A 115,343-nucleotide genomic window follows, 5' to 3' on the forward strand; every position below is an offset into this window, starting at 1 on the left:
CCCGAGTGGAATTTCACCCTAATTCCGTCAATTTAGCTAATTTTTGTCAAGAAATTCGCGAATTAATTCAATTTACCATTGGTAAAGAGCATATTATTAGCCTGAATATAATTGGAGACTGCTCTCAGGTAAATATAGATGAAGAATTAGTAAATTGTATCATGACAAATTTGCTTTCTAATGCGGTTAAATATTCTCCCAAGCAAAGTACAGTGAACTTTGATTTAACTTGTGAGGATAATCTGGCTATTTTCCAAATCATAGACAGAGGCATAGGTATTCCCGAAAAAGATAAAATACATCTATTTGAATCTTTTTATCGTGCTACTAATTCGCGTAAAATTCAAGGCACAGGTCTAGGACTAGCAATTGTCAAACGATGTGTAGAAATACACCGAGGCGAAATTAAAGTTGATAGTCAAGAAGGCATTGGTACAACCGTAACTGTGAAGCTACCACTTACATAATAGTAGATTAGATATTATATTCCCCGCGTCCCCGCGTCTCCGTATCAGCCTTTCATACTTGGCGATGAAATTTTTTCATCGGGACTGCCTCTGCATCGATTAAAAAAATCCCAACTTAGTAAATTCCCTAAATCTAATTGCCAATAACTATTACACTAAAAAACAGTGAATTCAGAGTGGTTGCAATGACAACTCCAATTAACGCCCGTGAGTTATTTCAAACCGCTTACGCAAGTCGTTATACGTGGGATGAAAATTTTCCTGGTTACACTGCTAATGTAGAATTGAAACAAGATAATGCAATTTATACAGGCAATGCCAGGATTAACCACGACTTGGTTGTAGAGGTTACAGGTATTGCAGATAAACAGGTGCAAGAAGGAATTATCACCCAGTTAACCGATTTAACTATTACTTGCCAGCGCGTGAACTTTGAACAAGCACATGGTAAGCACGAGTTTGTATGCGGAGAAGAAGATAGCACAGGTGCAATAGAAGTATTCGTCAAGGGAAACTCGATTGATTTACAATATAAAATCCGTGGCAAAGAAATTTGCCAAATCAGTCGAACTATTGGTGACACATCTGCCGTGTTTGTATATCATACCAATTTTGACACCGGAGCAGGTTATATTCGCGATCGCTACGAAGCCATTTTTCGCAATGTCCAAACCCAGGAAATTAGCGAAAGCATCAATTTTCAGGATACTTACACCAAAGTTGGTAATTATTACCTGTTGACACACCAAGTTGTCCAAGAAAGTCCCATGACTGGCACTACAGAATTTACATACTCCAATATCCAACTTCTGGAATTGGCAAAAGTATAGTTGGGGCTGAGGAATAAAGAAAATGATGAGTGACGAATTCAAAATAACTGAGACTTGTTCCCTTTAGCCTTTCTTCCTTCCCCCTTCCCCAAATTCGGTCTAGGATGGTTTTAGCAATGCTTGAAAAATTTTTTGGCTAATTAGACCATCATTAAATTACAAATTACAAGGTGACAAATTATGGAACTAACTCTAGACAATGTTGAAAAAGTGCTAGATGAAATGCGCCCTTACCTAATGTCGGATGGTGGTAATGTGGAAGTTGTGGAACTTGATGGTCCTATTGTTAAGTTACGTTTACAGGGTGCTTGTGGTAGTTGCCCCAGTTCTACAATGACTCTACGTATGGGCTTGGAACGCCGTCTCAAAGAAATGATTCCCGAAATTGCTGAAGTTGAACAAGTAATTTAGGAAAATGGGGAAAGCGAAAAGGGTAATAGAGAAAGGGTAATTTGTATCGCTTCCCTTCTTACGCTATACAATGCGAAACCGCTTGCAGAGTCATTTTCTCCCTCTGCGTAGTCTTTCCCCCAGGGTAAAGTACACTCACTTGCCCTTTTCTCTCCCTTACCCCTCTCCCCTTACTCTCTCTCCCTCACTTCCCCATGCCTCATCCCTTATATATCGCTTTTATTTGGCATCAGCATCAACCTCTGTATAAGTCTCCTGGTAATAGTGGCGCATTCTCTGGTGAGAAAAGATACCGCTTACCTTGGGTCAGATTGCATGGTACTAAAGACTATTTGGACTTGGTACTGATTTTAGAAAAGTACCCGAAGTTACATCAAACTGTGAATTTGGTGCCTTCCCTGATATTGCAATTAGAAGATTATATTGCCGGGAATGCATTTGATCCCTATTTAGAAGCAAGTTTGACACCGACAGAAAAACTCGATCGCAATTTGCGTGAGTTTATTATTCAGCATTTTTTTGATGCGAATCACCATACTTTAATTGATCCCCATCCTCGCTACGCCGAACTCTACAACCAGCGTCAGGAAGAGGGAAGCAGTTGGTGTTTAGAAAATTGGCAACCCCAAGATTACAGCGATTTATTAGCTTGGCACAATTTAGCTTGGATTGATCCTTTGTTTTGGGATGACCCGGAAATTGCGACTTGGTTGCAACAGGATCGAGGTTTTAGCTTGAGCGATCGCCAACGTATATACTCGAAACAACGGGAAATTCTCCGTCGCATTATCCCCCAACACCGGAAAATGCAAGCCGCAGGACAATTGGAGGTGACGACTACACCCTACACTCACCCGATTATGCCTTTGCTGGCGGATACCAATTCTGGACGGGTCGCCGTAGCGAATATGACATTGCCGGAAACCCGGTTTCAATGGGCAGAGGATATTCCTCGGCATTTACGAAAAGCTTGGGATTTATACATAGATAGGTTTGGACGAGAACCACGGGGACTATGGCCCTCAGAACAGTCGGTAAGTCCCGCAGTCTTGCCGTATATTATTAAGCAGGGCTTCCAGTGGATTTGCTCAGATGAAGCGGTTTTGGGCTGGACTTTGCAACACTTTTTCCACCGTGATGGTGCGGGTAATGTCATCGAACCGGAATTGCTTTACCGTCCCTATCGCCTCAATACCCCCACTGGGGACTTAGCAATTGTTTTCCGCGACCACCGTTTATCTGATTTAATCGGTTTTACCTATGGTTCCATGCCGCCCAAGCAAGCAGCATCCGACTTGGTGGGACATTTAGAAACCATCCACAAAATGCAACGCGATCGCGATCCAGAAAAACCTTGGTTGGTGACAATTGCTCTGGATGGTGAAAATTGTTGGGAATTTTACCAGCAAGATGGTAAACCTTTCCTTGAAGCCCTGTATCAAAGCCTGAGTAATGAACCGCACCTGCAACTAGTTACAGTGAGCGAATTTCTCGACAAATTCCCCGCCACGGCAACAATTCCCGGAGAAAAATTGCATAGCGGCTCTTGGGTGGATGGCAGCTTTACCACCTGGATTGGCGACCCCGTGAAAAATCGTGCTTGGGACTACCTCAAAGCCGCACGGGAAGTCATGGCAAAACATCCCGAAGCCACCGAAGAGGTTAATCCCGCCGCTTGGGAAGCGTTGTATGCGGCTGAAGGTTCCGATTGGTTTTGGTGGTTTGGTGAAGGACATTCCTCGAACCAAGATGCAATTTTTGACCAACTATTTCGCGAACATCTCTGCGGTATTTACCAAGCATTAAATGAGCCAGTACCCGCATATCTGCGCCAACCTCTAGAAAGTCACGCGATTAGGGGAGATTGTCGTCCACAAGGCTTTATTCATCCCGTCATTAATGGCAAAGCTGATGAACAGGACTGGGACAAAGCCGGACGCATTGAAATTGGTGGTGCTAGGGGAACCATGCACAACAGCAGTATGATTCAACGTTTGTGGTATGGTGTGGACCATTTGAATTTTTACTTGCGTCTAGATTTGAAGACAGGAGTACAACCGGGGAAAGAGTTACCACCAGAATTAAATTTGCTATGGTTTTATCCCCACCAAACCATGCACAACAGCCCCATGCCCATTGCGGAAGTGCCTGATATTGCCCCTCTCAATTATTTGTATCATCACCATTTACAAATTAATTTACTCTCGCAATCAGTACAGTTTCAAGAAGCGGGGGAACATTATCAATGGCACTATCGCACTAGCCGCGCTCAAGTAGGGTTAGATAATTGTTTAGAATTAGCCATTCCTTGGGCAGATTTACAAATACCACCCGATTATTCCTTGGAATTAGTTGTAGTTCTTTCCGATGAAGGATGCTATCAGAATTTTTTACCAGAGAATAATTTAATTGCGATCGCAGTTCCTTAAGTTCGGGAAAAAATCAACGAGGAGACGGCGAGAATTAAGGCTGACTTAGAGACGTGGGGACGCGGAGAAATTTTCATCGTCAGTGATTAGACAGACATGATAATGCATGATCATTAATATCGTTTCTTCAAAATCTGGCAACAGATAAAATAAATCTCCGTGTCTCTCCATCTCCGCGTCCCCGCGTCACCATCTGTTGCTTTCTTTTGGAGAATTGGTATAAGATCATCTCCGCCCTGTTTCTCTGATTTTTCTGTATCATTTACATCCTTTGAAGAGCAAATCCCGGATACTTGGATAAAACGTTAGGGTTTTGCAAAGATACAGTAATGCTACTAGCGGCAAGTTCTATTTGTGGATAAATTAAAGACATTACACATTAGCTATTAATTTCAGTTATTAGTCTAATATCTTAAATTTGAACCTATCTAATTGCTAATGAATCGTTTCTCCCAGAAAGTATCTAATTTTCACGACGATATTTTACAAGAAACCCAGCTTGGGCAGATGTGCGGTTCCAAGCTCTTGTTTCGCGATCGCTATGAAATCCTCCGTATTTTAGGTAGAGGTGGTTTTGGTGTTACTTTCTTAGCGAAGAACATGAGTTTACCAGGGAATCCCCTATGCGTGATTAAACAACTCTGTCCCAAGGTGACAAAACCTAAAAGTTGGCAACGTGCTTGTGTACGCTTTGAAAAGGAAGCTAAAACACTGGGGAAATTGGGCACTCATTCCCAAATACCAATGTTATTAGATTATTTTGAAACTAATGGTGAATTTTACTTAGTTCAAGAATATGTACGTGGTTTAACTATTGCCAGAGAAATCCGCAAAAATGGCAGTAAAAATGAAGCTCAAGTAAAGCAATTTTTACGAGAATTACTACCAGTTCTCCAATATATCCACAAAAATGGCGTAATTCACCGCGATATTAAGCCACATAATTTACTTCGGTGTGACGATGATGGCAGGTTAGTTTTAATCGATTTTGGAGCGGTGAAGGAGGAACTCGTCAAAAACAGCGATGGAGAATCCAAAAGTGCCACAACCAATTTTGTGGGGACAATGGGTTTTGCACCCCCAGAGCAATTTTCCTTGCGTCCAGTTTATGCTAGTGATATTTATGCTGTAGGTGTGACAAGTCTATTTTTGCTGACTGGAAAAGCACCTTTGGAATTTGATTATGATGCGGATACGGGAGAAATCTCTTGGCAAACAGAAGTGCAAATTAGTGAACATTTTGCCCAGGTATTAACCAAAATGGTGAAAATTTCTTTGGAGGAAAGGTATAAAACTGCCGAAGATGTCATGTGGGATTTGGGCATGGAATCTTATCTACCTACTCTCTCCAAGTGTATGACTTCCCAGCGACTCAGGGCTACTGGTGACAGTAATAGTGAAGAAAATCCCGAAGGTTATATTTCCCCTGTAACCAGAACTGCGATCGCAATTCGTGAATGGCGAGAAAAGCTCAAGCAAATACAATTTAAACCCCCCAAACCGAAAATTTAGTTAATAGTTAATGTTGAATATTTTGCTGTTTTTATCTGGTAAATATAATGTCCCCGGTTTCTCCAAGAAGTCGGGGATATCTATTTGTATGATTTGATTCCTGATTTTTGTTGGTTTAATTACAGAATATTTAGGGATTATAAATAAACTATAAATAAACCAGGCTTATTACTAATTCACAACCAAGGAATCCTGATTTATTCAGAAATTGCAAAGAAGATATAAAGAATTACGCTGTTTTTTAAAATAGTCTTTGTATAATTAAAAAACACCCTTGCTTTATGGTTTATATCTAAAATGTTGATATTTTATTGTTAAAAATATTCTGAAATTTATTTAGCAATTCCCAATTCTTGATAAGTAAACTCTTCTCAACATCTCCTAGAAGTTGAGTATATTAGAGATAGTTATAAACTGATTTTTCTCGGTATTAGTGACATTTAAAAATTAACGATAATGCCTATGCAGTTGGACTTTGCAAATGACAATCTGCTGCTTAAATCCTGATTGCGAAAATCCAGTTAATCCCGATGGTAATAGATTTTGCCAATCTTGTCGTACTCCATTAGTGCCGTTGTTACGAAACCGTTTTCGTGTCATGCGCGTACTTTCCGATGAAGGTGGATTTGGCAAAACATATTTAGCAGAAGACATTGATAAACTTGAAGAGACTTGTGTTATCAAGCAATTAGCTCCCAAAGCTGAAGGAAGTTGGGCACTAAAAAAAGCGATCGAACTATTTCACAAAGAAGCACGGCGATTGCAAGAATTAGGCGAGCATACCCAAATCCCCACACTCATAGCTTACTTTGAAGAAAATAGCTATTTGTATTTAGTTCAACAGTATATTGATGGACAAAATTTACTCAGGGAGTTGAATGCACGTCGTCAAGGTAAAAAAAATAGAAGTTTTCAATTACCATTTGGAAATTCCACAACTTTGAGCGAAGATACACAAGGTTCACTGTATACGGAAGCAGAAATTCGTCAGATTTTACTGGATTTATTACCCGTACTCAAGTTTATTCATACTCGTGGAGTCATTCATCGTGACATCAAACCACAAAATATTATCCGTCGTCAAAGCAGCAAACAATTAGCTTTAATTGATTTTGGCTCCTCAAAGCAGTTAACAGCAAAATTCCAGGCAAAAATGGGGACTTCGATTGGTTCACATGGTTATTCACCAATCGAACAAATTCGTGATGGTGCTGCATATCCAGCAAGCGATTTATTTAGTTTGGGTGCTACTGTCTTCCATTTGCTCACTGGAATTTCCCCATTTAAATTGTGGACAGAGTATGGTTATGCTTGGGTAAGTCACTGGCAAAGTTATGTGAAAGTACCCCTGAGTGAAGGGTTTGTGTTGGTTTTAAATAAGTTATTGAAAAAAGATATTCACCAACGCTATCAATCGGCGGATGAAGTGCTGCAAGATTTGAATCCGGGATTACATTCATCTCCAATCAGTTCCCATTCCTCCTACTTTTCTCGTAACAAGCTCCAAGTGGCAGTTGTCGCGATGGCTGGAGTCCTATTATTAGTATTGGGAGAGTTTTGGTATAAGCAATTTCATCTTGATGTTGTTAGCCCCTCCAACCTCAGTCAACCCGATCGCCTCACAGCTGATACAATTGGTCGGAAGACGATGATGCCTGATTTTAGCTTGGCAGTTACTATTCGGGGTTATTTAAGTAGTGTTTTATCAATCGCCATTAGTCCTGACGGCAAGACGATTGCTAGTACAAATGACCGCGCCATTCAACTATGGAGTTTAGAAACAGGGCAGGCGGTGGCAACATTATCAGGACATAATCAACGAGTAAATGTGATCGCAATTAGTGCTGATGGTAAAATCCTGGCGAGTGGGAGTGAAGATAGCACCATTAAACTCTGGAACCTGGTGAATGGGCAGGAAATAGGTACTTTGGTGGGGCATCAAGCCGCAATTCATACAGTTGCCATTAGTGCTGATGGTAAATATCTGGCGAGTGGTAGCGACGATAAGAGTGTCAAAATTTGGAATATCGCCACCCGTGAACAAATCTACAGTTTAACTGGACATGGAGCGACTGTGAGAACTGTGGCATTTAGCCCCGATGGCAAATATCTGGCGAGTGGTAGTTTTGATGCCACGATTAAACTATGGAACCTGGAAACTGGACGTGAACTGGGAATTTTTAAAGGACATAGGGAAAAAGTGACAGCAGTCACCTTTAGTCCCGACGGTAAATATCTTGCCAGTGGCGGTAGTGACAAAATCATTAAAATTTGGCATCTAGAAACTGGAAAATTTCTTCGTAATTTGGAAGGACATGCAGGAGAAGTAAGTGCGATAGCTTTTAGTCCTGATGGCATGACTTTAGCCAGTAGTAGCAGTGACAAAACCATTAAACTCTGGAACTATATCACTGCCAAAAATATTCGCACCCTGGCGAAACACCAGGATGGAGTTACATCCTTTGTATTTAGCAAAGATGGCAAAGTTATTGCTAGTGGTGGAAGCGATCGCACTTTGAGAATTTGGCGGTTATTATAGTGAACTACCTACACTGATTCTTGGAGTACCATTGTGAAGAAAAATATCTCATACTGAGCCATAGCCGTCCTAACTATAGGAATCCGGTTTAATTTCTGTTAGGGACTGCTTGGCGTTAGTTATACCAATCCACGAAAGTGCTTACACCCCCATGAAAATTAGCCGTATTACTGTTTTCAGTATTAGCACTAAGCTGCGACGAATCTAATTTGTATATAAGACGCGGGCAAGATTCCCCGGAGTTTTCCGTGAAGAACATCTCCCCGGAAACTCCTCTCCGCACTACAATTATTTTGGGTTTTTGAATTATATAATTTAGCTGCACATCAGCTTATTCCACTATCATGAACTGCATAAATTAAGATAGTTATCCATACAAAATATATATAGGTATCTGGGTTTATTTCTACGACCATAAAAGGAAGAAAATCAAAATGTTCAAATCTCAATTAAAATGGCAGCAAATAGGAGTAGGAATAGTAGTAGCTTTAGGACTAATGGCTTCCATTGCCCATGCCGAATCTTCACAAAATCCGCAACAACCAACAGTAATTACTTCTGCTCAATATTCTGGTAAATTAACTGCCGACAAGCAAGGCAAAAGTAAGAAATATTATCTGACATTTTTGACAGGCAAGGGGGGATTTAAAATTGACTCCACTATTAGCACTAATAAAGAGGGAGTGGTATTTTTTTGGAATGCATATAAACCAGATGACCTAAATCAAGGAAAGTTTTTATGTAACTCTCAGATATATTTAGATACAAAGAATAGTTCCACTTGCAATCTATATCCAGACTCACAAACTAATAAACCCGTGATTTTAGAAGTCAGTGCTTATGCGAATGGGAATCCCATCACATTAAATTACACTTTAAACATTAGCGGCAATTGGCAACCTGTAACTTCTAGCAATACAAGTATAACTGATAATTTTGTGGGTAATTGGGTAAATATAAACCCTAATACTAATAATATTACTCGATTAGGAATTAATTTAAATACTGCCAAACAATTAAAAATTCGTGCATTTGGTAAATGCCAACCAAAAGATTGTGATTGGGGTGAAGTTTCACTAACAAAGGATAGTAACAATTCTGCCTATACAGTATATAAATTTAAATTTGCAAACAAGACCCTGAAAATTACCCTACTTGCTGAAGATAAGCTACAAGTAGAAACTTCGACTGTCTTTACCGATAATAGTGGTCGAAAAAATTATTCTTCTATCGAAATTTTTAAACTTACTAAAGACTAATGTTTCGTTTTTATCTCGCAATTCTTCCCACCCTCATTCGAGTGAGACATGGGATGAATTACTTTTCAAGCTAAAAAAACTGTATATTAACTTGATATTCCCAAAACTTTGACCAAAAATCCCCACTTATCTGCCGATTCTTCAATTACTTTTGTTGTGGGTTTACCCGCACCATGTCCGGCTTTGGTTTCAATCCGAATCAACACAGGTGCATTACCCCGATGGGCAGCTTGTAGTGCCGCCGCAAACTTAAAACTATGGGCAGGAACGACGCGATCGTCATGATCTGCGGTAGTAATTAATGTAGCAGGATAAGCTGTACCTGGCTTTAAATTATGCAGTGGTGAGTAGCGATATAAAGTCTGGAAATCCTCAAGCTTATCTGGTGAACCATATTCCGAAATCCAAGCCCAGCCAATCGTAAATTTATGGAATCGCAACATATCCATCACACCAACAGAAGGCAATGCGGCAGCAAATAAATCGGGGCGTTGAGTCATACAAGCACCAACCAAAAGTCCACCATTACTACCGCCTCCAATTGCTAACTTGGCTGGTTTCGTATATTTATTGGCAATTAACCATTCTGCGGCGGCAATAAAATCATCAAATACATTTTGCTTATTTTTCTTCATGCCAGCTTGATGCCATTCTTCGCCATATTCGCCACCACCGCGTAAATTTGGTATCACATGCACTCCACCCATTTCCATCCACACCAAAGCACTAACTGAAAAATTTGGTGTAAGTGAAACGTTAAAACCACCATATCCATATAAATAAGTGGGGTTATTGCCATCTAATTTCATTCCCTTTTTATGCACAATAAACATGGGTATTTTTGTACCATCTTTACTGTCATAAAAAACTTGTTTAATTTCGTAATCTGCGGGATTAAAATTAATTTTTGGTTGTCGAAAAACACTACTCTCTCCCGTCACCATATTGTAACGATATATGGTTCCCGGAGTTGTGAAGTTAGTAAAGCTATAGAATGTTTCCCTGTCGTTGCGTTTCCCTGAAAACCCTCTGGCGGAACCAATTCCTGGTAATTTTACTTCACGAATTAATTTGCCTTTGAGGTCAAAAATTTGAATTTGGCTGCGGGCATCTTTGAGATAATCAGCAACAAATTGATTATTAACAATTCCCACACTTTCCAGTGTTTCTGTTGCTTGGGGAATAATTTCCTGCCAATTTGCACGAGTCGGGTTTTTGGTATTAATAGCAATTACTCGTCCGCGTGGTGCATCTAAATCAGTACGAAAATAGAATGTACTGCTATCATTATCAATAAAGCTAAAGTCAGATTCAAACTGATTAATTAATTCGACAACTTTTGTATTGGGTTTAGTCAAATCTTTGTAGAAAATTAAATTGCGCGAATCAGTTCCCTGCCACACAGAAATAATCAAAAATTTGCCATCTTCCGTTACATTACCACCAAAACCCCATTCTTTATGTTCTGGGCGATCGTAAATTAAAATATCCTCAGATTGGGGAGTGCCAAGTCGATGATAAAAAAGTTTTTGATAGTAATTGACATCCTCTAATTTGCTTTTTTGATTTGGTTCATCATAGCGACTATAGAAAAAGCCTTGACTGTCATTTGTCCAGGATGCGCGAGAAAATTTAATCCATTTCAACTTCTCTTCTAAATCTTTACCAGTTTCAATTTCACGAATTTTCCATTCTTGCCAATCGGAACCCGACACTGATAAACCGTATGCTAGATATTTGCCATCATCACTTACCGATAAACCAGATAATGCCACAGTCCCATCTTCAGAAAGCGTATTCGGATCAAGTAAAACTTTAGGTTCATCATCAAGATTATCGAGGGTATAGAGAACACTTTGGTTTTGTAAGCCGTTGTTCTTGAAATAAAAATAGCGCTTACCTTCTTTAAAGGGAATGCCGTACTTTTCGTAATCCCAAAGTTTAGTCAAACGTTGCTTAATTTTATCTCGAACGGGAATTTGATTTAAATAACCAAAAGTCACTTGATTTTGTGCTTTTATCCAAGCCTGGGTTTCCGGAGAATCAGGGTTCTCTAACCAACGATAGGGATCACTAATTTTGATCCCGTGGTATTCATCAACTTGACTATCTTTACGGCTAATTGGGTAAGTTAAGGATGTTTCCGTAGTCATATTTTTACCTGGTACTTTATTTTGAGATTCTGGATTCTGATTCCTGACTACTATATTCTCCACAGTTTCATGAAAAAATAGTTTTGTATCATCTTTGATTATTGCGATCGCTGGTGTCAGTATAAATCTTAACAACAGCGTTGTTGTCATCAAAATTAGAGCAAACTTATCTAATCTGGGAGTAAATTTTTGAATGTATTTTGAAATGTATTTTTGAATATTTTGAATATATTTATTCATTTTTGGCAAACGAGGATGAAGATTGGCTTGGAAGTTCAAAATTATAACAGGTAAACTGCGATGCATCTAATTTCTATCTAAGACGCAGACTTTCCGGCTCCGGATTTTTCCGTGAGGAACATCTCCCCAGAAACTCCTATCCGCACTACAATTATTTTGCGTTTTTGGCTTATATAATTTAGCTGCACATCAGCTTATGAATTTGTGATTATCCAGACGTGATTTTAAAGACTTGATGTTTCGGAATTCCCAAAAAAATTAGATTTGGAATTGGCAATCCCAAATCTCTAATTTTCAATCCTCAATTTCAACTCCGATTAACCATTACTAACTAGTTTTTCACCTTTCAGCATTCGTGCTGCCGCCTCCAGTAATGCTTCTTCAAGATAGGGTTTAGTGAAATAACCACTAGCACCTAAATTAATTGCCATTTGTTTGTGCTTATCAGCACCTCGCGAAGTCAACATGGCGATGGGTAAATGATTGAGACTGGGTTCTTTTTGGATACGTGAAAGTAGTTCTAGTCCATCGCAACGGGGCATTTCGATGTCGCAGAAGACGATGTCGCAAGGCAAACCAGAGCGCAATTTGTCCCAAGCTTCCTGTCCATCACGGGCTTGTTCCACTCGGTAGCCAGCTTTATTAAACGATAGTGAGAGCAATTCCCGCACCGTAATTGAGTCATCAACAATTAATACAGTTGGGTCAATTTTTGCACCCATATTATCCGTACTGCCACTGTTGGGAGCGTCAAAAATAGTCACAGCACTTTGTTTCGATGTCCGTCCTTGGAAAATATCAATAATCTCCAAAACATCGGCAATGGGCATAATGCGACCATCCCCAAGTACGGTAGCACCAGCTACACCTATGGGCTTAGGTGCTGGTCCTTCAAATTGCTTAATTACTATTTCCTGTTCGCTTAATACTTGGTCTACTTGCAGAGCAATTAGTGTATTCCCGGAGCGAATAACAACAACTGATACCATATCATCATCGCGATTTCCTCCGTAAACACTACCTCGACTGAGTTGACGGTTTAGAGTCAACAGGTCTTTGAGTGGTTTGAAAGGTAGTTGGGTATCGCGCCAAGAAATAAATGATTCGCCAGCAGAATTTTTCTGGATATTTCTGACTGGTACATCGAGAGTGTCTTCAACACCATCCATGGGAAAAGCGACTCGTGCTTTATCGGAGACACAACTGAGGGCTTTACAAATACTTAGGGTTAGGGGTAAACGAATTGTGAAGTTTGTGCCTTTGTTCAGGGTTGAATCAGTATTAATTGTGCCTCGGATTTCGCTAATACTAGTACGTACGACATCCATTCCCACACCACGACCAGCTAAATCATCAGCTTTATCTCTGGTACTAAAATTAGGCTGGAATAATAGCTCGTATACTTCAATACGTGGCATTGTTTTTGCTTGTGCGGGGGTAATTAAACCAACCCTAATTGCTTTTTGCTTCACTTGTTCGGGATCAATTCCCGCGCCATCGTCACTGACAGAAATAACAGTTTGGTTCCCTTGATGGAAAGCGCGAACAGTGATAGTACCTACAGGAGATTTGCCTTTACTTTGTCGTTCCTCCGGAGTTTCGATGCCATGAGCGATCGCATTATTCAACATATGCACCAGTGGGTCGGTCAAATGCTCTAAAATCATCTTATCGATGAGAGTATCTTGACCTTCAATCACTAATTCCACCTGTTTACCGCATTTAATCGCATTATCGCGTACCCCACGTTTGACGCGATCGGTAACTTGGGAGAAGGGAACCATTCTCGCCCTGGTCAACCCTTCTTGTAGTTGAGTCGTCACTTGGCGAAACTGTCGCGCTACCCGTTCGGTTTCTTCAGTCACAAAATCAATATCGCTGGCTGACTCCCGTACCCGGACAATTAACTCAATCATTTCTTGAGATAAGGTGTGGAAGGGTGTAAACCTGTCCATCTCTAATTCTGAGAAACCGCGATCTGTATCTTTATGGCTAACGACGTTAGCAGTATTACTAAAGCTACCTTTACGAGTTGCTAACAATGATGCTTCTAAAAGCGATCGCTCATATAATTCCTGCATCCTCGCTCCCACATCTGATAAATGGTGAACCTGAATCAGCAAATTATCGAGTGACTGCCGTAAGCGTTCTTGATCCTGTTCTAAGGTGTTGCGGTTAACAACCAACTCCCCAACTAGGTTGCTCATGTCGTCAAGGTGCTTAACTGGGACTTTCATTAATTGCTCAAATCTCGCAGTGCGCCTTGCTGTCACACGTTGAATTTTTGCAGCATTTGCTCCTGTAGTTGGGGTTGATATACTTTGATCTGCATCGGCTAGTAGCTTTTCTAAGTCACCAAAGTCATCCAGATGATCGGTTTTAGCAGTTGTTGCACCCATCGCTGTTGCTGTGACTGCTGCTACACCAGAAACTACAACAGGTGTTGCATCGTTACCAAGTAGTGCATCCAGGGCTGCAAAATCATCATCCTCTAAGGAATCAGCATTGGATTTGGATGTAATATTATGACCAAGCAATGCATCCAGTGCCGCAAAATCATCATCCTCACTTGCTTCTTGTTCTAAATTATTAATTTCTTCGCTAGCGAAACTGGGATTTTCTACTGCAAGTGATGGGATAGTCTCTGGGGTGGAAGTTTCTGATTCTTCAGGAATATATATTTCCATAGAAGCTTCTAAACTTTCCTCGAAGCTTTCCTCGAAATTTTCCCGTAAATCTTCCACATTATTATCCGTAATATCGGATGGGATATTCAGACTTGGTAAAACACTTTCGTTTGTGTGTATTTCAGTTTCTTCTACAACAGTCAGCAAATTTTGATTTTCGGGAATAGCACTTTGATAAATATTATTTCTATTATTCTCGTCCGGTTGTTCTTCGCCTAATTGGGGAACTGTGCTTTCACCAAATAAATTATCAATGAAATCAATTTCTGCATTAGTTAGTGCTGTAGGCGCATGTTCGGAAATATTGTGTTCATTTTTGTCATCATCGAATAAATTATCACCTAAATCTTGATTGCCATAATTTTCATTAGTAAAGTCTGAATTATGTGATTGATGGAATATAACTATTTCAGTTTCCGCACTAGCTGTGTCTACAGATGTATTCTCATCATCTATCTTCGCAGTTGTAGTTGGGATATTTTGCGTAAATTCTGGTGTAAACTCAAGTGATTCTGGTTGTTGTGTATAATTAGGCGATTCATTTGTATCAATTTCTGCGGCAGATAATGGGATGATTTGAGACGGTGTTAATTCCTCGAACAAATCGCCTGCCTCGTCATCAAAGAAATCAAACGATTCTTCTGTCTGTGGGAAAGAAATATCTAAATCATCATCAAGTTCAAAATCGTCACTTTCATTCAGAGAAATATTAGCATCTTGACTTGTATCAAAAATGCTATTATGCAATGTCACTTCAAATAAACTTTCCTCTAATGCTTTACCAATATCTGCATTAGATTCAAGCTCTGATGATTGTTGTTCTTGTATTAATTCCGTCTGTGCCCAGAAGTCAACTCCTTCATCTTGCTGCTGAGAAAGTTCTCCATGGGAAAACTCAATAACTTCGGGAGCAAGACTATCAAACAGCATATCTAATGTATCTGCTGCTGGATTTGTAGGTAAACTGTCATTAATTTTTGAATTTGTTAATAAGTCATCAAATTCTAATTGTGTTTCGAGATTAGTTCTTTCTAGACTAGTTATTTCTACACTCTTTAAAGTCGATTTATCTTCATTTTCCTGTTCTACATTATTAACTATTGTATCTATTTCTAATATATTTTCGGCTGAGAATTGGTCAAATTTAGGATTAGATTCAGGGTGAGATTGCGGAGAATTTATCAGTTCAATATCTTCACTACTAGCCAAATCTTGAACCTGATATTCAGATGTTTGACTATTATCATTAATATTTGTATTATCAGAACTATCAGAAAAAATGTGTTCAGAAAAATCTAATAAATCATTAAAACCAGAAGACAATAAATTATCTTCCGCTTCCATTAAATTTATACTAGTTTTATCTGAATCATCTAAATCATCTAAAAACTCAAATTGTTCTGGGATTGGCGCAATAATTGTATAGTCTTGCATCTCCCGATAAGCATTACTTAATTCCTCCGGTATCTCATTACTTAAATCTCCATTTTCTACTGACTCTAGAGGTTTATCTAATGTTGGTTCATCCTCATCCAAAAAATTCCCAAATAGCTGCATTATGGTTAATTCTTCACTACCATTGGCAGCGCGATCGTGAATGCTAGTGCTATCTTCAAATATGAGTAAATCTTCAACTTCTCCAGCAGCCTCAGCATCAGTTTCGCTTTCATCTGAATTTGCTTCATTGGTAACTACTATATCTACATTTTCTTCTCCGTTCCAATTACCATCAAGTTCGGGAGCATCATCTTTAAATAGTTCATCAAGTTCAGTAAGTTCAGCAATACCAACTTCGGGACCATTAGTATCGAGAATAATATTAGTTATTGCAGCGTCTTCTAACTCATCATCTCCACTTTCGACATCAATATCCTGAATATTGATAGACAAAAAATTAATATTTTCATCTTCATCGTTAGCCATATCTTTAGTAGTCAAGATATGTTGTGAATCTCCATCTATTTGCGTAGATAGTTCTAAGAGTGAATTGACATTGTCATTGCTATCTTCTGTTGCAAATTCAGAGTTTAAATCGAGAAGATTTGCAGTCTCAGAGTCAATTTGTTCTGATAGTTCAAAGAGCGAATCAATATTATTCTCACTGTCTTCAATATCCAAACCAGTATGGGTAATAAAATCATAAATATCATCAGCGATCGCATTAGCTTTTGTATCCTCAGATGACTGAAAACTAGTTGCGAATTCCTCAAGAAAATCACTATTAAGTTCTAATAATTCAATTTCCGGAACACCAAGCAAAACTTCAAGTTGCTGACTAATTTTAATCTCCGCATCTCTACCCGTTAACGCCAGCTCTTGCGCTTGTTTAATATCTGTAATTACAACTTTGGCTAGCGTCAAATAACTATTATCTGGGTTAACGATCGCACTACCACAAGCTCGACACAAATGACACCAATTATTTAAATTTAAATCATCACCTATAATTGCTAAATACTGACAGCAAGCCTCCAAACCTTTACGATTTTCAGGTGTGGGTTCTTGTTTAAATAACTGCAACATATTTCTCAATTTTTGCAGCACTTGGTTTTGGAACTGCTGCCAGCTATCTCCACTCGCAAGAGGTGTGATACTTGACTGAATTGCTGTAGGAGTTGGTGTTAATGTAGGAGTCGGTGTAGGAACTAATTCAGGCTTTTCAATGTTTATACTACCACCTTGTTCCCCAACCAATAACTCTAAATGTTCATGCAGCCAACCAAACACCGGCTCGGCTTCTGACATAATAGTATTAGCAGTCTCTTCAGATAAACTGAATGGGCCACTTAGATGCTCTAATAGTGATTTCAAAGTGTCAGAAACACCAAGAAATAAAGACTCCAATTTTTGATCAACTTGAATAGGATTTTCTTTTAAAACCTTAAAACAATCTTCTAATCGGTGTGCAGTTCTTTGAATGCTGCTTAAGCCGAGCATTGCCGAACCACCTTTAATTGAATGTGCTGCCCGGAAAACTTCATTAATCATTTCCGGATCATTTAAAGTCCCTTGTAGGTTTAACAAACCTTGTTCAATTGTATTTAGGTGGTCTTTGGCTTCTTCGATAAAATAACCTAAAATACGTTGTTGTTGTTCCGGTAACATAGTTTTTAAAGTTAATAGTTATGAGTTAATATTTATTAGTCAAGGGGTTAATAGTTCTTAGTTAACAATTGTGAATTATCAGTTAGGAATTATTCATTTGTAGGTTTTTAAGTCAGAACTGTGAGACATGAGTAATAATATCCTAATCTTTTAATTCCTAAATCCTCACATTGACTCTGAAATATTAACCACTAACTATTAACTCCTAACTTACTATTTATCTTGATTCGGCAGTTTCAACGCGGAAACGTTCCACAGAGGCAATCAAGTCACGAGATACGCCTACCAGGTGTTGTAATGCACCCGAAACTCGTTGTGCTTCTTGTGAGGTTTCTTGGGCTGTTAATTCCACCGATTGCATTACCTGTGCCACAGCACGGGAGGTTTCCGTTTGGTCTACAGTGTCAGCAGTAATCGATCGCACCAAAATATCAATGCGGTTGGCAACATGGATAATATTGTCAAGCGATCGCTTTGCCTCTTCTGCCAGTCTCGTACCTGTTATTACCTGCTGTGTCCCTTCTTCCATCGCCGTCATTACCGAACTGGTTTCGCCTTGAATTTGCATGACGATTTGTTCGATTTCTTTCAGCGATTTTGCCGATTTATCTGCCAACTGACGAACCTCATCCGCAACGATGGCAAAACCACGTCCCGCTTCTCCCGCACGTGCCGCCTCAATCGATGCGTTTAGTGCCAACAAGTTGGTACGCGAAGCAATCTGCGAAATCAAAGCCACAATTTTGGAAATTTCTTGCGATGATTCTGCCAAACGCTTGACTTTACGAGTAGTTTCTGCTACGGTTTCGCGAATTTCTAAAATACCCGCCACAGTATTTTCCACCGCTTCGCCACCTTTGAGAGCGATTTCACTGGCATCTCGCGCTACTGTTTCTGCTTCGCGTGCAGCTTCTGCCACGCGCTGAATCGAATCCGTCATCACCTGTACCGAATTTAAGGTGACAGCTAATTCTTCAGCTTGACGCAATGCATCAGTTGATAATGCCCGCGCAAATGTTTCGGAATTTGTTGCCCCTTTGGTGACTTCGCGGGCTGCGACTTTCACCTGTTGAACGATATCGCGCAAATTTTGAATTGTTAAGTTAAAAGCATCTGCAACCGCACCGAGAACATCTGCTGTCACCTCTGCTTGCACCGTTAAGTCACCTCGCGCGGCACCTTCAACGTCGTCAAGCAAACGAATTACCTGCCGTTGTAAGTTTTCTTTAGCTTCTTCCTGCTCGTGGGCTTTTCGTGTTGCCTCGCTGGTGGTGGTAAAAATTACACGAGTCATTTCGTTAAAGCCAGCCGCTAATTGTCCGAATTCATCTTCGGAATAAACAGTGGCTTGTACTTCCAGATTCCCTTGGCGCACCGCATCAAATTGGTTTTGTAAATCTTTGGTGGTGCGACGAATTTGTTTGTATGTGAGGTTTCCCATCAATCGAGTGGTTGCACACCCCGCCAACCCCGCAGCTAACGCCATCACCAACCCTGTATTGCGAATAGGAGCGCGTTCTTCCGGTTTGGAGAAAAAATTAGCTGAGACAAAGCTCACAGATGCTACGGCAAGGGCAGAAATTACCCCCACAGTGCCCGCAATAAACCATTGTTTCGTCTCTAAGGGGGCATTTTCTAAAGGTGCTAGTAAACCTTGCTCGACACTGACTTGGGGTTCAATGTGGCTGACATCAGATTGGGTAAAAATTGGTACTGATTCTTGGGTGGAGGTAATGCTAAATAATTCATCTTCCCGTTCCCCGCCAGGCTTAGATTTTCCTAGATTCCGCTTGCTACTGGTATTGCCAAAGTTGAGTGATTCTCCTAAAGATTCGCCAAAGTTACTACCCGTTTCTTTGTTTTTTGATTTCGCAAAAGATTTATCAGTTGATGATTTTGCGTCATCAAACGAATTTGAATGCAGCTGTTGCGAAGCGCCAAAAGTCGATTCTCCAGTTAAATCAAATCCAGGAATATTCCCAAAATCATCAAAATCATCAAAATCGTCTAAAAATTCAACATTTTTTTCCTGAGAAGCTTTGCCGCTAGTGCTATTACTAGCGATATTGCTAATGTCTCCAGTTACTAGAGGCTTGTTGTCTGCTAAACTATCGGAACCAAAGGCTGACTCAAAGGCTTCAAAATCAAAACTGTCATCGGCATCAAAACTATCTCGTGACGCTGCTGTGTTTCCAGAGTCAGAGGTTTTTCCTTCTGGATTTAAATCAATGCTAAAGGTTGAAAACTCTGCGGGGCGTGTGTGTGTCTCCGTTGTTGATTGAGCAATATTTTCGCTATCATGCTCAAACTTATTCGCACTAAAGTTATCTTGGCTGTTAACTTCGGAAGTATCTTTATCAGTTTCGGCTCCTACTTCTTGCTCTCTTTTTTTACTGATATATTGCGTCTCATCATTAATACTATCTATATTAAATTTAAAATCACCTGTGGTATCAGCTTCATTTGTTTCCCCAAAAAGTGAGGTAGGAGTTTCAAAAGTGGTACTTAAAGGTAAATCTAATTCCTCGAAGGGTGAATTATTCATAGCTTCGGGAATTAAATGATTACTATCAATGGTGTTGCTAGTAAAACTATTAGTAGGAATTTCATCTTGCCAAAATTCAGGCAATTCTAATCCAGTCGGTTTTTCTGCATCCGCAGGACTTGTCGCTTGTTTGGGCTGAGATTTTTCCTTAGCAACAGATGCAAAGGGATTTTCATCTAAATTTCCCGAAATCTCGTCAGCAAGAGTCTCAAGTACCTTACTATCAGTGGGGATATCAAAAGGATTGTTTGTAGAGTAATCTTCAAATACATTCCCACTTCCATAGCTATCACCAAGAGCATTTAAATCAAAACTACTATTATTTAAATCCCCAAATGGTGATTCGTTGTCTACATTGTGACTTTCAAATTCCCCTGGTTCGACTAAATCAGAGAAATTTATTTGCTCATTGTCTTCAATATCAGATACATCAATATCATCAAACTGTGCCTGGTATTGATGAATACTCTCTAAACCATTTGTGGCAAAACCAACAATTTCGACATCATTGGTTAATTCCAGCACTTTCTGATACTCATCTTTGGCAATATCGTATTTCTGTAACACATAGTAAACATGTCCCCGCAATAGATGGGTATTGGGGTCTTGTGGTAGAGAAATCACCACTTGGTCGATTAAAGTGGCTGCTTCTTCGTAATTTTGCTGTGCATAGGCTGTCAGAGCCTGCTGATAAATCTGCGCGTAATCTTCTATACTTGCTGCCATTTCACTGTCTCCGAATTTCATCCTGCCCACCGCGCACTCCGCAGTATTGCGGTCTGATCCAGCAGTCGCAGACACTGAGTGCTTTCTGCGTTTAACATCCATTCACCCCGTAGAAACGGAGCCATTGTATCTGGAAGATTAGTTGGTGCCACTAAATTTTTGACATCCAGCCAATCCATACCGCCGATTTCATCTACCGCTAAACCCACAATTGTTTCTTGTTCTTCAATCGCAATTACAGGTATTTCGGCTCTGTCGGTGTTTAATGCCGTTGCATCTCCAAGAAACTGCCCCAAATCAGCCACCCAAATCACTCGACCTCGTAAATTTAGAGTACCCAAAAGTAGAGGCGAAGCATTAGGAATGGGGGTAATTCTGTCAGGGCTGAGTTCGATGACTTCGCGAATCCCTGTTGCTAGCAGTGCAAACTCCTGATGCGAGGGAATGAAAAATCGCAAATGCAGTTCACCTTCAGGACTTTCGACCTGGAATTCAGGACGAAATTGATCATCTCCACTGCCCACCAAAAAGTCCGGTTTGCTAACCATGCTTTCTTTATCCTTATCCTCGCAGCAGTTGTTTGACTGTTCCTACCAGTTCAGTTGGCTGAAACGGTTTGGCAATGTAAGCATCTGCTCCCTGTTTCATTCCCCAGTAGCGATCAAATTCTTCTCCTTTAGAGGAACACATAACCACAGGGACATTTTGGGTCTTCGGGTCGGATTTTAAGCGACGGCAAACCTCATAACCATTCATTCTCGGCATGACAATATCCAAAACTACTAAATCAGGGGGTTCGCTGAGGATTGCTTCTAAAGCCTCAACCCCGTCACTAGCGTGGGTAACTGTCATCCCGCTCGCTTTCAGGAGGTCTGTAATCATCTCCCTCTGTGCGATACTATCTTCCACAATCAGAACTGTATTCATATAAGCCTATCTACCTCCTGACGTAGATGTCCCTCAATATGGAACATTCCCTGAATCCCCGCAATCAATTAATGTATAAATTAATTCTATTCCTTGACAAATTTTATAAGCGATCGCTTTTTATTGGCTTCGGCAAATTCTTTGATATTATTTTGTACCCCTTCTAGGGTAGTATCGACAACTCTAGTATCATTTTTATCTTTGTAATTGTAATTATCTCCAAGGTATTTTTTAATTAGCATTAGTAACTCATGTTCGTGAAAGGGTTTAGCTAAATAGTCTGTTGCTCCAACCATCTGGGCTTTTGTACGGTTGATAAAATCATCTTGACTAGCCAGCAAAATAATTGGTGACAATCGAAAAATTTTTGATTGTCGCAACATTGCACAAATCTCGTAACCATCCAATTCTGGCATGGTAATGTCGCAGAGGATTAAATCTGGCTTGAGCGCCAAGGTGCGACTTAGTGCTTCTAAGGGATTTGTCAAGGCGATCGCCTCAAAGCCTTGGGAATTTAAAATTGACTCGACCGATTTACAAACACTAATGGCATTATCAATACAAACAATTTTGATTTTGGACTTTTCCTCTAAATTTACCTCCTGACTATCCTGAGTATGTATTAAGTTTTGCGTATTCGTATATACTAGCTTCACCCAGCCTTGTTGTACGTAAGGGAATATTGCCTTAGCAACAGTTAATATATCTCGGTTGAGATAGCGCGCTAGTTGACGTAGGGAAGTTTTGCCATCAGCCCATTGCTTGAGCTTGTCGATAGTGGTTGTTTGCAGGGAGGCGCGTAACTGGATCACATCGGAGAGCATTGGCAATTGATCGGGAGACTGAATATATGGATACAGTTGTTTCCAACCTTGCACTTGTCTAGCAATTTTTGCCGCAATTGCCGCCGTTTGCCAAGTTGTTAACAGGGGTGCAAGTGGAGGAGTGACTTTAAAAATAAAATTTCCTTGCCGGAGATTTAATAAATCAAAAATAGTTTCATGAATTAAGCCTTGGATAATAATCCGAGCCTGGGTAGGATTGATGATGTTTTGTTCGAGTAGTGCCCATAAATAACTGTACTCAGGAATCGACTGCGACAAATTGGCTGTTAATACCGTTTCATCAAGGCGCACCTTTACCCGATAATGGCGCAAATAATCATCCAACCGCGATAAACTGAGTCCGCGATCGGTTGCATAAATAATGTGACCATTCAGAAAAAAAACAAACCAACTACTTTGCTGGGAGTGGTCTAAAGAAGCTGGTTTGAACAACATTTGCTTACTATTCGTATCCAATTGATTGTGGTATGAAGTTCGCGAACCACTGGCTTCACACTTAGTGATTAAGCTTTGGCGATCGCCATTCTTCATACCATGCTTGATTAAGCAACTACCATCGGTTTCGACCAATAGCACTCCTGTTTGCTGCCCCAACTCAATCAATTGCAGGATACTGCGAAGATCGATTTCATGTAAATTTCCCTGCATTTAGTTCCAAGGCACTCCTCATCATCCGGTTTGCACTTGATGCTATTGTGCCCATTTATATCTCGATATTTACAAATTGATGAAAATTAAGGGATTGAACAATTAATAGAGGCGAAGATGGGAACATAAAAAAGCTTTTTTGCTATCTCTCGTTATTTCTTTGTTCCTACGTCCCCATATCCCTGTGTCTGGGTGTTTTTATGCTTGCTAATGCCAGTGATAACACGGTAGCCATCCCTGTAGCAGCAAGGACACAATGTAATGACGTGGCAGACTAGTTGAATAAATTTCTGATTAATTCTTATTTTAAAATGTCGCGTATATAAATAGTTATACCTATCTTATCTGTCATTAACTGCGTCAGATCAGGTAAGCAACGTAGTTATTTAATGTATAGCTCTTAACAATATCCCTAAGTGCATCAAAAGGAATAGAGGTGTGCTGTATTTAGCAGAAGTACAAAAACAAAAAGGCGGTTTACTCAGTGGAGGGAAAGCTGAACTGAAGCTTTTAGCTTGTCAGCGAAACGACCAAAGCTGGAGTTCTATACCGGATGAAGTAATTACCGCAGAGGAAGCTAGTAAGTTAAATGACGGTGCGTTGGTCATGGTGGAATTAAGTCCACAACGCCAAGTGCAACGCATTCAAGAAGCTGGACGACCTTTAGTTAATATTTTGCAAAATTATTCTCGCCAAGTAGAAAAATTTAAGGCAAAAGAAGAAGAAATTGACCAGTGGAAGGAGTCGCTGACGTTCCAAGCTCAGGAACTCAGTCGTCGTGAAATGGACATGGATGATCGTCTAGCGCAACTCCAACAGTTAGAAGATGAGTGTCAAAATATCGACGCGGAAAAGCAAGCGGTTGAAGCATCCCGTGCAGAATTTGAACGCTTGAAAGAAGAGATTGAACGCAATCGTCAAGAACTTGAAGGTGCCTGGGAACATCTGCGAGGTGAGCAGCGCCGTCTGGAGGAACACCAAGCGGAATATCAGCAGGTAAGTTTTGTTGATGCGGAACGTGCTGCGGCATTACGTGAGTTAGTCGATCGCCTGGAGAATGGTGTACCGAATGTCGATGGGGTGGTAGAGCATTTGGGTTTTGCTTTTGAGATGGTGGATATACAGCAGCAGTTGTTAAATCCTCATTGGCAGAAATTTGAGCAGCGCAAAACTGAGGTTGAGCAACAGCAAGCAGAAATTGAGAGTTTGTTGGCAGAATCTACTGAGATTCAAAATGAATTGCAGCTGAGTGAAACCGCTCTTAACCACCAAACATCTGAGTTGCAAGATAGTATTGCCAAGCTCAATAGCAAACAAGAGCATCTTGGTATTTTGAAAGGATACCTACGCTATCAGGAAGATATGTATCAGCAAGTACATAGCTTGGCTGCGATGTCTGGAAGTGTAGCTCTAAATACATCCTGTGATATTGAAGCTTTACAATCCATGTCGTTGGAAGAGTTAGAGCAAACGGTACAGGATTTACGGGAAAAACTAAGTATTGATTCCAGCTTTGTCAACGATCAAGAACAAGAACTTAAGTATAAGCAAGAAACTATAGAAGACCTCAAACAAAAAGTTAGCCAAGCAGCAGAGAGCGATCGCGCTGTTTATGAAGAAGAACTTGAGGATGAAAAAGACCTTTATCAGATGTTAAATGAAACACTGGTAGGTCAACGGCGTAATTTATTACAACATCAAGACTTATTACGGGCACATCAAACAGTTCTACTGCAAAGACAAGGTAAAGCACCAAGTTGTGATAGCGAAAATCATGTTGATTTAAAGCCGATTTTGGCACAAATCGAATCGCAACGTCTTGCCCAATCTGAGGAGGTGCAAAATCTGGAAAGTGAAATCGCCCAAATTCAAGCAAGTATAGATTTAGCTCAGGGGACGATTGCTAGCCAAGCTCAAGAAATGGAGGAACAACGCCAAGAGTTAAAAGTCAAACAAGAAAACTTACAACTGCTACAAACGGCGTTAGCAGAAGCAAAAGCGATATTAGAGTTCTATGAAGAGGAATTACAACCGATTCAGGATAATGTCGATAGTTTGCGCCATAAATTACAAGCCGTCACTTCTTCTGTGACACAAGTTCAAGAATCTGGAGATTCCCAACTTCAAGCAGTTAATGAGATGCGACAAGCATTAATGAGTTTCATTACCCAAGCTGAGTTAGCGTAATCGGAGATAGTAATCACAAATTGTCGTGGATTTGTTCAGCGCCAGCAAATCCATTCACCATCAACAAATGCAATTGTACCCCCAGGAAACGGATCAGTTTGGGTTTTTTGTGGTGCTGCTATCAAAGCAGTCAATTTTTCAATATGCTCGAAATTAGGTGCATAGGGAAGCATTTCTAGTAGAACCTGACGCATTACTCGTCTTTGCAGTGCCAGTGGTGCGTTTTTCAATACCTGACGATTGAGTTGGAAAAATTGGTGATTATTAGTTGATTGTTGATTTTGCTTGTCGTCACTGTCTCCTCCCCTCATTGCTGCTTGCCGTAATTCCTGAGCTGCTTGTTCTAAATATTCAACTTCAGCTTGCAGTAGCTCGGCTGTTTGTGCCAAATTTGATTCAACTTGGGGGTTAAAGTTCTCGCGCAAATAGGGAATTAACTCCTGACGAATGCGATTGCGAGCGTATTTGAAATTTTCATTAGTCGAATCTTCCCAAATTGGTAGTTGAAAATCTTGGCAAAATTTTGCAGTTTCCCTACGATTAATTTCTAAAAGCGGACGTACTAACTGAATATTTTTGCCTAAATTGCGCTGCCAGGTTAAGGCTTGCAAACCATCCGCACCAGTACCACGCATCAAATTGTAAAGCAAAGTTTCTGCGCGATCGCTTGCTGTATGTCCGGTAATAATACAGGAATAATTGTGCATTAGTGCAACTGATTCCAATACCCGGTAGCGCCAATTTCTTGCAGTTGCTTCACTATCGATAGGTTCATCAGCAGTTTCTAAATAGAACGGGAGTGACCAATTTTGTGCTAATTGTTCTACGTGTTCTGCATTGGCTGTGGAATCATCACGCCAAAGATGATTACAATGGGCAATACCTAAATTCCACTCCCACTTTGCTTGTAAATCTAACAGTAATTTAATTAAACATAAAGAATCTTGTCCGCCAGAAACAGCCACTAATATATGCTGCTGGCGTTTCAATAATTTCCGGGCGCGGATAGTCCGATGTATTACCGCATGAAGAGGAGTCCATCCCATTTTAGATTTGGGCAAGGTGCCAGGATTCAAAATCGAGAATATTCTTTAATTATACTTTGTATTTATTCGTACTATTTGACTAAAGTCATGTCTATTTTCCCAAATTAAGTTTATTCATAAACATTTTTACTTCTAACTACTGAATTCTCTATTTTTAATCTTGGATTCGGGAATGATTAATTATTACCTTCGTTAAAATCTTCAAGGGGAGACTCATCTTTGTCTGGGCAAAATTCCAGCGTTAAGCGCACTTTTCCCTTTCTCCAGCTATTCGCACGGAAACGTAGCACTTCACAATCAATACCCGCATCAAATAAGGATGATTCTGGACTTTCTAAACCAACCAGTTCTTTAATCGCTTGTAATAATTGAATCACTTTAAATGTAGTTGCAACCTCAAAACTCTCAAGTGTTTCTGAATTTACAGACACAACTTCATGATGATGTAGTCTTTGAAATTCATTTTCCATAAATTTTCTCTATAACTACATCTATTTTTGATAACAACTCAAGATTTAGCTAAAAATAACAGAAATTTTTAAGAATAAATTTATATACAGTTGATTATGTATTTTCCTCATGTTTTTATTGAACTACTAGTCAGATAAATTGTATAAATCTATATGTGTAAAAAAAATATATATGCTCGGTTTATTTTTATTAATGGTGCGTGACACTGTCGCGAACACACCCTACTAAATAAAATTTGATTTATTCGTTGAATTGTTGACGTAAATCATCTAATGGAGATAGTTGAAAATTCTGTTCTGAATCATTAGTCGGAGGTAATTCTTCATTTTTATTTTTATTTTTATTTTCATCTTCATTTTCTACAATATCTAAATAAAATGTTAAATTTAATTTAAGTTTGCCTTTTTTCCAGCCGATATCATTTGACATCAGGACTTCACAATCTACGCCATCTCCAATTAATAACTCTTTTTCGTCAAGAGAAATATTATGATTGAGTGATTCTTTAATTTTACTCAATATGTGGCTATATTTAAATGTTGAATGTTGAAAAAATGCTTTTTTTAAGCCTTGTGCATTGATTGATACGACATCATTATTTTTAAGTATAATAATTTTATTCTCCATAATATTTCCCAAATAAATAAGTAATTTTTGAAAAACCAATCTCTCAGGGCACGGCATATTGTGTCCCTACATCATATATTTCCCACCAATCATAAAAAAATCTCCACAATTATTACAAAAAATTCCCCCTCTCCACAGTTTGCAAAGAAGGGGAAGCAAAAATAAAAAGGTTTCTAAAAGAACCAACCGTAGGAATGTAAGCCTTTACCCAAAAGATTTACGCCCAAATAACAAATCCAGACGACAACAAAACCACTGGCAGCTAAAAGTGCAGGACGACGACCTTGCCAACCCTTGGTAATGCGAGAATGGAGATATGCTGTAAATACTAACCAAGTAATTAACGCCCAGGTTTCTTTGGGATCCCAACTCCAATAAGAACCCCAAGCTTCATTTGCCCAAACTGCGCCAGCAATAATCCCAATCGTTAATAAGGGAAAACCCAAACCAATAATTCGGTAGCTGATATTGTCTAAAGTCTCGGCGAGGCTGAGGCGTTGTGGTGATAAATTTGTAGTGGATGTGGTTTCTGATGCTGCCACAGCTTGAGTGCCCGCAGTTACTAGGTTGAGAACGGCTGTTTTCCCATTTCCGTTACTATTCCCATTGCTGTTAACTTCAAATCTGGCATAGCCGTTATTTTCGGCATTGTCTTCTAACGAAGGTTCGGTGACAAGTTGACCTGATTTATGGAGTTTGTAACCGTTGCTGCGAAAACCACCATTACCAAAGGAACTGCCTTGCAGTTGAATATCTTTACCTTTTGTAACAATCAAAAATGCGATCGCCAGTAATGAACCTACCATCAAAGCGGAATAACTCAACATCATCACACTGACGTGCATCATTAACCAGTTTGATTTGAGTGCGGGAACCAATGGTTCCGAATTTTGCATTTCTGATGGTAGTGTCAACGCCGCGAATGCTGTAATCCCCATGGCAACAGGAGCAGTGGCAACGCCCACCAAGCGACTACCACTACTATTTTCCGCGATTAGATGGATGGTGGTAATACCCCAAGTCAAGAAAAATAACGATTCGTACAAATTACTTAGGGGAAAATAACCTGCTTCAATCCATCTAGCACCCAATAAAAAGGCGATACATAGATTTGCGATCGCCATTCCCGCAGTCCCTAATGCCGGTAAAACAGGGAGATTTGGAAATGCAGCCCCACACCAATAAACAAGCATGGTAATAAATAAGACTGCAAATGCAGCATTGTCCAGCCAGTTCTGGAGGATAACCAGATCGACAAAACTCATAAAAAGTTCTCCCCAGTTAATTCTTAAATACTATTTATTTTGTCATGCTTCGATCCTACCTGATTAGAAGCCGAGAAAGGGCATGGTGCAGTTCTCTCCATCTCCCCATCCCCGCGTCCCCCCATCTCCCCATCTCCCCATCTCCCCATCTCCCCATCTCCCCATCTCCTACTTCTCCAACTGTTTCAGCGAGACAAAAATATCATAGCGGGTACTACGATTGTCACTGACTGCACTAGTGATACCAATAGAACGTGTGGCTGCTAATAAGGCTTGTTGCTTGGGAAATAACAGTGGTAGGGGAAAATTTTTCTGAGTGCGATCGACATCTAAATAAAATTGCCCGTTTGCAGGATTTAGTTGGGATGGTAAGGTGTTTTGAAATTCGATCGCATTTGCTAAGGAATTACCCGATTGAGTCAAAATTTTTTCAGTGATGGGAGCGCCTATTGTCAGAAATGCTAGCCTATCGTCTAACCAACCATGACTTGCTGTTGGGATGCCAAAGGTTCCAATCCAGTTGGTTACTGTTTTACCAGCAATCTTTTGTTCCTCAATCCGAAACTGATATTGGCTCTGCATTACCTCATCCAATTGTTTCATTGCAGCTTCTGCCCGGTTTTTGTTGCTGACTTTTACCAGTAACATTAAGGCTGCACGGAAATTCTCATCTGCACCGACTTTTGAGACTACCGGAACGACTGATAGGGAATATTCATTACCCATCCAACTCAGTAAATCCCGCTCCAAGTCCATGTTAGTCAAGGATTTAAAGTTTGTACGCAATTGTTCTGGTGCGATTGGAGACAATGGATTGCCTTGAGATGTGGAAACATAATCAGCCCAAGCACGTTTTAAGTTACTCCCTGAAATCATCATCAGGGTTTCGGCTGGAATACGTTTTTGCATTTCACCAGCTTTATTTTCAACTGCCAGGGTTCGCTGACTGCTAGGATTCAGCCAGGAAACACCCTTGAGACGAATACCTTGATTTTCTAAAAAAACTGTCCCGGCTAATCCTTGATTATTTTGTAGTTGCGTTAAAACTTGAGCAGGTAGTTGTCGATTTGGTGCGGCGCTGGCAATTTTAGCACTGGTGGGTACGTTGATATAAAACTGAGCAAAAGGTTGATAGTTGGCAACTTTGGGAAAATTTGCAGCTAAACCTGGGACTGTGGAGAGGGATGTTTTTGCTATGTAAGCATCGATCGCTTTTTCTGTGGCTTTGGGGGTATCGGTAATGACAACAAATTTACTATCAATCACGGTTGCAGAAAACTTTTCCCCAGTCTTGGCTGCACTTTCTTTAATCACAAAATTATGATAGTTGCGATCGCTCCAATTTCCACCTTGGGGAGCTTGCAGTTGCGTGAGGATATTTTTGGCATTTTGGGGATTTTTGATCGGCAATACCATCATTATCTGCTGGCTGTTGGCTACTTGCCCATCAGTAGCAACAGGTTTGGCTGGTGGTTTGGTTACGTCAGGTGCCAGCACTGCGAGAGTAATTTCTTCTCCCACCCAAGGAGCAATATCTTTTTGGAAATCGTAACCGTTATTAGTTAAAAAGCGATCGCGTAACTGGACTAAATTTTGATTGAGTTCGGCTTGAACTTCTTTATTCCCAAACTCATGTAGGCGTTTCCATTGCTTGGCATCAGTTGTCAGAGAAACTGTAAAGAGAGCATCTTGGGGAATTACATTTGCTGCCGGGGGTAAATCTCTAGATAATGGCTTACCTTGAGTGATTAACCAATATGCAGCTACACCACCAATAACTAATGCACCAGCAACCGTAAGCGTCAAGACAAGGGACGGTTTCTTTTTTTTCGTGGGAACAGACACAACAGACAGTGGCATCGACAACAATACCTCATTCAATTAGCGTTCGCATCAATGTGTTTAGTAGCTAAAGCTAACTAAAAAGTTTCTTTTACTCTTGGTTATTCTATTGCGAATTGCTAATTGGTATCACCCCATCCTCAATTGAATATGAGGACAGGGTTTTGATTTACGAATAAAGGGTATTGCTGTTGACTAACGAGAAGGAATGCTTAAGCGAACAGTGCTGGGGGGAGAAGAAAGGTTCAGGAAGGTGATGAGTTTGAGTGTACGACGGCGAATTTTCCAACGCCCATTTTGTTTGATGACTTCATCTTCATAAGTGCCATTGGCAACATCAATGCTAGTCTCCGAACGTTTGTGTGTCGCGTGTAGGTAAGAAGTCATCTTTGCAGTATTACCTTGAACCGCAATATTGACTGTACCAATCAAGTGCTGCGTAGCCACATAGCCATTTGCTCGGAATACCGAAGCCACAAAATCTCCCCAGGCACTTGTCCCAACCCGTGTCTCAGTCGTAACTCCATCAGGGAAAATAGCTGTTATGGTTGCATCTTCAGTAAAACAATCCCGATAGATATTCTTTCCTGCTTGGATATCTCCTTTACCAATCGCATCGGTTCCTAGGGCATAGCAAACCGTTAATTGTTCAATTTCTGATTCGGCATTGGGTTGTGATGCCAAAGCAGATTCAAATGTTCCTCCCAGTAGCACAATCAAGGTGACAATAGCGGCGATTAAAGCTGTCATACCTTTGAAACGTGGGGTGAAACTTGAGATAGCTAATCTTTGATTCTTTCTTTTTTCCATTGAATTTTCCTGCTTCGGTTACGTTATAACCCTGACATCATCCATGATAATCAGTAAATAATAATACTTTCAAGTATGTAGATGGTTTGGGATAACCTTGAGGAGGTAAGCGAAGAAGTTATATCCGGTTTATCTAAATCATGACGATAAAACCGATGCAAAGATAGGAAAAAGGAAAAATTAATGATCAATGGTTAGCCAGATTAAATCCCAATATATAGACAAAAGAACAAAGAAAAATCAGTTTCCAACAACTTGTTAGCAAACAGCTAGTTCACGGGAATACTAACCTCATGAAGCAAAAGCACACTGGCAATCTGAGGTAGGTATAAATGAATACTGCAATTGAAAACCCGATTATCCCCGGATATAAAATTAGTGAACAGTTGTATGCTGGTTCCAGAACCTTGGTATATCGAGGAATTAGGGAAAAAGATTCTCTCGCAGTTGTCCTCAAATTTCTTACCTCTGAATATCCTAGCTTCAATGAATTATTGCAATTTCGTAATCAATACACCATTACCAAAAATCTCCATATCCCTGGTATTATTCAGCCCTTATCATTAGAAGCTTATGGAAATGGCTACATCTTGGTGATGGAAGATATGGGGGAAATTTCCTTAAAGGAATATTGTACAGCCCGTTCGCTCACCCTCAGCGAATTTTTAGCGATCGCGATTCAGTTAACTGATATTCTCCACCATCTCTACCAAAACCGTGTCATCCACAAAGACATCAAACCCGCAAACATTCTGATTCATCCAGAAACCAAGCAAGTCAGATTAATTGACTTTAGTATTGCTTCTTTGCTCCCCAGAGAAACCCTAGAAATTAAAAGTCCGAATGTTTTAGAAGGAACCCTCGCTTATATTTCTCCAGAGCAAACAGGCAGGATGAATCGAGGGATAGATTATCGTAGTGATTTTTATTCTCTAGGTGTCACTTTTTTTCAACTACTCACGGGAGAGTTACCGTTTTCTAGCGTTGATGCCATGGAGTTAGTGCATTGTCACATTGCTCAAATACCTGCTTCTGTAGTAGATATCAAAAAAGATATACCAGTAGTTATCAGTGATATTACTAATAAGCTCATGGCGAAAAACGCCGAAGACAGATATCAAAGTGCTTTGGGGCTAAAGCATGATTTGGAAAATTGTTTATATCAATTAAAAGATACTGGGAAAATTACATATTTTGAAATTGGCAAACGAGATATTTGCGATCGATTTATCATTCCCGAAAAGTTATATGGTCGAGAAACTGAAGTTGGAGAATTATTAGCAGCATTTGATAGAGTTGCTGGGATTTTCTCAAGTTCTTTAGTAGAGTCGAGTCAAGAGGGAAAAACAGAAATGATGCTGGTTGCTGGATTTTCTGGTATCGGCAAAACCGCAGTAGTCTCGGAAGTCCATAAACCGATTGTGAAGCAACGGGGATATTTTATTAAAGGAAAATATGACCAATTTAATCGTAATATTCCCTTTTCCGCATTTGTCCAAGCTTTTCGCGATTTAATGGGACAGTTGCTCACCGAAAGTAATGAAAAAATCAAACAATGGCAAGAGAAAATACTCGCAGCATTAGGAGAAAATGGACAAGTAATTATTGATGTCATTCCCGAATTAGAAACTATTATTGGTAAGCAACCCCCAGCGCGGGAATTATCGGGAAATGAAGCACAAAATCGCTTTAACTTATTATTTCAAAAGTTTATTCAAGTATTGAAAAGTCAAGAGCATCCTTTAGTGATGTTTTTAGATGATTTACAGTGGGCAGATTCTGCTTCCTTGAAATTGATACAAGTATTAATGAGTGAGTCCAATAGTGGATATTTATTATTAATTGGTGCTTATCGTGATAATGAAGTATCTGCGGCGCATCCTTTGATGATAACTTTGGATGAGGTGAAGAAATCAGGTGCAGTAATTAATACTATAATTTTGCAGCCATTAAGTAAAAATAGCTTAAACCAGCTAGTAGCAGAAACTCTTAATTGTCGTGAAGAGATAGCACAACCATTAACACAGTTAGTTTATCAGAAAACACAAGGAAATCCATTTTTTGTCACGCAATTTCTGAAAGTTTTACATGAAGATAATTTAATTACTTTTGATTTAAATGCGGGTTATTGGCAGTGTGATATTGTCAGAGTGCAAGCTGCTGCACTAACTGATAATGTTGTTGAATTTATGGCATTACAATTGCAGAAGTTACCAGAAACAACACAAAATATTTTGAAATTGGCAGCATGTATTGGTAATCAGTTTAATTTGAGTACCTTGGCAATAGTTTCCCAACAGTCAGAAATGGATACTGCTGCTGCTTTGTGGAAGGCTTTGCAGGAAGGATTTATATTACCACAAAGTGAAATTTATAAGTTTTATATTGGACAAGAACAGCCAGTTAATCAAGTTAATCAAGTTAATCAAGAAGAAATATCACAAGTTATTAATTATAAATTTTTACACGATCGCGTCCAACAAGCCGCTTATTCATTAATCCCCAACACTCAAAAACAGAAAACACATTTGCAAATTGGGCGATCGCTTTTACATAGTATTCCTGAACCAGAACAATCAGAAAATATTTTTGATATTATCAATCAATTAAATCTGGGCAGGGCATTAATTGACGACATCATCGAGCAAAGTAAATTAGCTCAATTAAATCTCATCGCTGGGAAAAAAGCTAAAGCCTCAACTGCGTACACTGCGGCGGCTGAATATTCTCTGATTGGTTTAGAACTCCTAGCAGAAGATAGCTGGAAGAACCAATATAGCTTAACATTAGGAATGCATAATTTGGCTGCTGAAGCTGCTTACCTCAATGGTAAATTTGAGCAGATGCAACAGTTAACAGAAATCATCTGCCAACATGCGAAAACATCATTAGATAAAGTACCCGTTTACGAAATGCAAATTACTGCTTGCATTGTCCAAAGTAAACAACTAGAAGCAATTCAAATTGCCCGCTCAATTCTTCAACAATTAAATATTAATTTTCCCGAACAACCGACTCCCTCTGATATTCAGCAAGGCTTGGAGCAAGTGATTGCCCATTTGAACGGCAAATCTATTGCTGACTTAGTGCATTTGCCAATCATGGCAAACCCCGAAAATATCGCAGCCATGAAAATCTTAATGAGAGTTCTTCCTGCTGCCTTTCAAATTGATCCAGTTATGGTTCCCTTAATTACCTTTGAAATGGTCAAATTATCGGTCAAATATGGGAACACATCTGTCTCAGCCTATGGCTACAGTCTTTATGGATTGCTTCTCTGTGGAGCCTTCGCTGATATTGAAGCTGGCTCTGAATTTGGCAAATTAGCCTTGAACCTATTATCACATTTCCATTGCCCAGAACTCAAAGCAAAAATATTTACCGTTGTTAATGCCCATGTCGCCCATTGGCAGCAGCATATTCGAGAAACGTTATCACCCGCGATCGCAGGTTATACAGCAGGATTAGAAACGGGTGATTTAGAATACGCTGGTTATTGTGCTTATATTTACCCAGTCCACTCATTTTGGTTAGGTAAAGAACTAGAAAGTCTTGAAAAAGACTTTGCCCTTTATATTGAATCCTTGAGACAAATTAAGCAACAAGTTGCTTTCAATTGGAATTCTATTTATCAGCAGACAGTTTTCAATTTACAGGGAAAATCTGAGCATGTATATAGTTTAATTGGTACAGCCTATGATGAAGAAAAAATGCTCCCCATTCATCAAAAAGCTAATGATTTATATACTATTAATCATTTATTTATCAATAAACTCCTACTTTGTTACTTGTGCGATCGCTATGAACTAGCATTAAAGAATGCAGAAGTTGCCGAAAAATCCTTAGGAGGGGTGACTGGACTAGTTGTTGTTCCTTTATTCTATTTCTACGACTCCTTAGTTCGTTTAGCACTTTATCCTCAAATTCAACCTTCTGAACAAAAAATTTGGCTTGAAAAAATCCAAAACAATCAGAAAAATATCGAAGTTTGGGCTAAACATGCCCCAATGAATCATTTACATAAATTCCATCTGGTAGAAGCCGAGAAATATCGAGTTTTAGGACAAAAAACTCAAGCAATAGAATACTACGAACTCGCTATTAGTGGAGCTAAGGAAAACGGCTATCTTCAAGAAGAAGCTTTAGCGAACGAACTCACGGGTAAATTTTACCTCGAATGGGGCAAAGAAAAAGCTGCCCAAGGATATATACAAGAAGCATATTACTGCTATGCCAAATGGGGAGCCAAAACCAAAACAGATCATTTGGAAAAAAACTATCCCCAGCTACTCAAACCGATTCTCCAACAGCGACGACTCAACTTGAATTCTCTGGAAACCGTTGCGACTATCCATAGCTCTAGTTCTATTTCTAGTTCTATTTCGACATCAACTCAAACCACCACAGGTAGTACCAGTATTTCCGATATCCTTGATTTTTCCTCTATCATTAAAGCAGCCCAAACTATTTCCAGCAGCATCGAATTAGAACAACTAATTATTAATCTGAGCCAAATTATCTTAGAAAATTCTGGTGCCAAAAAATCAGTCTTAATTCTCCCCCAAGACAACACCTGGCAAGTACGAGCAATTACTTCGGTAAATCGTGAGATAAATTCTCAAGCGGCAATTCAAACCATACTCGTTTCCCAAACAATTGAGACTTGTCAAGCAATTCCAGAAAAAATTATCAATTATGTTAAAAATACTCGAAAAACAATCATCATAGATAATTGCCAAACAGATATTCCGGGAGTAATTGGGAAATATATGCTCGAATCTAAACCGCAGAGTGTATTATGTACCCCGATGATTAATCAAGGACATTTGGTAGGGATTTTATATCTAGAAAATCAACTCATATCTAGAGTTTTTACAGAAGAACGCTTACAAGTCATTAATCTCATTTCTGCCCAAGCAGCCATATCCCTCGAAAACGCTCGACTTTATCAACAAGCTCAACAAGCATTACAAAATCTCCAACAAGCCCAATTACAAATTGTCCAAAGCGAGAAAATGTCAGCGTTGGGTAATTTAGTTGCAGGGGTAGCCCACGAAATGAATAATCCTTTAGGTTTTATTGCCGCTAGCCTCAAACAGGCGAAACCTACTGTGGCTGAGATTAGCGAACATTTACGAATGTACCAAAGAACTTTACCAAATCCCGGTGCAGAAATTATCGATCATGCCGAAGAAATAGATTTAGACTATACATTGGCAGATTTGCCTAAGATGTTAGATGCAATGGTAATGGCATGTGACAGGTTGAAAAATATCAGCACCAGTCTCCGGACTTTTTCCCGTGCAGATCAAGATTATAAAGTAGGATTTAATATCCATGACGGTATCGACAGCACTATCTTAATTCTCAAACATCGCCTCAAAGCCAACGAACAACGTCCAGCAATTGAAGTTATCACTGAGTATGGGGAATTACCAAATATAGAGTGTTTTCCTGGTCAATTAAATCAAGTATTTATGAATATTCTGGCAAATGCCATTGATGCTTTAGATGAGTCAAATACAGGACGTAAGTTCGAGGAAATCAAGGCAAATCCCAACAAAATCCTCGTGAAAACCTTTGTGGAAGACAACCAGGTGAAAATTATTATTGCTGATAACGGTAAGGGAATGACAGAAGAAGTCAAACACCGAATATTTGACCATTTATTTACAACTAAAGATGTAGGTAAAGGTACAGGATTAGGACTGGCTATAGCCAAGCAAATTATCACCGAAACCCACGCCGGAAAGTTAGAAGTGGATTCCCAACTTGGACAGGGAACGGAATTTGTCATCTCGATTCCAATCCAAGTCTAAGAAAGAGTCGGGATAATTGATGCGGTCAAAATTTGCCTTGATTCTGGCTCCCGACTTCTGAAGTATTTTTGCTGATTCTACGAAATAGTCATAATAATCAAGTTATTTACGATACATACATGGGAATCATAGGTAAAGCTTTAAGTGTTTGCCAAAGTTTACTATTATTTCCCCGGCTCTCATGTCAATATCTCAACCAATTCGCCGTCTACCCTGGAAAATCGATCGCACTTTCCTAATTGCCTTGGTGCTGATTCCAGTGATGCATATTTGTTTCAGTAAACTATCTACTGCGATCGCTCTTGAGCAAGGAATGGTTGCTATCTGGCCTTCCACAGGGGTTTATGTCGCAGCAATATTACTATTTGGCTATCGCCTGTTGCCAATTCTCTGCTTTAGTGAATTGCTGGCAAATTTTACTCTCTGGCAATCTACCTATCCTCAAAACACCGTGCCAGTGTTGCTGATATTTTTAGTCGCATCGATCGCTGATCCACTTATTATCCCCTTACTATATAAACGATGGATTCCCCAAGGAAAGTTATTTTCACGGGTACAAAATATTTTTAGATATGGGTTAATTATTTTACCCAGTGCCTTGATCCATGCCACAGTTGCAGTTGGAGTTACTTGCTGGGGAGGAGCTGCACCTTGGGAAAATTACTGGAGTTACTGGCAACAATGGTATGTCATGACCATTACGACTCTATTTACCCTACCTCCGATTATCCTGACTTGGTCTCCGCAAACGCAAAACTTAGTCAGGTTTGACAAGCGCCGACTGCCAGAATTAGGGTTAACTATTTTGGTATTGGGGTTGATTTGTCAAATTATCTTTGTGACTAAATCTTCCCTAGAATATTTGTTACTAGTGCCTTTACTGTGGGCTGCATTTTGGATGGGGGCACGGGTAGCAACTAGCTTACTTTTGCTAGTTGAAATTACGGTATTAGCAGCAGCGAAATTTCGTATGGGCATATTTGCTGATAAACCCATAATTGAATCATTGCTGTTGTTGCAGTCGTTTATGGCAGTAGCGGCGTTAATTACCTTTGCCACATTAGCAATTGTCAACGAGAACAAAAAAGCTGAATTAAAACTCCTTCAAGCCAATGATGAATTAGAAGCACGGGTAGAAGAACGTACAACCGAACTCAATCAAGCTAAAGTTTTAGCCGAACGGGCAAACCAGGCAAAAAGTGAATTTTTGGCGAATATGAGCCATGAATTACGCACACCCTTAAACGGAATTTTGGGGTATGCCCAAATTTTACAGCGATCGCGTACTTTGGGTGAAAATGACCACAAGGGCGTGAATATTATCAATAAGTGTGGCGAACATTTGTTGATGCTGATTAATGATGTGCTGGATTTGGCAAAAATCGAAGCCCGAAAAATGGAAATTCACCCCAAAGATACACACTTGCATTCATTTTTACAAAGTGTGGTGGAAATTTCCCGCATCCGGGCTGAACAAAAAGATATTGATTTTATTTATATTGCCGCTCCTAATTTACCTACGGGCGTACAAATCGATGAAAAACGCTTGCGACAGGTTTTAATTAATTTGCTGGGTAATGCGATTAAATTTACAGATCGCGGTTCTGTTTCCTTCCTTGTAAATGCGACTATCAGTCCCAATACTACCGAGATTCCCATCTGGAAATTTCGCTTTGAAGTCAAGGATACGGGAGTCGGCATGGCAAATGAGCAATTAGAAAACATATTTTTACCCTTTGAGCAAGTCGGTAAGGTAGAAAAACAAACCGAAGGTACAGGACTAGGGTTAACGATTAGCCAGACAATTGTGAAGATGATGGGCGGTATAATTGCAGTCGAAAGTCATCTCGGTCAAGGTAGTCGCTTCTGGTTTGAGGTGGAATTACCGGAAGCAGTAGAATGGATGATGACTTCGCGAATTACTGCTTCCGGTACAGTGATGGGGTACAAGGGGGAAAGTCGCCACAAAATTCTCCTTGTTGATGACCGTTGGGAAAATCGCTCTGTGATCAAAAATCTACTAGAACCCATCGGATTTGAAGTTATCGAAGCCATTAACGGGAAGGAAGGGTTAGAAAAAGCACACATTCTTCATCCCGATTTAGTAATTACAGACCTCGCCATGCCAGTCATGGATGGTTTTGAGATGGTCAAACAGATGCGCGAGTCAGAAATCCTCAAAGACCAAATTATTATTGCTTCTTCTGCCAGTGTATTTGAATTTCACAGGAAGGAAGCCCGCGCCGCCGGTTGTAATGATTTTATCCCCAAGCCTGCGCAAGCGGAGGAACTGCTTGATCAACTTCAACATTACCTGAAGTTGGAGTGGATTTATGAACACACCACAGTAGATGAGGCGAAACCCTTACCTACAAACATTTCTAATGTTGAAGCTTGGGTAGTGCCAGAAGCAACCCATCTCCAAGCCCTGTATACCGCCGTTCAACGTTGTCGAGTCGCGGAAATCAAAGCAGTAGCCAAACAAATCAAACAAATTGACCCCCAATACACTCCCTTTGTCAATAAAATTTTGACCCTCACAGATGAATTTGATATCGATGCGATCGCGACTTTAATTGCATCTTATCTGTAATTTTTGTTTGATTTTTGTTTGATTTTTTATTTTTTATCCGTATTTATACTAAGAGGTGTCCTATGCCATCCAACTCAATTCTGATTGTTGACGATACCCCCAACAATATTCGTCTCCTATTCGATGTCTTAGATAGTGCTGGATTTGATATATCTGTAGTCAAAAGTGGAGAAACGGCACTAGAAAAACTACCCCAAATTGAACCAGATTTAATTTTGCTGGATGTAATGATGCCGGGAATTGATGGATTTGAAACCTGTCGCCGTATCAAATCTAATCCCAGTACACAGGATATTCCCATTATTTTTATGACAGCTTTGTCTGATACTGAAAATAAAATTAGTGGCTTACAGCTAGGTGCTGTAGATTACGTCACCAAACCCATTCAAGTTGAGGAAGTTTTGGCACGGGTAAATGTACATTTGAGTTTACGAAACGCCCATATTCAAGTGCAGCAGGAAGTTCTGGAACGGAAACAAACCGAGGTAGAACTCAAACAAACCCTCGTTTCCATGCAACAGATACAAATGCAACTGATTCAAAGTGAGAAAATGTCGGCTCTGGGTAATTTAGTCGCAGGAGTTGCCCACGAAATCAATAATCCCTTGGGTTTTCTTAACGGTAGTCTTGGCAGTACCCATGAATACATCCAAGATTTGTTAAAGCATCTGCACCTTTACCAAAAAGATTATCCTCATCCCACCCCTGCCATTGCCAACCATGCCCAAGATATTGATATCGAGTATATCTGTGAAGATTTACCAAAAATTTTCCAGTCGATGCAAGGAGCAACTAAACGTATCCAAAAAATCAGCAATAGTCTTCGTACCTTTTCCAGGGCTGATACCGAAGATAAAATTAGCGCCAACTTACATGAAGGTATCGATAGTACCATCATGATTTTAAAATACCGCCTCAAAGCCAACGAACAACGTCCAGCAATTGAAGTTATCACTGAGTATGGAGAATTACCAAATATAGAGTGTTTTCCCGGTCAATTAAATCAAGTATTTATGAATATTCTGGCAAATGCCATTGATGCTTTAGATGAGTCAAATACAGGACGTAAGTTTGAGGAAATCAAGGCAAATCCCAACAAAATCCTTGTTAAAACCTCTGTGGAAGATAACCAGGTGAAAATTATTATTGCTGATAACGGCAAGGGAATGAAGGAAGAAGTCAAACACCGAATATTTGACCATTTATTTACAACTAAAGGCGTTGGTAAAGGTACAGGATTAGGACTGGCTATAGCCAGACAAATTATTGAAGACACCCACACTGGTAAGATCACTGTTAACTCTGTATTTGGAGAAGGTACAGAATTTATCATTTTCCTGCCGATCAAAAATTAATTTTTCCCTAGGGCGTGAAGGCAAAAGGCAAAAGTAAGAAAGAGCATTTTATGAGATTTTCGCATTTGAGATGGTAAGCTGATGTGCAGCTAAATTATATAAGTCAAAAGCGCGAAATACTTGTAGTGTGGGCATCTTGCCCGCGTCTTATATACAAATTAGATGCGTCGCAGCTTAGCTTGATTTCCGCCGTGCTGTACTAGCTTCTTTAAACTTCTTTAACTTGTTCCCCACTTCCAACCTCGACTTACTCAAGTTAAAACTTTCCTAAATACTTAGTCAAATAAGGAGAAAAAACCTCGTAAATCAAAGTTAAAGGCTGTCCATGATGCCAAAACAAATAATGACGACCCCAAAATGGTCCATTTTCCTCAAAACCTGCTGCTAACGCCGCCGAAGAACCCTGATAAATTCCTTGGACATCACGATAAAGCTCGGTTCGCAAACGCGCTAGACTTGCCCAAATTGGTAAGGAGCGGTTTTGTAAATACTCATCCACATGGGAAGCTTCCCACCATGAAGTCGCATAAGCTAAACGCTGTCCCGAAGCAGTACGCAACCAAACTTGTCGTCGCAGTCTCGGTCCTGGTACTTTTTCGATTAAATCTGGCGCACCATCCAAATCCATACCAATCAGGGACATGTCGATAACATCAACTTCTGTCGGCTCGCCCGTTAATAATTGTAAATGTCTTGTCGGTGAACCATCACCTAAAAGTAGTAGCTGCCAAGCTGGTGCTAACTGTGCGTGTGGCAATCCCTGTTGAACTATGCTTTCCCCACCTTGCCAAATTGGAGAAAGACGATGCCAACCAGTTGGCAAAATTAAATTGTTGTTTTGAGTAAAAGTTGCAGTCAAGGCTCTTTACAAAAGTTCACCTATTTATATAAAAGCATAAAAAAGAATCTAAGAGCCAGGGTTAAGAATTGAGAATACATTGAATTTACATTGAGTCACTCTTTAAAAGATTTGATCGCGTGGCTAGCTGACATAATCTGCTTTATTTAATGCCAACTCATTAATGCCAATTCAACTTTGCCCAATAAAAATCTAGAGATGCTGTTAATAACACCACTAGGCATATTTGTCAAGTAAATAATTCTTGGGAAAACATAAAGTCGAAATGCGGATGGCGAGACTCGAACTCGCAAGGGAAGCCCACACGCCCCTCAAACGTGCGCGTATACCAATTCCGCCACATCCGCAGGATTTCTCTAAAAATAGAATATAGCATAGTAATCTATTAATTACTACATGAGGTGGAAAATTTGTGAATTTGCGAAAAAGAATTTAAATGCGGATATTCAGCAGACAGAAATATGGGATGACACAGGGCAATATTTAAGAGATATAGCGAAAATCTATGGTTCTTTGCTAGTAGAGACCATACTTGGGCTGGGAAAATATTAATTTATTCAATAAATTGTTGAAGCTAAAAGATGAAGGTTGACAAAATATTAATTGCGAATCGAGGGGAAATTGCGCTTCGCATTCTCCGGGCTTGTGAGGAGATGGGAATTGCGACTGTTGCTGTTCATTCCACAGTTGACCGGAATGCGCTGCATGTTCAGTTGGCAGATGAAGCGGTTTGTATTGGCGAACCAGCTAGTGCTAAAAGTTATTTAAATATTCCTAATATCATTGCAGCAGCATTAACAAGAGGTGCGACAGCAATTCATCCTGGCTACGGTTTTTTGTCGGAGAATGCCCGGTTTGCGGAAATTTGTGCCGATCATCAAATAGCTTTTATTGGTCCATCACCAGAAGCAATTAGGTTGATGGGGGATAAATCCACAGCTAAGGAAACCATGCAAAGGGCAGGTGTGCCCACAGTTCCAGGAAGCGACGGTTTAGTTGAATCTGAAGTTGAGGGATTAGCGATCGCCAATAAAATGGGCTACCCCGTAATGATTAAAGCTACCGCCGGAGGAGGCGGACGGGGGATGCGCCTGGTACGTGCTGAAAGTGAGTTTATTAAGTCTTTCCAAGCTGCACAGGGCGAAGCGGGAGCCGCATTTGGGAATTCTGGAGTCTACATTGAAAAATTTATTGAGCGTCCACGCCATATTGAATTTCAAATTTTGGCGGACAATTACGGGAATGTGGTTCACTTGGGAGAACGCGACTGCTCGATTCAGCGCCGCAACCAAAAACTATTAGAAGAAGCACCTAGTCCCGCACTTGACCCGGAATTACGTGAAAAAATGGGACAAGCTGCTGTCAAAGCCGCGCAATTTATTAACTATTCTGGTGCTGGGACGATCGAATTTCTCCTAGACCAATCCGGTCAATTTTACTTTATGGAAATGAATACCCGGATTCAAGTTGAACATCCAGTTACAGAAATGATTACGGGTGTTGACTTAGTGGTCGAGCAAATCCGTATTGCCCAAGGAGAAAAATTAAAATTTAGACAAGAAGATATAGTTCTTCGAGGTCATGCGATCGAATGTCGGATTAATGCTGAAGACCCTGAACATGACTTTAGACCAGCACCGGGTCGTATTAGTGGCTACTTACCACCTGGTGGTCCTGGTGTCAGAATTGACTCACATGTTTACACAGACTATCAAATTCCACCCTATTACGATTCACTCATCGGCAAATTAATCGCCTGGGGACCAGACCGTCAAACGGCAATTACCCGGATGAAAAGGGCATTACGCGAATGCGCGATTACTGGATTACCTACAACTATTGGGTTTCACCAAAAAATCATGGAAACACCACAATTTTTAGCAGGTAAGGTATATACCAACTTTGTCCAGGAAATGAACGAAGGCAAAAAGTAGCCAAGCAGATGGGGAGAGGAAGAGGCACAAAGAGGGGAAGTGTTCAATATTCCTCTGTTTTCTGTCTCTACATCCCCCTATTGACTAATAATTAAGCCCGCCCCATCATTGTTAACAAACCTTGTTGACCGAGAAGGATTTCACGGATGAGGCTGACAATTCCGACCCAAATAATTGGAGAAATATCGACTCCACCGATAGGGGAAATAATTTTGCGTGTCGGGATTAAAAATATTTCGGTGGGTAATGCAACCAAAATAAAAGGAAAACGCTTTAAATCGACTTGGGGATACCAAGTTAAAACGATGCGGAAAATAAACAGAAAAATCATTAGCCCTAGTAATGGGGCGAGAATCCAAGTGGCAATATCAACAGATGTCATATTTCGTTAATTTCGCAAGCTTTCAAGATAGCAATTGAATATGAGAATTAGGCAAGTTAAATTTTAAGCTTTATTAAGCCTTTTATAATTTTAGCGAAATATGGGCATTGTAGAGGACGAGGAGAGTGGGAGAGCAGGAGAATGGCAGATACAAAAGAAAACTCTTTCTTCTTTATCCCCCTGTGCCTTTGCTCTCTTTCTATTTTTCCTATTCCCTGGTTCTCAAGGAAGGTATAGACTATTAGAATTGTGGATAAGTGCGTAAAAAAAAGGTTGAAAACTATGACACCTTCTTTATCAAATTTTCTTTGGAGTCTACTTTGGGGTACTGCGATCGTAGTTATTCCTGCGACCGTAGGATTGATTTTTGTCAGCCAAAAAGATAAAATCCAGCGCGACTAAGATTTCGAGAGTTGATTTCACCTCTTGGGTCTTTCATCTGTCAAGCTCTGTGTAATTGTCTCCAGTTTTGAGTAACATCTTCAAAAATTAAGGAAAATTTGTTCAGAATTTGACAGATGTAGGTTTTAGCTTTGAGTAAGGGGCTTCAAAGCATTTTATCGGTGCTTTGAAGCTTTAATTTTAAAGCTTTAATATTTAATGTTAATGTGTCTTATTTACATAGCAGATTTTTATTCTGAGTAGCTAACATAGATTTGATATTAGGAAAAAAACAATGGTACTTCTTGGGCTGAACTCAGCCAGTATTCTGGCTCAGGTAAATGTGGGGGCAACTCCAGCCACTTTTCTAGGGATTTTCCTGGCTGTGGCTGGGGCAGCTCTGTATTTTGTCCGCAATGTTAAACCCGATTTAGCTCGCGACCATGATATATTTTTTGCCGCAGTCGGTTTGTTGTGCGGTTTTATTTTAATATTTCAAGGTTGGCGCTTAGACCCTATTTTGCAGTTTCTTCAATTGATGCTTGTCGGTTCAATTGTGTTTTTTGCTTACGAGAGCATTCGTTTGCGGAGCATTGCCACTGAACAGGCTAGACGTAATACACCGATTGTCGATCGCGAACGTGATGTCAGTGATGATTACAATTACAGTAGACCTCGTCGCAATAGTCGTGCAGAAAGAGATGTAATTGGTGCCAAACCGCTACCTTACTATGAAGAGGAAGAAGAGGATTACGAAGAACGTCCTCGAATTTCCGGCAGTCGTGAGGAACGTCGCGGTTCCCGTGGTTATAACGACGATTATTACGAAGATGATACTCCTAAGCGATCGTCTCGTCGTGTTAGTAACGAAAGAAATGACGAGCCAGTAAATGATAGACCTCGCCGTCGTAATCCATCCCGCCCTGCAAGTCGTAGTCCGGAACGTTTTGATGACGACGATTGGAATTCTACCCCTGCTCCCAAACAAAGTGATGATTGGGAAAATCCCAGTCGAGATGAACGTAAACCCTCCACCCGTCGAGGTAGTAACGGTTCCTCACGTCCAGAATTTCGCGATGATGAAATGGTGCAACCAAAACCCAGGCGGCGCAGACCTTCTGGAGACACAACTCCACGCCGCGATCGCGAAGATGATGAGCAGATACCAACTGCTGACTATACCGACTATGTTGATTACAAGCCCCTAGAAAAGCCGGAAGACAAGCCGGAAAGACCGAATACTAATTTTGATGATGATATGTCTATTAGCTAATTTATATTGAGTTAGCAAAGGCATGAAAGGCGATGGACAATATTTAAGGTGAAAAAACTCACACCTAGATTTCGGCTCCAAATAAAAACACATTGGAGTCTTCTTTTTAGCTTGATTTTGCTTGCTTCTTGCAGTTCCGAAAATATACTTACAGGTCCGACATCTCTTAACAGCCGCTTCACAGAAGAGCAGCCAGCACTGAGCGGTAACGGGCGTTTTTTGGCTTTTGTTTCTAATCGTAACGGTGCCCATCAGTTATTAGTGTACGATTTACAGCAACAGCAATTTGTCCGTATCCAGGGTTTAAGCCGACCTAATACTATTGTTGAAAGTCCCAGTCTCAGCTACACAGGTCGCTATATTGCTTACATCACTAGTGACCAAGGCAGACCTGTTGTCGCACTTTACGATCGCGCCGCTCAACAATCACAAATATTAACCCCTATCTATCGCGGCTGGGTACGCAACCCTAGTATTAGTCCAGATGGAAGGTATGTAGTTTTTGAGACTAGCGCTCGCGGTCAATGGGACATAGAAGTGCTGGATCGAGGTTCAAATATTGAGTTAGATGTTGCCAATGGTGCCACTGTAAATGCACCTTAAGATTAATTTGGGGAATGGGGGGATGCGGAGACCAAGAAGAAAGGGGTTTCGTCTACTCTCGGTGTTTTCGTTAATACCTATTGACAAATATCCAATTTTCTATGTTTAAAAAACCTATTTTTATACCTATATTCGTAAGTTTGACTTTCATAACAGGGTGTGGAGGCTACCCACGAATAGTTACCTATCCTTTTGATCCAGGTGGACGGAGTTTGAATAGTTTTGCCTCCGAATTAAATCCGCAAACATCAGGAAGATATATTATTTTTACAAGCGATCGCCGGGGTAGCCAAGATGTGTATATGTTTGATACGGTGACTCGCTATTTAGTCGATTTACCAGGTTTAAATTCCTTGGATACGATTGTTTCTCACCCTAGTGTTTCTGATAGCAGTCGTTATATTGTGTTTGTTGCCAGTCGTCAGGGGCGATCGGCTATTTTTCTTTATGATCGAGAAACTCGACAGTCACGCAATTTAACCGCAAACCTACAAGCGGAAGTCCGTAACCCAACAATTAGCGCGGATGGTAGCAGAATTGCCTTTGAAACCACAGTCAACGGACAGTGGGATATTTTAGTTTATGATCGCGCATCGGGACAACCTTTAAATATTCCTCAAGACCCAAGATAGCAAGAAGAGGGAGAGGGGAGAAATATTAGATGGTAGTATTTTTACCTCCCCACACCCCTTATTTCCCTTCTTCTTTCTGTACCGCTTCAATCAAACTTCGCACTTCTTGAGTCCCTTGTGACGGTTCAAACTTCAGGGGAAATTTTCCATGGGTTAGCATTCGTAGTCCCAAAGGCGCAATCCCTAACAATCCTCGTATGTCTTTAAAGTAGTTGCCAACGACTTGCAAGCCAAACTGTCGTTCATCAATCCAACCACCTTCTTTGACTAAATCGATCAGAACTTTGCGGTGTCGAATAGAACGACTATCACTTTTTTCTTTGCGGTTTAATATTTCCTGCTTGATTTCAGTAATTCTATCCATTGGTGCAACATCCATTGGACAAACTGAGTTGCAGTAATAACAACGAGTGCAACCCCAAACACCTGTAGTCCCCTCGTTATATTCTTCTAGGCGATTTTCGGTATTATTATCTCGTGAGTCGGCGACCATGCGATAAGCTTTTGCCAAAGCATGAGGTCCGACAAAATTTGAATTTACTTCGCGAGCATTGCATTCTGAATAACAAGCACCGCACATAATACAGTTACCAGTTTGTTCAAGCTGCGATCGCTCTTCTGGTGTTTGCAAAAATTCACGTTCGGGAACTTGTCTGCCGGCGGTACTCACATAGGGTGAAACAGCTTCTAAATTATCCCAAAAGCTGCTCATATCAACCACTAGGTCTTTAATTACAGGCATATTTCCCAGTGGTGCAATTGTGATTTCTGGAATTTCTTGAACCTGGTTTGCACTTCCAAGTTGCGGCTTCAAAGCTATTTCACTACCAACATTTTCTTTGCAAGCTAAAGCTGAACGTCCATTGATTCGTATCGCACAACTACCACAAATTGTATTGCGGCAATTTTTGCGAAATGCTAGAGTTCCATCTTGTTCCCATTTAATTCGATTTAAGCAATCAAGGATTGTATTTCCCGCTTCAACATCCAAAAGGTAGCTTTGTACTTCTGGCGATGAATTTGGTCGTTGTCGAATCACCTTAAATATAACTTCCATGACCACAAACTCAATTTTTAACCTAATCTTTCAAATAAACCAAATCAACTTCTGACGAAGCAGCCTTAAATTTGTTCTTCTGCACTATACAGCCAGACAAGAAGGGCTTTTTCACGACTGCTATTGTTTTCTCTGCCACATAGCAGTTAATTGCTGGAGCATGAAAACATGACTAATTTTAAGTTAAGCATAACCATAAAAATTAACTTATCAATGGACTGGAGAGTGTCCGCTTGAGCGCATCTAATCCCAAAGCGACTTTGAAAATCGCTCAGTTTCGCCTTGAACTTAATTAACATCCTACTGCTTACTCAACTGCAAAAACCACAACTAGTCATGAAAATATAATTTTTGGATATTTTTGGATATATAGAATTGTTAAATATGATGGCGAACATCTCGAAGACCTAATCTACTAACTTGGTCATCTAACTCCTAAAGCAAAAACATCAGAGTCAAAGATCAATAAATTTTTCTAAAAGCAGTACGCTAATATTCACCCTAAAGGTAGAAATTTAGGATATAAAATGTATAACAAATTTAATTCAAAATTCAACAACTATTTTGCTATTATTAGTTCATGCTAGTATTTGATATAAGATTACGAGGTAACAAATTCAGTATCAATCGCCCCAAGTGCGGCTATTACCGCTTTGTTTCTTCGTAATGTAAAGACGTAAGAATTTCGTCTTTACATGCAGGATAAAAAGGTGTATACCTGCAATACGCGCAATAAATACTAGAGTGCCTCAAACTTGCGAAGACGAGTAGGGAAAATCGCGACTGCTTTATCGCAATTTAGATCAGTGCAGAAAGTGAAAATTCTTCATTTTTGTCTGTTCTCCAAATGATTCTATTGTCGTAGAATAAGGGCGACGAGAACCAGTCAGGATCATCCTCACTGTTATTGTTGGCTCGATTTGTAGGAAGAGGCTGCAAGTAAAACACCTACATTCATGCCAAAGAAAAAGTATTTATTTTTCGATGGCAAGTGTTGGTAAAAGAACCGTGAAATTAACAAAATTAATACCTGCTGAAAATGTTAGCCTTTTTTCTGCTATGGGCAACCAGGAACAGAAGTTTGGTAGTTGGTAAGCAGGATTTACCCTTTACCCCACATCACACAGTAGTTTGCTGCAAATGACAAAAGCTGATGTTGCAGCAGATGATTAAATAATTCAAACGTCTGGAGACAGTAAGGAAAACTAAAATCGAATGAGTGAAACTGCAACCGCGCCATTAACCGGAAAAGCCTTGCTGGCTAAGGTAAAAGAACTTTCGAGTTTACCTCGGCGAGAAAGAGCCAAACAGTGTGGTTATTACACTACAACTAAAGGTGGTCAAGTAAGAGTAAATCTGACGGATTTTTACGATGCTTTGCTATCAGCAAGGGGAATTCCCTTAAGTCCTGAAGCCCCAAAAGATGGTCGTGGTCGTGAACCTACGTATCGCGTTAGTGTTCATCAAAACGGTCAAATTGTTATTGGTGCAACATATACCAAAGCGATGGGTTTGGAACCAGGTGATGAATTTGAAATTAAGCTTGGATACAAGCATATTCACTTAATTCAAGTCGATAGTGATAAAAAGAGTGATTTAGATATCGACTCGGATTCTGATGATGAAGATATGGATGATGACGAGTAAATTTTTGTATTGATAGGAGGCTTGAATAGTTTTGGCAGTCGAGTCACAGTTAAAAAATCAATAAACATTGACTCTGTACTCGACATTGCTAAATAAAGCAAGAAATAGTCGGAATTGAGAATTTAATATTCTACTCTCGATATAGCATTCTATTTCGAGGTAAATTGGTGATGCCAACAAGCCAGTAATCTCAAGAGTTCAATTTGAATTGCGATCGCCTTAATTTTTAGTTGCGATCGTTATTAATCTCTCTTGAATGGCAAAAAATAAATTTTTCAAAATTTATTCAGCAGCTAGAACTATTACTTACTAGCTGCTATGCATATAAAATTCTCTGAAAAAATAAAAAGTTTACATGGGTATTGGTGAATAAATCCGCTCCAAATCATAAACACCCGTGTTGCTAGCACACGGGTGTTCCCAAAGGTAGTTAATTACTTCGATCTATTAACTTCTAAATTATCATCCAAAAGGCGTTAAACGCTTAATAGCACGACCAGCAACATCGCCATAACGCAACTCTCCGCAGAGAATTTTTCCCATGAGTTGGGGACCAGAAGGGCGTTTAATGCCAACTTTGTAACCGACTTTGGGGAAACGGTAGAATAAGCCTGCAATTTTTGCAGCCCAAGCCATATCACTACCCCATTCTTCATTCATGACATTAGTGTAATTGTCAAGGGCATTGACATCACCGCTTAGGGCTTTGTCGATCGCTTCAGAAGCCTTTAAGCCACTATAGATTGAAGGGCGAATACCTTCTGCCGTCATTGGGTCAACAACGCAAGCAGCTTCGCCAGCTAAAACAGCATTTTGAGTGTGGAGAGTTTGTTCGCCGTTCCACAGACAGAGTGCGTGACCATATTGCTTGCAACTGCTGAGATTGATATTAAAACTCTTGCCATATTCATCCAAAATCTTTTTGAAGTCTTGGGGTTCGCCACCAATAAAAGTGCCAACACCGATAGAGTAACCATCAGCTTTGGGAAAATTCCAAACGTAACCGTTTTTGACTAAGCCGAACTCAAAGTCAATGATGTTACTATTTGTTACCGGAGTCGTCGCTTCAGCTTCCAACGCCCCTGCAAGACGGCGTTTGCGTTCTTTAAATCCCAGCCATTTTGCCATTGGTCCTTTCGCACCATCAGCAGCAATCAGATAACGACCTGTAACGGCTCCATTGCTCGTATTAACTTGCCAATGGTCACTTTTGAATTCAATACCCAAAACTTCAGTATTATCTTTGAGTTCAGCCCCTTGCTTTTGTGCTTGCTGAACTAAAAAATGGTCAAATACATCGCGTCGAACCATCCAAACTGGTTCTGGGGTTTCCAGTTGGACTTCAACGGGGTCGCCCATATTCCAGGTACAGCGAATTGTATTAGCTTTGACCGAAATGACTGGACTAAAATCGAAATCAAACCACTGCGCGATCGCAGGCGATACACCACCACCACAGGGTTTGTACCGAGGTAAGGATTCTTTTTCTAAAACTAATACCGAGCGTCCCTGTTTAGCTAAGTGGTATGCAGCTGTGCCGCCAGCTGGTCCCGCGCCAACGATAATGCAGTCGTACATAAGGCTGAATTCTCGCTTCTAACTGAAAATTTATTTTGCAGATTCTTTCTGTACTTTACAGACAGATTGTCCAATTGGATGACAAGTGGTTTATTTTGTTGCTGTAGGATTTGCTGTGTTAAATTGCACAGCTTTAATTTTTACATGTCCAAAATACTTATTCTTTATAACCTACGCCAATCCGTAAATATCTTAATTTAAAATCAAATTTGTATTTTTTGACCGATAATTCCTTAATGGTACAAGCCCCTAAATTAATTTATGGACAGATATATTTAAACATTGCTTGGTACTTCTGCGGAGAAGCAAGCTACAAGCCCCCGGATTTATCCGTGGGCATTAGTTGCGAATTGCGTAGCTTTAGCTTCTCGCTCTGCGAGTATTGCGAATTGCGAATTGCGAATTGTACTGACTTGCCAATTTGGCTTGATTATCAAGCTTTAGTATTTTGACCAGATTCATGCGATCGCTTATTAGGCAAAAGTTGTAATCGCCAGAATACATGAAAAAATACATTAACAATAAAGATTTAGAAGTCAGAATAACTTCTGTTCTGAAAAACAAGGATATAAACTTTTGAAGAAACTTTTATGTTTTTGCCAAACTTTCCATAAAGTTAGGAAAACTTTTGAGTTAACTGAGTCAGCAAGCCCTAAGCAAAATTAAATGTAGGCGGGGCAAGACACAACAAAATGCTGTAAATCAAGTACAGAAATAATCATGTACTTTGCCCACCCTACAATAATTTTACAAATCAAATAAGGATTCCTCAATTAATTCCTAATCTTTAACCATCAAGCATTAGCGTTTTAGACAGTGGTAATGTCTTTTTCCTTTTCTTTGAGTAAATCATTAATTTTGGCAATATGTTGATCGGTTAATTTTTGCAGTTGATCTTGCAAATCACGGGATTCATCCTCAGAGATTTCCCCAGCTTTTTCCTGTTTCCGAATTGAGTCGATCGCATCGCGGCGGATATTGCGAATGGCGACACGATTATTCTCGGCGTATTTCTCGGCAAGCTTGACAAATTCTTTACGGCGCTCGGTGGTTAATGGTTGAATATTCAGCCGAATCACCGAACCATCGTTATTAGGTGTCATGCCCACATCCGACAAAGAAATTGCCTTCTCAATCAGGTTCAAAGTGCTTTTCTCGTAAGTTTGAATCAGTATTGTTGTTGCATCTGGGGTACTAATGTTTGCCAGTGATTTCAAAGGCGTAGGTGTACCGTAGTATTCCACCATCACCTTATCGAGTATGCTCGCATTAGCACGACCAGTGCGAATTGTATTGAAGTCCCGTTGTGTGGCTTCAACGGTCTTTTGCATCGTACTCTTAACATCATCAGGTAACTTCACATGAACCTCCCACAAGCGTGCCAATCGATTCTCCCATAACTGCACGGCAGATGTTACCCCGTGTAGACAGATCGAAGACGAGAATCGGAATATTATTTTCCTTACATAAGGCGATCGCGGTACTGTCCATTACCCGCAAATCTTTTTGCAAGACATAGTTGTAAGTTAAAGTATTGTACCGCCTGGCATCAGGAACTTGCATTGGATCAGCGTCGTAAATACCGTCTACCTTGGTAGCTTTAAAAATTACCTCCGCTTCGATTTCGGCGGCGCGTAGTGCGGCAGTTGTATCGGTGGTGAAAAATGGATTTCCCGAACCTGCACCAAAAATAACCACCCGTCCCTTTTCGAGATGACGGATGGCACGACGACGTATGTATGGTTCTGCTAATTCTTGCATGGCGATCGCTGTTTGCACCCGCGTTTGTATGCCCATGCGTTCGAGGGAATCTTGGAGAGTCATGGCATTCATTACCGTGGCAATCATGCCGATGTAGTCAGCTGTTGCTCTGTCCATGCCAGCCGAAGCGGCTTTTACACCTCGAAAAATATTTCCGCCTCCTACGACGATCGCAATTTGAACACCTGTAGCGACTACCTCTGCTACCTCTTGTCCTATCTCCTTGACCACTTCGGGGTCAATTCCATAGCCCATGTTGCCCATTAAGGCTTCACCGCTCAGTTTAAGTAAAACCCGTCGGTAATGTGTACCCATGAAGTTTCGTTTTATCTCAAAGAAAAAGTTGCAATTTCCTCCAATTTAAGATAGCAGTACAGTGTCAATATGTCTCTAGTTAGGCAGACTAAGTTTTAATAATTAAGTCTTGAGCCGGAGGCGGAGACTGGGTAATATTCTCTCGTCTTTTCCTTTTGATGCCCCCATTGCCTTTAGGTACACCATACTAGAGGCGTGCCGATTGCTGCGGTTTCCGTAATTTCAATTTCTTGATGATTGAATAGAGATGCGATCGCATTTCGCAAATATTGAACCTTGACGGCTGCGGGATTTTGTGGATTGTCGTCAATTTGCCCTCGATAGCGCACTACTCCATCTTGATCAATCAAAAATGCTGTTGGTGTTTTACTCGCACCAAAACTGCGAGTAACATCTTGAGTCGAATCCCATAGATAAGGGAAGTTTAACCCACGTTCCACAGCAAAAGCTTTCATGCTCTCAAAGCTTGCCATTAAATCTCGATTGGTATCATTACCATTCATCCCAATTAATGTAAACTCTTGGGAACCAAATTCCTCCTGAATCAGCTTCAGTCGTTCGATATACTGTCCCACGTAAGGACAATAGTTACACATCGAAATAACACCGATTGCCCGGAATTTTTCTAAATAGCGACTAAGATGATGTACCTGCCCGTCAATCCCTGGCAACTCAAAATCTGGCGCGTAGCTTCCTATAGGAGTATCAATTGTTTCTAGCGTTTTCATCTTCCCCTGGTTTGAAGGAACTAGGAACAAAAATCTGGTCAAATTCAGCACTAACTCGACTGTATCGAACCACTTTTTAGTAAATGCTTGATATCCAATCATTTTATTAACCCATTGCTGTAGGCGTAAATTGTGAAACTACTGAGATTAGGGAATTTAGTGATTGGGAATTAATCATTGGTGATTAATGGAGGAGGCAGGAAGCAGTGCCAACCAGCAGCAAGCAAGTCAAGTGTAGATAGGAGTTTCCCGGAAATTAGCGATCGCCACTGATAAAAAATTCAAGAAAAATTCTAACTATTCAAAGAACATCTTAAAATATTGTTAACTTACGCCAAACCAGCAACCGTTGCATTTACAAGAGAAGACTTTGAAAAGAAAACTTTCCTAGCTTGCCTTGGTAAAGGGAATCTTGCACGCAAACTTTCTCGAACATGCTCTGGCTGCCCAAAGTCAATTATCACGTACCACACCCGGAATCATTTATGGCTATAGGCTACGTTGCGCTTGTTCTCCACGCACATCTGCCCTTCGTTCGTCACCCAGAAAGTGACTATGTGTTGGAGGAAGAATGGCTTTATGAAGCTATTACAGAAACTTATATCCCGCTATTGCGAGTATTTGAAGGATTAAAGAGAGATGGTATTGACTTTAAAATCACAATGAGCATGACACCTCCGTTGGTGTCGATGTTACGTGATCCTTTACTCCAAGAACGCTATGATGCTCATTTAGCTCAATTGGAAGAACTGATCGAGCAGGAAATTGAGCGAAATGCTCACAATGGTCATTTAAAATATCTTGGCGAACACTATGCGAGTGAGTTTAATTCGACAAGGGAAATTTGGGAACACCATCAAGGGGATTTAGTAACAGCCTTTAAACAATTTCAAGATTCTAATAACCTGGAAATTATTACTTGCGGTGCTACCCACGGTTATTTGCCGTTGATGAAAATGTACCCGCAAGCTGTATGGTCACAACTTCAAGTCGCTTATGATCATTATGGCGAAACCTTTGGACGAGCTCCACGAGGTATCTGGTTGCCAGAATGTGCTTATTATGAAGGTTTAGAGCGGATGCTGGCGGATGTAGGCTTGCGCTACTTCCTGATTGACGGACATGGCATTCTTTATGCTCGTCCTCGCCCTCGTTTTGGCACTTATGCCCCTATTTTTACGGAAACGGGTGTAGCAGCATTTGGACGGGATCATGAGTCTTCACAGCAGGTCTGGTCGTCGGAGGTTGGTTATCCAGGTGCGGCTGAATACCGGGAATTTTATAAAGATTTGGGTTGGGAAGCTGAGTATGAATACATTAAGCCCTACATTATGCCAAATGGGCAGCGTAAAAATACTGGGATTAAGTATCATAAAATTACAGGTCGTGGTTTAGGATTGTCGGACAAAGCGCTTTATGACCCTTATTGGGCGAGGGAAAAAGCCGCAGAGCATGCCGCAAATTTTATGTATAATCGCGAACAGCAAGTGGCACATCTACAGGGAATTATGGGGCGATCGCCAATTGTGGTTTCGCCTTATGATGCCGAGTTATTTGGGCATTGGTGGTATGAAGGTCCGTGGTTTATTGATTATTTGTTCCGCAAGTCGTGGTATGACCAAAAAACCTATCAAATGACTCATTTGGCTGATTATTTGCGGGCAGAGCCAAATCAGCAAGTGTGTCGTCCCTCGCAATCTAGTTGGGGTTACAAAGGTTTTCATGAGTATTGGTTAAATGATACGAATGCGTGGATTTACCCGCATTTACACAAAGCCGCAGAAAGAATGATTGAGATATCGACAAGGGAAGCGGCTGATGAGTTGGAATTGCGAGCATTAAATCAAGCAGCCCGCGAGTTACTTTTGGCACAATCTTCCGACTGGGCATTTATTATGCGGACAGGAACAATGGTTCCCTATGCAGTGCGGAGGACACGATCGCATTTGATGCGTTTTAATAAACTATATGAAGATATCAAAATCGGCAAAGTCGATAGTGGTTGGTTGGAAAAAGTGGAGTTAATGGATAATATTTTCCCGAATATCAACTATCGTACCTATCGTCCTTTGTAGGCAAATTGATTGGAGTTGATTTGCGAAAACTCGATGTTTTGATGAAGTATTTAGTTGTCGGACATTTTGAGCTTATAAATAATTAAGGCAAGTAAACGATAGCTTGCCTTTTTTGTTGTAGAAAAGTTATATTGCTACGTCTTGAATATTATTAATTCAATTATTTTTGACTTAATTTGAGTGACGAATTTCATCATATTTAGCGCGTACAACTTGTATATCTTGCCACATTAACCATTTGGGACCACCGCGATCGCGTGTCGGATTTCGTAGTAGATAGGAAGGGTGGAATATTGGCATACATAACCTTCCTTCCCATTCAATCCATTTACCACGAATACTTGTCATCGAACCGCGATCGCCAATTAAACCCTTGACAGCAGTGGCACCTGTTAACAGAATAATTTTTGGGTCAACAAGGCGAATCTGCTCAAATATGTATGGTTTGCAAGCCGTCATTTCTTTGGCGGTAGGTGTCCTATTTTCTGGTGGTCGGCACTTGGCAATATTACCGATATATACATCCTGCTCTGTATCAAGTCGCACCGATGCTAAAATTTTCTCAAGGAGTTGACCCGAACGACCAACAAAAGGTAAACCTGTTTCGTCTTCATGTTGTCCCGGTGCTTCACCAACAATCATAATCGTGGCTTCCGGGTTGCCGCGCCCAATTACGGCATGGGTGCGGGTTGCTCCCAATCCACAGCGATGACACTGATTGCAGTGTTGTGCCAATTCCACCATGCTGGGATAAGTTCCTGGAAGAATAGGAATTTTAGCATCCGTAGGAATAAGTTCGTTTAATTTTGGCTGGAGATTGGGTTTGTTTAAATCGAAAAGATCGAGTTGACTATCACTACTCATGAAAATATGTTTATAGGTAGAAGCATCAGTTATGAAAATTTTAGCTAATTAGCGGGATCTAAAGGTTTGTAATTTAGGATTTTGCAGTAATTTTTGTGTGTCGGCAATCATCTTTTCTCCCCACAGGTTCTTCTTCAAAAAATCAACACTTATGGGAACATCTTGAAAAATACTTTAAAAAACTTTACAATATGATGCGAAAGTAAAAAGCGCCTTCCGAAGAAGACGCTTTAGCTAGTTTAGTTTAACAGTGGAGATGTGTTACCGCACATCTCTACGACCTTACTCAAGCTATTGATTAAGCGTTGATTGCAGGTGCAGCAATGGCAACAGGGGTTTCTGTTCCAGCAGCCAAGTCAAGAGGGAAGTTGTGAGCATTACGCTCGTGCATTACTTCCATACCCAAGTTAGCGCGGTTGATTACGTCAGCCCAGGTACTGATGACACGACCTTGTGAGTCGATTACCGACTGGTTGAAGTTGAAACCGTTTAAGTTGAATGCCATTGTCGAGATACCTAGTGCAGTGAACCAGATACCAACAACGGGCCAAGCACCTAAGAAGAAGTGCAAAGAGCGGCTGTTATTGAAAGAAGCGTATTGGAAGATCAAGCGACCGAAGTAACCGTGTGCTGCTACGATGTTGTAGGTTTCTTCTTCTTGACCGAATTTGTAACCGTAGTTTTGGCTTTCGGTTTCCGATGTCTCACGAACCAAGGAAGAGGTTACCAACGAACCGTGCATTGCCGAGAACAAGCTACCACCGAACACACCAGCCACACCTAACATGTGGAAGGGGTGCATCAAGATGTTATGTTCTGCTTGGAACACAATCATGAAGTTGAAGGTTCCGGAGATACCCAAGGGCATACCGTCAGAGAAGGAACCTTGACCGATGGGGTAAATCAAGAATACTGCGGTAGCAGATGCCAAAGGCGCAGAGTAAGCTACGCAAATCCAAGGACGCATTCCCAAGCGGTAGGACAATTCCCACTGACGACCCATGTAGCAGGCACAACCAATGAGGAAGTGGAAAATTACCAATTGGTAAGGACCACCGTTATACAGCCACTCATCTAAGGAAGCTGCTTCCCAAATAGGGTAGAAGTGAAGACCAATGGCGTTGGATGAAGGAACAACTGCACCGGAGATGATGTTGTTTCCATAGATCAATGAACCTGCTACAGGTTCACGGATACCATCGATATCTACAGGAGGTGCGGCGATGAAAGCGATGATGAAGCAGGTAGTTGCTGCCAGTAGAGTAGGAATCATCAATACACCGAACCAACCGACATAGATGCGGTTTTCAGTGCTGGTGATCCACTCGCAGAAGCGCTCCCAACCGTTCGCACCGGAGCGACGCTGTAAGGTTGTTGTCATGTTCTTATGAGTGCAAAAATTTGTGAATTTTTTAGGTAAGTGTTATTTACCTGTACTTACAACTCTACAGCGATCGCTCTCATAAGAGTAGGCACTCACTATTAGTATTTCTAATGAATTTAGTCAATTTTACCTACTAAAATTTATTACCCGAAGCGTTTGGGCAATAATACTTTCATAGCTTAACATTTATTAATAAGTAATTGTCTGCGTTTATCTTGATTTCTCGTTACAAAGCTACTTAACCTTAAAGTTTTATAAATCTAAGTCAATTTGTATATAGTTTTGTTAACGCTTGCCAAACACTTATTTACTATACTTGAATTTAGGATACAAAAATTAATCAAGATTTGTCAAGTAAAATAAATCGCTAAAGAATGTAGAGGGCGAAAGCCCTATTGCAGATAAATGATGATTTTGTCTGAAATCTTTACTGGTAATGAATTTATGGCTGTAATCCCATGGGAACTGGGAATAAATTAATAATCAAAGTAGATGAAAGGAAGACTACCTTCAGGAGCCAGTAGCCAAACAGCGTAGAAACACAAGGGTACAAAAAGAAGTTTGAGGTGCCAAGTGAATTGTAGTTTCAGTCTGCGGCTAAAGAAATAGGTGATTGACATACATGTTGCCAACGTTCCCAGCAATATGGCAATTTGTGATTGGCTCATTTTGAATGCCTCTATATAGACAAGCTGGGCAAATTGGGAATCTGCTGGATGTCCCCAGAGGTGTTGTGTCGCTAGCCATGAATCTTTGAGATTCGGTAAGCGAAACCAAATCCAAGAAGTGAAAACCATAGCTTGGGTGAGCAACCAGGCGATGATGATACCAAAGGGAGATTGCCAAAAATGTTCGAGAAATTCGATGCGATCGCTTAATTTATCACTTAATCGATGGATAATTAAAGCGAGTCCGTGCAGCATTCCCCAAATGATAAAACCCAAAGTTGCACCGTGCCAAATCCCGCAGACAACCATAACAATCATCAGGTTTACGCAGGTACGCTCCAAACCAGCACGGGAACCACCAAGGGGGAAATATAGATAATTTCGCAACCAATCACCCAAAGTCATATGCCAGCGTCGCCAAAAATCGGCGATACTAGTGGAAAAATAGGGAAAATCGAAGTTTTCTGGCAGTTTTAACCCAAATAGCAAAGCACTACCACGAGCAATATCCACATAGCCACTAAAATCTAGATAAAGCTGTAAACCATAGGCGAAGGTTGCTAACCAAATATCGCTACTACCAGCGCGTTGAAGATTACCAAAGCAAATATCCACAAAAATCCCAATATTGTCAGCAAATAAGCCTTTTTTCACTGCTCCTCTCGCAATTAACCACAGTGCTTCAGCAATGCTATCAACGGTAGGAACTTGATTATTTTTAAACTGCTGGGTTAGTTGATGAAAGCGAGTGATGGGACCAGAAGTAATTTTAGCAAAAAATAGTTTATAGGCAGCAAATTTGACAAAGTTACCAGTTGCCGGAGCGCCACGATAAATATCAACTAAATAGGCAATACATTCAAACACAAAATAGGAAATTCCTAAAGGTGCAACTAGTTTAAATGAATCTAAACCAATACTATTTGCGGTATTTTGTGGTGTTGCAAATTTTAGAAACGGAACCAAATATTTAAACCCAAATAGGATAAAAACATTGATAAATATGCCTATAGAAACTAGTATAAGCCGGCGACGATTCCAGTCTGCTTGGGCATATTGCCATTCTTCATTAGATACTTGCCAATCTTGAGAATGCTGTCCGGGAGAAGTATTATCTCCAAGCTCTATACCAATACGATAGTTGATAAAAACTAAAACTAATAGTAGAAGGATATATGCGGGTTGATAGGAAATATAAAAAATGATGCTAGCAATCAAAAGTACCCATAAGCGTAATTCCTCTTGTCCAACAGACCAGTAAATACCCAGGAGGCTAATTAAAAATAATCCGTATGTAATAGATATTAAATTCATTGAAAGTTTAATAATTAATGGGCATTTTGAATTATTGATTAATAATTATGAATAACGAATTATTTCTGATTACTCCAGGGAATCATCGGGTCTTTGGCAATGTGGTTAGATACTTCGTATGCACCATAACGGTTGAGGTGGCTAGGGTCTGAAAAATAATCGTTTTTTTGAGGATAAAGTAAACTCAGGTCACGGAAGACAAAATGAGAGCGATCGCTAGCTATTCTCGACATATATTGCTGAAATTCTTGCTCATGTTGGCTACGAATTGGGTCTAAATATTCGGCGGTGAGGGGCATATTAATAAATACCAAAGAGATTTTTTCTGATTGGGTAAATTGGAGAATATTTTGCAATGCGGCATCTTGTTCTCCTCCCAGTAAGAATGATTTGTAGTCATTGTCATAGCTACCACTAACTTTGGAGTGTTTTTGGTAATAGGTTGTCGGATTGAAGCGAATTGATAGCGCCAAAAAACCATCAAAATCTACAGACTGAGTGGATGTATCCTGTTCACCATCATTGGGGTTTGTTTTTGTAGTATCTACCGTTTCGCTACTAAAAATTGGTAACGATTTCATTTGTTCATTTAAATTTGTTTTCAAGCGATCGCGATTTTGATAAGTGCCGGAAAAGACTGCTAATCCTTGATTGAACCACTTATCTACTACTTGATAGCTGTTCTGTTGCTGATTGTTTGTTTTGGGGTTGGCAGCTAATTTTGATAGCTGTTTTGCTTCTCGATTCGAGTTATTACCCTGAGCAATAAACTTTTCAATCGCTTCTTGATAACCAGGTGATGCTGTAATTGCCTGGTAGGTTATGTCCTCACGTCCACTATTAAAAGCCCGGACACCATCTGCCCAAACAATCATTTTAGGAACTTCTTCCGGTTCGAGAACTTTACGCAAAATAAAATCAACTACTTGGGCAGTAGCTCCATTGATCCCAAAATTAAAAATATCTAAGTCTGGATAACCTTGCTTGGCTAATTTTTTGGAGAGGGCAATAGGATCAATTCCGCGTAGGGCACGTGATGAACCGATAATTAAAATATCTGGAGTTGTGCCATTTTTCTGTAAGCGCTGTTTGTAGATTGCGAGTTGCTCGTCGAGTTGACGGGCGTTAAATGTGGGTGTTTGGGTACGTGCAGCTAAAAGAATCGCTGTTGGCGTTGCTTGATTTTGCCTGGGAGAATTATTACCTGGTGACTGCGTAAATCCCGAATCGTTAAAGGCACTGTTATCTGGTTGGGAATTACCTGTATTATTTTTCAGCCTAATTGTGTTCGATATATCATTTGTGGGGGATGTGGGAGTAGTATTACTAGCGATCGCCGCAGTTTGTTGATGGGGGCGAGAAAGGAAATAATTAAGTAGCCAATCTGTTTGCACTGTCAGCAATAAACCCAAGCTACCCCAAATTAAGGCAACCAAATGTCCTTGTACAGATGCATTTTGCTCTGACCACTGACCAATATCCGTAAACAATTGAGTTGCTAAGAGAAACTTTCTGGCAGTAGCACCCCAATCGTGGGCAATTTTTTTGACAAAAGTCTGAACTTCTTTGGTGGTTAAGTCGGGGCGCAATCCCGAATCATTTGAGTCTGATGGTAAAAGTTCGTGGACATAGGCAGAAATTGCAGCAAATTCGGGAGTTGGTTCTGGGACAACACGTTCTCTCGTTTGGAAATCCACGCCATAGTGCCAAACGGCTTCTTTGTTACCCGCACGGCGACCATAAATTCGCACGCCGACAACTCCGGGAATCTTAATTTGGCGTAGCAATTTGATGACTTTGCTGGCAACTTGTTTGCGCTTGGGGCAAACAGGTGCATCACACATCACATGAAGTAAGTCACCTTTACGGAGTAGGAGAACACGAATCCCACCTGTTTTTAAACGCCAATTTAAATCAGGGTTGAGTAATCTTTCTAGTAAAAAAATAATCGCCGGTTCATCCGCAGAACTAGCTAGCTCTAAGGCAGAAATTGCTAAGGCTGGGTGCTGCTGTGCAGGTAATGAAAGCCAGTCAATCCAAGCAGGGTCTGCATCTTTGGTTGTTTGTCCGTAGAGAGTGGCGGCGGTGATCGCTTGGGGGGCAATATCTTCGAGGATTGTGCCAATTGTTTCCATGCATCGGGTGCGGTGCGGTGCCGGAGATATGGCATGGGGAGAGTTAATTGAGGAGCAAAATACGTGCAGCGTTGTTTCTTGTAGAGATGTTGAGACTTTAATGTTTTTACTGGACAAATTTTCATTCAGGTATTGTCCTAAAGCTTCCACATCACCCCACCTTGCCCATTCTTTGAGCATGATTTCTGGCGGGGTTAAATCGATCCGTAGCGTCCAGTCAGTTTTGCTTTCTCCCTGGACTTGAGCGACAATAACTGCGTCCTGATAACCAGCAAGTTTGAGATGACGGAGTTTTTGGGCTACAGGTTCAGCAATGAGACTAGGATCAGGACTGTAGCTGGATTGACAAAGTACCCACAAGCGATTGCTAGCAGTGGAGGATTGGGGAGCTTTAGGGTCAGTTAATCCGACATTTCCACCTGACTGTTTTGGTTTCTTAATTTTGACTTGGACACTAATATTGTAGGCGCTGAGGGTTTCGCTGAGATATCGGGCGATCGCATCTGGATCACCTTGTCGTGCCAAACTTTCATTGGAGACAATCATTGCTCCACCGGGCTGCTTGGACTTTTCCCGGAGTAAAGCTTGATTAATTTGTTCTAAATGGCGATCAAGTTGGTTCAAATAAACTCGATGACACCATTCTGGACGCTTGGCAGCTTTTTTTCTACCGTAGACGAATACTTGATATATTGAAGGTTGTTCGTTGCTATCGCTACTCTTGAGGGCATCTAGGTCTGTTTGCTGCAAAGCCGTGAGCAAATCAGATAAAGTTTGCCAACGTGGAGGGCACTCAATAGATTCGCACAAAATATGTAGGTCATTTCCCCGCAACCGAACTTTCACGCCCAAAGTGTTGATACCAGTTGCTTGGCTTACCCATTGCACTATTGTTTTTTGGCGGTCTGGTAGTAATGATTTCATGGGAAGGGTAATTGGGAGAAAGGGGAAAAGGGGGACAGAGGGAGATAATGCTTACGTCTCAATGACTCAATCAGTATTAACAAGTAATCATGAACAAGTAACTACTAACCAGTAACTACTATTGAGCGATCGCTTGTAAACTAGAACCATAGAATTATTCCACTATGAATGTTTTTTAACATTTTGTGATCCTCGCAGCACAACCAAGTCCGCGAAAATAGTTTTGAGAAGCATTGATTTTACGAGGATTAAACTCACCGAAATTCAATCTGGTCGTTTTCTTTTTGTTTCACTTAATCCTACAACAACTGAAAAAAGCAATGCCTGCCAACAACTCTAATTCTTCCCATCGCGATTCTGATCTGAGTAATTTACATCTAGGTTTGTTAGCCATCCCTCAATCTTTCCTCCTGCAAATAGGTACAGCTTCAGTTCTCATGCTGGTTTTAGCACAGAAAAATGCAACTGCAACCCTAAATGCCATTGGCAAGGCTAGCGAAGAGGTGTTTCGGGGCGATCGTTTACCAATTTTGGACTTTCCCGACAATCGTCAAACCAATGACAGTTAAAAAGATACAGGTCAATTTCCAAACTTTGTGGTACTTTCCCTATCCATAAATTTCAAAATCAAGAATAATAACCTTTTATCGGTTCTACTACGACAGAGGATATGAGTTCCCTTTTATACTCTTCTATTCGGGATGCGAATGCCTACCCAGCTTCCGATTTATTTCTACGCCATCGCCTCCAAATCATGGAGGAGTTATGGGAAACCGTGCTGCGGCAAGAGTGCGGTCAAGATATGGTGGATTTATTGCGTAAATTGCGTGATTTATGTTCGCCAGAAGGACAAGCGACGAATGACCAAGCTTCCTCTGTTTTTAAGTTAATCGAACAACTGAGTATTAACGATGCAATTCGCGCCACCAGGGCATTTGCACTGTATTTTCAGTTGATTAATATTATTGAGCAGGATTACGAACAGAAGGAACAGCTAACACGCTACGAAGCTGAATCAGCAGCACCAGCAGAGGAAGTTTTACCAAATATTTCCCATTTGCACACCCATGCCCACCCAGAGGAAGGTTTTCCTGTCAATAGTGGTTTGGGAACTCAGATGTTGACAAAAAGTTGGCGACATTCTGAAGATGATGACAAGCAAAAAGGTACTTTTGCATCATTATTTCCGCAGTTGTTTAAGCTTAACGTTCCGCCACAACTGATTCAACGATTAATAGCACAATTAGATGTGCAGTTGGTGTTCACAGCGCACCCTACAGAGATTGTCCGCCATACAATTCGCGGTAAACAACGACGAGTTGTGCAATTATTGCAAGAATTTGACGCTTTAGAAAAGCGTTTAGGTGGTGCTTTTGGGGCAAATAATTGGGAAGCCGAGGAATTGCGATCGCAGTTAGTTGAAGAAATTTGTTTGTGGTGGCGAACTGATGAGTTGCACCAATTCAAGCCTTCGGTGTTGGACGAAGTTGACTACGCATTACACTATTTCCAAGAAGTTTTATTTGATGGCATTCCCCATTTATACCGCCGTTTAAAGCAGTCTTTGCAGGCGACATTTCCTTGGTTAGAACCACCAAGCAAAAACTTTTGCACCTTTGGTTCTTGGGTGGGTGGAGATAGGGATGGAAATCCCTCGGTGACACCGGCGATTACTTGGGAAACTGCTTGTTACCAACGCAATATTGTTCTCGAAAAATACATCAAATCGGTTAAAGAACTGCGGGAATTACTGAGTGTATCAATGCAGTGGAGTGATGTACTTCCCGACTTACTGGAATCCCTAGAATTAGAACAATCCCAACTCAGCGAAATTTACGACGAATTGGCACTGCGGTATCGACAAGAACCATACCGACTCAAATTGTCATACATTCTCAAACGCTTAGAAAATACCAGGGAACGTAATTCGGCACTCCAAAAAGGCGAAATCCTCAAAGAGGAATCAAAACCTCTTTACCATTCGGGAGAAGAATTTTTAGCAGAGTTGCGGTTGATTCAACGCAACATCACCGAAACCGGATTAAAGTCCCAACAACTAGAAAACTTAATTTGTCAAGTTGAAATTTTTGGGTTTAACTTAACCAAGCTCGATATTCGCCAAGAATCCTCCCGTCACTCCGACGCAATTAATGAGATTCTGGAATACTTGGGAATCCTCAAACAATCCTACAACGACTTATCTGAAGTTGAACGAGTTGCCTGGTTAACAAGTGAACTGAAAACTCGTCGTCCCCTTATCCCCGCAGAATTGCCATTTTCCGAGAAAACCAACGATATTATCAAGACTTTCCGCATCGTTCGTTCTCTACAGCAGGAATTTGGTTACAATATTTGCCAAACCTACATTATCAGCATGTGCCGCGAAGTCAGCGACGTATTGGAAGTATTACTACTTGCCAAATCAGCTGGACTTTTTGACCCAGGTACAGCAATTGGTACTATTCAAGTAGTACCCCTGTTTGAAACCGTCGAAGATTTGCAAAAATCTCTTCAGGTAATGCGTCAGCTATTTGATCTGCCATTATATCGCGCCTTGCTAGCTGGTGGTTTTGCTGCCATTGAAAAGGAAAAAGCGGAATCAGAAGAAGGTAAACAAGCTGTTTCTGCTTCCCTTTCCCCCTCCCTCCCTCCCTCATCCCCCCTGACTCCTAACTTGCAAGAAGTGATGTTGGGATATTCCGACAGCAACAAAGATTCAGGATTTTTAAGTAGTAATTGGGAAATTCACAAGGCACAAAAGTATTTACAGGAAATTGCAGAAGGATATGGTATTAATTTACGCATATTTCATGGACGTGGTGGTTCCGTAGGCAGAGGTGGAGGTCCAGCATATGAAGCTATTTTGGCGCAGCCAGGGCATAGTATAAATGGACGCATAAAAATTACCGAACAAGGTGAAGTCCTAGCGTCAAAATATTCATTGCGTGACTTAGCCTTATATCACCTAGAAACAATTACCACCGCAGTAATTCAAGCGAGTTTATTGCGGACAGGCTTTGACGACATCGAACCCTGGAACCAGATAATGGAAGAATTATCTGCGCGATCGCGTCAACATTATCGTGCTTTAATCTACGAACAACCTGACTTTATTGACTTTTTTCACCAAGTCACTCCCATCGAAGAAATTAGCCAGTTACAAATCAGTTCTCGTCCTGCACGTCGTCCTTCCGGCAAAAAAGACTTAAGCAGTTTGCGGGCTATTCCTTGGGTATTTAGCTGGACGCAAACCCGCTTCTTGCTACCATCTTGGTATGGTATGGGTGCTGCTTTGCGGGAATTTTTAGATGAAGAGCCAGAAGAACATCTCAAATTGCTGCAATATTTCTACATCAAATGGCCATTCTTCAAGATGGTAATTTCTAAGGCAGAAATGACCTTGGCAAAAGTAGATTTACAAATAGCCCAGCACTACGTTCAGGAATTATCCCACCCTGAAGATAGGGAGCGATGCCAAGGAGTTTTTGACCAAATTGCTCAAGAATATTACCTCACCCGCGACTTAGTGCTAAAAATCACAGAACATGCTCATCTACTTGATGGAGACCCCGTTTTGCAACGTTCCGTGCAGTTGCGTAATGGTACAATCGTGCCGCTAGGGTTTATCCAAGTTTCCCTACTCAAGCGCTTGCGAGAATCTAAAAAGCTGAGTACATCTGGAGTGATTCACTCACGTTATAGCAAAGGAGAATTACTTAGAGGTGCATTATTAACTATTAATGGGATTGCTGCGGGGATGAGAAATACTGGTTAATTGATTGGTGAGATTTTGATTGTCACCAAAAATTTGGGTTTAAAGCCCTCCTAGGACAGCTTTTGATTTGATGATTGTGTTATCTTTCGTTCTAAGCATTGCCAACTCACTATTACCAATTCACCAAATATGACCAAAAAACGCACTGTAATTTGTTCTTTTATTGCCATCACATCAGGTATTGTTGCCGGATTTGCAGGCTGGCAAATTACAATGCATTTTCGCAGCCAACATTGTCAAAATCAAATTTTGGGAGTTAAAGAATTGTGCAATGTTACGGTGATTCCTGGTGCAATGTGGCAAGGTAGTATTGCAGGTTTGTGGACAGGGACGATTTTAGGTGCTTTTGTAGGTGGCTTAGTCACCCGTCACAAATATCATTAAGTCAGCAATTCAGAGATCATTTATAAAGTAAATATTAAAGATAGTCGTGCAGGGAGAAACCCGGTTTCTCACCAAACAATCAGATGATGCTCGATACTTAAATTCAAGAAACTGGGTTTCTTTGGTCTTAAGGTTTTCTTTATACATAACCTATGATTCAATGATTAATTAAGTTAACTCTATTAGCTGAATCTGGTGCTGGGTTTATCTAATATGTTGAAACATAGAATCAAGAATTCTTTACAAGTCGTTTTTTTATGGGATTGGGAAGACAATCCTTATAAAACATTATTAAAAAAGCATTTAAATAATTTGGGAATAAAGGTAGAAGATTGTGTTTGGAAGTCATCAGAGCCGCCTTTATTTTTGAAAAAGATATTACCGAATCTCAAAAAAAATTTCGATATTTTACATTTTCAGACCTTACATCCCTTCATTCTCCCTAAAAATGCGAATACTAAAATTAGTATTATTCTCAAAATAGTTTTATTTATCTATCAATCATTAATCCTGAAAATTCAGGGAATTAAACTGATTTGGACAGTACATGAATGGTCGAACAAAGTTGATACAACAAATAACTTTAATCGATTACAGGGACTAATTTTAGGTTATTGTTTAGATGGAATTATTACACATTGCGATCGCACCAAAAAAGAAGTTGAATCCAAGTTTTTGCTCACTAATAAATCCAAAGTCCATGTTGTTCCCCATGGGAATTACATCAACTATTATAAAAACGAAACTGAGCGCTTAGATTGCCGACATCAACTAGGTATATCAGCAGAAAATATTGTATTTCTAATTTTCGGATATATTTATCGCTACAAAGGAATTTTAGAAACTATAGATTGTTTCCAACAGCTAAATGAAAATCACAATAATATCACTTTGTTAATTGCTGGGAAACCATGTGAAGAGAATCTAGAAGAATTAATTAATCATCGTATTCGTGAATCTCCCAATATTTTATTTTTCCCCGCAGAAATTGCCGATGAGCAAGTGCAAATTTATTTCAATGCCTGCGACTGCGTTATTATCCCCTACAAGGTATTTACAACATCAGGAGTAGCACTTTTAGCCATGTCATTTGGGAAAGCCTGTATTGCTCCATCCGTAGGCTTTTTTGCAGATATATTGGATAATTCTGTCTCTTTCCTCTACGACTCCAACGATGAAGAGGGTTTATTAAAATCCCTGCAAGCAGCAGTAGCCAATCACGAGCAACTGTCGGCAATGGGCGAAAATAATCTGCAACTAGCAAATCAATACAATTGGGACTCAATTGCTCACAAAACCCTCAAAATCTACGAGAAGTATTTTACCCATCTGCGGAGGCAGTAGGTGCCTCCAAATTCTTCACCGCAGTCCAAGAATTAGTGCTAGTGTCGTAACAGTACCAAACTCCCTGTTTGACATCGCGATAGCAAAAGAGCGATCGACTACCAGCGCTAAAATTATCTGTCAGGTAATATAAAATACCACGAAATGGATAGGTCTTACGACTTAAACGCTTGGCAACAGCCTGATTTGGACATTCTACGACAAATACTGGTAGCTCATCTAAGTGTCCTAATGAGAAGAAACACATCCGTAGAATTGCCCGCAACCAACTTTCTGAGCTATCAAAATAGTCATCAATAATTTTATTGGTTAGAGCTTGCTCCAGAGAACGATTTTCTATATCTGGAGCATCTGGATTGGACATGGCACCACCTTATCAATACACCTTGAGGATGTCATTGATATCTTATTCTGGAATTTATCCAGATGCCAACAGGTTTGTGGGTGAGGGGAAGGGGAAAGAAGGAATCGCCGAAATCATGACGATATAAACAGACACAGAGAGCTAGTGGTTTGCCAACCCAGAATTGACGGGTTGAGATTGACTCGGAGATACTGAGACGCGGTGACGTGGAGAAATTTTAATTGTAAGTGATGAGGCGAACATCAATATAATTCCCCAGAGATGATATGTCTCAATTATTGGCACAACATTGGTAAAATTCAAGGTTGAAGATGATACAAAAAAACCATGTCTGCTGAAACAAACCAAGCTACAACCAAGGGTGCTGATGCAATTGATGAAGCGATCGCACGGGGGATTGATTTTGATGGGACTCCGATTCCTCAAGCGAAACTGGATTTATACAGTAATGTGATGGCACTGGAAGCCAATCGTCAGCGTAGCGGTGTCTCCAATACCATGCGATCGCGTATTGTGCGAATCGGAGCAAAACATATTCCCCAAGCTGAACTTGATCAAATGCTTGCTGATGCTGGCTTTGCCACTCTCAAAGAAAAAGAAATCGCTTTTTTCTATGGTGGTAAATAGTTAACAGGTATTGGGTATTGGTTATTGAGTCCCAACCATTAACCATTACCTGAATTCCAAAAATCAGTCACTCCGTACCCTAAATCAGCCAGCATATGCCGCAGCAAAGGTAAACTCAAGCCAATCACATTACTATGACAACCGTCGATTTTCTCGACAAACACGCTTCCCTTACCTTCCAAAGCAAAAGCACCGGCACAATTGAGCGGTTCTCCGGTGGCTGCATAAGCCTGAATTTGCTCATCGCTAACATTCGCAAAGTGAACTTTGGTGATTTGGCATCTAACTAACATCCTTTTTTGAGTAGTGTCAATTAACACATGTCCTGTGAGCAAATCACCAATATTCCCACGCATTTCTTGCCAGCGTAAAATTGCTTCTTCTATATTTGCTGGTTTGCCATGAATTTCACCATTCACAGCCAATACTGAATCACAGCCCATCACCAAAGCGGAATTAAACTTCGGCGTAACTCTCTCAGCCTTACGTTGTGCTAGCACTTGTACTAATAATACTGGATCACGAGATTTAACTTGAGATTCATCAAAATTACTGACACAAATAGTTGGTTCGATACCAATAGATTGCAATAGTCGCTTACGTGCTGGGGAAGCGGATGCTAGGACAAATTCTGGAATACCCATGTTGAGAAGAAGGAAAAGGCGAAACTAAGAAAAAAATTGGAATTCAGAACTAAGCAATTTTAATAAACTTGAAATGAGTCAATTGACTCTTCAATCATGCGTTTGACTTTTGACCAACGTTTCTCTGTGACAGAAGCATTGAGAGTAAACAATTTACCACGACTAACGGTAACACTGGCTAAATTGTGACGTTGTTTATTATTGGGAAGCTTAATTAAATATTCAAATTTGTAATATTTTTTGCCATTCAATTCCCTTTCGGCGGCATCGACTAATTCAGCTTCCCGCCCCGAACCTTCAGGAGCAAGGGCATTTTTTCCTAATTTATACCCTACTTCTCCAGGTGTTCCTAGCTCAGATAGGGTTTTTCCTCCGGGAACTGGGCTAATCACCACAGATACGTTTTCTGATGGCTCAATAATATCGTGGAATACGACATCGGGACCATTAGCAACTTTAACCTGTACCCAACCAGTTGGGTATGTAAACTCGTAGCCATCATCTGTATCTGCAAAACTTTTGAGTCCAGCCGCCACTGCCATATTAGAATAGCTAAAATTTAAGCTAAAAACTAATAGAAAAATTAATCCAATTCTTTTCCACATTCGTTTTATTCCTTGGGCTGGGAGCAACCAGAGAGTTACGTAACATATCTTTAATATTCTCCCATCAAGAGTGATTTTGTGAAAGAGACGTGATGAGGCGATCGCAGATAATACCGCAGGTATTCAGATTGTGGCGGCTATGCTGAACCCAATTGGTTTTTAGGCTGGTAAAGACATGGTCAGTTGAATCAACACCTCATCCGAAGCTTGTTAATTATACTTAGGGTTTGCTTGTGAGACTCACTAATTATTACTTGACTTGCAACACAACTAACGTCATATCATCAGTGTTTTGCTTCTCACCACCGATGAAATCCTGTACCTTATTAAACATATAATCAAGTATTTCTTGAGGGTCACGATAAATGCGACAAGCAATGTTCAGTGCCTCAATAAGATTCTCTTCATCAAAGCGATCGCCACTTGCAGATGCCGCATCCGTCATGCCGTCAGTATAATAAATGACAACATCTCCTGATTCTAATAAGGCTTGTCCATCTTCATATTGACTGTTGGCATCCAAACCAATCAGCATTCCTAAAGTATCTAAGCGGGTAACTGTTTTTGTCGCAGCGTGCCACCATAACGGAGGATTATGTGCAGCATTGCTATAGGATAAAATTTTGGTATCGGGGTCAAATTCAGAATAGAACAACGTCACAAAACGGTTGGAATTTTCCAAGTCTGCATACATAACGCGATTCAAATTCTGTAAAATTCGTCGTGGTGGATGACCATGTAAAACTTCACCCCGCAACATCCCCCGCATCATTGTCATAATTAAGCCAGCCGGGACACCTTTTCCCATGACATCCCCGACAACCAAGCCCCAACGACCGATTTCTTCAGAGGCGATCGCATTTTTACCACTGGGTTGAATTTGGTCGTGATTGGTAGGAATAAAATCATAATAATCACCGCCAACTCGGTTAGCTGGTTTACAACGTGCAGCTAGAGCAACACCAGGAATTATCGGACATTGACGTGGTAAAAGTCGCCTTTGAATTTCCGCACCAATTTCTAATTCTTGATCAAGACGTTCTTTTTTTCGCAGTTCAACTGCTAATTCGTCGTTTTCAATGGCAACTGCGGTTTGATCTGCAACCAAGCGGACTAACTTCTGCCGTGTTTCTGTCCAAGTATAATCGGGGTCGCGGCTCAAAACATATAGCCATCCACGTTCATTATGCTTTACTAATATTGCTGTGCCGAAAATCTGCACATCTGGACCTAAGCAGCGATGCATTTGGTCATCCAGCATCCCTGTTGTAGTTGTCGTTAATGGCACAGTATTGGATAGCAATGCAATTTGACTACTGGCTGTTTCCAGTGCTTTACGAATATCTTTACGTTGACGACTATCTTGCCAGTGCAACTGTTCTAATCGTACTTGCCCATTAGGTTTGTAGAGAAATAAAGCACTGCCGTCAGCGTCAGTTACTCTTGTTGCCATCAACGGTATTAATTCGAGAAACTGATTCAAATTGTTAAAACTTCTCAGTGCAAATCCCAACGAACTGAGTAAGTCTTGAATTTTATTTTGTTCACGATGTAGCCTTGCCACAAGTTCTTTCAGCGCGACGACGGGGGTGACATCCGTAGTGGCACTGTTATTACTATCAGTAGGTTGGGAGGGTGGTTGAGGCACAGGCGTTGTTTTAATTTATTTAATTAAATATTGCAGGATTGTAAGTAGGACTTTAATTTAGCTTAATTGGGGTGTGATTTTACCTATTATTGCTAAACCATATTGGACAAAGTTTGTGATTTTAGCAAGGGTATAAAGACGTAGTGTAAAAATTTTATAAGTCTTTCATTTTCGGATTTAATTTCTTAATAATTATCGGCAGCAAATTTAGTTATTTGTACCCAACCACAATTCCTGAATATATAGTATTTGCGAATATGTAACTAGGGTGTCTTATATATTTGCACAATGTCTGTTGCACAATTTCTGTTTCACATATCATATACCTGGGAGGGAAAATAAATTCAAAATCAAGCTGCTGATTTATTGCCATATTTATTAGGGTTTGATAACTAGCTTTTGCTCAAAGATGTTTTAGGGATTACAGGTTAGGGGTTTATGGGGACTATTTTTAGAGATATTAAGTGATTTTGCCAGAATTATTGATATTTGGCGGATGAATATTTGTGGATATTATGTATGTGTTTGGCTATTTAATGTGAAATTCTAGCAGATAAAGCTAGATTTATCGCGATCGCTAATCCGATTGGCTACGCCTCAAGCTGGTTGTGCGTATCAGAGATTTCAGAAAGATAATACCAGAAACTTTGAAATATTCAATTAATTAGTTGTGAAATAATAATCAGAATCAACATTAATGAATTTATTCTGCTGATTGATTGTGGCAAACTAGTGGTTTGCCAACCCAGAATTAACGGGTTGAGATTGACTAGGAGAGACGGAGACGCAAAGACATGGAGATTTTTGTCCCTGCAAAGTTACTTTGGTGAACTACTAGTCTGTCAATTTTGTTTTGGGGGATTTTTTGGTAGTGCAAAGAGGAGTTTCCGGGGAGATATTCTTCACGGGAAACTCTGGGACATCTTGTCCGGGTGAGCGAGACGCTCACACTACAGTCCCTTATTTCAACCCTGACAGACTACTACATCCTGATTCGCACATCCTGACTGCTAGCCACTTAATAATGCTTCAACAAATTCATAGCTGGAAAAAGGACGTAAGTCTTCAATCCCTTCGCCAGCACCGATAAAACGAATTGGTAAACCAAGTTGTTTGACAACTGCAAGGGCAACACCACCTTTGGCTGTTCCATCAAGTTTGGTGAGGACTACTCCGCTTAATTGGGCTGCTTGGGAAAAAACTTCAGCTTGCCGCAAGCCATTTTGCCCTAAGGTGGCATCGAGAACCAATAGTGATTCTACTTTGGCGTTTGGAGCATTTTTATCGATAATTCGACGGATTTTGCTGAGTTCATCCATCAAATTTTTCTTATTTTGTAAACGCCCTGCCGTATCTACTAATAGTAGTTCGATATTACGGGATGTTGCCGCGTTTATTGCATCAAAAACTACGGCTGCGGGGTCAGTATTTTTGCCAGGATTGGATACTACTTCTACACCACTGCGGCTTCCCCATACTTTCACTTGTTCGACTGCGGCAGCGCGGAAAGTATCGGCGGCTCCAATCAGGGTTTTATAGCCAGATTTTTGGGATAAGTGGGCAAGTTTGCCGATTGTAGTTGTTTTTCCTGCTCCGTTGACACCCGTCATCAACCAAATATTCAGGGTTTCTTTTTCCGGTGCGAAAACTGATTTTTGCGATTTTTGGATGGGTGTATCGAGCATATTCCGAAGGATTTGCTTCAGATATGCGATCGCAGCGTCGGGAGGTAATACTTCTTCTCGTAGTTTCTGTTGTAAGGTATCAATAATAAAATCTGTGGCTTCAACGCCTACGTCAGCTTGCAGTAATAATGCCTCAATTTCCATTACTGCCGCTTGGTTAAGTGGTCCCTGTCCAACAATTGATTTGAGTTGGTTAAGGAGATTGCGACGAGTTTTATCTAAACCCTGGCGTAATTTTTTCAGCCAGTTAATTTCCTCAATGGAAATATCTTCAGGGCGACGACCCTGGGCTGCCAGCACTTCCGTAGACCACATAAACCCTTCATCGAAATTCAAGTCCGGGATTTCTGTTGTGGTTTCAATATTGTTTTCTGGTTGTGTTTCTGGGGCTGTCGGTGTTGTAGCTGTATTGTAGGCAACACCGGGTTGCATTTCCAGTTCGGGAAATTCGATCGCACTGGCAATGAAACGTTCTTGTTTGATTTCGCGTTCAGCTGCTGCCCGTTCTAGGAAGGATGAAGTTGCTGGTGTTAATGTCTCGGAAGTGTTTGTTTCGGAAATATTCGTTTCAGAAATCTTTGTTTCGGAAATATTAACTTCAGGAATATTTTCAGCAACTTGAGTTGTGATGATTTCGGTTTTCGGAGTCTCGATTTCCGTTGCTATTGTAACTGCTGCTGTTGGTTCATTAATGTTCTCATCTTGAATATTTTCATCTTGAACTTCAGGCGATCGCGTTTCGACTGTTTCCGTGATGGCAGCAACTTCTTCAGAAATTTTCTCTTCTAATAATGGCTTATCTTCAACACTGTCTGTTTGCTGTTTTTGCTGAATATTTTTATAGGCAGCTTTAGCAAATGCCAACATATCAACAGTATCCGATGCCGAAACATTAGGTGTTGATTCAGCAGGCGTTTCTGCTTCGGTTGATTTAACTTCGGATTCTTGGGTTGGGGATTCTTGGGGTGAAGAAGTTTCTGGTTCTTTCCCAGTCGAAGGCTGTTCGGAAGATTCGTTATATTGACGGCGAAACCAATTAAAAACCATTGCAGCTAGCAGTATTAGTTGTTGATTATCAAGAAAGAATACAGTCGTCAGAAGTCAGAATATAGTTGTCAGAAGCCAGAATACAGCAAATGTTGATTCTAAAGTCTAAATTCTAAACTCTGAATTCTAAATTCTGAATTCTTTATTTCCACATTACCAACGAATTAACTAGATTTCACGGGTTGTTTTTGTTCGGTAACTCGCCTTAAAACCCCATTGATAAAACGGTGTCCATCGGTTTCACTGTAGCGTTTGGCAAGTTCTACGGCTTCGTTGATTGCCATTCGGGGATCTAATCCCATAAATCGCATTTCGGTGACAGCGATGCGTAAAATATCGCGATCGATTTGGGCGAGACGGTTTACTTGCCAATCAATTAAGGCTTGAGAAATTTCTGCATCAATGAGGGTTTGATTCTCATTTACGGTACGGACGATTGCGATCGCATAGTGGGCAACTTCTTTATCTTGGTTAGCAAGTTGAATTAATTCGGGAAATTCAATTGCTGCTCCTAATTTGTTGATTGCGGCTTGGGTGTAGGTTACAGCTTCTTTGAGCATGTTGCGGGCTGTACCTAAGTCACTGGCACGGGTTTCGCTAGTTAATAGGCGATCGTTACTGCGCTGCAATTCGCCAGCTGCATTGTCGAGGGTGTCTTGAACTTCGGAACGAAGGGTACGAACGGCTGCGAGGACTAGTTTCGGTAATTGTTCTTCAGTTAATTTTTTGGGGTTTGTTGGCAATTGGCTCAGACTCAACAACGCCAATTCACGGGCAATTTGACGGGGTTTACGTTCTTGCATAGGGGTAAGTAAGTTTGTTTAGGAGGAGACTGTGTAGCCGGAAACATAGTAGAGTTAGACAATTAATAATAATTCGATTGGTCGTGATTTTGCGGAAATTATTCTAAGTTTCTTCCACGGGGATTGTTTTTCGCTTGGTTTCGGTAAGCTGAATTTCGGCTAGGGGGATTTCAACTTTACGTTCTTTAGCCATAACAAGCTGTGGTAATTGCGAATTTGGGGCAACAATACCGCCAGAAACTACTATTTTGAAGGCATCTTCGATTGATATTGACAGGTTAATAACTTCATCTTCAGGAATAACTGCATACCATCCGGTGGTTGGGTTAGGAGTTGTGGGGATAAATACACTCAGCATTGGACGCGACATTTGTGATTGAATATCGTTGCTAATAACACCAGTAACAAATGCGATCGCCCAAATTCCGCGTCGAGGATATTCGATTAAAATGACTCGGCGAAATTTACCATTGGAATCTTTTAAAATCGTTTCCAATAACTGTTTCAGGGTTTTATAAACCTGTCCGGCTAGAGGAATCGCTTGTAAAAATTTCTCGCCAAAATCTAGTAACCACCGCCCCGCAATATTCCGAGCCATTAAGCCAATTGCCAGAATACTCACTAATGGTACAGCTAAACCAACTAAGAGGTTAAGTATGTTTACCAAAATAGGATGTAATCCATCAAAAGGATTAAGCTGTTTAGGGACTTGGGTGAGAAAATTAATTACCCAATTAGCAATAGTAATCGTCAGCCAAATTGTTGTTGCCAGTGGAATCACAACCAATAATCCAGCAATCAGGTCATTTTTTAAGTCCTGCTTCAAGCGATCGATTACCAAACCCTGACTCTCCTCAATTGAGCTAGTAGAATTTTTCTTATTACCCATATAAGCAAATTTGTCAACTATAACATCCCATATTCGGATTCTGCTGATAGCGATACCCCTTAGAGGAGTGAGTTTCACTATCAAACAGAAATTTCAGCCCTAGCATTTAATAAAATGGCAACTTGAGTATGTGATTATATGCAATTGAAGTAATTACATCACAATTACTTTAATCCCTCACCAGTTAATCATCTATCGTGCTTTTCATTTTTTCATTTGTACCTTTGAAGGTGGGTGGGAAGGTATTCCCTACCCGGCAACTCTCTAGACTCTATGTAGTTGAGTTGGTTGTGCAATGAAAAGATTTTTGTGGAAATAAAAGCTCTGGCTGCCAAAAAAAGAAAATACGCTAAACATTCAGCCAGTCAGCTAGATATTAAGCTATGTTAAGTCCAGTAAATACACCTCAAAACAAATGGCAATAAGATAATAAGATGCAGACAGCAACCAGCACTCTGCTTTTAATTGCTGATTGTTTCAGACTTGTAAAAGATTGTTGCAAGTCTTTTAATGATAATACTAATACTACCTCACCAGAGCAAAACCTGCTGAAGCTTACTAAAACAAGGCTTTATCAAACTTGAATCAATGTTGAGAAATTATGATTGTGGGAAATTACACCAGCTACTTCTCAGAATTCTCCGCTAAGTATTAATTTATATGAAAAATATTTGGGTTAGGCATAGGCTATTGAGTCTGTTCTCCCTCTAGCTTGAAAGAGTCATTCGTCATTTGTATTCTCCGCGTCTCCGTTTCTCCGTGTCGGTCTTTCATGCTTGGCGATGAAATTTTTTCATCGGCACTGCCTGAGTCCAGGAACCCGCCAAAGAAACTTTTTAGGGATAAAATTATTGGCATCCCGTCAATTGGAACTGGGCAAAAACCATTCTCGACTTAATATTCTCAATTTAATATTCCCGACTTCCCACTCCTTCCAATATTTTCACATCCACACTAGTTTGAGGCATGTGCTGGATTTCCCAAACTTTGAGTAAAATCAAATATTCGTAAAAAGCCTGTAAAGTACACCAAGCAAAGCCTGCGCGTCCATCCCAACAACCACCCAAAAGAAAATACATGTAAATAAATCGTACTATTGGTCTGGCTGGTAAACGTAATGATAAATCTTTCAGGGCGCGACGACGTTCTACTTCTGACTGTCCAAAGATTAAATCTTGCCATTTGACGCTGCCATTTTCCAGTTGATAAACTGTCTCCTTGGCTTCGTCTGTAGAGTAACGATTGTGCTTATCAATCCAACGGCTTAAACCTTTACCAGAAGTATAATGCGGGTAAGTTTCCTTTAAAAAGCTGGTTGCGCCATCGCAAACTTCCCGTTCCGTATGTCCGTAATCGCTAAACCAAACTTTACCATGTCGAAATAATCGCATTTGATAGCGTGGATACTGGGTGCTTCTGCGAATCCACTTATTCATAAACATGACTCGTTCGGCAATATAGTAACCAATAAAGTCAGATTGTTGACTGGCGGTAATGCACTCAGCAAACAATTCTGGAGTCATGCGCTCATCAGCTTCCAGTATATAAACCCATTCATATTTAGGGGCAATATTTTCCAGCATCCAAGTGCGCTGGCGACCGTGGCTTTCAAATGCATGTTTAACAACGCGAACTGGGTAACGACTGGCAATTTCCACTGTGCGATCGCTGCTACAGGAATCCACAACAATAATGTCATCAGATAAACTTGCAGATTCGATACAAGCAGCAATATCTAGTTCTTCGTTATAAGTCAATATGTAAATTGATATCATTTTATACTCAGATAATATTTAACTTATAGTATCAAATACTACTTTGACTGGGGTAAAGTTTAGGTAAAGCAACAATAATAATAAATATTTTTATAATTTTGAGATAATTTTGAAATATTGCCATTGAGGAAGAAACCTGACGGGGCGCAATCTCCTGCACCCCTGAGAAGGCAAAATTGATTAGATTCGGAACATTTATTTTTGGGTATGACCAAATTGGCGAAGTATTAGCGTGCGGCAACTTTACGTGTGCTACCTTGTCCGAAACCCATACTTCTTAAGCCAGTCCAGCCGATGATAATGTAACCAATCGATAACAACAAACTGCTGATCCCAATCCGCAAACCAGACTTCCAAGCGCGGTCTTTGGCTTGTTTTTCAGCTTCTTCCTTTTGTTCACGAATTTGGCGCTTTTGCTGCTCTGCTAATTGTTCAGGATTACTTTGTTGAGCAATAAATTTATCAAGTTCCTGGGGATTCGCCTTAAATTTCTTAAGTAATTCTTTTTGCTGCGCTGGCAGGTTTGGATTTTCTAACGCTTGCTTGTATTTTTGCTCATCCTTAAGCAGTTCTGTAAATTGAGTTTTAACTTGATTCTTTTGTTTTTCAAGTTCCGCTTTAACTTGTTCATTTCCAAGTTGAGCTTTTACTTGGGATAATTGACTATCGAGTTGTGTTTCAGCTTGTTCTGCGCGTTTACTGATTTGCTCAATAGTTTGATTGCTCGCTTGACGAATATTATTCAAATGCAAAGGAAAAATGAGCAAAAACATCAAACCTAAAAGGCTGGATATTACGAGAGCAGGCATTCTTAAGTCAAAACCACCAAATCCATCGCTATTAAAGCTATCTGCCCAATATCCCGCAAATAGCATTCCTAAACCCACCAGTGGAACGATTCCTCGGTCAACTAATGCGGTTGCCAAGTTAATCTGCCATTCCTTATCTGTAGGTTGGAAGGGAAATAGCAAAAGCAAAAAATCGACCGCGAAGGACAAAATCAGGATAATTCCGACAATCTTGAGAGTGCGGGAAGCTGTCGTTGCTGCAAAACTGTTATTCATAATTTTTCTGTTGTTGGGCAGTACAAGTTATTGCCATATTTCAAGTTACTGGAATATTGTTCCCGTAACTCGATCTGTTCTTTACAGTTGGGGCAATAGATTTTTCGATAGTAGTAAATTTTGACCTTTTTACTCGAAACTACACCACGGTAACATCTGCTATTGAGCCTGTCCTCAGAAAATACTCAGTTCTTAAATACACTGGTACTTAGGATTCAGGAATGGGAGAGGGCGAGAGGTGAAAATTTTGTGGAAATTTTTCCATTTTTCTATTCTTCTCCGTGTCTTGGCTTCCCTCTATCCTTACTTTCACTTGCCATTCTTTGTGCATTCCAAATCTCCAAATCTTCGGGTCGATCAATATCAGCTAGCGATCGCAGATAAGTGATTGATAATTTGAGCTTTTGGGCAATACCTACTGTCTGTGGAAATACTTGCGAAGTTCCCCAATCGATATTTTGAAATAATTGGGAAAATATATCTGGAATAGAATCTCGCAAACCGATTAAATAATAGCCACCATCGAGGGCAGGTCCCAAAACTAGATCAGAGTTATCGAGATATGCAAAAGCTGTTTGTAGAAGTTGGGGGTCGATCGCCGGACAATCTGTACCAATGATAATAGTTTTTTTTGCACCCAAACAGAAAGAATCAGAGAGCGATCGCGCCATTCTCGTACCCAAATCGCCTTCTCCTTGGGGCTGATAGATTAAGTTATTATCTAATTTCTGATCTAATTTTTCACCAAGTAAAGTCTCACCCAACCAAGCTTGCATTAGTTGTAAATTACCGCCAGTAAACCGAATTTCTACTGATATTTTTTCTAATACTTGTAATTTTTTAACTGTAGATAAGGTGTGTTCTGTCATTTGGCGTTGTAGATTAGCTGCGCCTTCCGCACCAAGAAGCGGTATCATCCGAGTTTTTGCTCGGTGTGGTTCTGGATAGCGAGTAAATACAATTAGATGTTGTTGAGATAATCTAGCTGGCTTTTGCACGAGATGATGGAATGCGATCGCTTAGGTTCGCTTAAGTATAGTATCTTATTTATTACATCTGAGTGAAAAATAGGTTTTGTTGAGAATCTGGCAAGATAGCAGATGTTATCTCAGAATTTTTGTTAATAGCAGTACCTGCCATTTGCATCCGGTTTATCGCGGTTTTTACTAGTGCGGATTGCGCCTAAAATTGTGGAGATGATAACGCAACGTTTTGGTATTTCTGCACTAGCTAATGTTGTAGAATCACTAAATGGTTTTAAAGTAATTCTTCCCAGTTGGGGGATAACATGACCTTGATAATCAAATTGAACTTGGTAAACATTAGCATTAGCTTTATTTTTTTCCAAAGTTGTCTCAGCAATATCAATGTCAACACCTGAGTCGAGATTATTCCAAAATACCTCAGAGACTGTTTGATTGATGGGATGAACAGCCCATTGAACGAGATTATTCTGTTTGCGAAAGCTTGCTTGCCAAGTAAGTTTGGTCTTTTTTGCCTGACTTTGTGCTTGGCGTATTGCTTGATATGCTTGGTCTTGGGCTGCATTGAGGCGACGAGTGTTGATAAACTGGAGCCAAGACGGAGATGCGATCGCTGCTAAAATTCCAATTATTGAAACCACGACCAAAGTTTCTATTAACGTGAAACCGCTATTAGAAGAATTATTATTATTTTTCAACATGATGAGAATGGTAAATGCATTGGATAAATTATTTTGGGTAAATGCGCCTAATTAAAAATTTAGGAGATGGCAATAACTGATATGCTATTTGCGAAATCAGAGGTTCTGTATAAAGTAAACCTTAAGACCAAAGAAACCCGGTTTCTTGGATTTAATTATCGAGCATTATCTGACTTTTTGATGAGAAACCGGGTTTCTCCCTACGCGACTATCCTTAATCTTTACTTTATAAATCGTCTCTAATCCAATTTTGAAATATTCTTGACCTATCTATTGATACCCTGAAGACTGGCTCCTATCCTCTGATTTGAGATAGCCATTTCTCCATAGATAAAAAGGACTAATCAAACTACTAATAAATAATTGCAGTTCACAGGCAGCAACTAATTCTTTTTTCACGGAAAAGCGATGTTTAATTAAATGAAATACTATTTTACGTAAGTCATTAATTATGTAAATAATACTAAAAAATGGTCTTGCCCAAGGTTGAATATCGACCATTCTTGTAATATAGCGGCTCAACCCAATACCACGAAAGAATGGAATCAAGTAATCTTTACTCAAGCGCCATTTTGGTATTTGGTGATAAATTTCCATTTTTGGATTGTACCAAATTTCCCATCCTGATTTTTGAATATAAGATAGCATTTCCGTATCTTCACCAGTGAGCATATTGCCATTTGCTCTACCAGTTAAAATGGGTTTTTCGGGAACACTATTTATCCAAGCTTGTTTACGAATCACTAAACCGGCAGATGGAGGTAATAGTTTTTTATTTTTATCATATAAAAGCGGTATATCACCACGTTCTGTAATTGCTAAAAATGGTGTAATTCGCTGAAAATTCGTAGGTGGTTCAACTTCCCAAGCCGGATGAATTTGACTGGCATAAGCACCGATTTGAGGATTTTGTTTGCCAAAAATATAAGCTTGAGCAACCCAATCAGGTTCGGGGTAATTATCATCATCCAGAAACCCAATAATTTCACCTTTTGCTTCTTTGATAGCACGTTTGCGAGCATATGCCGCACCCTGTTCTGCTTCAAAACAATATTTCAATGCATAGGGAAAACGCCAATTAGCTTGGTAACTTTTGACAACTTCGGCTGTATTATCTGTGCTGTTATTATCAATAACAATAATTTCCCAGGATAAGTTGTCGGTGTTTATTTGTTTTTTTAGTCGTTCCAATAGTTCTGGTAAACGTGCAGAACCGTTATAAGTAGGGATTGCGATGGTAAAGTCGATATTTAAAGTATTCATTGTTATTTTTGGGTACAAAAAAAGCACCTAATAATTCAATTTTGAATCTTAGATGCTAGTTTTAAGTTCAGTATTATGACTGATTTTTTAAATTATTTTTCTATGAAAATTACTAGTTACAATTTTGGTCTGTCGAACTGTTGTCCTGGGCTGTTCTTATTCCACCCAACAGAGTTTCAACTATAGTACAGTATTTTACATTACTTCGTTGTGTTGGATTTCCTGTTATTGGTACTGCAACAACAACTTTCAATGGTGTATCTGCACCAATCGGTAAACTACCATTGTAGTCAAAAGATATTGTTTTTTCATTATTATCAATTCTATTTAAAGTAGTAGTTATATTTTTCCCATTTATATTAGTACCGATCCATACTTGTGTTGAGTTTACTCCTACTTCATTTCCTAAATTTTTCCAGTTCGTAATATTAGATAATGGAATAGAGTCAGGATAGATTGCAAATTTGGGTATATTACTATCAAGCTTAAAACTAACATTATATCTAAGCTTTGTTTTTTTTGCTTCTCTCTGAGCCTCTTGTATTGCACCAAAAACAACATCGTTTACTTTCTTGACACGTTGCCGATTTGTGAAAGCTAACCAGCTTGGGGCAGTGATAGCTGAAAGAATACCAATAATTATTACCACCGCTAACATTTCTATTAGTGTAAAACCATCACTTGATATAGAGCATGATTGATTAAAATAATGATTTCTCAAAAACTGATTTTTAAAATAAGAAGGTAGCTTATTCCGCCCATCTTTTTGCACAATATTTAATAACATTTGTATTACCATATTATCTTTGGCTTATTAATTAACACCAAGAAAACCACGAGCTTTGATTTGAATACTAGCAGTCGGAAAATATTCAGATTGATTAGATTGATATTCAGCACCAGATACAAATCTAGCCTTTGCATTACCTCTAATAAAGACTTGTGCTACATACTTACTAGAATTAACACAGACATAAAAACTTCCAGTTTGTAATGCAGTAGGTGCTGAATTTGTTCCACTATATCTTGGGATTTGCTGTTCATCTGGGTTACAAGCAGGTGGTGGTGCCCCTTGAACAGTTGTAGTTTGGTCTATAAAATCAATTAAAGGGATTTGTTTGTTAATAGTTAAGTTGTAACTCTCTGAATGCTTTGTCCAAGTACCCAACTTTTTCTTTAAGTCACCTTCTAAAGATAAATTAAAAGGCATAAATCCTGGGCTTGGAGGGAGAAGATATTTAACGCTTTTTGTAGTTCCATTAATTGTTTCTGTTCTTGTAATGCTTCCTCCTTCATCACGGATACCATCTCGAATTTCCCAGCGTTCAATTCGCGCAGTAGTTGAATTCCAAGTAGGGTTATTATCTTTCACCAAATAATATGCCACTAGAGAATAGAGCATATAATCTTGATTGTTGCAGATATTTCCGGACAATTTGACCAAGCATCCAACTCTCTGCTGTTGGTTATTCACAGTCACATTTTGGTTATTATCTAGAAAATAACGCTTCCAAAAAACTAGTACCGGAACTTTTGTTGTGTCTGTTGGATTAGGTAATTGATTAATTATCCCTGTAATATTTTTGGTTGAATCTGTAGGATCGGTTTTTCCATAAATACCATCAGCATCATAGATATATATTGCCTGTTCCATATCTTGTGCGATGTAGTCTAATGCTCCCTGAACCTCTTGCTCTGATGAAGTTTTTGCTTGTTCTCTACGATCTGTATCTAAGATATTAATCATGAAAGTCAGTAAAGGCGTTATCACTAAAGTCGCAACTATCATTGCAACCAAGAGTTCGATTAGAGTAAAGCCTTGCTGTAATGGAACAGACTGATTATGTTGTGTTCGTTCTTTAAAGAGATATATGAGTATATGTTTCATTGAGTGCTTTTCCTTTTTAGTTTTCACCCAGACAAATTGCAATTTAGAAAAGTGACAATCTTCTATTGTTGACAACCGCCAAAACGCTCACAATAGTCTTGATATTGTGTAGTTTTAGAAGCAATTTCTGTTGTCATTTCAATCAGAGGCACTTGACGACTACTTAAAGCAGCTCCCGCACCTCCGACAGAGGATGTTTTGGCATCATTTGCCTTCTTAGTTTTGAGAACTGTACCATTGAAAGCATCGGCTCGATACACCCGAATTCCTATTAGGTATCCTTTTTCTGAGTCATCAATAGTAGTATCGGTGGTACTACGAAATGCTTGAATGATAAGGTCTTTACCATTATTGTTGGCACAGCCAGCATTTTGATCACGATTGATGCAATATAAGCTTGAGGTAGTTGTATTGGAACAATAACCATTAATGGGTGAATTACAGGAAAGGGAACTAGTAGGTGCATTAACTCCTGAAAAATTACCTCGCTTTGAGTCAAAAGTTTTACTAGTCGTATTCACCTCATTTAAAACGATAACTTGTTTAGGAACTTCGATCGCACCAGACCTCACACCATCAATATATGCTCTGGCTGCTTGTGTTGCTGATTCTATTCGCTTTGCTTGGACACGATTCCCCACAGAAATGAGAATTGCAGGGGCAGTTGCACTTAGGAGGATAGCAACTACTATGATCGCCATTAATGACTCAATGATTGTAAAACCTGGTTGACAAACTTCGGTAGCCTTAAATCTTACATTTCTAATTATTGGGTTAATGTATCTGCTAAATTGCTCAAAGTTAATCATTTTGTTTCATCCAACCTTATAAATAGCACCTGATTATTGTGGGTAAGTGTTAGTTGTTGGGCAGCTTGAAGGACGATAATTCTGTGGAACTGCATTTTTTGACCAAGTGCTACCAACTTGTTCTTTTGCACAGAGTAAGGTTTTTACCCACGGATCATCTTTACCTACTTCTCGGAAGAATTCAGCAGGTGGTGCTGGTGTAGGAGTTGTAAATCTTTGAGCAAACAAGTCAGGTAATTGAGATAATAACGCTACATCAAAACCCCATACCCTGGTGGGAGGTTTGTAATGAGCCAAAGTACCCTGAGGTGAACCTTGATCTGTTTTATATCTGTTGTAAGGGAAATCAAAAATACTGACATTCCTATCGGGATTAGTAGTGCTGTCAGCACTAGCTTCAACCCTTGCAGCTAAGAGAGAAGCAAATGAACCTGTTGAGTAACTACTTCGTTTGAACTGAATAAAGCTACCGCTAATATTGGCTGTTTGACCATCCCAATTTTCGAGAAATCTGACAAAGTTACCTAGACCAGCGGATTCTTCTTCTGGGCGACTGGGGTTATTACCTGAAACAAATGCAGAGTTAAAAGTTGTAGTCGCGGATGCTCTCTGTAACCAATTATTATTAATCCATCCAGTAACATCTAGATTTGAACTTGAACTGGGAACACCCTCAGGACTAAAAATTTGGGTAACAGGAGCTAAAACAGGTTGCCCTGTTGGAGTTGATGCTGGAACTTGTATGAACAGTGGCTTATCTGCATCGTACCTGGCATTCGACATCGTGCTGGGTGCAGTGTTGCTATTACTTGTTCTAAACCACAATGCAGTGGGTGTTGTAGTGATATCTGGACTAGTACTAGAAAAATTGCTATACAGAACCTTGTTGACTTGACCTGATCTAATTCCTAATGGAATTGGAAGTGTACCATCTAATTCTAAATTATTAGAATTTATCCTTGAAAAAGCTACTCGACGGGGGTAGCTAAGATATCTTGCTTGAGGAGTTCTAGCAGTAGTACCAGAGATTATATTATTGATGTTTTCACCTATAACTTCAGAAGCTCTTCTTCTTTCGTCACCAGTCAGAAAAACAGACCAATGGGTAGGATCATTCTGATCGCACTCAGAAGCAGACGGTCTATCGCAAACTTCCATCAAATACTCACCAAATTGTACGCGACGCTGCACTGGAGTTACGCCATTAGCAAAATATGATGTTTTAGAATTAGTTCTTGGAAGACCTCTAGTATTTGCAGGATCGACCCAATCTGCATTCGTCACAAAATTGTTTACTAATGTGGGAACTGCACCAGAAGGGGGAATAGATAAAGCATTATTTCTGGCATCAAAGTCACCTTCATTACGGAAACCATCTAAAAAGCCAGTTGTTAAAGTATTTCCACTCAACAGGGTAATACTATCGGAAATGATAGTTGATGGTCGCCACAAGTCACCACCAGTTGAAGGGCATCCAGTTCTTCCTGGACGACACCCAAAATTGGGGTCGGGTGTTGCACGACCATAAAAACCGTTAGCAATTTTTTGTGTAAACTCTTCAATCTGAGTTGTATCAGTAGGATTAACTTTATGAGGGTTAAAGTCTCCTTTGACATAAACAGGCAAGTTACTTACTAAAATTAAGCCCTTCTCAGCCTCGGTGTAAGATAAATTTGCCCCACTGCGTGCCAAATTACTATTAGCGATCGCGCTACCACCGTTGATTAGCCTAATACCATTTGGACGGCGAGTTGGATCGGCTTTAAAATCAGTTTGACTAAAAAGCTTGATTCTCTCTAATTGTTCGGTGTCCGTAAGGCGGTCTACGTCTGTTTCGATTGTTGCATAACTTAAATCTTGTAGTGCATCATCGCGAGTTGCATAAACAATTCCACTCTTAGGTAACAAATATTCTCCACCAGTTAAAGGAGTTGCAGCAAGATAACCAATATCAATTTCGGTAACGCGAATTTCTAAAGGCTGACGTTGTTCCAACTCCAAATTATAGGCTCTCGTGAAGTCTGTAGTATTTTGATAATCAGCTAAAGTTTGATTGGCTTTAACTTCTCTAGCATCTAAAAATGACCTCTCTCTTATCTTGCCATGAGCAATTGCGCTGGGGTTTGGACTCGCACCACCGAGAATTGAAAGCGAACACAAAGCTGTATCAACAGCAGAGTAATCCGCATAGGTAAAGTTGGTAAAACCACTATCTCTAGTGTATTTCTCCATTGCGTTCCGTAATGCTTCATTGGCAATACGTCCATTGGGAAATACTAGTCTTGCTTGACGTCTAAGAATATTTAAATTGGTTCCGCTAATAGTTCGACCAGGAAAGGAATATGTAACACCATTATTGGATCTACCACCTACACCAAAACCAATGTCAGGTAAACCTGTTTGATTTCTAGCTGTATTTGCATTAGTGGGATCATAGTAGCTGCTGACACAAGCAATCGGAGTCTGCGCTACACCTGCATTGTTTTTGTAGTGGTAGACAGCTGTTGCCCGCATTAACAAGTCACCCTTTCTAGTTTCATCAGGATTTGAGCTACTCATTGGCATCATATCTGACCAAACAATTATGTTGCTTTGTTCAGTTCCCGCATCTCTATATCTAGCTGGTTCAGGCATTCTGCCTGGAGTACTACCTACAAAACTTGTATCGAGTCCGGTAACACCAGGAATAGGAGTATTCACACCAGGAGCAAAGGTATCTCTAGGTGGGTTGAGAAAAGAGTTGGTAGTGCGTGAGTAACTTGGAGTTTCACTAGTACGTGTCACTCCATCATCATCTACATATATACCTGCCCCTGTAACTACGCGCAAACCTCCAACATTCGCAAGTGGATTCACAGAATTGTCTTCAGCTGCTTTTTGTTCCCAGAAGTCATTACGGTCTGTTACTCCTAAGTTCAACTGTGGTTGAATTTGAGTAGCACGAGTACGAGCTTTAGTTGTATTGGCGGGTAAAGTCCATTTAGTCGTTCCATCATCTACTTGTTGACGGGTTATATTGCCGGTTACATACTGACCATCTGAATTTTTCCAATAAGCTGGTAAACCATTTCCCAGCAACATGCGATCGCCTACAAGTTGTTCTTTACCAATTTCTTTCTGTTCTGTAGGTTCTGTTGCAGATAGCTTGCTAGACTGAAGGGTTATTCCTGTATTTGTAGCAGTTATTTCCCTCCATTCTGGGGGTACTTCGATAATCCCAGTTCCTGTAAATACGTTAGTTGTTGCGTATGGCTTTAGCGCTTGTGCATCTGTAGGTATAGCTGGTACTAAGTTCGTGCCAGTTGAAAAAGGTACCCGCATGGTACGGTTTCTGAAATATAGCTCAAGTTGATTACCTAAAATCTCATAAGCTTTATCTCGATCAATCCTATTCTTTGCAATTTCATCATCACTAGTCAGGGTATTGAAATTATTTTTAACTTCTTTTGGATATCTATTTACCGCATTAACTGCGGTTTTGAGGGCAGGAATTGTAGGTAAGCTATTACAACCAGTACATAATTCCAACGCCTCATTTTTCATTTTATTAATACGTTTTTCATAGGCTGCATCACTGTAACCTATCTGTTTACCACCATCTAGACTTGTAGATTTTTCAGCAGTAGTTCCACCAACTTGATTATCACTGGATGGTGTTATTTTATAGCCGAGAAACCGATCAACAGTAATTCTTTTCTTACCTGTAGTACTTGCACTATCTTGGGAAACATTTCCTGTCCCAAAATTTCCACCTACTGTAATCTTCCCATTTTCTTGTTCGTAAAAACAGGAATGTTGACTACTAACTTGACGGAAAACAATATAATTATCGTTACGCTGTCCACTAGCAAGTAAGTTCGCATTGGTGTGAACAGCACCATTTAAGTTCAACAAGCCACCAGAAGTAATTTCTAAATCATTTTCAAACCATACAGCTTTACTATTAACTGGAATTCGTTCTCGATCTTGTTGATACTCTAATGCCGAGAAGCCTCGATTTCCTTTATACTTTTGATACTTATTAGTATCCAGTCCGGTTGTATCTTCAATCGGTACATTAACTGTGTAAACAAAGAAACTTTTTGCTAAAGTTCCACCGGATTTATACCAATCTGAATCACCTACTAAACTTGCACTAGTACCGAGAGATGCTGCACAAGCACCACCGATTTGACTTTTATCCATCGGTGGTGTCCGAGCTTCCAAAGGATTTCTTGCACGGTTGAACTTATTATTGCTGCTATCTCTAGTTGGGCTACGAAAATAAATAGCATAAAGCGTGTATGTGTCGAATTTACCGTCATTATCCGTATCTACAGGAAACTTCCAAGCCGTATTAGTAGTTTCATCAAGCTGTAAAATAGTCGAATTAGATGTAATTCCTCCACCATTGATATCATACGCTAACTTAAGACGGGTTTCATCTCCAAAATTATATCTATTGTTATTTTTGATAATGTCATAAATTGCGACATCACTAGGTGTTGAACGAGGTAATGAAGGGTCATTTAATAATTGCTCTAATTTTGCCGAGGCACGATCAAGTGCGGGGACGGCAGCATTCATAACAACTTCATTTACTCGCACATTGCTGGCATTTTTAGACCGTTCAAAAGACCTAAATAATATCGCCACAGTCAGCAATACAACTACTAGCGAAACCATTGCGACGGTGGGTAATACGAAACCTGCATTTACCCATTGAGATTTGCTTTTATTTACAAGGAAAGTACGCAGCAACCACAAACGCTGCTCTCTGAGTGTAGCGGGAGAGTAAGAACAAAGTTTTTGGTAGAAATTTCTAATAACCTTGATTAACTCGTTATTTCGAGACATAGCCCCTTTCCTGTCGAGTATTTACAAATGAAGTTTTATCAAAAAATTTTTCTCTGGAATATCGTCCTATAAGAACAAGACAAGCAAGTTCAATCTTGTTGAGAAAACAAGACTTGCAAAGCTAATATCTAATTCCTATGAAGACAATCTCAAACAGATTTAAGACTGTTATATCACTTTTATTTTTTCTGGTCGTTTTTGTATGTTGTTTAGCAATAAATCTCCCGGATAGTGAAGATATTGCTTGAATTTATTAGCTCGAATTAATTATTTTATAGCCAGCAGAGAATAATAATGCCATAGCTTCACTTTAACTTGATGAAAGATAGTTTTCTTCTCAGGAAACTTGATGAAGAATTTACTAGGTATAGGAGAGTAAACCTATGTTACCCAGTTGATATCCCAAACATATCAACTCAAGTTATAAAAAAAGAATTTATACTAACTACTCTGATAAGAAAAACTGATTAATATTTAAGATGACGTGATTTCGCTGGAAGCCAAGCTCTTGACTTGTAGGATACTTAAGAATGAGAATTTAATCACCTACAACTTTCGATGTGATTGGGAATGGTGCGTTACGCTCTGCTAACAGCACCCTACTTTTGTACTTTATTTAATCCACATTCTTTATCAGGTTTGCCTAGATACCGACGATAAAACAGGGGTGGAGAGTTTTTAATCATAAGTGAGTTGCTGGGCATGATAAGCTGATGTGCGGCTAAATTCTATAAGTCAAAAGCACAAAATAATTGTAGTGCGGGCATCTTGCCCGCGTCTTATATACCAATACGCTTGAGTTAAGGCTGTCAGTCAATCGATTTGTTGAAAACCAAGATTTGGGAGAAGTTGGGGATTCTCCCCCAAACCCCCTATTGGGGAACGGTTGCGTCCCCCAAGCTCCCTCCAAAAAAGTCGATCTGTTTTGTTTGCGGTGATTGATTTATATTCTTAACTGAACTGTATTGTCTTATATACAAATTTGCGTCGCAGCTTATGACAACTTCGCTTAAATGCCATTGAAAAAACCTCCCCAAATTGGGGAGGCTGCAACATAGAGCAATTTGATTAAGTTGTTTAATACTACATTCCTTAGTATTTATTCAAATTAATGCCAGCTTCTTTTGCCATTGCAGCCAAACCTCTTTTTTCTAAGGTTTTCAGGGCTTTGGTAGATAGCTTAAGTCTAACGAAGCGGTTGCCTTCAGCCCACCAAACACGTTTATCTTGCAGGTTTGCATGTTGTAAGCGCTTGGTACGACGGTGGGAGTGAGAAATCGAAAAGCCATTATTTGCTGTTTTACCAGTTAATTCGCAGCGACGAGACATGTTTTTATTCTCCGATTTTTTTGGTGACAATCTCCTATTGTATAGGGATTTGGGAATGGGGCAATGGGTAATGAGGATTAGTAATTCTTAGCTAGCTTCTATGTTGCAGTAGAAAAGCTCTGGTTATCACTTGGTTATATCATGTCGGCTGATGCAGAGAGATTTGGGGATATAGAGAAACCCGGTTTCTGGTTTTTTCCTACCAATTGGGGATTTTGACTAGGGGAGAAACCGGGTTTCTGAAGATTTGGTATGGCTAGGTAACTATTTTGTTGCTTGTTCGGTGAGTTTAGTGAGTACGTCGTTGGAGCGTTCGACAAAGGATTTCATTCCTTCTGCATCGAAACCTTTTTGTGACATTAACGCCAAATCGTAGACGTGCTGGCAAATCATGTTGGCTAGCTGTCCGGTTGGGGAATCGCCACCATCTTGGATAATACTGCCTTGGCTGAGTGTTGCCAAGTTCTGAATTAAGGGATGTGCAGTGTTGACTACCAAAATATGATCTTCAGGAAATTCTACAGATTGTTGCTGCATCATCGCGTTCATTTCCCGCAAGCGACGCAATATTTCTGGTAATAATACCATTGCTGGAGGTGTACCTTGGGGGTTGTCGGATTTCAAGGCTTCGGTACGAATGTTTACCTTGGGTTTATTAATTGCTTTCTCAAATAGTTCCTTAATAATTTCACTACGAGTTTTGTTAGTATTGGGGTCAACTATTTCTGCGGGTTTTTCTTTGTCGAGAAGGGTATTGTCTAAATCGGAGTCTACCCGTGTAAATTTAACTTCGTTGTATTCACGTTCCAAGAAGTTAATAAAGTGGGTGTCAATAAAGGAGTCCATGTATAGGACTTCTAAGCCTTGACTTTTGTGTAATTCTACGTAAGTTGCCTGTGATGCTTCATCGGTACAGTAGAAGACGCGATTTTCGTGACGCTCTTTGTTACGTTCTAAATATTCTTTGAGGGTGGTATAGGGTAGTTTTGCACCTGGATTAATATCTTGCCAAGCGTCGTTATCTTCCGTTTGTACTTGTACTGTTGGGGTTGTGTCGCTAGGTTGGTAGGTAGTACGAAAAACGGTGATATCTTCGACTTGTTTTTGGAATTTTTCGTCGTTGAGTACGCCAAATTTGACGAAAGTACCTAAGTCTTTCCAAGCGCTAATATACTGTTCGCGGTTGTCACGGTACAGTTCTTTGAGCCTGTCGCCAACTTTTTTGGCAATATAGTCACCAATTTTTTTGACTGTTCTATCGCCTTGTAAAGCGCTACGGGAGACATTTAGGGGTATATCTGTACTGTCGATAACTCCACGCATGGGGAGGAGAAATTGGGGAATGATTTCCTCGACGTTATCGCTGACGAATACTTGGTTGCAGAAGAGTTTGATTTGTCCTTTGGTGACATCAACATCGGGGCGAAGTTTCGGAAAATACAAAATCCCGTTAATAATGAAGGGATAATCGGTATTGAGATGTACCCACAGCAAAGGTTCTTCTTGGAATGGGTACAGGTAGCGATAAAATTCTAAGTAATCTTCTTTGCTTAAATTATTTGCAGATTCACGCCAAGGTGCTTTTTGACGGTTAATGACTTCACCATCGAGTTTGATGGGAACTGGCATGAAGTCGCAGTAGGTTTTGACGAGGTTTTGGACTCGTGCAGATTCAAGGTATTCGAGTTCCTCCTCCATCAAGTGGAGGGTGATAGTTGTACCCCTGGTAGTACGAGGGGAGTCTTCCAGGGTAAAATTGGGGGAGCCGTCGCAAGTCCAGTGAATTGCTTGTGCCCCTTCTTTGTAGGATAGTGTGTCAATTTCTACTTGGGAGGCAACCATAAAGGAGGAGTAGAAACCTAAGCCAAAGTGACCGATAATTGGCTGATTTGAGTCACCTTTATATTTTTGGATAAATTCTTCGGCACTGGAGAAGGCGACTTGGTTAATATATTTTTTGACCTCATCGGCTGTCATCCCAATACCATTATCGGTAATCGAGAGTGTTTTTTTATCTTTGTCAATAGCAAGTTGAATTTCAGGTTCACCAATATCACCAGAGTATTCTCCAGCACGGGAAACCATACTTAATTTTTGGATTGCGTCTACAGCGTTGGATACGAGTTCCCGCAAGAAGATTTGATGATCGGAGTAGAGAGATTTCTTGATAATTGGGAATATATTCTCAGTATGAATACTGATGGTACCTTGTTCCAGCATAGTTTCTACTCGGAAATACAAATATTCTAATGATTTTGGGGTAGTTATGAGAAAATTACTACCCCACACAGGATTTTAAACGCAAGTTGAGTGCGATCGCTCTGCTTTTCTATGTCTGTTTGCACGCCAGTATATATTCGGATTTCCCTACTCGTAATTAATTGCCAACTTCAATTGGCTCACATTAAATCTGTAAATATTTGTTTGGCTGTGTTGGCTGCAACTCTCCAATTGAGATGGTTCTGATACTCATAAAATGAGTTTATCGCTAGTTCTTCATAGTTTGAATAGTCTTGCAGAATATGGGTGATATAGTCGCAGTAGTTTGTAGCTACGTCATCAATATTGAATAATTTACCGTTGAGGTTGTTTTTGATAATGGTGGGAATACCCCCGACGCAAGTCGAGATACAGGGTACTCCGAATGCATTTGCTTCAATCAAGACGTTGGGTGTAATATCTGCTTGGGTTGGCAAAATGAGAAAGTGTGAGTCTGCGAGTAGATGGTAATAATATTTTTTGCCTTCCGGGGTTGATTTATTAATGTAGCCAATGGGATTTACAAAGCCTGGTAGTTTATGGAGATTTTTGGGTAAATCACCAATAATTCTCATTTCTATATCTAAACCACTGTGATGTAGCTCCTCGGCTATTTCCAGTGTAAGATTACCTCCTTTTCTTTGCCAATCAATACCCACATAAGTTAGTTTGATTTTAGTGCGATCGCGCGATTTGATAATTGTATTAATATCATTAATGCTGCGTCCTGGATAGATTTCAAAGTTTGCACCTCTAGGAATAACTTTAATTTTTTCTTTAGGAAGATGATAAATTTTTATAGCTTCTTGTGCTGCCCAATCTGATGTAAAAATGATTGTTTGACATTGTTGTAATCCTCTTTTTTCCAAAGAATAAATATTATTTTTTGTTTCGTAGCAAAGATTACTCAAATAGGGATAATAGTCTACAAGTGAGGCTATGACTGTATCAATCCATAAGACTAAGGGTTGAGGAGAATCTAAATATGCTATGGGTGTAAAGCCTTCTGGAGAAACAATGATATCAGGATTAATTTTTGCTAATTTATCTTTGACCTGCTGTGAGTAATTTCGACAGATTAATGATTCTGCCCAACTGTAATAATCTTGCTGAAATACTTGCCGATAAAATTCCCATTTTAAACGTGATATTGCCGCATATTTTTTTTGTAAGTTGTCAATGCATTCTATATTAATATTTTGCGATTTGAGCGAATTAAAAATATATCGGCTAGACCCATAATTACCTTGGTTATACTTTAACCATTTGGATGAATCTATGAGGTCATATGTTGTGATGTATGCAATTTTCATTTTTATGTTTGCCGAATTAAAATCATCAAAGCTAGACTATTTTTTTATTCAAAGGCTTTTAGATAAACTTCAATAGACTTGTTATTTTTTATCGAACTAATTTTAGTATCAGATAAATATTTTACTAAAGTTAATTGTCTCTAATTTTAATCGGGAAATTGTGAATTTCTAAATCTTGCTGGAATATTTTCTGATAATACCTGAATGTCTCTTGACTTAGTCGTTCCCAATCTAGTTTTTCCATCATGCATTGGCTCGAACGTTTCTTGTTCATTACCCAATTTAATCCTTGAGAAAGCACTTCAGGAGTGAACTCTCCTGAATATATATTTACCCAATCCTCTCCTATCTGTTCTTTAACCTCCGGTATTGAACCTAGATTTGGTACTAAAATTGGACAATTAAACGATAGCGCAAGTAAAGAGCTACCGGAATTGAGAATCTCAGTAAATGGTAGAACTACTAAATTCGCAGATTGAAAATATATTTGGATTTCATCATCTGGAATATATTTTAAAAATAGCTTTACTTCTGGATCATTTTCTGTGGCTGCAATAATTTCTTGCTTGAGATAGTCACGCTCAATATTTCCAGCTATTACTAATACCCAATCTTTGGGTGCTAACTCACGAAATGTCTTAATTAGATGAGGTACATTTTTATAAATATCTATGTACCCAAAGAATAAAACGACATGTTTGTTTTCAGGAATTTGGAGCTTTTTTCTAGCTGTATCCTGATTGATATTATTCGGATAAATATCTCGATAATGTCCGTGGGGAATAATTATGTGGGGGAGATATTGCAATGTTGGTAAAGTTTCTGCAATAATTTTTTCAGCTTTTTGACTTAAGCTAATATAGCCATCAATTCGAGTTAATAATTGTTTTTGAAACCAATTTGCTAGACGTGGATGAACAATTGAATGAGGTGTACTGTCATGAATTGTCCAAATAACTTTTGTCCCTTTTGTTCGGGCAAAGTCTATTAATATTAACATGATTAGCGATCGCAGAGCCGCAATTATCCAATTGGGATGTCGAATAATTGTCTCTACAATCCAATGCAGGTGCAGAATATCATATCTACTATTGATTATTTTCTGGTAAGAAAACTCTTCCACAACCGCTTCATTAACTGGCATATTTTTGTACAATAGCCAGTTATATGGGTTTTTGTACTTTGTTTTAAATGCCGGATAAGCACTAATCCTCATCATTTGGGAATATCTAGTTTTTGCTAATTTCTGCTACATTTAGTATTCCCAGATTTGAATGTGAAGTTTAGATTTGAGATATTCTCTTTGGCTTTTTTCGGAAAATTTTTAAACTAGAGATACGCCATATCATAATATTGACAATCTGCACAATCCATGTATAATTATCTACACTTCAGATGCAGACTCAACTAATGTTACTGGTGTTGGCGCGATCGCTGGTTTTGATGTTATTTTCTTTTGGAAGGATAACCCCTGTTCGTTGCTGTCTATGACTATGGTATCCCCAGGGACAAAGGTGTTTTCCAGAATTTTTGTAGCGATCGCATTTTCTACTTCTCTCTGGATTGCTCGTTTAATTGGTCTGGCTCCGTATACTGGATCATATCCAACTTCTACAAGGTAATCGCAAGCTGAAGAAGATATATCTAAGCTGATTTTTTGATCTGCCAGGAGGCTTTCGACTCGTTTGAGTTGAATGCGGATAATTTGCCCCATTTCGCTGCGATTGAGGGGATGGAAAATGATTAAGTCGTCGATGCGGTTGAGAAATTCGGGACGGAAATGGTTTCTCAGGGCTTCGAGTACCCGGTTTCGCATTTTTTCGTACTGACTATCATCGCTGGAAACGTCGAGAATATGTTCGCTACCAATGTTACTTGTCATAACAATAACAGTGTTACGAAAGTCTACTGCACGTCCTTGAGAGTCAGTAATTCTCCCGTCATCTAAAACCTGGAGCAGTATATTAAATACATCTGGATGTGCTTTCTCTACTTCATCTAAAAGCACTACAGAATAAGGTTTACGGCGAACTGTCTCCGAAAGCTGTCCACCTTCTTCATAGCCTACATAACCAGGAGGCGCACCAACTAGGCGAGATACGGAATGTTTCTCCATATACTCGGACATGTCGAGTCGCACTAATGCATCTTCTGAGTCAAACATAAACTGGGCTAAAGCCCGCGCCAACTCAGTTTTTCCAACTCCCGTTGGTCCCATGAAGAGGAACGAACCAATCGGTCGGTTGGGGTCTTTCATCCCGGCACGGGCACGACGAATGGCAGCAGAAACGGCTTCGACAGCTTCTGATTGTCCGATGACACGTTTGTGGAGGTGACTTTCGAGTTGTAATAATTTCTGCCGCTCCGACTCTAGTAAGCGGTTGACAGGAATCCCCGTCCATTTGGCGACAATTTCGGCAATGTCAGCTTCAGTAACTTGTTCACGCAGTAGGGTGGAACCTGTGCTTTGCAAATCGATTAACTGGGTTTCTTTAGCTTCGCGATCGCGCTGTACTGCTTCTAATTTGCCATATTTCAACTGTGCGGCTTTATTTAAATCATAAGCACGTTCGGCTTGTTCGATTTGTACCCGTAATTTTTCTTCTTCTTGCTTCAGGGCGCTAATTGCTTCCAATAACTGCTTTTCACCCTGCCATTGCCCGTTTAATTCCTGTTGTTTGGCGGTTAATTTGCTAATTTCTTGCTCGATTCGTCCTAATCTTTCTTTGGTTTGCAATACGGCTTTATCTTCCCCTGCCAGAGAAAGTTTTTCCATCTCCAATTGCATCAAACGACGTTCAGTGGTTTCCAATTCCGCCGGTTTGGAGGTGATTTCCATTTTCAATTGGGCGGCAGCTTCATCGACTAAATCGATCGCTTTGTCGGGTAAGAAGCGATCGGAAATATAGCGGGCGGAAAGTGTCGCGGCGGCAACGAGGGCGGAGTCGGAAATTTTAACGTTGTGGTGGACTTCGTAACGTTCCTTCAATCCCCGTAAAATGGAAATTGTGTTTTCGACGCTGGGTTGATCGACAAATACCTGTTGAAAGCGTCTTTCTAAGGCAGCATCTTTCTCAATATATTTACGATACTCATCCAGGGTGGAAGCACCAATACAGCGTAGTTCTCCCCGTGCCAACATCGGTTTCAGTAGATTTCCGGCATCCATCGAACCTTGTTGTCCAGAACCAGCACCCACAACTGTGTGTAGTTCGTCGATGAATAAAACTATTTGCCCATTCGATTCCGTAACTTCGCGGAGAACGGCTTTGAGGCGGTCTTCAAATTCACCACGGTATTTTGCCCCAGCAATGAGGCTACCGATATCGAGGGAAATTAATTGCCGATTTTTCAACGATTCCGGCACATCACCATTAACTATTCGTTGTGCCAAAGCTTCCGCGATCGCAGTTTTACCAACACCAGGTTCACCAATTAATACGGGGTTGTTTTTACTACGTCGCGACAACACTTGAATGACTCGACGAATTTCATCATCACGCCCAATTACGGGGTCAAGTTTACCAGCCTTGGCGGATTCCGTTAAATCTGTACCAAATTTTTGGAGGGCTTCATACTTAGATTCGGGATTTTGGTCAGTAACTTTTTGACTACCACGCACAGCTTTAATAGTTGTCTCCAGCTTGGCTGTGTCTACATCCATCCCTTTGAGAATACGTTTACCAATCCGCTCATCCTCAGCAAAACCCAGGAGAATATGCTCAATGGAAATGAAGGAATCCGACCTGCGATCGCGAGCTTCCTCGGCGCGATCCAGTAAAATATCTAAACCCCGACCCAGATATAATTGATCGCTTCTACCGACTTTGGGTTGACGACGAGCATATTCTTCAAGTTGTTGTTGAACACGGTTGGCATCTGCACCAGCACGATTGAGAATGCGGGCAGCAAGTCCATTGTCTTGATTTAAAGCAGCGAGTATTAAATGTTCAACTTCTAGCTGTTGTTGCTGATAAGCGCGAACAACCTCCTGGGATTTTGCGATCGCTTCCCAAGCTTTATCGGTAAATTTATCTGGGTCTGTAGGTTGCATCTTGAGGATTTAAGTTAAAAGTTAGGATTTATTAGAGTTAGATTCGAGATTTTAATTTTTTATTTCTCTATAGTATTTATACTCGCACCTTTTACTATTCCCGGTACGCTTGATTGAACCAGGAACAAACATCTAGATGCAAGTCACGCTCTGTTGATGGTAGAACCATTGTAACTAGTAGTCTGTCAATTTTGTTTTGAGGGATTTTTGGTAGTGTGAGCGTCTCGCTCACGCGGGCAAGATGCCCGCACTACAGTCCCTCATTTCAACCCTGACAGACTACTAGTGCAACTTGGTAAAAGTCAAAAGTAAGAATCCAAAAGAAAAAAATACCACTTTACAGGCTTTTGGGCTAGCTTATCTGGTAGCTTTCTTTCCTTTGTTGTTTCCTAGCACAGCATTTTCTGGCTATTTGCCATGTTGAATGATGCCATCGTTGATTATCAGATGATACTGTAGCAGCACACAAGCATGTTTCATCCAATGGGAAGGAATTAGGGTCTGAATCTACAAAAACGAAATAAATGCCCTATTAGTACAGTTATCATCCTCAAACGCCAGTATTATGATAGGAATAGGAGGTGCTGCGATGGTACAACAAGTTATACCGGAAACTGATGCTGAAATTATCTACCCAGAAAGTGACGGAAAACCAATGGCAGATAACACCAAGCAATTTCGCTGGATAGTTACTATTAAAGAAAATCTGGAAATATTATTTGCGTCACGGGATGATGTATTTATCGCTGGAGATTTATTTTGGTATCCGGTTAAAGGAAATGCAAATATAAAACAAGCTCCCGATACAATGGTAGTTTTTGGTAGGCAAAAGTGCGATCGAGGTTCATATAAACAGTGGGAAGAAGGAGATATTCCCCCACAGGTAGTATTTGAAATATTATCTCCTAGTAATCGCACCAAGGAAATGACGAATAAACTCCTGTTTTATCAACGTTATGGAGTTGAAGAGTATTATATTTATGACCCAGATAAAAATGAATTAATTGGGTTAGTTGGCTCTGGAAATGAATTAGAAGTAATTGATGAAATTGATGGTTGGATAAGTCCACGTTTGGGAATACGCTTTCAACTCACACCTGATAACCTGGAAATTTTTTCTCCTTCAGGACAAAAGTTCCTCACTCCTGTAGAAATGAACCAACTACGAGAACTAGAAACTCAACGTGCCGATCGCGAATATCAAAAGCGCGAACAATTAGCAGCAAAATTACGTGAACTTTCTCCCGAACAGCTTGCTGGTTTGGATATTAATCCCGAATTATTGCAGTAAATGTTTGATTTTAATATCCATTGCCCATTGCTGATTACCCAATTCTCTAAAAAGAAAATACCGTTCTCAAAGTAGTTTGCCAAATTGTACCGTTGTCTTTGTCATTATCCGGGTTGGCGACTACTGAAAAAATTGGTGTGACGCTGATGTTGTCGCTGAGTTGAAAATTGTAAAAAGCTTCAAAATTGGTTTGGGTGGCATTTCCCACATCACCCGTAACGAAAGGTTGGGCGATCGCAATTCCTGCTAATGTACCAGGTACAACAACATTACGTAAACCCATGCCAACCGACCAACTGACGGGATGGGCGCTCAAATCCCGGTTGAGGGTACTGTTCAATCCGGCATAATTACCAATACCAAATCTCCCAAATACCCCAGCATTACGATTGAGAGCATATTCTGCATTAATTCCCAAGGCATTAATATCAGTATTATTAACTAGTGCATTGGTATATTGTAAACGTAACTTGAGCTTCTGATTGAGAGCATATTCAACTTCGACACTGGCTTGATGGTTATTGCCGGAAATACCTTCCTGAGGCTGATCTGCATTCGCAGCAATGTAAAGCGATCGCACTCCTAATTTACTACCTTGAGGCTGCCATGCAACTGCTGCACCAGCACCGCCGATGCGATCGATTTGATTTTGGACAATCAGGGGATTATTGAGGAAAGCGCCGGAGCTAAAATCTAGAGATTCATTGTTGGCATAGGCATTTTTATCAATGAAATCGCGGGGCGACATTTTTGCACCAACTGTCACTGCTAAATCATTTGTCGGGCGAAATTGGTAATATAAACGCCGTAATTTTAAATTTGAGCCAACATCGGTATAATCAAGTCCACCAGCATTAGCAAAAACACCATTTGTACCCAATAAATTCACATTTTCTCGTTGTTCTTGACTAACCGTATCGCCACCATTGTTACCAGATTCTAACTGCGTAACTAGTAAATCCTTCTTGTCGAAACTAGTCAAAAGATTGAGACGCGATCGCGATACAACTGTATTACTGGCACTGCTACCTCCAGTTAAACCCACAATATGCTGTCCTTTGAGTTTCGTTGTGATCGAAAATTGATTTGCTGCGATTGCCGCAGCTTTATATTCAGTCAAATCAATTCTGTCACGTAGTTCTTTTAATACTGATGCATATTCTGTTTGTAAGCGCCGAACGGTAATTGCATCTTGACGCACATATTCATCGCCGCTCATATTTGCGAGCAAATCTTCAACTTTATTCAGTGTTGAGGCTAAAGCAGCAGCAAACTCATACCGTGTCATTGGTTGATTGCCACGGAATTTACGGTCTGGATATGCAGAAATAATCCCGTAACGCTCTACCAAAGACTTTAAAGCTCGATATGCCCAATCACTTGGTTGCACATCAGCAAGTTCCGCCACACTAGGCTGGAGAATTAATCCATTAGAAATAATATCGGAATTACCATCCAAATTATTTGTCGTGTCAATTGTCAGCAAATATCTATCCTCTCCAACCCCCGAAACCAGGGAAGAATCTTGATTTTTCTCCCCCTCGTCGGGGGACAGTTGCGACATCTTGCGAAACCAGGAAGAGGCTTCCCCAGAAAATTCTACCAACGTAGAATGTGTATTGATATCTTCTTCCGGTGGAGATATTTGAGGAATAATTTCACTAGGTATAGTTGGAGTTGACCCTGGAAATGTTGCATCAGGTATTTTCGCAGTCGGGATGTGGGAATTTTGTGGGGATGTTTGGGCAACTGAAGGTAAACACAATTGACTCCACATCCCACTACTAACTAGACTTCCTGCGAATAGTATTCGCGATACTCCCATCGGGAGTGAGTGTTGTAACTGCAAACACTGCTTAAGACTCAACTCCATCACACCTGTATTTACAAGTAAAATTACGTATTCACTAATTTTTGATTAGTGTCATTTTTGGTGGATGAACCCTGGGTATTTAACTGAATTAGTTCAACTTTATAGCGATCAGGGTCTTCAACAAAAGCAATCACCGTCGAACCATGTTTCATTGGTCCCGGTTCTCGTGTGACTTTACCACCCTGCTGTTTAATTTGTTCACAGGTAGCGTAAATATCATCAACCCCGATCGCAATATGACCGTAAGCATCGCCTAATTCGTATTTTTCTTTACCCCAGTTATAGGTAAGTTCTAACACTGTATTGTCAGACTCGTCACCATAACCAACAAACGCGAGGGTAAATTCTCCACCTGGATAATCTTTTCGTCGTAACAATTTCATCCCCAGGATTTCGCAGTAAAACTTCAAAGACTCTTCAAGATTTCCCACCCGCAGCATTGTGTGTAGTAAACGCATAGTTCACTCCGATAAACTTCTTTACAAATTGTAGATGGAGAGAAAGGAAGTGAGGGATTTTTGATGCTGCGATTTTCCTGTCTTCAAGTTAGTCCTTTACCGGAAAAACCCACAAATAAGTAGGGCTTGGTGATTAAAGCTATAATCTTTACCAAATAAGGTTTTCAATCATTTTTGAGGAGAACAAGTGCAAGGTTATGGTATTTAGAAGCTCAAAATTAGCTGTTGATACAATTTCCATCTTTGTGTAACACATTTTCAGTTTTTACATTTTCAACTCTCTCAAAACTGGAGCCACTTTCATCGGTTGCGATCGCAATTTATTTTTGGTTTAGCTGTAAAGTAGGAACTTGTTAATCAAGCTCGGAGTTCCTAACGCACCAAATGCCCGCGAATGGTACGTTACGCTGTCGCTAACGTACCCTACGTATATTTTCAATAATCAAATCGGACTCCTATAAATATTTTTCAGTGTCATCATTAAAACTAAAAAAAATGAGAAAATTACTCCGAGTTAGTTGCGGATTATGGATTATAATTCAGGCACTTGCATTCATTAAAGTAGACCTAAATTTGATATCAATAGCTTGGTCTTCTGCGTCATCAGAGCATATATATTATCACTCATTTATTTTAATATTAGGTGTCTGTATGCTATTCATGGGCTATAAAGTCTTGAGATTTCGTAATGTAGTAGATTTTTATATAGGATTTATTCTTTTTTTGGTAGTACGTTTGATTCAGGCAGCTTATTTTCTAGTGAATAAATATCCGACTACATCACCTTATTCCTATTCCCATTTATCAGAATCTGAAATCACGTTTCAAATTTTTATTCATTTTTCGTCAATTGTTATATTCACTTATATAATTTTCCAAGAGAAGCGCAAACGTAGTTAGATAACTATTCAGGTATATGAAAGCATAGTTTAACCTGAGTTCGGGATAAGAAATCCTCAAAACCCTTGATTTCTCATTGTTCCGTCTGAAGCTCTGTTTCAATCTATTCTCAATAAGGCATATTGTTGATATTAGCCTCATTTGTAAGCCTTGTTGACAAAATGATTCCACTTTAATCGCTTCTTACATCACTTAGAGTTTTACTCAATCCTTACAGAATCAGCTTTTTAGCTTCTGGCTTAACCCGAAATCAGGTTAGTTTATAGCATTCCTCAAACAAATAAAGTATACCCCACCTGTGCTATCGCTAATTTTTTAACCTTTTTTTAGTTTGGTCTGCATAATAATTCGACTTCCAACCTAATTCTAAACAGTAATAACGGATGAACAAGTAATTGTGGAAGGATAAGATGAACAATTCTATTGTAAAAACTATTGCGATCGCAGGACTTTTAATTGGCTTCTCTGCACATAAGGCACAAGCTAATACCAATTTAGATTTCGAGTGTATGAAGTATTATGAATCTCAAAAGATAAGACTTGATGGTAAATTTAATCAACAGAAAAAAGTGTATGAATACTATTACCAAAATGGAGTTGAGCATTATGGACTAAGAAGTATTGCTACTTTTTTATCAAGAGATAGCTTCACATATCATAAATCTTCTATAGAAGTTGATGAATATAGTCAACCAGAAATAGAAGAACTATGCCAACGTCCCGCAGAAGATTCTCAACAGAAAAAAAACCCAGAACCACAAGTTAAAACTCAAGAATTACAAGAAATAGTTAGACAGGTAATTTCCGAGGAGTTGAAAAAGGCTTTACCCCCATTACAACCTCAAGTGAAAACGGAAGAATTGCGGGAAATAATTAGACAATTAATTGCTGAGGAATTGAAAACAAGCTTACCGCAAAGTCAACCACAAACCCAACCTGAAGCACAGACTGAAACTCAAACCCAGCCCAGTAATCCCTAGTTGTCAGAATTCTAAGTCAGTTAATCTCAAAAATTCAGTATTAAGGACATTGGCAGCAGAATTTTAGCAAGAGCTTCGATCGCGATCGCCGCAGCATTTACTCTAGAAAATATATATTCACACAACAGCGATACGTAATAATTCTTAAATCAACTGAAAAAAAGTTACTTAGCTGTCAAATTTGGGAATTCTACCAATATGGTTCAGTTAAAGCTTTGTGTTACTTCTCAGGGATAGCTGAACCCTGTGAAAACAACCACCATTTGAGGTTTTGAGAATTGGCTATGGATAAATCCATTATTCAACTGGTTGACGAGTTACCTAATGATAATATTACCGTTAAAGTCTTAAAGGCTCTCGATTTTGTAGCACCTGGTGAGTGGAATAATTTGCTAGGGTTTGACAATAGTATCCGGGCAATTACGGGAGAAACTGATGCGAATGTAATTCAGAAAATTCGCGATCGCGCGACAACTTTATATAATGACTCCCAACAGGGTTATCAAGCAGCCATCAAACTGTATCAAACCATTGATAAGGCAGATATGGTAATGGCAACGGCAGCTTTAGCGAGCAAAGTGGGCGAAAAAATCGCTTTTCTGTCTTTCTTAAATAACATCACTCCCAAGGCAGATGTCACCCAAACCATCGATCTAGTTCTGAAAATTGCGATCGAAATTATTGCTTTCTCCAAACTCAATGGGATTCCCCAACCTAATCCCCAAGCGTTTGTCAATGCTCTGGGCAGCCACTACCAAAATGAGTCCTTAATGCGGATGGTAGCTTTGGTTTGCATAGATGGAATTTTGCCCTTAGGTCCCGACTTTTTGGGTAAAATCCAAGCAATTATCACTAGTGCAGATACAAGTGCAATTACTCAAAATCCCCTCTTTTCAACCGTCAGCAGCACTCTCCCAGGTGACAACGCCAACGACAAACTGGGTTTTATTACTCAGGGTTTTAACTCGGTGCAAGGTTGGATGGGTAATTTAGTTACCAAGACGGGCGTAACACCCCAATCTATTTCTAGTCATCTCGGTAATTTTATTCAATTTGCTGACGATAACTTAGATTTTGTCGCTGCATTCCTAGACCAAACCACTAATTATTATGAACATACGGGAATTCAAACCGTAGCTCGGCATTTGATTTTGCAAGCTCACACTTTAGTGAAAGCAGAAATAGCCGCAGCGCCAAAACCCACACATGATACTCTTGCTAGCAATGCTTCTGCTGCAAACTCAGATAGTGATAAGTATGCAGTAGGACAAACAATAGAAGTCTGGGACAGTGAAGAAGAAGATTGGTATCGAGCAACGATTGAGAAAATTGCTGCTCAACAATTCTTCGTCAGTTATGTTGGTCAAGGTTCATCTAATGATGAATGGGTTGATGAAGAAGATATCCGCATTCGCGATCGCAATTCTATCGACGAAAATGGATATGCGATCGGTCAAAAAGTCAAGGTTTGGGATGAAGATGAAGAAGATTGGTTTTCGGCAATTATTGGTAAAGCCCAAGGTCAGCAATACTTTGTACAGTATGTGGGTTACGACTCATCCTATGATGAATGGGTTGACTTGGATGAAATATCCTAAATCTTCCTAAAATATTCCTAAATTTTCCTAAAAAGTAGGGATGCAATAAATATCGCATCCCTATTCATTTAAAATATGACCTATCTCCTGCCATCAGAGAAGATATTGGGTTCAGTTTCATTGAATTCACGTGAGATGAGGAGGGCAATTTCTTTTGCTATAAATTTCCTTTATATTATAAATAATTTACGAGTAATTTAAAAGCATATATAGATTAAATACTATGGAAGATATTTAATATTTGTTTTATATTTATTATTCCCAGATTGACCACTGAGACAAGAAAAGCTGTAAGCTATAAATTATCGAATTAATTCTCGTGTCTAGTGATACTAAAACTAGCTAGAGAGCTTTTTAATTGCTGTAATTAATTGATTTGTTCTTTTGGGAATTGACAATTAATGATGCAATCCATCAGGACAACATATGTGCAAGGAGTAAATTTTTGTTCCTTGTACTTTCTTACATTACCTAAAAATAGTATCTACATTTTAAGGAGTAATGTCTCACTAATTTAATCAAGTTATTTCAGACTACAAAAAATCACCAAAGTAACTTTGAAGCTACTTTTAAAATCTTGGCGATCGCAAAAACTAAGTGGATTAAATAACAAAACTGAAAAATTTTAATCTTCCCTTGGAATTGTTCCCAAGCATTTGTGATGACAAAATGACAAAAAGATAGTGATTTAGTAATTTTTGAATACAAATTATCAGCAAATATTAACTCAATCAATTTTGCTGAAGTCAATAAATCAAAGATTTGCCGCCAAGTACATTTGCAAATATCTAATTCAAGCAGCCAACATTATTAATTTTTTCGAGCAATGGGAATAACCAACAAAATCCATTTCCGCAATTTACGCGGTGATATCTTCGGTGGTGTAACTGCCGCAATTGTTTCTCTGCCACTGGCATTAGCTTTCGGTGTTGCTTCCGGGGCTGGTGCAGTTGCCGGTCTTTATGGTGCAGTCTGCGTTGGCTTTTTTGCTGCCTTATTTGGTGGGACTCCAACGCTGATTTCTGAACCAACTGGACCGATGACGGTAGTCATTACTACTATCATTGCTTCTCTCACAGCAACTAACCCAGAAAATGGTTTGGCAATGGCTTTTACTGTTGTCATGTTAGCTGGGATATTCCAAATTCTGTTCGGCATCCTTAAATTGGGTAAATATATTACCTTGATGCCTTACAGCGTTATTTCCGGCTTTATGTCGGGTATCGGAGTCATTCTGATTATTCTGCAAATTGCTCCCTTCGTCGGACAGGCAAACCCCAAAGGTGGGGTGTTGGGAATGGTACAAAATCTGCCCAATTTGTTATCAAATATTAATCCTGCGGAGCTAACATTAGGGCTACTAACACTGGCAATTATTTTCTTCATGCCAGCCAAAATCAAACGCATTGTACCACCTCAACTCGTTGCTTTGATTGTGGGTACAGTGGTTTCTTTAACTGTGTTTAGTAATGTTGAAAGCATTAGAAGAATTGGTGAGATTCCCGTTGGTTTACCGACGATTCAAATGCCCACATTTACACCTGGTCAAGTCACAGTCATGTTGCTTGACGGTGTCATGTTAGGTTTATTGGGATGTATTGATACCCTGCTAACTGCGGTAGTTGCTGATAGTTTGACCCGTACCGAACACAAATCAAATAAAGAGTTAATTGGTCAAGGTATTGCTAACGTGGTTTCTGGTTTATGCGGTGGTTTACCTGGTGCAGGTGCCACAATGGGAACAGTTGTCAATATTCAAACTGGGGCAAAAACTGCGGTTTCTGGTTTGACTCGTGCGTTGGTTTTGCTAGTTGTGGTTTTGGGTGCAGCAAAGTTAACTCAACCCATCCCGATGGCTGTACTTGCGGGGATTGCACTGAAAGTTGGTATTGATATTCTCGACTGGAGTTTCTTGAAGCGATCGCACAAAGTATCGCTCAAGGGTTCCATCATTATGTATGGTGTGTTGTTGCTGACGGTATTTGTCGATTTGATTGTGGCAGTTGGTGTTGGTGTATTCATTGCCAATATCTTGACAATCGAAACGTTATCGGAATTGCAAGGTCAAGAAGTTAAAACCATCACTGATGCAGACAATGCAATTGTGCTGACACCGGAAGAAAAACGCTTGTTTGAATTAGCAAATGGTCGCGTATTACTATTTTACTTGAGCGGTTCCATGATATTCGGTGTATCCAAAGCGATCGCACGGGAACATACAGCAATGGCAGATAGCGATGTGTTAATTATGGATTTGAGTGATGTCTCCAAGGTAGGTGTCACTGCTGCTCTAGCATTAGAGAATGTCATCAAGGAAACAGCAGAAAGTGGTCGTCAAGTCTTAATAATTATGACTGCGGCTAAAGTTAAGAAGCGTTTTGAGAAATTAGGAATTTTCCAAATCGTACCCCAAGAGAACGTATTTACCGAACGTGCTGAAGCTTTGAAACAAGCATTGACAATGGTTAATCCCAGTTATGCGAATGTTTCCACATCTTCGGAATATGGTTCACAAGACGATTCCTTTGGCTATTCTACCCAGCCAGGAAGTATTTGATCCAAGAACTTAATCTAAGGAGATTTCCAGGAAATAATGTACCGAAAATTGTTGTAAGCTGTGGCGCATTTAATTTGTATATTAGACGCGGGCATCTTGCCCGCACTACAGTAATTTGACGTTTTCGCCTTATACAATTTAGCCGCACATCAGCTTAGTCTCTACATTCCCAAACAATTCATGCCACAGAAATAGAAGATGACTTTTTTAAACCCAGTAAATATCCTTACCCCTGTATCAAAGCTGATTTCCCAATCTTTACTGGCAACAGCTACCCCATCTGAATATAGTCCTATTGTTCTCACCGGAGTATTACTGAGCTTAATTGTTGTTTATATTGCCAGTAAAATCGGTGGGGAAGTTTCTCGGAAACTAGACTTACCACCAGTTTTAGGTGAATTAGTCGCTGGTGTCATCGTTGGTGCTTCCGCTTTACATCTTTTGGTATTTCCTGAAGGTGGTGCCGAAGCTTCCAACTCTGTAATTATGGGAATTTTGCAATTCATTAGCAATCTGACTCCCGATGCGGCAACCTCAATTTTTGAAGCTCAAAGTGAAGTTGTTTCCGTTTTAGCGGAAATTGGGGTGATAATTCTCCTGTTTGAAATTGGTTTAGAATCAGATTTAAAAGAATTAACAAAAGTTGGATATCAAGCAACAGTTGTAGCTTGTGTGGGTGTGGCAGTTCCCTTTGTTGCGGGTACAGTTGGGTTAATTTATTTCTTCCATTTTCCCGCGATTCCAGCCATTTTTGCAGGTGCAGCACTGACAGCCACAAGTATTGGGATTACCTCCAAAGTGCTTTCGGAAATTGGTCAACTCAAATCCCGTGAAGGTCAAATTATTGTTGGTGCTGCGGTAATTGACGACATTCTCGGAATCATTGTGTTAGCAGTAGTTGCGAGTTTGGCAAAAACAGGTGAAGTTGATATTGCCAACGTTATCTACTTGATTGTCAGCGCCACCACATTTTTGATTGGTTCGATATTACTCGGAAAGTTCTTTAATAAATCCTTTGTGGGGATTGCCGATAAGTTGCAAACGCGAGGTAATATAATTATTCCCGCATTAGTATTTGCCTTTTTTATGGCTTTTATTGGTAACGCCATTCATTTAGAAGCCATTTTGGGTGCGTTTGCTGCGGGTTTGGTACTTGATGAAACCGACAAACGTAAAGAACTCGACGAGCAAGTAAAACCGATCGCTGATGTTTTAGTTCCTGTATTCTTTGTTACAGTTGGCGCAAAAGTTGACCTCAGTGTCCTGAATCCGGCAATTCCTAGCAACCGGGAAGGATTATTTATTGCCACATTTTTGATTGCGATCGCAATTATCGGTAAACTCGTCACAGGTTGGGCAGTATTTGGACAACCGGGAATTAATCGGGTGGCGATTGGTGTGGGGATGATTCCCCGTGGTGAGGTTGGTTTGGTGTTTGCGGGGATTGGTTCTGCCAGTGGTGTTTTGGATAAACCATTGCAAGCCGCAATTATTATGATGGTGATTTTGACAACGTTTATTGCTCCACCATTGTTGAGGTTAGCGTTTAAGGAACCAGTGGAACCGCAGAAACCATTGGAAAAGGAAGCTGATGTGATTAGTTAAAGTGATACAGGTAAAAGTTAAAGTTTTGGCTTTTACCTTTTTTGATAATTATTGAGGTAATACAGGATTCTCGTCATTGCGTGTAATTAGAGGTACATTTTAGATGTTTTCTTACTGCGTCCTCTAACAGTATCCAATCTTGCTTGTTAGTAAATTAGTAAATTAACTTTCATCTAACAAATTCATTCTCTATTACAGCTTCACCCTGTATATTGTTATATTTATTTACAGAAATTAATATCATTATCCAAAAAATCTAATCTTATTACAAAAATCTTTATGATTATTATTGAAATGAAAACTAAAACATAGGTAAGTTTACTCTAATATTAACTATAAATAAATACCCCTCTTTTGTCAGATTGGGAGAATCTAATCGCCCAAACAGTTACAGGGCTTTAATTTCCACGTTTTGTCTATAAATTTTAGTTTCTGTTAGAAAATAAAGGCTCAAACCTTGATGAAATCAAAGTCTCAGAATCAGCCTGAGATTATTGTTTTCCGAGAGTGACAAAACAGGGATACAGTAGATTCTGGCTTTGTGAGGTACATGTATTGTAGAAGCGAAAGACTATTCGCCCCTATTGTTGTACTTCATTTACCTGAAAAGCACTGTAAATTATGATATTTAGCGTTTTTGGAGGTTGACTGTGATGTTCAGAAAATTTCCATCTTGTACTAGTCGTATATTATTGTCCAAAAAATTTTTAACTAGGTTTTTAATTACTCTTCTTTCTATTGGATTTCTTTCTACTGGTATCGCAAGTACCTCGGCATCTCCTATTTCAAGCTTAACTAACGAGGAAAAAAAGGAAATTGAAGAGTTTCTCCAACACAGTAATACAGTTCATGACATTGTTCAAGAAGAAGTTTCAGATTCGCTAGGTCGATTTTTAGGTATTTTAGCTTTACTAGGTACTCTGGCTGGTTTTGCACTCAAATTCTGGGTAGATTACTTTATGAAAGAGCAAATGACAAAAGAGTTTATCAAATCTAAAGAGGATATAAAATCTGAGTTTCGTGCTGAATCAGTAAAGCTGATGGAGAATACATCTGGTCTTTTGGGACTTGTGGTTTCAATAGAAGATATTAAGGTTCTTTCTGATTCTAGATTTTCCCCTATCTCTACAGAATCACTCCAAACAATTGAGAATTACCCAGATATTCTTGAAAAGTTTAAGGAAAGCTTTAAATTAACAGCTTTACCAGCAAGTTTTAATGTCAAATTAGGAGATGTGTTGTTTCTAATAGGTAGATATAAACTGATAAATTCAGATTCAAATCATGATGAAAATGAAAGAGAAAAAGCAATACAGTATTTCAAGAAAGCAATAGATATCTACAAAGAGGCTTTTGAGATATTTTCCAGGCAAGAAAAATTATTAAGAGGAGTAGATCGTAATTTTTTGGCTGAAGTTTTATGCAAAAAGGGTAATGCTTGGTCTGCTATAGGTCAATATAAACAAGCAATTCGCGAATATGAAGATGCATTGGAAATTAGTAAAGATTATTATTGGGCTATACACTCTCAGGGAGATGCACTAGCAAGATTAGTCAATAAATCCAAAGAAGCACATGAGAAATATGATGAAGCTCTCAAAATTAAAGCACCTGAAAATTGGATAGCGGAAACCCATTATAAAAAAGGGCTTTTGTATGCTAGTGAGAATAAAGATATTGAAGCAATAAATAGTTATGAAGAATCTCTAAAGTTTAATCCTGATAATACCAGCTCAGGACAGGCATGGGTTTTTCATAGCTTAGGTGATTCACTTACTAAACTAGGAAAAGATGAAGAGGCAATTCAAAAGTATGAAGAAGCTATAAGAATTAATCCTCGCCAATATCAGAGTTTATATAGATTGGGTGATGTGTTATGCAAATTAGGTGGTTCTGATAACTTTAATAAAGCTATTGAAAAATATGAGCGCGCATCAGAAATAGCTTCTGAAGATGGTGTTGATGACTATGAGATTCAGCAAAAGCTTGGAAATGCTTATCTTCGACTTGGAAACTATTCCAACGCAATAATTCATTATGATAAAGCAATAAAGCTTGGAAGTACATCTTTTAGAATGTGGGCTTGTCGTGCATATGCGAATGAAAAACTATTACGTGTTGAAACATTTTCCGAGACTGAAAAACAGGAACATGATAAAACTATATTAGAAGATCGTAAGATAGCAATTCAAAAGGTTAATGATGAGAATCATAAGCTCTGGGGGAATAGGCATAATCAGCTTATCGAACAAGCTACAACCTTTTATGAGCGTTCAGTTTTACATGCTTTAGCTCATGAAAGAGAATATGCACTTACAGAACTAAGCAAAGCAATCCAGTTGAATGAACAATGTCAAGAATGGGCAAAAATGGAGATAGGATTTCTTCCACTTCAAACAGATTGTGAGTTTAAGAAGTTAATAGAGAATAAAGAAATTAAGTAGTAAACTTACCGCAAGTTTAAAGTCAAAATATGGCTGATATTATGGGCTCCTCCTAACTATCCATACTAGTTTCCCAATTTTTAAAGATATCTTCTTTAATTTGTTTTTTCGCTCGTGCGATCGCATTTTCTTTTCGAGAATAACGTCGCCATTTTCTGTTTAATTCCAAAAATAATAGTTCTCTGTTTTGGATACGATAATGCCAGCGATTATTTTGATTTTTGTGCAGGTGAATTTTATACCCTTTGTAAATAACAATACTCTCAAGTTCTTCGTCATCCTCAAGATATTCTACACGTACTAAATCACCAGTATTATCTATTTTCCTAATTGGATAAAATTTAGGAGCAAGCAAAAGTTTAATAATTTTATTAACTAAACTTTGCACGTTACTATCTGTGTCAATATCAAAATATAGTTTAATTTCTGGTTTATTTCTTAATTCTTGTTGCAATTCTTGAGCAAATTTGTTAATTGCTTCTACAGGATTTTCGGCTATAGCTATCATCCGATGAAACACATCACTCAATTCATCCAATGTTAGAGAAATATCGCTACTCATTTGAATTTGAAAATTCCCTATATAAATATAATGTTTCTCGCTACTTCTACTGAAAATAGTCACGCTCAAATTACCATCTTTTCTATCTATTATTTTTGTATTGATTAATTCTACATTTTCATGAGAATTTATAATTGCTAATTTATTTCTTCTCTTCTCTGCAATATTGCCTTGAATCAGCAAAAATAAACCCAATAAAAATAAAATTAATCCGACTAAAGTATTAACAGGGCTTCTGACAAAAGCCGAATAAACTAGTACACATAATAAAATTCCCAGGACTAAGTATATTATCTTACTTCGCAAAGATAATTTGCGATTGCTAAATAGGGATGCATCCTGTAACTTCTCTCTCACAAAATACATTGTATAACCACTAATTATGATGACAAAAGTCTCTATTCTTAATACTTCACATACTGCGATCGGATTTTCATATCCAGATTAATATTATGTAATCTAAATATTGCTGAAGAATTGCGATCGCACTTATTACCCTAATGAAATTATAGAGAAATTTAATCTTTAATTAATTTTCTAGAATCATCATCTCTCTACCCCTTCTCCAGTACGGTTATCCCCTCAGAAATCCGCCTAGAGTTTGCTGTCCTCACCTGTAAAGAAGCGGTAAATTATAGAAGGTAGCTCAGAGCCTTACTGACTTGTGGTTACTCATCAAAAGCTGGCGTTAACAAGCAAGCGCAACACTCCTATACGATTGGGAGATATAACCAAGAAATTTTTCAGGAATGCGTTATGCGTAAAAGACTACAACAGACTATCAAACATCCTTTTAAAGCCTTACTAAAATCGCTGTTCCTTATATGTCTTGTCTTCGGCTTGGCATTTGGTCATGCTGATGGAGCGCTAGCAGCCCGCAGTGGAGGTAGAATTGGTGGTGGCTCCTTCCGGATGCCATCTTCTAGCCGTCCTTACAGCGCCCCACGAACCTATGCACCTGGTGGTGGATATGGTGGTGGGTATGGTGGTGGATTTGGTTTTCCATTCCTACTTCCCTTATGGGGATTTGGTGGATTTGGTAGCTTATTTGGCATTTTGATATTTTTTGCCGTTGCTAATTTCCTCCTCCAAAGTTTTCGTCGTGCTGGTAGCGGTGACAGTTACGAAGAAGCT

The 115,343-nt window shown here is 39.8% G+C and carries 79 protein-coding genes and 1 tRNA gene (1 of these 80 running past the window's edge); 31 read left to right on the forward strand and 49 right to left on the reverse strand.

Annotated features, from left to right (window positions below):
- The 7 genes from VB733_RS00005 to VB733_RS00035 all read left to right on the forward strand — a co-directional run.
- Positions 1 to 467, forward strand: a 467-nt coding sequence (locus tag VB733_RS00005; RefSeq protein WP_323338072.1) for a sensor histidine kinase, incomplete at its 5' end; no start/stop codon positions are given.
- 185 nt (positions 468 to 652) lie between these two features.
- Positions 653 to 1,297 carry a DUF3386 domain-containing protein gene (locus VB733_RS00010; RefSeq protein WP_323338073.1) on the forward strand — a complete coding sequence of 215 codons (645 nt, stop codon included), beginning with the start codon at positions 653 to 655 and terminating at the stop codon, positions 1,295 to 1,297.
- Positions 1,298 to 1,477: 180 nt separating this feature from the next.
- Complete coding sequence (locus VB733_RS00015) at positions 1,478 to 1,708, forward strand: NifU family protein (protein WP_096614925.1); 231 nt, start codon at positions 1,478 to 1,480, stop codon at positions 1,706 to 1,708.
- A gap of 194 nt (positions 1,709 to 1,902) precedes the next feature.
- The gene (locus VB733_RS00020; protein WP_323338074.1) at positions 1,903 to 4,137 is read left to right on the forward strand and encodes a glycoside hydrolase; all 2,235 of its coding nucleotides are present in this window, start codon (positions 1,903 to 1,905) and stop codon (positions 4,135 to 4,137) included.
- Between the two features lie 438 nt (positions 4,138 to 4,575).
- Positions 4,576 to 5,649, forward strand: a complete 1,074-nt coding sequence (locus VB733_RS00025) for a serine/threonine-protein kinase (RefSeq protein ID WP_323338075.1) — start codon at positions 4,576 to 4,578, stop codon at positions 5,647 to 5,649.
- Between the two features lie 481 nt (positions 5,650 to 6,130).
- Entirely contained in the window at positions 6,131 to 8,188 is a 2,058-nt protein-coding gene (locus VB733_RS00030; RefSeq protein WP_323338076.1) for a WD40 repeat domain-containing serine/threonine-protein kinase, read from the forward strand.
- Between the two features lie 434 nt (positions 8,189 to 8,622).
- Positions 8,623 to 9,447 (forward strand): hypothetical protein, encoded by an 825-nt coding sequence (locus VB733_RS00035; RefSeq protein WP_323338077.1) that lies wholly within the window; start codon positions 8,623 to 8,625, stop codon positions 9,445 to 9,447.
- Between the two features lie 86 nt (positions 9,448 to 9,533).
- Here VB733_RS00035 and VB733_RS00040 read toward each other — a convergent pair whose 3' ends face one another.
- The 6 genes from VB733_RS00040 to VB733_RS00065 all read right to left on the reverse strand — a co-directional run bounded on the left by VB733_RS00040 (position 9,534) and on the right by VB733_RS00065 (position 23,323).
- Positions 9,534 to 11,600 carry a prolyl oligopeptidase family serine peptidase gene (locus tag VB733_RS00040; protein ID WP_323338436.1) on the reverse strand — a complete coding sequence of 689 codons (2,067 nt, stop codon included), beginning with the start codon at positions 11,598 to 11,600 and terminating at the stop codon, positions 9,534 to 9,536.
- A gap of 557 nt (positions 11,601 to 12,157) precedes the next feature.
- On the reverse strand, positions 12,158 to 17,632 hold the full coding sequence (locus tag VB733_RS00045) for a response regulator (protein ID WP_323338078.1): 5,475 nt from the start codon (positions 17,630 to 17,632) through the stop codon (positions 12,158 to 12,160).
- A 217-nt stretch (positions 17,633 to 17,849) separates the two neighbouring features.
- Positions 17,850 to 20,903 carry a methyl-accepting chemotaxis protein gene (locus tag VB733_RS00050; protein ID WP_323338079.1) on the reverse strand — a complete coding sequence of 1,018 codons (3,054 nt, stop codon included), beginning with the start codon at positions 20,901 to 20,903 and terminating at the stop codon, positions 17,850 to 17,852.
- Between the two features lie 17 nt (positions 20,904 to 20,920).
- Positions 20,921 to 21,451, reverse strand: coding sequence for a chemotaxis protein CheW (locus VB733_RS00055; protein ID WP_096614930.1), 531 nt, complete (start codon positions 21,449 to 21,451; stop codon positions 20,921 to 20,923).
- A 13-nt stretch (positions 21,452 to 21,464) separates the two neighbouring features.
- A complete protein-coding gene (locus tag VB733_RS00060) occupies positions 21,465 to 21,830 on the reverse strand; it encodes a response regulator transcription factor (RefSeq protein ID WP_096614931.1) in 366 nt (121 codons plus the stop codon).
- A gap of 86 nt (positions 21,831 to 21,916) precedes the next feature.
- Complete coding sequence (locus VB733_RS00065; protein ID WP_323338080.1) at positions 21,917 to 23,323, reverse strand: response regulator; 1,407 nt, start codon at positions 23,321 to 23,323, stop codon at positions 21,917 to 21,919.
- 438 nt (positions 23,324 to 23,761) lie between these two features.
- On the opposite strand from VB733_RS00065, the gene hmpF reads away from it, so the two are divergent.
- Positions 23,762 to 25,510, forward strand: a complete 1,749-nt coding sequence (gene hmpF / locus VB733_RS00070) for a pilus motility taxis protein HmpF (RefSeq protein WP_323338081.1) — start codon at positions 23,762 to 23,764, stop codon at positions 25,508 to 25,510.
- Positions 25,511 to 25,545: 35 nt separating this feature from the next.
- Here hmpF and tilS read toward each other — a convergent pair whose 3' ends face one another.
- From tilS to VB733_RS00100, 6 genes are all read right to left on the reverse strand, one after another.
- Positions 25,546 to 26,556, reverse strand: coding sequence for a tRNA lysidine(34) synthetase TilS (gene tilS / locus VB733_RS00075; protein WP_323338082.1), 1,011 nt, complete (start codon positions 26,554 to 26,556; stop codon positions 25,546 to 25,548).
- A 176-nt stretch (positions 26,557 to 26,732) separates the two neighbouring features.
- Positions 26,733 to 27,026: a KGK domain-containing protein gene (locus VB733_RS00080; RefSeq protein ID WP_323338083.1), complete on the reverse strand. Its 294-nt coding sequence runs from the start codon at positions 27,024 to 27,026 to the stop codon at positions 26,733 to 26,735.
- Between the two features lie 241 nt (positions 27,027 to 27,267).
- Complete coding sequence (locus VB733_RS00085) at positions 27,268 to 27,654, reverse strand: KGK domain-containing protein (protein ID WP_323338084.1); 387 nt, start codon at positions 27,652 to 27,654, stop codon at positions 27,268 to 27,270.
- A 173-nt stretch (positions 27,655 to 27,827) separates the two neighbouring features.
- Positions 27,828 to 28,919 carry a c-type cytochrome biogenesis protein CcsB gene (gene ccsB, locus VB733_RS00090; RefSeq protein WP_323338085.1) on the reverse strand — a complete coding sequence of 364 codons (1,092 nt, stop codon included), beginning with the start codon at positions 28,917 to 28,919 and terminating at the stop codon, positions 27,828 to 27,830.
- A gap of 168 nt (positions 28,920 to 29,087) precedes the next feature.
- Complete coding sequence (locus tag VB733_RS00095) at positions 29,088 to 30,779, reverse strand: DUF3352 domain-containing protein (protein ID WP_323338086.1); 1,692 nt, start codon at positions 30,777 to 30,779, stop codon at positions 29,088 to 29,090.
- Between the two features lie 177 nt (positions 30,780 to 30,956).
- Entirely contained in the window at positions 30,957 to 31,571 is a 615-nt protein-coding gene (locus tag VB733_RS00100) for a nuclear transport factor 2 family protein (protein ID WP_323338087.1), read from the reverse strand.
- Between the two features lie 332 nt (positions 31,572 to 31,903).
- Here VB733_RS00100 and VB733_RS00105 point away from each other — a divergent pair, with 332 nt between their 5' ends.
- From VB733_RS00105 to VB733_RS00115, 3 genes are all read left to right on the forward strand, one after another.
- The gene (locus VB733_RS00105; protein WP_323338088.1) at positions 31,904 to 37,390 is read left to right on the forward strand and encodes an AAA family ATPase; all 5,487 of its coding nucleotides are present in this window, start codon (positions 31,904 to 31,906) and stop codon (positions 37,388 to 37,390) included.
- A gap of 181 nt (positions 37,391 to 37,571) precedes the next feature.
- Positions 37,572 to 39,983 carry an ATP-binding protein gene (locus VB733_RS00110; protein ID WP_323338089.1) on the forward strand — a complete coding sequence of 804 codons (2,412 nt, stop codon included), beginning with the start codon at positions 37,572 to 37,574 and terminating at the stop codon, positions 39,981 to 39,983.
- Between the two features lie 62 nt (positions 39,984 to 40,045).
- On the forward strand, positions 40,046 to 41,338 hold the full coding sequence (locus VB733_RS00115) for a sensor histidine kinase (protein ID WP_323338090.1): 1,293 nt from the start codon (positions 40,046 to 40,048) through the stop codon (positions 41,336 to 41,338).
- A 256-nt stretch (positions 41,339 to 41,594) separates the two neighbouring features.
- Here VB733_RS00115 and VB733_RS00120 read toward each other — a convergent pair whose 3' ends face one another.
- Entirely contained in the window at positions 41,595 to 42,197 is a 603-nt protein-coding gene (locus tag VB733_RS00120) for a chorismate lyase (RefSeq protein ID WP_323338091.1), read from the reverse strand.
- Between the two features lie 266 nt (positions 42,198 to 42,463).
- Positions 42,464 to 42,544, reverse strand: a tRNA-Leu gene (locus VB733_RS00125).
- Between the two features lie 234 nt (positions 42,545 to 42,778).
- Here VB733_RS00125 and accC point away from each other — a divergent pair.
- Positions 42,779 to 44,131 (forward strand): acetyl-CoA carboxylase biotin carboxylase subunit, encoded by a 1,353-nt coding sequence (gene accC, locus VB733_RS00130; protein WP_323338092.1) that lies wholly within the window; start codon positions 42,779 to 42,781, stop codon positions 44,129 to 44,131.
- Between the two features lie 91 nt (positions 44,132 to 44,222).
- Here accC and VB733_RS00135 read toward each other — a convergent pair whose 3' ends face one another.
- The gene (locus tag VB733_RS00135; RefSeq protein ID WP_323338093.1) at positions 44,223 to 44,513 is read right to left on the reverse strand and encodes a YggT family protein; all 291 of its coding nucleotides are present in this window, start codon (positions 44,511 to 44,513) and stop codon (positions 44,223 to 44,225) included.
- Positions 44,514 to 44,795: 282 nt separating this feature from the next.
- Here VB733_RS00135 and psbX point away from each other — a divergent pair, with 282 nt between their 5' ends.
- From psbX to VB733_RS00155, 4 genes are all read left to right on the forward strand, one after another.
- Complete coding sequence (gene psbX / locus VB733_RS00140; RefSeq protein WP_323338094.1) at positions 44,796 to 44,915, forward strand: photosystem II reaction center X protein; 120 nt, start codon at positions 44,796 to 44,798, stop codon at positions 44,913 to 44,915.
- Positions 44,916 to 45,189: 274 nt separating this feature from the next.
- A complete protein-coding gene (locus VB733_RS00145; RefSeq protein WP_323338095.1) occupies positions 45,190 to 46,167 on the forward strand; it encodes a Ycf66 family protein in 978 nt (325 codons plus the stop codon).
- A gap of 48 nt (positions 46,168 to 46,215) precedes the next feature.
- Positions 46,216 to 46,770: a hypothetical protein gene (locus VB733_RS00150; RefSeq protein ID WP_323338096.1), complete on the forward strand. Its 555-nt coding sequence runs from the start codon at positions 46,216 to 46,218 to the stop codon at positions 46,768 to 46,770.
- A 101-nt stretch (positions 46,771 to 46,871) separates the two neighbouring features.
- A complete protein-coding gene (locus VB733_RS00155; protein ID WP_323338097.1) occupies positions 46,872 to 47,402 on the forward strand; it encodes a Tol biopolymer transporter periplasmic protein in 531 nt (176 codons plus the stop codon).
- Positions 47,403 to 47,460: 58 nt separating this feature from the next.
- Here the strand turns inward: VB733_RS00155 and VB733_RS00160 are convergent, their stop codons facing one another.
- Positions 47,461 to 48,459 (reverse strand): succinate dehydrogenase/fumarate reductase iron-sulfur subunit, encoded by a 999-nt coding sequence (locus VB733_RS00160; RefSeq protein ID WP_323338098.1) that lies wholly within the window; start codon positions 48,457 to 48,459, stop codon positions 47,461 to 47,463.
- A 1,215-nt stretch (positions 48,460 to 49,674) separates the two neighbouring features.
- Here VB733_RS00160 and VB733_RS00165 point away from each other — a divergent pair.
- Positions 49,675 to 50,106, forward strand: coding sequence for an AbrB family transcriptional regulator (locus tag VB733_RS00165; protein WP_323338099.1), 432 nt, complete (start codon positions 49,675 to 49,677; stop codon positions 50,104 to 50,106).
- Between the two features lie 462 nt (positions 50,107 to 50,568).
- Here the strand turns inward: VB733_RS00165 and VB733_RS00170 are convergent, their stop codons facing one another.
- The 4 genes from VB733_RS00170 to VB733_RS00185 all read right to left on the reverse strand — a co-directional run bounded on the left by VB733_RS00170 (position 50,569) and on the right by VB733_RS00185 (position 54,488).
- Positions 50,569 to 51,684 (reverse strand): geranylgeranyl reductase family protein, encoded by a 1,116-nt coding sequence (locus VB733_RS00170; protein ID WP_323338100.1) that lies wholly within the window; start codon positions 51,682 to 51,684, stop codon positions 50,569 to 50,571.
- 809 nt (positions 51,685 to 52,493) lie between these two features.
- Positions 52,494 to 53,015 carry a ribosome recycling factor gene (frr, locus tag VB733_RS00175; protein WP_416336281.1) on the reverse strand — a complete coding sequence of 174 codons (522 nt, stop codon included), beginning with the start codon at positions 53,013 to 53,015 and terminating at the stop codon, positions 52,494 to 52,496.
- Between the two features lie 16 nt (positions 53,016 to 53,031).
- Positions 53,032 to 53,760, reverse strand: coding sequence for a UMP kinase (gene pyrH, locus VB733_RS00180; RefSeq protein ID WP_323338101.1), 729 nt, complete (start codon positions 53,758 to 53,760; stop codon positions 53,032 to 53,034).
- Positions 53,761 to 53,933: 173 nt separating this feature from the next.
- Positions 53,934 to 54,488 carry a thioredoxin family protein gene (locus tag VB733_RS00185; RefSeq protein WP_323338102.1) on the reverse strand — a complete coding sequence of 185 codons (555 nt, stop codon included), beginning with the start codon at positions 54,486 to 54,488 and terminating at the stop codon, positions 53,934 to 53,936.
- 485 nt (positions 54,489 to 54,973) lie between these two features.
- Here VB733_RS00185 and VB733_RS00190 point away from each other — a divergent pair, with 485 nt between their 5' ends.
- Positions 54,974 to 56,563, forward strand: a complete 1,590-nt coding sequence (locus VB733_RS00190; protein ID WP_323338103.1) for a glycoside hydrolase family 57 protein — start codon at positions 54,974 to 54,976, stop codon at positions 56,561 to 56,563.
- A 171-nt stretch (positions 56,564 to 56,734) separates the two neighbouring features.
- On the opposite strand, the gene VB733_RS00195 is transcribed toward VB733_RS00190, so the two are convergent.
- From VB733_RS00195 to VB733_RS00210, 4 genes are all read right to left on the reverse strand, one after another.
- Positions 56,735 to 57,427, reverse strand: a complete 693-nt coding sequence (locus VB733_RS00195) for a uracil-DNA glycosylase (RefSeq protein ID WP_323338104.1) — start codon at positions 57,425 to 57,427, stop codon at positions 56,735 to 56,737.
- Positions 57,428 to 57,725: 298 nt separating this feature from the next.
- Complete coding sequence (psbA, locus tag VB733_RS00200) at positions 57,726 to 58,808, reverse strand: photosystem II q(b) protein (RefSeq protein WP_323338105.1); 1,083 nt, start codon at positions 58,806 to 58,808, stop codon at positions 57,726 to 57,728.
- A gap of 479 nt (positions 58,809 to 59,287) precedes the next feature.
- Positions 59,288 to 60,793, reverse strand: a complete 1,506-nt coding sequence (locus VB733_RS00205; protein ID WP_323338106.1) for an MBOAT family protein — start codon at positions 60,791 to 60,793, stop codon at positions 59,288 to 59,290.
- Positions 60,794 to 60,852: 59 nt separating this feature from the next.
- Positions 60,853 to 63,852, reverse strand: coding sequence for a DUF1574 family protein (locus tag VB733_RS00210; protein WP_323338107.1), 3,000 nt, complete (start codon positions 63,850 to 63,852; stop codon positions 60,853 to 60,855).
- Positions 63,853 to 64,172: 320 nt separating this feature from the next.
- Between VB733_RS00210 and VB733_RS00215 the strand changes: the two genes are divergently transcribed.
- From VB733_RS00215 to VB733_RS00230, 4 genes are all read left to right on the forward strand, one after another.
- Positions 64,173 to 64,421 (forward strand): hypothetical protein, encoded by a 249-nt coding sequence (locus VB733_RS00215; protein WP_323338108.1) that lies wholly within the window; start codon positions 64,173 to 64,175, stop codon positions 64,419 to 64,421.
- Positions 64,422 to 64,522: 101 nt separating this feature from the next.
- Complete coding sequence (locus VB733_RS00220) at positions 64,523 to 67,627, forward strand: phosphoenolpyruvate carboxylase (RefSeq protein WP_323338109.1); 3,105 nt, start codon at positions 64,523 to 64,525, stop codon at positions 67,625 to 67,627.
- Between the two features lie 129 nt (positions 67,628 to 67,756).
- Positions 67,757 to 68,011, forward strand: coding sequence for a hypothetical protein (locus VB733_RS00225; protein WP_323338110.1), 255 nt, complete (start codon positions 67,757 to 67,759; stop codon positions 68,009 to 68,011).
- 213 nt (positions 68,012 to 68,224) lie between these two features.
- Entirely contained in the window at positions 68,225 to 69,355 is a 1,131-nt protein-coding gene (locus VB733_RS00230; RefSeq protein WP_323338111.1) for a glycosyltransferase family 4 protein, read from the forward strand.
- Here the strand turns inward: VB733_RS00230 and VB733_RS00235 are convergent.
- Positions 69,333 to 69,719, reverse strand: a complete 387-nt coding sequence (locus tag VB733_RS00235) for a hypothetical protein (RefSeq protein WP_096614947.1) — start codon at positions 69,717 to 69,719, stop codon at positions 69,333 to 69,335. The genes VB733_RS00230 and VB733_RS00235 overlap by 23 nt on opposite strands.
- On the opposite strand from VB733_RS00235, the gene VB733_RS00240 reads away from it, so the two are divergent.
- Together VB733_RS00240 and VB733_RS00245 are read left to right on the forward strand one after the other, a co-directional pair.
- Positions 69,718 to 69,846 carry a hypothetical protein gene (locus VB733_RS00240; RefSeq protein ID WP_323338112.1) on the forward strand — a complete coding sequence of 43 codons (129 nt, stop codon included), beginning with the start codon at positions 69,718 to 69,720 and terminating at the stop codon, positions 69,844 to 69,846. The genes VB733_RS00235 and VB733_RS00240 overlap by 2 nt on opposite strands.
- 200 nt (positions 69,847 to 70,046) lie before the next feature.
- Positions 70,047 to 70,346 (forward strand): DUF4090 family protein, encoded by a 300-nt coding sequence (locus VB733_RS00245; protein WP_323338113.1) that lies wholly within the window; start codon positions 70,047 to 70,049, stop codon positions 70,344 to 70,346.
- A gap of 38 nt (positions 70,347 to 70,384) precedes the next feature.
- On the opposite strand, the gene VB733_RS00250 is transcribed toward VB733_RS00245, so the two are convergent.
- From VB733_RS00250 to clpB, 21 genes are all read right to left on the reverse strand, one after another.
- Entirely contained in the window at positions 70,385 to 70,990 is a 606-nt protein-coding gene (locus tag VB733_RS00250; protein WP_323338114.1) for a nucleoside triphosphate pyrophosphatase, read from the reverse strand.
- A 59-nt stretch (positions 70,991 to 71,049) separates the two neighbouring features.
- Positions 71,050 to 71,595: a photosystem II reaction center PsbP gene (psbP, locus tag VB733_RS00255; RefSeq protein WP_323338115.1), complete on the reverse strand. Its 546-nt coding sequence runs from the start codon at positions 71,593 to 71,595 to the stop codon at positions 71,050 to 71,052.
- A 250-nt stretch (positions 71,596 to 71,845) separates the two neighbouring features.
- Entirely contained in the window at positions 71,846 to 73,243 is a 1,398-nt protein-coding gene (locus VB733_RS00260) for a PP2C family protein-serine/threonine phosphatase (RefSeq protein ID WP_323338116.1), read from the reverse strand.
- 769 nt (positions 73,244 to 74,012) lie between these two features.
- A complete protein-coding gene (locus tag VB733_RS00265; protein WP_323338117.1) occupies positions 74,013 to 74,192 on the reverse strand; it encodes a hypothetical protein in 180 nt (59 codons plus the stop codon).
- Between the two features lie 61 nt (positions 74,193 to 74,253).
- Positions 74,254 to 75,975: a signal recognition particle-docking protein FtsY gene (gene ftsY / locus VB733_RS00270; protein ID WP_323338118.1), complete on the reverse strand. Its 1,722-nt coding sequence runs from the start codon at positions 75,973 to 75,975 to the stop codon at positions 74,254 to 74,256.
- Positions 75,976 to 76,139: 164 nt separating this feature from the next.
- Entirely contained in the window at positions 76,140 to 76,778 is a 639-nt protein-coding gene (nusB, locus tag VB733_RS00275; RefSeq protein ID WP_323338119.1) for a transcription antitermination factor NusB, read from the reverse strand.
- A 103-nt stretch (positions 76,779 to 76,881) separates the two neighbouring features.
- On the reverse strand, positions 76,882 to 77,667 hold the full coding sequence (locus tag VB733_RS00280) for a DUF502 domain-containing protein (protein WP_323338120.1): 786 nt from the start codon (positions 77,665 to 77,667) through the stop codon (positions 76,882 to 76,884).
- A gap of 908 nt (positions 77,668 to 78,575) precedes the next feature.
- Positions 78,576 to 79,442, reverse strand: coding sequence for a glycosyltransferase family 2 protein (locus tag VB733_RS00285; protein WP_323338121.1), 867 nt, complete (start codon positions 79,440 to 79,442; stop codon positions 78,576 to 78,578).
- A gap of 227 nt (positions 79,443 to 79,669) precedes the next feature.
- A complete protein-coding gene (locus VB733_RS00290; protein ID WP_323338122.1) occupies positions 79,670 to 80,506 on the reverse strand; it encodes an HpsJ family protein in 837 nt (278 codons plus the stop codon).
- Positions 80,507 to 80,775: 269 nt separating this feature from the next.
- Entirely contained in the window at positions 80,776 to 81,504 is a 729-nt protein-coding gene (locus VB733_RS00295) for a TIGR04282 family arsenosugar biosynthesis glycosyltransferase (protein WP_323338123.1), read from the reverse strand.
- A gap of 122 nt (positions 81,505 to 81,626) precedes the next feature.
- The gene (locus VB733_RS00300) at positions 81,627 to 82,190 is read right to left on the reverse strand and encodes a type II secretion system protein (RefSeq protein ID WP_323338124.1); all 564 of its coding nucleotides are present in this window, start codon (positions 82,188 to 82,190) and stop codon (positions 81,627 to 81,629) included.
- A 270-nt stretch (positions 82,191 to 82,460) separates the two neighbouring features.
- Positions 82,461 to 83,453: a hormogonium polysaccharide biosynthesis glycosyltransferase HpsE gene (gene hpsE / locus VB733_RS00305; RefSeq protein ID WP_323338125.1), complete on the reverse strand. Its 993-nt coding sequence runs from the start codon at positions 83,451 to 83,453 to the stop codon at positions 82,461 to 82,463.
- A gap of 112 nt (positions 83,454 to 83,565) precedes the next feature.
- A complete protein-coding gene (locus tag VB733_RS00310) occupies positions 83,566 to 84,240 on the reverse strand; it encodes a type II secretion system protein (protein WP_323338126.1) in 675 nt (224 codons plus the stop codon).
- A 27-nt stretch (positions 84,241 to 84,267) separates the two neighbouring features.
- Positions 84,268 to 85,416 carry a hormogonium polysaccharide secretion pseudopilin HpsC gene (gene hpsC / locus VB733_RS00315; protein ID WP_323338127.1) on the reverse strand — a complete coding sequence of 383 codons (1,149 nt, stop codon included), beginning with the start codon at positions 85,414 to 85,416 and terminating at the stop codon, positions 84,268 to 84,270.
- On the reverse strand, positions 85,404 to 86,150 hold the full coding sequence (hpsB, locus tag VB733_RS00320) for a hormogonium polysaccharide secretion pseudopilin HpsB (RefSeq protein ID WP_323338128.1): 747 nt from the start codon (positions 86,148 to 86,150) through the stop codon (positions 85,404 to 85,406). Before hpsB ends, hpsC begins: the two co-directional genes overlap by 13 nt.
- Before the next feature lie 33 nt (positions 86,151 to 86,183).
- Positions 86,184 to 90,986 (reverse strand): hormogonium polysaccharide biosynthesis protein HpsA, encoded by a 4,803-nt coding sequence (gene hpsA / locus VB733_RS00325; protein WP_323338129.1) that lies wholly within the window; start codon positions 90,984 to 90,986, stop codon positions 86,184 to 86,186.
- 1,092 nt (positions 90,987 to 92,078) lie between these two features.
- Positions 92,079 to 92,315 carry a 50S ribosomal protein L28 gene (gene rpmB, locus VB733_RS00330; protein ID WP_323338130.1) on the reverse strand — a complete coding sequence of 79 codons (237 nt, stop codon included), beginning with the start codon at positions 92,313 to 92,315 and terminating at the stop codon, positions 92,079 to 92,081.
- 264 nt (positions 92,316 to 92,579) lie between these two features.
- The gene (htpG, locus tag VB733_RS00335; RefSeq protein ID WP_323338131.1) at positions 92,580 to 94,535 is read right to left on the reverse strand and encodes a molecular chaperone HtpG; all 1,956 of its coding nucleotides are present in this window, start codon (positions 94,533 to 94,535) and stop codon (positions 92,580 to 92,582) included.
- 179 nt (positions 94,536 to 94,714) lie between these two features.
- Positions 94,715 to 95,887, reverse strand: coding sequence for a glycosyltransferase family 4 protein (locus VB733_RS00340; RefSeq protein WP_323338132.1), 1,173 nt, complete (start codon positions 95,885 to 95,887; stop codon positions 94,715 to 94,717).
- A gap of 130 nt (positions 95,888 to 96,017) precedes the next feature.
- A complete protein-coding gene (locus VB733_RS00345) occupies positions 96,018 to 97,031 on the reverse strand; it encodes a glycosyltransferase family 4 protein (protein WP_323338133.1) in 1,014 nt (337 codons plus the stop codon).
- Between the two features lie 240 nt (positions 97,032 to 97,271).
- Positions 97,272 to 99,941 (reverse strand): ATP-dependent chaperone ClpB, encoded by a 2,670-nt coding sequence (gene clpB, locus VB733_RS00350; protein WP_323338134.1) that lies wholly within the window; start codon positions 99,939 to 99,941, stop codon positions 97,272 to 97,274.
- 589 nt (positions 99,942 to 100,530) lie between these two features.
- Here clpB and VB733_RS00355 point away from each other — a divergent pair.
- Entirely contained in the window at positions 100,531 to 101,232 is a 702-nt protein-coding gene (locus VB733_RS00355) for a Uma2 family endonuclease (RefSeq protein WP_323338135.1), read from the forward strand.
- A gap of 46 nt (positions 101,233 to 101,278) precedes the next feature.
- On the opposite strand, the gene VB733_RS00360 is transcribed toward VB733_RS00355, so the two are convergent.
- Positions 101,279 to 103,057 carry an iron uptake porin gene (locus VB733_RS00360; protein WP_323338136.1) on the reverse strand — a complete coding sequence of 593 codons (1,779 nt, stop codon included), beginning with the start codon at positions 103,055 to 103,057 and terminating at the stop codon, positions 101,279 to 101,281.
- 71 nt (positions 103,058 to 103,128) lie between these two features.
- On the reverse strand, positions 103,129 to 103,563 hold the full coding sequence (gene gloA, locus VB733_RS00365; RefSeq protein WP_323338137.1) for a lactoylglutathione lyase: 435 nt from the start codon (positions 103,561 to 103,563) through the stop codon (positions 103,129 to 103,131).
- Between the two features lie 1,310 nt (positions 103,564 to 104,873).
- On the opposite strand from gloA, the gene VB733_RS00370 reads away from it, so the two are divergent.
- From VB733_RS00370 to VB733_RS00390, 5 genes are all read left to right on the forward strand, one after another.
- Positions 104,874 to 105,443 carry a hypothetical protein gene (locus tag VB733_RS00370; protein ID WP_323338138.1) on the forward strand — a complete coding sequence of 190 codons (570 nt, stop codon included), beginning with the start codon at positions 104,874 to 104,876 and terminating at the stop codon, positions 105,441 to 105,443.
- 284 nt (positions 105,444 to 105,727) lie between these two features.
- On the forward strand, positions 105,728 to 107,041 hold the full coding sequence (locus VB733_RS00375; RefSeq protein ID WP_323338139.1) for an agenet domain-containing protein: 1,314 nt from the start codon (positions 105,728 to 105,730) through the stop codon (positions 107,039 to 107,041).
- An 826-nt stretch (positions 107,042 to 107,867) separates the two neighbouring features.
- Entirely contained in the window at positions 107,868 to 109,598 is a 1,731-nt protein-coding gene (locus VB733_RS00380; protein ID WP_323338140.1) for a SulP family inorganic anion transporter, read from the forward strand.
- Between the two features lie 198 nt (positions 109,599 to 109,796).
- Complete coding sequence (locus VB733_RS00385; protein ID WP_323338141.1) at positions 109,797 to 111,203, forward strand: cation:proton antiporter; 1,407 nt, start codon at positions 109,797 to 109,799, stop codon at positions 111,201 to 111,203.
- Positions 111,204 to 111,856: 653 nt separating this feature from the next.
- Positions 111,857 to 113,647 (forward strand): tetratricopeptide repeat protein, encoded by a 1,791-nt coding sequence (locus tag VB733_RS00390; protein ID WP_323338142.1) that lies wholly within the window; start codon positions 111,857 to 111,859, stop codon positions 113,645 to 113,647.
- A 52-nt stretch (positions 113,648 to 113,699) separates the two neighbouring features.
- Here VB733_RS00390 and VB733_RS00395 read toward each other — a convergent pair whose 3' ends face one another.
- Positions 113,700 to 114,392, reverse strand: a complete 693-nt coding sequence (locus tag VB733_RS00395; protein WP_323338143.1) for a hypothetical protein — start codon at positions 114,390 to 114,392, stop codon at positions 113,700 to 113,702.
- Between the two features lie 573 nt (positions 114,393 to 114,965).
- On the opposite strand from VB733_RS00395, the gene VB733_RS00400 reads away from it, so the two are divergent.
- Positions 114,966 to 115,343, forward strand: partial view of a DUF1517 domain-containing protein gene (locus tag VB733_RS00400; RefSeq protein WP_323338144.1) — the beginning only. Its footprint extends 606 nt past the window's final position; only the first 378 of its 984 coding nucleotides appear in the window; the start codon lies at positions 114,966 to 114,968; its stop codon lies off the right edge, out of view.

Origin of the sequence: Calothrix sp. UHCC 0171, assembly GCF_034931845.1 — a bacterium.
Lineage (GTDB): Bacteria > Cyanobacteriota > Cyanobacteriia > Cyanobacteriales > Nostocaceae > Brunnivagina.

Bases quoted from the DNA above. Each gene is read 5' to 3' on its own strand.
- VB733_RS00160 (WP_323338098.1), bottom strand. From the start codon at position 48,459: ATGGAAGTTATATTTAAGGTGATTCGACAACGACCAAATTCATCGCCA.
- VB733_RS00300 (WP_323338124.1), bottom strand. From the start codon at position 82,190: ATGTTGAAAAATAATAATAATTCTTCTAATAGCGGTTTCACGTTAATA.
- VB733_RS00165 (WP_323338099.1), top strand. From the start codon at position 49,675: ATGAGTGAAACTGCAACCGCGCCATTAACCGGAAAAGCCTTGCTGGCT.
- psbA (WP_323338105.1), bottom strand. From the start codon at position 58,808: ATGACAACAACCTTACAGCGTCGCTCCGGTGCGAACGGTTGGGAGCGC.
- VB733_RS00050 (WP_323338079.1), bottom strand. From the start codon at position 20,903: ATGGCAGCAAGTATAGAAGATTACGCGCAGATTTATCAGCAGGCTCTG.
- hpsA (WP_323338129.1), bottom strand. From the start codon at position 90,986: ATGTCTCGAAATAACGAGTTAATCAAGGTTATTAGAAATTTCTACCAA.
- VB733_RS00135 (WP_323338093.1), bottom strand. From the start codon at position 44,513: ATGACATCTGTTGATATTGCCACTTGGATTCTCGCCCCATTACTAGGG.
- VB733_RS00230 (WP_323338111.1), top strand. From the start codon at position 68,225: ATGTTGAAACATAGAATCAAGAATTCTTTACAAGTCGTTTTTTTATGG.
- psbX (WP_323338094.1), top strand. From the start codon at position 44,796: ATGACACCTTCTTTATCAAATTTTCTTTGGAGTCTACTTTGGGGTACT.
- gloA (WP_323338137.1), bottom strand. From the start codon at position 103,563: ATGCGTTTACTACACACAATGCTGCGGGTGGGAAATCTTGAAGAGTCT.
- VB733_RS00085 (WP_323338084.1), bottom strand. From the start codon at position 27,654: ATGGAGAATAAAATTATTATACTTAAAAATAATGATGTCGTATCAATC.
- VB733_RS00355 (WP_323338135.1), top strand. From the start codon at position 100,531: ATGGTACAACAAGTTATACCGGAAACTGATGCTGAAATTATCTACCCA.
- VB733_RS00100 (WP_323338087.1), bottom strand. From the start codon at position 31,571: ATGGAAAAAAGAAAGAATCAAAGATTAGCTATCTCAAGTTTCACCCCA.
- VB733_RS00015 (WP_096614925.1), top strand. From the start codon at position 1,478: ATGGAACTAACTCTAGACAATGTTGAAAAAGTGCTAGATGAAATGCGC.
- VB733_RS00055 (WP_096614930.1), bottom strand. From the start codon at position 21,451: ATGGTTAGCAAACCGGACTTTTTGGTGGGCAGTGGAGATGATCAATTT.
- VB733_RS00105 (WP_323338088.1), top strand. From the start codon at position 31,904: ATGAATACTGCAATTGAAAACCCGATTATCCCCGGATATAAAATTAGT.
- VB733_RS00210 (WP_323338107.1), bottom strand. From the start codon at position 63,852: ATGAAATCATTACTACCAGACCGCCAAAAAACAATAGTGCAATGGGTA.
- VB733_RS00115 (WP_323338090.1), top strand. From the start codon at position 40,046: ATGCCATCCAACTCAATTCTGATTGTTGACGATACCCCCAACAATATT.
- VB733_RS00375 (WP_323338139.1), top strand. From the start codon at position 105,728: ATGGATAAATCCATTATTCAACTGGTTGACGAGTTACCTAATGATAAT.
- hpsB (WP_323338128.1), bottom strand. From the start codon at position 86,150: ATGATTAACTTTGAGCAATTTAGCAGATACATTAACCCAATAATTAGA.
- VB733_RS00190 (WP_323338103.1), top strand. From the start codon at position 54,974: ATGGCTATAGGCTACGTTGCGCTTGTTCTCCACGCACATCTGCCCTTC.
- VB733_RS00235 (WP_096614947.1), bottom strand. From the start codon at position 69,719: ATGTCCAATCCAGATGCTCCAGATATAGAAAATCGTTCTCTGGAGCAA.
- rpmB (WP_323338130.1), bottom strand. From the start codon at position 92,315: ATGTCTCGTCGCTGCGAATTAACTGGTAAAACAGCAAATAATGGCTTT.
- VB733_RS00155 (WP_323338097.1), top strand. From the start codon at position 46,872: ATGTTTAAAAAACCTATTTTTATACCTATATTCGTAAGTTTGACTTTC.
- VB733_RS00245 (WP_323338113.1), top strand. From the start codon at position 70,047: ATGTCTGCTGAAACAAACCAAGCTACAACCAAGGGTGCTGATGCAATT.
- nusB (WP_323338119.1), bottom strand. From the start codon at position 76,778: ATGCAAGAACGTAAACCCCGTCAAATTGCCCGTGAATTGGCGTTGTTG.
- VB733_RS00025 (WP_323338075.1), top strand. From the start codon at position 4,576: ATGAATCGTTTCTCCCAGAAAGTATCTAATTTTCACGACGATATTTTA.
- ftsY (WP_323338118.1), bottom strand. From the start codon at position 75,975: ATGGTTTTTAATTGGTTTCGCCGTCAATATAACGAATCTTCCGAACAG.
- VB733_RS00215 (WP_323338108.1), top strand. From the start codon at position 64,173: ATGCCTGCCAACAACTCTAATTCTTCCCATCGCGATTCTGATCTGAGT.
- pyrH (WP_323338101.1), bottom strand. From the start codon at position 53,760: ATGGGTACACATTACCGACGGGTTTTACTTAAACTGAGCGGTGAAGCC.
- VB733_RS00345 (WP_323338133.1), bottom strand. From the start codon at position 97,031: ATGCCAGTTAATGAAGCGGTTGTGGAAGAGTTTTCTTACCAGAAAATA.
- VB733_RS00250 (WP_323338114.1), bottom strand. From the start codon at position 70,990: ATGGGTATTCCAGAATTTGTCCTAGCATCCGCTTCCCCAGCACGTAAG.
- hpsE (WP_323338125.1), bottom strand. From the start codon at position 83,453: ATGAATACTTTAAATATCGACTTTACCATCGCAATCCCTACTTATAAC.
- VB733_RS00035 (WP_323338077.1), top strand. From the start codon at position 8,623: ATGTTCAAATCTCAATTAAAATGGCAGCAAATAGGAGTAGGAATAGTA.
- VB733_RS00310 (WP_323338126.1), bottom strand. From the start codon at position 84,240: ATGTTATTAAATATTGTGCAAAAAGATGGGCGGAATAAGCTACCTTCT.
- psbP (WP_323338115.1), bottom strand. From the start codon at position 71,595: ATGTGGAAAAGAATTGGATTAATTTTTCTATTAGTTTTTAGCTTAAAT.
- VB733_RS00010 (WP_323338073.1), top strand. From the start codon at position 653: ATGACAACTCCAATTAACGCCCGTGAGTTATTTCAAACCGCTTACGCA.
- VB733_RS00390 (WP_323338142.1), top strand. From the start codon at position 111,857: ATGTTCAGAAAATTTCCATCTTGTACTAGTCGTATATTATTGTCCAAA.
- VB733_RS00285 (WP_323338121.1), bottom strand. From the start codon at position 79,442: ATGATATCAATTTACATATTGACTTATAACGAAGAACTAGATATTGCT.
- VB733_RS00065 (WP_323338080.1), bottom strand. From the start codon at position 23,323: ATGCAGGGAAATTTACATGAAATCGATCTTCGCAGTATCCTGCAATTG.
- accC (WP_323338092.1), top strand. From the start codon at position 42,779: ATGAAGGTTGACAAAATATTAATTGCGAATCGAGGGGAAATTGCGCTT.
- VB733_RS00095 (WP_323338086.1), bottom strand. From the start codon at position 30,779: ATGCCACTGTCTGTTGTGTCTGTTCCCACGAAAAAAAAGAAACCGTCC.
- VB733_RS00220 (WP_323338109.1), top strand. From the start codon at position 64,523: ATGAGTTCCCTTTTATACTCTTCTATTCGGGATGCGAATGCCTACCCA.
- VB733_RS00170 (WP_323338100.1), bottom strand. From the start codon at position 51,684: ATGTACGACTGCATTATCGTTGGCGCGGGACCAGCTGGCGGCACAGCT.
- VB733_RS00280 (WP_323338120.1), bottom strand. From the start codon at position 77,667: ATGGGTAATAAGAAAAATTCTACTAGCTCAATTGAGGAGAGTCAGGGT.
- VB733_RS00360 (WP_323338136.1), bottom strand. From the start codon at position 103,057: ATGGGAGTATCGCGAATACTATTCGCAGGAAGTCTAGTTAGTAGTGGG.
- VB733_RS00290 (WP_323338122.1), bottom strand. From the start codon at position 80,506: ATGAATAACAGTTTTGCAGCAACGACAGCTTCCCGCACTCTCAAGATT.
- VB733_RS00225 (WP_323338110.1), top strand. From the start codon at position 67,757: ATGACCAAAAAACGCACTGTAATTTGTTCTTTTATTGCCATCACATCA.
- VB733_RS00030 (WP_323338076.1), top strand. From the start codon at position 6,131: ATGACAATCTGCTGCTTAAATCCTGATTGCGAAAATCCAGTTAATCCC.
- frr (WP_416336281.1), bottom strand. From the start codon at position 53,015: ATGCAAAAGACCGTTGAAGCCACACAACGGGACTTCAATACAATTCGC.
- VB733_RS00205 (WP_323338106.1), bottom strand. From the start codon at position 60,793: ATGAATTTAATATCTATTACATACGGATTATTTTTAATTAGCCTCCTG.
- VB733_RS00080 (WP_323338083.1), bottom strand. From the start codon at position 27,026: ATGGAAAATGAATTTCAAAGACTACATCATCATGAAGTTGTGTCTGTA.
- VB733_RS00060 (WP_096614931.1), bottom strand. From the start codon at position 21,830: ATGAATACAGTTCTGATTGTGGAAGATAGTATCGCACAGAGGGAGATG.
- VB733_RS00385 (WP_323338141.1), top strand. From the start codon at position 109,797: ATGACTTTTTTAAACCCAGTAAATATCCTTACCCCTGTATCAAAGCTG.
- htpG (WP_323338131.1), bottom strand. From the start codon at position 94,535: ATGCTGGAACAAGGTACCATCAGTATTCATACTGAGAATATATTCCCA.
- ccsB (WP_323338085.1), bottom strand. From the start codon at position 28,919: ATGAGTTTTGTCGATCTGGTTATCCTCCAGAACTGGCTGGACAATGCT.
- tilS (WP_323338082.1), bottom strand. From the start codon at position 26,556: ATGGGATGGACTCCTCTTCATGCGGTAATACATCGGACTATCCGCGCC.
- VB733_RS00145 (WP_323338095.1), top strand. From the start codon at position 45,190: ATGGTACTTCTTGGGCTGAACTCAGCCAGTATTCTGGCTCAGGTAAAT.
- clpB (WP_323338134.1), bottom strand. From the start codon at position 99,941: ATGCAACCTACAGACCCAGATAAATTTACCGATAAAGCTTGGGAAGCG.
- VB733_RS00370 (WP_323338138.1), top strand. From the start codon at position 104,874: ATGAACAATTCTATTGTAAAAACTATTGCGATCGCAGGACTTTTAATT.
- VB733_RS00045 (WP_323338078.1), bottom strand. From the start codon at position 17,632: ATGTTACCGGAACAACAACAACGTATTTTAGGTTATTTTATCGAAGAA.
- VB733_RS00185 (WP_323338102.1), bottom strand. From the start codon at position 54,488: ATGAAAACGCTAGAAACAATTGATACTCCTATAGGAAGCTACGCGCCA.
- VB733_RS00195 (WP_323338104.1), bottom strand. From the start codon at position 57,427: ATGAGTAGTGATAGTCAACTCGATCTTTTCGATTTAAACAAACCCAAT.
- VB733_RS00340 (WP_323338132.1), bottom strand. From the start codon at position 95,887: ATGAAAATTGCATACATCACAACATATGACCTCATAGATTCATCCAAA.
- VB733_RS00240 (WP_323338112.1), top strand. From the start codon at position 69,718: ATGGCACCACCTTATCAATACACCTTGAGGATGTCATTGATATCTTAT.
- VB733_RS00110 (WP_323338089.1), top strand. From the start codon at position 37,572: ATGTCAATATCTCAACCAATTCGCCGTCTACCCTGGAAAATCGATCGC.
- VB733_RS00040 (WP_323338436.1), bottom strand. From the start codon at position 11,600: ATGACTACGGAAACATCCTTAACTTACCCAATTAGCCGTAAAGATAGT.
- VB733_RS00380 (WP_323338140.1), top strand. From the start codon at position 107,868: ATGGGAATAACCAACAAAATCCATTTCCGCAATTTACGCGGTGATATC.
- VB733_RS00020 (WP_323338074.1), top strand. From the start codon at position 1,903: ATGCCTCATCCCTTATATATCGCTTTTATTTGGCATCAGCATCAACCT.